General features: G+C 70.3%; 99 protein-coding genes and 2 tRNA genes (2 of these 101 cut by a window edge). 46 read left to right on the top strand and 55 right to left on the bottom strand.

Annotation, left to right across the window (positions count from 1 at the left end; translation table 11 throughout):
• Positions 1–42 carry the 5' portion of an N-6 DNA methylase gene (locus tag ABD355_RS21635; protein ID WP_344402166.1) on the bottom strand. 2,139 nt of this gene lie to the left of the window's left edge, so only the first 42 of its 2,181 coding nucleotides appear in the window; it begins with the start codon at positions 40–42; the stop codon falls past the left edge of the window.
• Positions 43–252: 210 nt separating this feature from the next.
• Here ABD355_RS21635 and ABD355_RS21640 point away from each other — a divergent pair, with 210 nt between their 5' ends.
• Positions 253–927 carry an Rv1352/Rv1906c domain-containing protein gene (locus tag ABD355_RS21640; protein WP_344402167.1) on the top strand — a complete coding sequence of 225 codons (675 nt, stop codon included), beginning with the start codon at positions 253–255 and terminating at the stop codon, positions 925–927.
• Between the two features lie 181 nt (positions 928–1,108).
• Positions 1,109–1,834, top strand: a complete 726-nt coding sequence (locus tag ABD355_RS21645; protein WP_344402168.1) for a hypothetical protein — start codon at positions 1,109–1,111, stop codon at positions 1,832–1,834.
• A gap of 22 nt (positions 1,835–1,856) precedes the next feature.
• On the opposite strand, the gene ABD355_RS21650 is transcribed toward ABD355_RS21645, so the two are convergent.
• On the bottom strand, positions 1,857–2,540 hold the full coding sequence (locus ABD355_RS21650; RefSeq protein WP_425585778.1) for an HNH endonuclease family protein: 684 nt from the start codon (positions 2,538–2,540) through the stop codon (positions 1,857–1,859).
• Between the two features lie 236 nt (positions 2,541–2,776).
• On the opposite strand from ABD355_RS21650, the gene ABD355_RS21655 reads away from it, so the two are divergent.
• Complete coding sequence (locus tag ABD355_RS21655) at positions 2,777–2,962, top strand: antitoxin (protein WP_030941834.1); 186 nt, start codon at positions 2,777–2,779, stop codon at positions 2,960–2,962.
• A 71-nt stretch (positions 2,963–3,033) separates the two neighbouring features.
• On the opposite strand, the gene mfd is transcribed toward ABD355_RS21655, so the two are convergent.
• From mfd to ABD355_RS21670, 3 genes are all read right to left on the bottom strand, one after another.
• Complete coding sequence (gene mfd / locus ABD355_RS21660) at positions 3,034–6,564, bottom strand: transcription-repair coupling factor (RefSeq protein WP_344402171.1); 3,531 nt, start codon at positions 6,562–6,564, stop codon at positions 3,034–3,036.
• 341 nt (positions 6,565–6,905) lie between these two features.
• Positions 6,906–9,485 carry an ABC transporter permease gene (locus ABD355_RS21665; RefSeq protein ID WP_344402172.1) on the bottom strand — a complete coding sequence of 860 codons (2,580 nt, stop codon included), beginning with the start codon at positions 9,483–9,485 and terminating at the stop codon, positions 6,906–6,908.
• A complete protein-coding gene (locus ABD355_RS21670) occupies positions 9,482–10,270 on the bottom strand; it encodes an ABC transporter ATP-binding protein (RefSeq protein WP_344402173.1) in 789 nt (262 codons plus the stop codon). The genes ABD355_RS21665 and ABD355_RS21670 overlap by 4 nt, the downstream gene beginning before the upstream one ends.
• Positions 10,271–10,694: 424 nt before the next feature.
• On the opposite strand from ABD355_RS21670, the gene ABD355_RS21675 reads away from it, so the two are divergent.
• From ABD355_RS21675 to ABD355_RS21685, 3 genes are all read left to right on the top strand, one after another.
• A complete protein-coding gene (locus tag ABD355_RS21675; RefSeq protein WP_344402174.1) occupies positions 10,695–12,194 on the top strand; it encodes an MFS transporter in 1,500 nt (499 codons plus the stop codon).
• A 217-nt stretch (positions 12,195–12,411) separates the two neighbouring features.
• Entirely contained in the window at positions 12,412–12,855 is a 444-nt protein-coding gene (locus ABD355_RS21680) for a DUF485 domain-containing protein (protein WP_344402175.1), read from the top strand.
• Positions 12,852–14,465: a sodium/solute symporter gene (locus ABD355_RS21685; protein ID WP_344402176.1), complete on the top strand. Its 1,614-nt coding sequence runs from the start codon at positions 12,852–12,854 to the stop codon at positions 14,463–14,465. Before ABD355_RS21680 ends, ABD355_RS21685 begins: the two co-directional genes overlap by 4 nt.
• An 81-nt stretch (positions 14,466–14,546) precedes the next feature.
• Here the strand turns inward: ABD355_RS21685 and ABD355_RS21690 are convergent, their stop codons facing one another.
• From ABD355_RS21690 to ABD355_RS21700, 3 genes are all read right to left on the bottom strand, one after another.
• A complete protein-coding gene (locus ABD355_RS21690; RefSeq protein ID WP_344402177.1) occupies positions 14,547–15,434 on the bottom strand; it encodes a coiled-coil domain-containing protein in 888 nt (295 codons plus the stop codon).
• Positions 15,435–15,638: 204 nt separating this feature from the next.
• Positions 15,639–18,698, bottom strand: coding sequence for an SUKH-4 family immunity protein (locus tag ABD355_RS21695; RefSeq protein ID WP_344402340.1), 3,060 nt, complete (start codon positions 18,696–18,698; stop codon positions 15,639–15,641).
• Positions 18,699–18,706: 8 nt separating this feature from the next.
• A complete protein-coding gene (locus ABD355_RS21700) occupies positions 18,707–19,735 on the bottom strand; it encodes an SMI1/KNR4 family protein (RefSeq protein WP_344402178.1) in 1,029 nt (342 codons plus the stop codon).
• A gap of 295 nt (positions 19,736–20,030) precedes the next feature.
• Here ABD355_RS21700 and ABD355_RS21705 point away from each other — a divergent pair, with 295 nt between their 5' ends.
• Complete coding sequence (locus ABD355_RS21705) at positions 20,031–20,567, top strand: YwqJ-related putative deaminase (RefSeq protein ID WP_344402179.1); 537 nt, start codon at positions 20,031–20,033, stop codon at positions 20,565–20,567.
• A gap of 74 nt (positions 20,568–20,641) precedes the next feature.
• Positions 20,642–21,136 carry an SUKH-3 domain-containing protein gene (locus tag ABD355_RS21710; protein WP_344402180.1) on the top strand — a complete coding sequence of 165 codons (495 nt, stop codon included), beginning with the start codon at positions 20,642–20,644 and terminating at the stop codon, positions 21,134–21,136.
• Positions 21,137–21,160: 24 nt separating this feature from the next.
• On the opposite strand, the gene ABD355_RS21715 is transcribed toward ABD355_RS21710, so the two are convergent.
• Positions 21,161–22,465, bottom strand: a complete 1,305-nt coding sequence (locus tag ABD355_RS21715) for a sensor histidine kinase (protein WP_344402181.1) — start codon at positions 22,463–22,465, stop codon at positions 21,161–21,163.
• A 167-nt stretch (positions 22,466–22,632) separates the two neighbouring features.
• On the opposite strand from ABD355_RS21715, the gene ABD355_RS21720 reads away from it, so the two are divergent.
• From ABD355_RS21720 to ABD355_RS21755, 8 genes are all read left to right on the top strand, one after another.
• On the top strand, positions 22,633–23,493 hold the full coding sequence (locus tag ABD355_RS21720) for a hypothetical protein (protein WP_344402182.1): 861 nt from the start codon (positions 22,633–22,635) through the stop codon (positions 23,491–23,493).
• 14 nt (positions 23,494–23,507) lie between these two features.
• Positions 23,508–23,583, top strand: a tRNA-Gln gene (locus tag ABD355_RS21725).
• 122 nt (positions 23,584–23,705) lie between these two features.
• Positions 23,706–25,154: a bifunctional UDP-N-acetylglucosamine diphosphorylase/glucosamine-1-phosphate N-acetyltransferase GlmU gene (glmU, locus tag ABD355_RS21730; protein WP_344402183.1), complete on the top strand. Its 1,449-nt coding sequence runs from the start codon at positions 23,706–23,708 to the stop codon at positions 25,152–25,154.
• Between the two features lie 75 nt (positions 25,155–25,229).
• Entirely contained in the window at positions 25,230–26,210 is a 981-nt protein-coding gene (locus ABD355_RS21735) for a ribose-phosphate diphosphokinase (protein WP_115907715.1), read from the top strand.
• A 206-nt stretch (positions 26,211–26,416) separates the two neighbouring features.
• Complete coding sequence (locus ABD355_RS21740; protein ID WP_344402184.1) at positions 26,417–27,013, top strand: 50S ribosomal protein L25/general stress protein Ctc; 597 nt, start codon at positions 26,417–26,419, stop codon at positions 27,011–27,013.
• Positions 27,014–27,082: 69 nt separating this feature from the next.
• A complete protein-coding gene (pth, locus tag ABD355_RS21745) occupies positions 27,083–27,685 on the top strand; it encodes an aminoacyl-tRNA hydrolase (RefSeq protein WP_344402186.1) in 603 nt (200 codons plus the stop codon).
• 42 nt (positions 27,686–27,727) lie between these two features.
• Positions 27,728–28,243: a hypothetical protein gene (locus ABD355_RS21750; protein WP_344402187.1), complete on the top strand. Its 516-nt coding sequence runs from the start codon at positions 27,728–27,730 to the stop codon at positions 28,241–28,243.
• Positions 28,244–28,378: 135 nt separating this feature from the next.
• Complete coding sequence (locus ABD355_RS21755; protein ID WP_344402188.1) at positions 28,379–29,068, top strand: LPXTG cell wall anchor domain-containing protein; 690 nt, start codon at positions 28,379–28,381, stop codon at positions 29,066–29,068.
• 65 nt (positions 29,069–29,133) lie between these two features.
• Here the strand turns inward: ABD355_RS21755 and ppc are convergent, their stop codons facing one another.
• Positions 29,134–31,875 (bottom strand): phosphoenolpyruvate carboxylase, encoded by a 2,742-nt coding sequence (gene ppc, locus ABD355_RS21760; protein ID WP_344402189.1) that lies wholly within the window; start codon positions 31,873–31,875, stop codon positions 29,134–29,136.
• A gap of 313 nt (positions 31,876–32,188) precedes the next feature.
• Here ppc and ABD355_RS21765 point away from each other — a divergent pair, with 313 nt between their 5' ends.
• A complete protein-coding gene (locus ABD355_RS21765) occupies positions 32,189–33,196 on the top strand; it encodes an acyl-CoA desaturase (protein WP_344402190.1) in 1,008 nt (335 codons plus the stop codon).
• The gene (locus ABD355_RS21770) at positions 33,193–33,870 is read left to right on the top strand and encodes a TetR/AcrR family transcriptional regulator (protein WP_030941872.1); all 678 of its coding nucleotides are present in this window, start codon (positions 33,193–33,195) and stop codon (positions 33,868–33,870) included. The genes ABD355_RS21765 and ABD355_RS21770 overlap by 4 nt, the downstream gene beginning before the upstream one ends.
• 26 nt (positions 33,871–33,896) lie before the next feature.
• Here the strand turns inward: ABD355_RS21770 and ABD355_RS21775 are convergent, their stop codons facing one another.
• From ABD355_RS21775 to ABD355_RS21785, 3 genes are all read right to left on the bottom strand, one after another.
• Entirely contained in the window at positions 33,897–34,070 is a 174-nt protein-coding gene (locus ABD355_RS21775; RefSeq protein ID WP_115913476.1) for a CsbD family protein, read from the bottom strand.
• A 64-nt stretch (positions 34,071–34,134) separates the two neighbouring features.
• A complete protein-coding gene (locus tag ABD355_RS21780; protein WP_344402191.1) occupies positions 34,135–34,503 on the bottom strand; it encodes a VOC family protein in 369 nt (122 codons plus the stop codon).
• 3 nt (positions 34,504–34,506) lie between these two features.
• Positions 34,507–35,328, bottom strand: coding sequence for a trans-aconitate 2-methyltransferase (locus tag ABD355_RS21785; RefSeq protein ID WP_344402193.1), 822 nt, complete (start codon positions 35,326–35,328; stop codon positions 34,507–34,509).
• 90 nt (positions 35,329–35,418) lie between these two features.
• Between ABD355_RS21785 and tamR the strand changes: the two genes are divergently transcribed.
• A complete protein-coding gene (gene tamR / locus ABD355_RS21790) occupies positions 35,419–35,916 on the top strand; it encodes a MarR family transcriptional regulator TamR (protein WP_030941878.1) in 498 nt (165 codons plus the stop codon).
• 149 nt (positions 35,917–36,065) lie between these two features.
• Here tamR and ABD355_RS21795 read toward each other — a convergent pair whose 3' ends face one another.
• Positions 36,066–36,833, bottom strand: coding sequence for a LuxR C-terminal-related transcriptional regulator (locus ABD355_RS21795; protein ID WP_344402194.1), 768 nt, complete (start codon positions 36,831–36,833; stop codon positions 36,066–36,068).
• A gap of 301 nt (positions 36,834–37,134) precedes the next feature.
• Between ABD355_RS21795 and ABD355_RS21800 the strand changes: the two genes are divergently transcribed.
• Positions 37,135–37,578: a GNAT family N-acetyltransferase gene (locus tag ABD355_RS21800; RefSeq protein WP_344402195.1), complete on the top strand. Its 444-nt coding sequence runs from the start codon at positions 37,135–37,137 to the stop codon at positions 37,576–37,578.
• Here ABD355_RS21800 and galK read toward each other — a convergent pair.
• The 3 genes from galK to galT are packed head-to-tail and all read right to left on the bottom strand — an operon-like array spanning position 37,571 to position 40,766.
• Positions 37,571–38,734 carry a galactokinase gene (gene galK / locus ABD355_RS21805; RefSeq protein ID WP_344402196.1) on the bottom strand — a complete coding sequence of 388 codons (1,164 nt, stop codon included), beginning with the start codon at positions 38,732–38,734 and terminating at the stop codon, positions 37,571–37,573. The genes ABD355_RS21800 and galK overlap by 8 nt on opposite strands.
• On the bottom strand, positions 38,734–39,708 hold the full coding sequence (gene galE / locus ABD355_RS21810; RefSeq protein WP_344402197.1) for a UDP-glucose 4-epimerase GalE: 975 nt from the start codon (positions 39,706–39,708) through the stop codon (positions 38,734–38,736). The genes galK and galE overlap by 1 nt, the downstream gene beginning before the upstream one ends.
• Entirely contained in the window at positions 39,708–40,766 is a 1,059-nt protein-coding gene (gene galT / locus ABD355_RS21815; protein WP_344402198.1) for a galactose-1-phosphate uridylyltransferase, read from the bottom strand. The genes galE and galT overlap by 1 nt, the downstream gene beginning before the upstream one ends.
• A gap of 179 nt (positions 40,767–40,945) precedes the next feature.
• Here galT and ABD355_RS21820 point away from each other — a divergent pair, with 179 nt between their 5' ends.
• Both ABD355_RS21820 and ABD355_RS21825 read left to right on the top strand, forming a co-directional pair.
• Complete coding sequence (locus ABD355_RS21820; protein WP_344402200.1) at positions 40,946–42,637, top strand: sodium:solute symporter family protein; 1,692 nt, start codon at positions 40,946–40,948, stop codon at positions 42,635–42,637.
• 21 nt (positions 42,638–42,658) lie between these two features.
• Positions 42,659–42,970 (top strand): hypothetical protein, encoded by a 312-nt coding sequence (locus ABD355_RS21825; RefSeq protein ID WP_344402201.1) that lies wholly within the window; start codon positions 42,659–42,661, stop codon positions 42,968–42,970.
• 106 nt (positions 42,971–43,076) lie between these two features.
• Here ABD355_RS21825 and ABD355_RS21830 read toward each other — a convergent pair whose 3' ends face one another.
• The 5 genes from ABD355_RS21830 to ABD355_RS21850 all read right to left on the bottom strand — a co-directional run bounded on the left by ABD355_RS21830 (position 43,077) and on the right by ABD355_RS21850 (position 50,490).
• Positions 43,077–43,760, bottom strand: coding sequence for a helix-turn-helix transcriptional regulator (locus tag ABD355_RS21830; RefSeq protein WP_344402202.1), 684 nt, complete (start codon positions 43,758–43,760; stop codon positions 43,077–43,079).
• 269 nt (positions 43,761–44,029) lie between these two features.
• Positions 44,030–45,661 carry an outer membrane protein assembly factor BamB family protein gene (locus tag ABD355_RS21835; RefSeq protein WP_344402203.1) on the bottom strand — a complete coding sequence of 544 codons (1,632 nt, stop codon included), beginning with the start codon at positions 45,659–45,661 and terminating at the stop codon, positions 44,030–44,032.
• 51 nt (positions 45,662–45,712) lie between these two features.
• Entirely contained in the window at positions 45,713–47,383 is a 1,671-nt protein-coding gene (locus ABD355_RS21840) for an outer membrane protein assembly factor BamB family protein (RefSeq protein WP_344402204.1), read from the bottom strand.
• A gap of 145 nt (positions 47,384–47,528) precedes the next feature.
• Entirely contained in the window at positions 47,529–49,331 is a 1,803-nt protein-coding gene (locus ABD355_RS21845; RefSeq protein ID WP_344402205.1) for an ABC-F family ATP-binding cassette domain-containing protein, read from the bottom strand.
• A 109-nt stretch (positions 49,332–49,440) separates the two neighbouring features.
• Positions 49,441–50,490 carry a peptidoglycan recognition protein family protein gene (locus ABD355_RS21850; RefSeq protein WP_344402206.1) on the bottom strand — a complete coding sequence of 350 codons (1,050 nt, stop codon included), beginning with the start codon at positions 50,488–50,490 and terminating at the stop codon, positions 49,441–49,443.
• Between the two features lie 354 nt (positions 50,491–50,844).
• Between ABD355_RS21850 and ABD355_RS21855 the strand changes: the two genes are divergently transcribed.
• Positions 50,845–51,441, top strand: a complete 597-nt coding sequence (locus ABD355_RS21855; protein ID WP_344402207.1) for a Uma2 family endonuclease — start codon at positions 50,845–50,847, stop codon at positions 51,439–51,441.
• A 13-nt stretch (positions 51,442–51,454) separates the two neighbouring features.
• Here the strand turns inward: ABD355_RS21855 and ABD355_RS21860 are convergent, their stop codons facing one another.
• The 6 genes from ABD355_RS21860 to rsmI form a co-directional block, all read right to left on the bottom strand.
• On the bottom strand, positions 51,455–52,348 hold the full coding sequence (locus ABD355_RS21860) for a 4-(cytidine 5'-diphospho)-2-C-methyl-D-erythritol kinase (protein WP_344402208.1): 894 nt from the start codon (positions 52,346–52,348) through the stop codon (positions 51,455–51,457).
• Complete coding sequence (gene rsmA, locus ABD355_RS21865) at positions 52,345–53,238, bottom strand: 16S rRNA (adenine(1518)-N(6)/adenine(1519)-N(6))-dimethyltransferase RsmA (RefSeq protein WP_344402209.1); 894 nt, start codon at positions 53,236–53,238, stop codon at positions 52,345–52,347. The genes ABD355_RS21860 and rsmA overlap by 4 nt, the downstream gene beginning before the upstream one ends.
• 218 nt (positions 53,239–53,456) lie before the next feature.
• Positions 53,457–54,863 carry a resuscitation-promoting factor gene (locus ABD355_RS21870; protein ID WP_344402210.1) on the bottom strand — a complete coding sequence of 469 codons (1,407 nt, stop codon included), beginning with the start codon at positions 54,861–54,863 and terminating at the stop codon, positions 53,457–53,459.
• Positions 54,864–55,021: 158 nt separating this feature from the next.
• Positions 55,022–55,927, bottom strand: a complete 906-nt coding sequence (locus ABD355_RS21875) for a TatD family hydrolase (RefSeq protein ID WP_344402211.1) — start codon at positions 55,925–55,927, stop codon at positions 55,022–55,024.
• A gap of 46 nt (positions 55,928–55,973) precedes the next feature.
• The gene (locus ABD355_RS21880; protein WP_344402212.1) at positions 55,974–56,390 is read right to left on the bottom strand and encodes a hypothetical protein; all 417 of its coding nucleotides are present in this window, start codon (positions 56,388–56,390) and stop codon (positions 55,974–55,976) included.
• Positions 56,391–56,636: 246 nt separating this feature from the next.
• Positions 56,637–57,497: a 16S rRNA (cytidine(1402)-2'-O)-methyltransferase gene (gene rsmI, locus ABD355_RS21885; RefSeq protein ID WP_344402213.1), complete on the bottom strand. Its 861-nt coding sequence runs from the start codon at positions 57,495–57,497 to the stop codon at positions 56,637–56,639.
• Between the two features lie 96 nt (positions 57,498–57,593).
• Between rsmI and ABD355_RS21890 the strand changes: the two genes are divergently transcribed.
• The 3 genes from ABD355_RS21890 to ABD355_RS21900 all read left to right on the top strand — a co-directional run bounded on the left by ABD355_RS21890 (position 57,594) and on the right by ABD355_RS21900 (position 62,872).
• Positions 57,594–59,333 carry a dolichyl-phosphate-mannose--protein mannosyltransferase gene (locus ABD355_RS21890; protein WP_344402214.1) on the top strand — a complete coding sequence of 580 codons (1,740 nt, stop codon included), beginning with the start codon at positions 57,594–57,596 and terminating at the stop codon, positions 59,331–59,333.
• A 134-nt stretch (positions 59,334–59,467) separates the two neighbouring features.
• Positions 59,468–61,096, top strand: a complete 1,629-nt coding sequence (locus ABD355_RS21895) for a penicillin-binding transpeptidase domain-containing protein (protein WP_344402215.1) — start codon at positions 59,468–59,470, stop codon at positions 61,094–61,096.
• Between the two features lie 99 nt (positions 61,097–61,195).
• A complete protein-coding gene (locus ABD355_RS21900; protein ID WP_344402216.1) occupies positions 61,196–62,872 on the top strand; it encodes a penicillin-binding transpeptidase domain-containing protein in 1,677 nt (558 codons plus the stop codon).
• Between the two features lie 74 nt (positions 62,873–62,946).
• Here the strand turns inward: ABD355_RS21900 and ABD355_RS21905 are convergent, their stop codons facing one another.
• Positions 62,947–63,294 (bottom strand): SsgA family sporulation/cell division regulator, encoded by a 348-nt coding sequence (locus ABD355_RS21905; RefSeq protein WP_344402217.1) that lies wholly within the window; start codon positions 63,292–63,294, stop codon positions 62,947–62,949.
• 161 nt (positions 63,295–63,455) lie between these two features.
• On the opposite strand from ABD355_RS21905, the gene ABD355_RS21910 reads away from it, so the two are divergent.
• The 6 genes from ABD355_RS21910 to ABD355_RS21935 all read left to right on the top strand — a co-directional run bounded on the left by ABD355_RS21910 (position 63,456) and on the right by ABD355_RS21935 (position 68,383).
• On the top strand, positions 63,456–64,502 hold the full coding sequence (locus ABD355_RS21910; protein ID WP_344402218.1) for an energy-coupling factor ABC transporter permease: 1,047 nt from the start codon (positions 63,456–63,458) through the stop codon (positions 64,500–64,502).
• A gap of 1 nt (position 64,503) precedes the next feature.
• Complete coding sequence (cbiQ, locus tag ABD355_RS21915; protein WP_344402219.1) at positions 64,504–65,265, top strand: cobalt ECF transporter T component CbiQ; 762 nt, start codon at positions 64,504–64,506, stop codon at positions 65,263–65,265.
• Positions 65,253–66,014 carry an energy-coupling factor ABC transporter ATP-binding protein gene (locus tag ABD355_RS21920; RefSeq protein ID WP_344402220.1) on the top strand — a complete coding sequence of 254 codons (762 nt, stop codon included), beginning with the start codon at positions 65,253–65,255 and terminating at the stop codon, positions 66,012–66,014. Before cbiQ ends, ABD355_RS21920 begins: the two co-directional genes overlap by 13 nt.
• On the top strand, positions 66,011–66,550 hold the full coding sequence (locus ABD355_RS21925; protein WP_344402221.1) for a MarR family winged helix-turn-helix transcriptional regulator: 540 nt from the start codon (positions 66,011–66,013) through the stop codon (positions 66,548–66,550). Before ABD355_RS21920 ends, ABD355_RS21925 begins: the two co-directional genes overlap by 4 nt.
• A gap of 146 nt (positions 66,551–66,696) precedes the next feature.
• Positions 66,697–67,158, top strand: coding sequence for an organic hydroperoxide resistance protein (locus ABD355_RS21930; protein WP_344402222.1), 462 nt, complete (start codon positions 66,697–66,699; stop codon positions 67,156–67,158).
• 34 nt (positions 67,159–67,192) lie between these two features.
• The gene (locus tag ABD355_RS21935) at positions 67,193–68,383 is read left to right on the top strand and encodes a serine hydrolase domain-containing protein (RefSeq protein ID WP_344402223.1); all 1,191 of its coding nucleotides are present in this window, start codon (positions 67,193–67,195) and stop codon (positions 68,381–68,383) included.
• An 82-nt stretch (positions 68,384–68,465) separates the two neighbouring features.
• On the opposite strand, the gene ABD355_RS21940 is transcribed toward ABD355_RS21935, so the two are convergent.
• From ABD355_RS21940 to ABD355_RS21970, 7 genes are all read right to left on the bottom strand, one after another.
• Positions 68,466–68,741: a dsRBD fold-containing protein gene (locus tag ABD355_RS21940; RefSeq protein ID WP_099934194.1), complete on the bottom strand. Its 276-nt coding sequence runs from the start codon at positions 68,739–68,741 to the stop codon at positions 68,466–68,468.
• 113 nt (positions 68,742–68,854) lie between these two features.
• On the bottom strand, positions 68,855–71,611 hold the full coding sequence (locus ABD355_RS21945) for an alkaline phosphatase family protein (RefSeq protein WP_344402224.1): 2,757 nt from the start codon (positions 71,609–71,611) through the stop codon (positions 68,855–68,857).
• Positions 71,612–71,646: 35 nt separating this feature from the next.
• Positions 71,647–72,996, bottom strand: coding sequence for an ABC transporter permease (locus ABD355_RS21950; protein ID WP_344402225.1), 1,350 nt, complete (start codon positions 72,994–72,996; stop codon positions 71,647–71,649).
• Entirely contained in the window at positions 72,993–73,937 is a 945-nt protein-coding gene (locus ABD355_RS21955) for an ABC transporter ATP-binding protein (protein WP_344402226.1), read from the bottom strand. Before ABD355_RS21955 ends, ABD355_RS21950 begins: the two co-directional genes overlap by 4 nt.
• Positions 73,938–74,226: 289 nt before the next feature.
• Positions 74,227–77,079, bottom strand: a complete 2,853-nt coding sequence (locus ABD355_RS21960; RefSeq protein WP_344402227.1) for a PKD domain-containing protein — start codon at positions 77,077–77,079, stop codon at positions 74,227–74,229.
• 194 nt (positions 77,080–77,273) lie between these two features.
• Complete coding sequence (locus tag ABD355_RS21965; protein ID WP_344402228.1) at positions 77,274–78,119, bottom strand: EamA family transporter; 846 nt, start codon at positions 78,117–78,119, stop codon at positions 77,274–77,276.
• Positions 78,116–78,625, bottom strand: coding sequence for a YbaK/EbsC family protein (locus ABD355_RS21970; RefSeq protein ID WP_344402230.1), 510 nt, complete (start codon positions 78,623–78,625; stop codon positions 78,116–78,118). The genes ABD355_RS21965 and ABD355_RS21970 overlap by 4 nt, the downstream gene beginning before the upstream one ends.
• 161 nt (positions 78,626–78,786) lie before the next feature.
• Between ABD355_RS21970 and ABD355_RS21980 the strand changes: the two genes are divergently transcribed.
• Positions 78,787–80,787, top strand: coding sequence for a hypothetical protein (locus tag ABD355_RS21980; RefSeq protein WP_344402232.1), 2,001 nt, complete (start codon positions 78,787–78,789; stop codon positions 80,785–80,787).
• Positions 80,788–80,884: 97 nt separating this feature from the next.
• Here the strand turns inward: ABD355_RS21980 and ABD355_RS21985 are convergent, their stop codons facing one another.
• Positions 80,885–83,080 (bottom strand): bifunctional glycosyltransferase/CDP-glycerol:glycerophosphate glycerophosphotransferase, encoded by a 2,196-nt coding sequence (locus tag ABD355_RS21985; protein ID WP_344402234.1) that lies wholly within the window; start codon positions 83,078–83,080, stop codon positions 80,885–80,887.
• 228 nt (positions 83,081–83,308) lie between these two features.
• Between ABD355_RS21985 and ABD355_RS21990 the strand changes: the two genes are divergently transcribed.
• A complete protein-coding gene (locus ABD355_RS21990) occupies positions 83,309–84,874 on the top strand; it encodes a N,N-dimethylformamidase beta subunit family domain-containing protein (protein ID WP_344402235.1) in 1,566 nt (521 codons plus the stop codon).
• Between the two features lie 6 nt (positions 84,875–84,880).
• Here the strand turns inward: ABD355_RS21990 and ABD355_RS21995 are convergent, their stop codons facing one another.
• The 4 genes from ABD355_RS21995 to ABD355_RS22010 all read right to left on the bottom strand — a co-directional run bounded on the left by ABD355_RS21995 (position 84,881) and on the right by ABD355_RS22010 (position 88,940).
• The gene (locus ABD355_RS21995; protein ID WP_344402236.1) at positions 84,881–85,435 is read right to left on the bottom strand and encodes a cysteine hydrolase family protein; all 555 of its coding nucleotides are present in this window, start codon (positions 85,433–85,435) and stop codon (positions 84,881–84,883) included.
• 9 nt (positions 85,436–85,444) lie between these two features.
• Positions 85,445–85,840 (bottom strand): hypothetical protein, encoded by a 396-nt coding sequence (locus tag ABD355_RS22000; protein WP_344402237.1) that lies wholly within the window; start codon positions 85,838–85,840, stop codon positions 85,445–85,447.
• A 159-nt stretch (positions 85,841–85,999) separates the two neighbouring features.
• The gene (locus tag ABD355_RS22005; RefSeq protein WP_344402238.1) at positions 86,000–88,216 is read right to left on the bottom strand and encodes an MMPL family transporter; all 2,217 of its coding nucleotides are present in this window, start codon (positions 88,214–88,216) and stop codon (positions 86,000–86,002) included.
• Positions 88,217–88,343: 127 nt separating this feature from the next.
• Positions 88,344–88,940 (bottom strand): TetR/AcrR family transcriptional regulator, encoded by a 597-nt coding sequence (locus ABD355_RS22010; protein ID WP_344402239.1) that lies wholly within the window; start codon positions 88,938–88,940, stop codon positions 88,344–88,346.
• 176 nt (positions 88,941–89,116) lie between these two features.
• On the opposite strand from ABD355_RS22010, the gene ABD355_RS22015 reads away from it, so the two are divergent.
• Positions 89,117–92,371 carry a S41 family peptidase gene (locus ABD355_RS22015; protein WP_344402241.1) on the top strand — a complete coding sequence of 1,085 codons (3,255 nt, stop codon included), beginning with the start codon at positions 89,117–89,119 and terminating at the stop codon, positions 92,369–92,371.
• Between the two features lie 111 nt (positions 92,372–92,482).
• Here ABD355_RS22015 and ABD355_RS22020 read toward each other — a convergent pair whose 3' ends face one another.
• The 4 genes from ABD355_RS22020 to ABD355_RS22035 form a co-directional block, all read right to left on the bottom strand.
• Positions 92,483–92,728: a hypothetical protein gene (locus ABD355_RS22020; protein WP_344402242.1), complete on the bottom strand. Its 246-nt coding sequence runs from the start codon at positions 92,726–92,728 to the stop codon at positions 92,483–92,485.
• Positions 92,729–92,815: 87 nt separating this feature from the next.
• Complete coding sequence (locus tag ABD355_RS22025) at positions 92,816–93,700, bottom strand: SDR family oxidoreductase (RefSeq protein WP_344402243.1); 885 nt, start codon at positions 93,698–93,700, stop codon at positions 92,816–92,818.
• Positions 93,697–94,614, bottom strand: a complete 918-nt coding sequence (locus ABD355_RS22030) for an alpha/beta fold hydrolase (protein WP_344402244.1) — start codon at positions 94,612–94,614, stop codon at positions 93,697–93,699. The genes ABD355_RS22025 and ABD355_RS22030 overlap by 4 nt, the downstream gene beginning before the upstream one ends.
• Positions 94,611–96,110, bottom strand: coding sequence for a flavin-containing monooxygenase (locus ABD355_RS22035; protein WP_344402245.1), 1,500 nt, complete (start codon positions 96,108–96,110; stop codon positions 94,611–94,613). The genes ABD355_RS22030 and ABD355_RS22035 overlap by 4 nt, the downstream gene beginning before the upstream one ends.
• 128 nt (positions 96,111–96,238) lie before the next feature.
• Between ABD355_RS22035 and ABD355_RS22040 the strand changes: the two genes are divergently transcribed.
• Complete coding sequence (locus ABD355_RS22040) at positions 96,239–96,880, top strand: MerR family transcriptional regulator (protein ID WP_344402246.1); 642 nt, start codon at positions 96,239–96,241, stop codon at positions 96,878–96,880.
• 76 nt (positions 96,881–96,956) lie between these two features.
• The gene (locus ABD355_RS22045; RefSeq protein WP_344402247.1) at positions 96,957–97,592 is read left to right on the top strand and encodes a DUF6518 family protein; all 636 of its coding nucleotides are present in this window, start codon (positions 96,957–96,959) and stop codon (positions 97,590–97,592) included.
• Positions 97,593–97,605: 13 nt separating this feature from the next.
• On the opposite strand, the gene ABD355_RS22050 is transcribed toward ABD355_RS22045, so the two are convergent.
• The gene (locus tag ABD355_RS22050) at positions 97,606–98,430 is read right to left on the bottom strand and encodes an exodeoxyribonuclease III (RefSeq protein WP_344402248.1); all 825 of its coding nucleotides are present in this window, start codon (positions 98,428–98,430) and stop codon (positions 97,606–97,608) included.
• A 47-nt stretch (positions 98,431–98,477) separates the two neighbouring features.
• Here ABD355_RS22050 and ABD355_RS22055 point away from each other — a divergent pair, with 47 nt between their 5' ends.
• Complete coding sequence (locus tag ABD355_RS22055) at positions 98,478–98,954, top strand: GNAT family N-acetyltransferase (RefSeq protein WP_344402249.1); 477 nt, start codon at positions 98,478–98,480, stop codon at positions 98,952–98,954.
• 105 nt (positions 98,955–99,059) lie between these two features.
• Here the strand turns inward: ABD355_RS22055 and ABD355_RS22060 are convergent.
• From ABD355_RS22060 to galU, 7 genes are all read right to left on the bottom strand, one after another.
• Positions 99,060–99,133: transfer RNA gene (locus ABD355_RS22060), tRNA-Ala, on the bottom strand.
• A gap of 89 nt (positions 99,134–99,222) precedes the next feature.
• On the bottom strand, positions 99,223–100,413 hold the full coding sequence (sepX, locus tag ABD355_RS22065; protein ID WP_344402250.1) for a divisome protein SepX/GlpR: 1,191 nt from the start codon (positions 100,411–100,413) through the stop codon (positions 99,223–99,225).
• A gap of 204 nt (positions 100,414–100,617) precedes the next feature.
• Positions 100,618–101,220, bottom strand: a complete 603-nt coding sequence (locus tag ABD355_RS22070) for a GNAT family N-acetyltransferase (RefSeq protein ID WP_344402251.1) — start codon at positions 101,218–101,220, stop codon at positions 100,618–100,620.
• A gap of 20 nt (positions 101,221–101,240) precedes the next feature.
• A complete protein-coding gene (locus ABD355_RS22075; protein WP_344402252.1) occupies positions 101,241–101,747 on the bottom strand; it encodes a MogA/MoaB family molybdenum cofactor biosynthesis protein in 507 nt (168 codons plus the stop codon).
• Positions 101,744–102,223, bottom strand: a complete 480-nt coding sequence (gene moaC, locus ABD355_RS22080; RefSeq protein WP_030941990.1) for a cyclic pyranopterin monophosphate synthase MoaC — start codon at positions 102,221–102,223, stop codon at positions 101,744–101,746. Before moaC ends, ABD355_RS22075 begins: the two co-directional genes overlap by 4 nt.
• A gap of 86 nt (positions 102,224–102,309) precedes the next feature.
• Positions 102,310–103,632, bottom strand: coding sequence for a molybdotransferase-like divisome protein Glp (glp, locus tag ABD355_RS22085; RefSeq protein ID WP_344402253.1), 1,323 nt, complete (start codon positions 103,630–103,632; stop codon positions 102,310–102,312).
• A gap of 5 nt (positions 103,633–103,637) precedes the next feature.
• Positions 103,638–104,540 (bottom strand): UTP--glucose-1-phosphate uridylyltransferase GalU, encoded by a 903-nt coding sequence (gene galU, locus ABD355_RS22090; protein ID WP_344402254.1) that lies wholly within the window; start codon positions 104,538–104,540, stop codon positions 103,638–103,640.
• Positions 104,541–104,634: 94 nt separating this feature from the next.
• Between galU and ABD355_RS22095 the strand changes: the two genes are divergently transcribed.
• The gene (locus tag ABD355_RS22095) at positions 104,635–105,249 is read left to right on the top strand and encodes a 5-formyltetrahydrofolate cyclo-ligase (RefSeq protein WP_344402255.1); all 615 of its coding nucleotides are present in this window, start codon (positions 104,635–104,637) and stop codon (positions 105,247–105,249) included.
• A 64-nt stretch (positions 105,250–105,313) separates the two neighbouring features.
• Here ABD355_RS22095 and ABD355_RS22100 read toward each other — a convergent pair whose 3' ends face one another.
• A complete protein-coding gene (locus tag ABD355_RS22100) occupies positions 105,314–108,103 on the bottom strand; it encodes a penicillin acylase family protein (RefSeq protein WP_344402256.1) in 2,790 nt (929 codons plus the stop codon).
• Positions 108,104–108,342: 239 nt separating this feature from the next.
• On the opposite strand from ABD355_RS22100, the gene ABD355_RS22105 reads away from it, so the two are divergent.
• The 6 genes from ABD355_RS22105 (at position 108,343) to mscL (ending at position 114,020) form a co-directional block, all read left to right on the top strand.
• On the top strand, positions 108,343–109,884 hold the full coding sequence (locus ABD355_RS22105) for a potassium/proton antiporter (RefSeq protein ID WP_344402341.1): 1,542 nt from the start codon (positions 108,343–108,345) through the stop codon (positions 109,882–109,884).
• 276 nt (positions 109,885–110,160) lie between these two features.
• Positions 110,161–111,423, top strand: a complete 1,263-nt coding sequence (locus ABD355_RS22110) for an MFS transporter (RefSeq protein WP_344402257.1) — start codon at positions 110,161–110,163, stop codon at positions 111,421–111,423.
• A gap of 67 nt (positions 111,424–111,490) precedes the next feature.
• On the top strand, positions 111,491–111,796 hold the full coding sequence (locus tag ABD355_RS22115; protein ID WP_344402258.1) for an FmdB family zinc ribbon protein: 306 nt from the start codon (positions 111,491–111,493) through the stop codon (positions 111,794–111,796).
• 105 nt (positions 111,797–111,901) lie between these two features.
• A complete protein-coding gene (locus tag ABD355_RS22120; protein ID WP_115907645.1) occupies positions 111,902–112,735 on the top strand; it encodes an S-methyl-5'-thioadenosine phosphorylase in 834 nt (277 codons plus the stop codon).
• Positions 112,736–112,922: 187 nt separating this feature from the next.
• On the top strand, positions 112,923–113,468 hold the full coding sequence (locus tag ABD355_RS22125; protein ID WP_344402259.1) for a hypothetical protein: 546 nt from the start codon (positions 112,923–112,925) through the stop codon (positions 113,466–113,468).
• 93 nt (positions 113,469–113,561) lie between these two features.
• Positions 113,562–114,020 carry a large conductance mechanosensitive channel protein MscL gene (gene mscL, locus ABD355_RS22130; protein ID WP_344402260.1) on the top strand — a complete coding sequence of 153 codons (459 nt, stop codon included), beginning with the start codon at positions 113,562–113,564 and terminating at the stop codon, positions 114,018–114,020.
• A 19-nt stretch (positions 114,021–114,039) separates the two neighbouring features.
• Here mscL and ABD355_RS22135 read toward each other — a convergent pair whose 3' ends face one another.
• A complete protein-coding gene (locus ABD355_RS22135) occupies positions 114,040–114,222 on the bottom strand; it encodes a hypothetical protein (RefSeq protein WP_030942012.1) in 183 nt (60 codons plus the stop codon).
• Between the two features lie 140 nt (positions 114,223–114,362).
• Between ABD355_RS22135 and ABD355_RS22140 the strand changes: the two genes are divergently transcribed.
• On the top strand, positions 114,363–115,343 hold the 5' portion of the coding sequence (locus ABD355_RS22140) for a low temperature requirement protein A (protein ID WP_344402261.1). 285 nt of this gene lie beyond the right edge of the window; only the first 981 of its 1,266 coding nucleotides appear in the window; it begins with the start codon at positions 114,363–114,365; its stop codon lies beyond the right edge, outside the window.

Here is a 115,343-nt window from a genome sequence, read left to right on the forward strand (position 1 = left end):
TGCGATCCCGGCGGCGGTCACCTCTGTCGCGTTGTCCTGCACCCGCCGGCTCCCCTCGTTGTCGCAGTGTGACGTCGAGCATACCGACGCACGCAAGATCCATGCATTCACGGTCGTGTACGCGACCGACTCTGTGAACCGTGTTGACTCGGTTCACAGCCTCTGCTCTTATTGACCCAGCGAACACCGTGAACGGCAGCAGCCGGGCAACGGCAGTTCGCCACATCCGAACGTCCGAGGGGGGACATCGTCATGGGCATGAAGGGCAAGCTCACGCTGGGCGCCGTCGTGGGGGTCGTGGTCATCGGCGTCGTATCGGCGCACGCAGGTGACAAGGGAAGCGGCTCCGCCTCCGACTCCGGCAAGAACTCCTCGGCCTCCGCGCAGCACGGCTCCGGCAGCGGGAAGGCGCAGGCTGCCGAGAAGAAGGCCGCGTTCGCGGGCGACGGTGACTTCCGGGTCGGCTCGGACGTCAAGCCCGGCACCTACCGCACCACCGGCAACACCGACGGCATGTGTTACTGGGAGCGCGCCAAGGACGCCAAGGGCGAGATGGACTCGATCCTGGCCAACGACAATGTGAGCGGCACCAGTTACGTCACCGTCAAGGCCACGGACAAGCTCTTCAAGTCGAACGGCTGCAAGGACTGGGAGGCCGTCGACGCCAAGGCGAAGGGCACGCCCGCCGCCAGGATGGCCGGTGACGGCGGGATGTTCAGGGTCGGCTCCGACATCGCCGCCGGCACCTACCGGTCCACCGGCAACAAGGACGACTCCTGCTACTGGGAGCGGACCAAGGACGCCGACCACTCGCTCCACTCGATCATCGCGAACAACAACGTGACCGGCACGGCCGTCGTCACCATCAGCCCACGCGACGCCTACTTCAAGACCACCGGCTGCGGTGACTGGAAGAAGGCGGCCTGACCCTGCCCCGACCTGGGGTTCGGCCCTCCCGCCTGCACGCTTACCATTACCGCTCGCCGCTCACCGAGCCGTTCCACCGGCTTCCACGGGCGGCCCCACTCCCCACGCCCCGGGCCGCCTCAGGCCCTTGCACGGCATGCCGTGCGCTCCCCCCGTCAACACCATCCTTTGAAGGACTGTCATGCGTCTCTCGCCTCGTGTCGCCACCCTGCTCGCCGTCGCGGCACTCCCCTTGGCCCTCACCGCCTGCTCGTCCGGTTCCTCCTCCGACCAGGGGGGCACGGCCTCCTCCGACAAGGCGGCTGCGGCCAAGGCGAAGGACCCCGAGGCCTCTCTGCCCACCGGTACGCAGCTGAAGAAGGCGCTGGCGCCCGCGTCGGCCTTCCCCGCCGGGCTCACCATCGAGGCCGACGGCTCCTCGGACACCGGCGACACCCTCCTCCCGCCGTCCGCCAAGAAGAGCGCGAAGCCGGACTGCACCAGGCTGGAAGGCACGTCCTGGATCCAGGTGAGCGGCTACAAGGGGGGCGTGTCGTTCGCGCAGAACGACTACGCGAGCAAGGACAAGACGCAGGAGGTCGCCCAGGAGATCGACACCTTCCAGGGCACCACGGCCGCCGCGGTGATGAAGAGCCTGCAGTCCGTCGCCGCCGAGTGCGCCACGTTCACGGACACCGACGCGCACGCCAAGGTGAAGCTCACCGGCAAGTCCGCCACCGGACTCGGGGACGAGGCCTACACGATGACGCTGACGAGCGGCACCTGGCAGAACGGCACCACGCTGATCGCGGCCCGGTCCGGCAACTCGGTGGTCACCGTGCTGTCCACGGCGGGCAGCGACAACGGCGCCGCGTCCGCGAAGAAGGTGACGAGGACGGTCCTCGCTGCGCTGAAGCAGCAGGCGTAGCCGAGCCCCCGGCCCGTTCCCGTCAGTCGGCGCGGAAGCGGGCCGGTGCCTCGGTCGGGTTGCCGCCGGAGGGGAGTTTCTGCCCCGGGCAGGTCCTGAGGACCTTCTCCATCGCGGCCTTCTCGGCGGCGGTCACCCACAGCCCGTACTTCTTCTTCACCGCGACCTGGGCGGCGACATAGGTGCACCGGTAGGCCTTGTTGGGCGGCACCCAGGTCGCGGTGTCGCCGTCGCCCTTGGCGCGGTTGGCGCTCGCGTCGACGGCGAGGAGGTTGAGCGGGTCGTTGGCGAGGGCTATGCGCTTGCGCGCGTCCCAGTACTTGGCGCCCTTCTGCCAGGCGTCGGAGAGGGCGACCAGATGGTCGATGTCGACGAGGCTGCGGCCGCGCCGGTAGGTCACCTTCTGGCCGGAGTACGGATCCGACTCCAGGACGCCGTACGACACCTTGCACCTGCCGTCGCTGAACTTCACGTCGGACAGGTCCCGTTTGAGGATGTCGTCACGGGTGTCGCAGCTGTTGGAGTCGGTGTCCGCCCAGGCGGCTCCGAACCGGTCCCGGGCGTAACCCGTCTTCGGCGCGCGCCCCTTCACGGTCAGCGACTCGGCGGCCGTGAGGGCCGCGCCCCCGCCGCCGGTCTCCTGCGGTCCGCCGGATCCCGTCTTGGTCTCCGCCTTGCATCCGGCCACGGCGAACACCAGCACCATGGCGGCCGCCGCCCCGCCCCTCAGACGCCTCACGGTGTGCCCTCCCCTTGCTGCGCGATCCGCCCCCCGCACGGGCGGTCTTCTCTCGTACGAATGTCCCGTACGACTGTCCGCACACCGTAGCGAGAGGGCGCACGGAGGCACTCACGAGGTCCAGACCAAAATCAGCCCAAGTGGGCATTTGTCACATATCGGCCGTATCGTCGTTGCTGAGCCATCTCGGGAAGGAGCTCTGGATGGGCATCTTCGACAGGTTCAAGAGCAACCGCCAGATGCAGGACAAGGCCAAGGACATGTCCGACGCGGCGGAACGCAAGGTCAACGAGAGAACGGGCAACAAGTACGAGAACCAGGTCGACGACGCCCAGCAGCGCATCGAGGGGCAACTCGGCATGGATCGCGACAGGCCCGAACAGCCTTAGGGCCACAGAGCAGCCGTCCGCGGAATCCGCCTCCCGCGGACGGCTTCGTATGTCGGTCCGCCCTCCGGCCTCTACGACCCCAGGATCGACGCCAGGAACTCGCCCACCCAGCCCAGCAACTCCCGCCCGACCAGCGGCTTTCCGCCCACCTTCGCCGTCTTCGGACGCGGTACCAGCACCTGGTGGACGGCCGGCTTGATGACGGTCCCCGGGTACAGGCGCTTGACCCTGAGCTCCTGGGACTCCCTCAACTCCACCGGTGCGAAGCGGATGTTGTTGCCCTGCAGGACGATCTCGCCGACCGAGCAGGCGCGGGCGAGCATCCGCAGGCCCGCGACGAGCAGCAGGTTCTCGACCGGTTCGGGCAACTTGCCGTAGCGGTCGACGAGTTCCTCGCGTACGGACTTGATGTCCTCCTCCGTGGTGGCGGAGGCGATGGCACGGTAGGCCTGCAGGCGCAGGCGCTCGCCGGGGGCGTAGTCGTGCGGGACGTGCGCGTCGACCGGGAGCTCGATCTTGACCTCCAGGGGCGGCTCCTCCTCCACCCCGCCCTCCAGGGAGGCCCGGTAGTCCGCGACCGCCTCGCCGACCATGCGGACATACAGGTCGAAGCCGACGCCCGCGATGTGGCCGGACTGTTCGCCGCCGAGGAGGTTGCCCGCGCCGCGGATCTCCAGGTCCTTCATGGCGACGTACATGCCCGCGCCCATCTCCGTGTGCTGGGCGATCGTCGCCAGACGTTCGTGGGCGGTCTCCGTCAGGGGCTTCTCCGGCGGGTACAGGAAGTACGCGTACCCGCGCTCGCGGCCGCGGCCCACCCGGCCGCGCAGCTGGTGCAGCTGGGAGAGGCCGAAGTTGTCGCCGCGCTCCACGATCAGGGTGTTGGCGTTGGAGATGTCGATGCCGGACTCGACGATCGTCGTCGAGACGAGGACGTCGTACTTCTTCTCCCAGAAGTCGACGACGACCTGCTCCAGCGTCGACTCGGACATCTGGCCGTGGGCGGTCGCGATCCGCGCCTCGGGGACGATCTCACGCAGCCGGGAGGCGGCCCGGTCGATGGACTCCACCCGGTTGTGGATGTAGAAGACCTGGCCCTCGCGCAGGAGTTCACGCCGGATCGCCGCGCCGATCTGCTTCTCCTCGTACGGCCCGACGAAGGTCAGGACGGGGTGGCGCTCCTCCGGGGGCGTGGTGATCGTCGACATCTCGCGGATGCCGGTCACGGCCATCTCCAGGGTCCTGGGGATGGGGGTCGCGGACATCGTCAGGACGTCGACGTTGGCGCGCAGCTTCTTCAGCTGTTCCTTGTGCTCGACGCCGAAGCGCTGCTCCTCGTCGACGATGACCAGGCCGAGGTCCTTGAACTTGGTCTCCGAGGAGAACAGGCGGTGGGTGCCGATGACGACATCCACCGAGCCCTCCCGCAGGCCCTCCAGCACGGCCTTCGCCTCGGTGTCCGTCTGGAAGCGGCTGAGCGCCCTTACGTTGACGGGGAATTGGGAGTAGCGCTCGGAGAACGTCCCGAAGTGCTGCTGCACGAGCAGGGTCGTGGGGACGAGGACCGCGACCTGCTTGCCGTCCTGTACGGCCTTGAAGGCGGCCCGTACCGCGATCTCCGTCTTGCCGTAGCCGACGTCGCCGCAGATCAGGCGGTCCATGGGGACCGACTTCTCCATGTCCTCCTTGACCTCGGCGATGGTGGTGAGCTGGTCGGGCGTCTCCGCGTACGGGAAGGCGTCCTCCAGCTCGCGCTGCCAGGGGGTGTCCGGGCCGAATGTGTGGCCGGGGGCCGCCATGCGCGCGCTGTACAGCCTGATGAGGTCGGCCGCGATCTCCTTGACGGCCTTCTTCGCGCGCGCCTTCGTCTTCGTCCAGTCGGCGCCGCCCAGACGGTGCAGGGTGGGGGCCTCCCCGCCGACGTACTTGGTGATCTGCTCCAGCTGATCGGTGGGGATGTACAGGCGGTCGCCGGGCTGGCCGCGCTTGGCGGGGGCGTACTCGACGACCAGGTACTCGCGGGTCGCGCCCTGCACGGTCCGCTGCACCATCTCGATGTAGCGGCCCACGCCGTGCTGCTCGTGGACGATGTAGTCGCCCGCCTCCAGGGTGAGCGGGTCGATGGTCTTGCGGCGGCGGGCCGGCATCCGTGCGCCGTCCTTGCCGGCCGCCTTCTGGCCGGACAGGTCGGTCTCGGTCAGGACGGCGAGCCTGAGCGCCGGGTCGACGAAGCCGTAGTCGATCGAGCCGCAGGACACGTGCACCACGGACGGGGAGATCTCCCCGAGTTCCACGTCGAGGCGGGCCGCGATGCCCTCGCCGCCGAGCACCTCGACCGTGCGGGCCGCGGGGCCGTGGCCCTCGGTGACGAACACCGTGCGCCAGCCCTCGGCGAGCCAGCCCTTGGTGTCGGCGAGGGCCTTGGCGGTGTCGCCGCGGTAGGTCTCGGGGGCGTGCATGCCGAGCTTGAGGGTGTCGGCGTCGAGCTCTTCGTCGGCGGCGAAGGGGGAGACCGACCACCACATCATGTCCAGTTCGCGGGCCCGGTCGCGGACGTCCGCGATGGACCAGAGCGATGCCGCGCCGACGTCGATGGGAGCCTCGCCGCCGCCCGCCGTCGCCGCCCAGGACGCCTGCAGGAACTCCTGGGAGGTCGCGACCAGATCGGCGGCACGCGTGCGTACCCGCTCCGGATCGCATACGACGGCCATGGCGCCCTTGGGCAGCACGTCGATCAGCAGCTCCATGTCGTCCACCAGGACGGGGGCGAGCGACTCCATGCCCTCGACCGCGATGCCCTCGGCGATCTTGCCGAGCAGTTCGCCCAGCTCCGGGTGCTGTTCGGCGAGGGTGCGCGCACGCGTGCGTACGTCGTCCGTGAGCAGGAGTTCACGGCAGGGCGGCGCCCACAGGCCGTGCTCGGCGACCTCGAGGGAGCGCTGGTCGGCGACCTTGAAGTAGCGGATCTCCTCGACGTCGTCGCCCCAGAACTCCACGCGAAGGGGGTGTTCCTCGGTGGGCGGGAAGACGTCCAGGATGCCGCCTCGTACGGCGAACTCGCCGCGCTTCTCCACGAGCTCCACGCGCGCGTACGCGGCGGCGGCGAGGGCTTCCACGACCTCGTTCAGGTCGGCGGTCTGCCCGGTCTTCAGTGCGACCGGTTCCAGGTCGCCGAGGCCCTTGACCTGCGGCTGCAGCACGGACCGTACCGGCGCCACGACGACGGAGACCGGGCCGGTCTCGGGGTCGTCGGGGCGGGGGTGGGCCAGGCGGCGCAGGACGGCGAGGCGGCGGCCGACGGTGTCGCTGCGGGGGCTCAGCCGCTCGTGCGGGAGTGTCTCCCAGGAGGGGTAGTCCACGACGCCGTCCGGCGGCAGCAGCGAGCGCAGGGCGGCGGCCAGGTCCTCGGCCTCGCGTCCTGTCGCCGTCACCGCGAGCACGGGGCGGGCGGTCTCGCGGGCGAGGGCGGCGATCGCGAAGGGGCGGGCGGCCGGGGGGCCGACGAGGTCGATGTGCATGCGGTTGCCGTCTGCGGCCGCCTTGACGGCTTCTGCGAGGGCGGTGTCCTTGACGACGGCGTCGAGCAGACCGTGCAGGGTCATTCGGGGCGGCTTTCGTCCGGGGGGTGGGCAACGCGAAGGGCCCGACGCGGTGACCGGCCGGGGGGTCTCCAGCGTACGACGCGCTCCGCGTGGGCGCCGGGGGCTGTGGACAACGCCGGTTCCCGCTGTGCCCGGCGTTGACGTGACCGTCCCTGGGGGCTGCGCCCCCCAGACCCCGCTATCGGCCTGGACGGCCTCGTCCTCAAACGCCGGACGGGCTGGAAGTGCCCGCCCGGCGCGAGAAAGGAGACCCTGGCTGAAACAAGAAACCGCCCGGTGCCGGTGAGTCCCCCAAGACTCACCGGCACCGGGCGCTCCCCCGCAACCCCCGTGTGCGGTGGCTATTCGGTGGCGATCGCGTTCAGTACGTTCATGCGGCCCGCCCGGAAGGCCGGGATCAGGGCTGCGAACAGGCCCACGAAGGCCGAGCCGAGGAAGACCGCGATCAGGGTGGACCACGGGATCTCGAGGACCTTCAGGCCCTCCAGGGCGAGCAGTTGCTGGGCCGTCGCGCCCCAGCCCATGCCCAGGCCGAGGCCGAGCAGGGCGCCGAACAGGGCGATCACCACGGACTCCATGCGGATCATCCGGCGCAGCTGCCGCCGGGACAGGCCGATCGCCCGCATCAGGCCGATCTCCCTGGTCCGCTCGACCACCGACAGCGCCAGGGTGTTCACGACACCGAGGATCGCGACGATGATCGCGAGGGCCAGCAGGCCGTAGATCATGTTCAGCAGCTGGCCGATCTGGTCCTTGAGCGCCTGCTTGTAGTCGGTCTGGTCGCGCACCTTGTACTGCGGGTAGTCGTGCAGCGCGGACTTCAGCGACTTGTAGGCCGCGTCCTGCTGTCCGTCCTTGGCGGTGGCGAAGACGAGCTGGTCCAGGGGCATCTTGTCGGCGGGGACGTACTTCGCCAGCGTCGCGATCGACGTGTACATCGCCCCCTGGTCGATGACGACGTCGCTGCTGGTGATCGCGCGGACCGTCAGGTCGGCCGTGGAGCCGTCCTTGAAGGCGACCTTGATCTTCGACCCGAGGTGGACCCCGTGAGCCTTGGCGAACTTCTCGTGCACGGACATCGAGTTCGGCAGGTAGGCGTCCTTGAGGTTTCCGGCGACCGTCTTGGTGCGCAGGTCGGTCGCGTACGTCGGGTCGGCAGCCGTGATGGCCGTGTCGTCGAGCGTCTTGCCGTCGGGGGTGGTGAAGTCCGCCTGGTTGCGCCGGTACTCGGTGACCCGCGCCAGGCCGGGCGTGTCCTTCACGGCCTTGACGGCCTGCGGTGTGACCAGCTGGCCGCTGTCGGACTGGATGATGAAGTCCGTGCCGACGGTCTTGTCGAGCTGGTCGGTCGCGGAGGCGACCATGGAGGAGCCGACCACCGAGAGGCAGGCGACCAGGGCGAGGCCGATCATCAGGGCGGCGCCGGTGGCGCCCGTGCGGCGCGGGTTGCGCAGCGCGTTGCGTTCCGCCATCCGTCCGACCGGTCCGAAGGCCCGCAGCAGTACGGCGCCCAGGACGCGCACCACGCCGCCCGCCAGGAGCGGGCCGATGACGACGAACCCGATGAGCGAGAGCACGACGCCGAGGCCCAGCCACAGCGAGCCGTCCTTCGCCTTGTCGACGTTCGCGGCCAGGTAGAGGCCGTAGCCGCCGGCGCCGGTGAGGACCAGGCCCACCAGGGCCCGTACGCGGCCCGCCTTGGCGTCGGCGGGGGCACCGGCGTCGCGCAGTGCGGCCATCGGGGAGACCTTGCCGGCCCGGCGGGCGGGCAGGTAGGCGGCGAGGACGGTGACGACGACGCCGAGCAGGAGACCGACCACCGGAGTCGTCCAGGCGACCGTCAGATCGGCGGTCGACAGATGCATGCCCATCTGGCCCATGAGCTTCATCAGGCCGACCGCGAGGCCGACGCCCGCGCCGACACCGAGAACGGACCCGAAGACACCGAGCAGCAGCGCCTCGGCGAGCACCGACCGGTTGACCTGCTTGCGGCTGGACCCGATGGCCCGCATCAGGCCGATCTCCCGGGTCCGCTGGGCGACCAGCATCGAGAAGGTGTTGATGATCAGGAAGATGCCGACGAGGAAGGCGATCCCGGCGAAGCCGAGCATCGCGTACTTCATGACGTTCATGAAGCTCTCGACGCTCTTCTGGTTGGCGTCGGCGGTCTCCTTGGCGGTCTGCACCTTGTAGGTGGTGCCGAGCGCCGAGAGGACGTTCTTCTTCAGCTGCGGGTCGCTCACGCCGGGCGCGGCCGTGACGTTGACGTTGGTGAAGACGCCGGTCTTCCCGACGAGCGTCTGCTGGGCGGTCCTCGTGTCGAGGTAGAAGATCGCGGCACCGGGGTTGGTGACCTGGAAGTCCGCGATGCCGGAGATCTTCGCGTCGTGCGTGCCGACCGCGCTGATCACGCCGATCTCGTCACCGAGCCCGAGGTGGTGCTTGTCGGCGGTGTCGCGGTCCACCATCACCTGGTCGGGGCCCTTGGGCGCCGTACCGGCGGTGATCTTCATGGTGCGGGCGTCGTTGCCGTTCCAGCTGCCGACGATGGTCGGGGCGCCGCTGGACGGCGACAGGCTGTCCTTCTTGGCGTCGACGACGGTCACGGAGGTGGAGAAGACGGTTCCCTCCGCCGCCTTCACGCCCTGCGCGGCACGCACCTTGGCGACCACGGAGGCCGGCATGACCGGCGGCCGGCCGTTGTCGGAGGTCGTCTCACCGGTGTCCGAGGCGCCCTTGGCGCTCACAGTCACATCGGACGACGTCGCCTGGAACAGCTTGTCGAAAGTGGTGTTCATGGTGTCGGTGAAGACCAGCGTCCCGCAGACGAACGCCACCGACAGCAGCACGGCGATCGCGGAGAGGGCCATGCGCCCCTTGTGCGCGAAGAAGTTGCGCATCGAAGTCTTGAGCACGGTCATGACGTGCGCCCCCGGGCGTCGAAGTCCTTCATACGGTCGAGGACGGCGTCCGCGGTCGGCTTGTACATCTCGTCGACGATCCGGCCGTCGGCGAGATACAGCACCCGGTCCGCGTACGAGGCCGCAACCGGGTCGTGCGTGACCATCACGATGGTCTGCCCGAGCTCGTCGACCGACCTGCGCAGGAAGCCCAGCACCTCCGCTCCCGCACGGGAGTCGAGGTTTCCGGTCGGCTCGTCACCGAAGATGATCTCGGGCCGCGCGGCCAGCGCCCGGGCCACGGCCACGCGCTGCTGCTGGCCGCCGGAGAGCTGGGTGGGCCGGTGCTTGAGCCGGTCGCTCAGCCCCACGGTGTCCACGACCCGCGCCAGCCACTGCTTGTCGGGCCTGCGCCCGGCGATGTCCATGGGCAGCGTGATGTTCTCGAGCGCGTTCAGCGTCGGCAGCAGGTTGAACGCCTGGAAGATGAACCCGATCCGGTCCCGGCGCAGCTGGGTGAGCTTCTTGTCCTTGAGCCCGGTGATCTCGGTCTCGTCGAGGTAGATCTGCCCCGAGGAGACGGTGTCGAGCCCGGCCAGGCAGTGCATGAGCGTGGACTTGCCGGAGCCCGAGGGGCCCATGATCGCGGTGAACTGTCCGCGGGCGATGTCGACGTCCACGTGGTCGAGGGCGACGACACGGGTCTCGCCGGCCCCGTACGCCTTCACGACCTGCCGCGCCCGCGCGGCTACGGCCGTACGCCCTCCAGTGCCCCCGTGCCTGGGAATGGTCACGGCCGAAGTCATGGTAAATCTCCTATGTCGGTTACGAAGTTGACGCACGAGTGCTGCGTCGGACCGGTCCTGCCGGAAGTGCTGTGCTGGTTACGCGGATGAGTCTGGCCTCGCGGAGGGGCCCGGCGCGCTGGTGCCCGGCACCCTCTTGTACTGGGGAAAACCCCACCCCCGCCGGTTCGGTCAACCACCCCTCCCCGGCGCCCCAGCGACGTAAAACCAGGTTAAGGACGCCCCCGGCCCCGCTCCTCCTCCGGCGGTACGAACCCTCCCCGGGCCGTAGTACGGAGGAACCCCTAGGGGCAGTCCACCGACAGGTGGAGACGTTCTCGGGGTTGTGGTCCACCCTGCGGCCCAGTCAGCATCCACCCTCCCGTCGCGTCAGGGTCAAGTGGGAAGCTGTCCGCGGCGGATAGATGCAAGGGGAAGGAATCCTGTGGACCAGGGGGACACCGGGATACGGACGGCCGCGGCGGAGCGCACGCAGGACACGCACAGACGCGGCGCCGTCGTCGCCGCGCTCATGCTGGCCATGGCGCTCGCCGCCCTCGACTCCACCATCGTCTCTACCGCCGTCCCGCAGATCGTCGGTGACCTGGGCGGTTTCTCGGTCTTCTCCTGGCTGTTCTCCGGCTATCTGCTCGCCGTGACGGTGACGCTTCCGGTGTACGGCAAGCTGTCGGACACCTTCGGCCGCAAGCCGGTCCTGATCGCGGGCGCGTCGGTGTTCCTGGCCGGTTCGCTGCTGTGCGCGGTGGCCTGGAACATGGGCGCGCTGATCGCGTTCCGCATCCTCCAGGGCCTGGGCGGCGGAGCGCTCCAGGGCACGGTGCAGACGCTCGCCGCAGACCTCTACCCGCTCAAGGACCGCCCGAAGATCCAGTCCAAGCTGTCCACGGTGTGGGCGGTGTCGGCGGTGGCCGGACCCGGCGTGGGCGGTGTCCTGGCCGCATACGCCGACTGGCGCTGGATCTTCCTGGTCAACCTCCCCATCGGCGCGCTGGCGTTGTGGCTGGTCGTCCGTCATCTGCACGAGCCGCAGCGCAGGCCCGCCGAGCGTTCCCGTATCGACTGGGCGGGTGCGCTGGCGGTGTTCGCGTGCGGGGGCGTCCTGCTGACGGCCCTGGTGCAGGGCGGGGTGGCCTGGCCGTGGCTGTCGGGGCCGTCAACGGCCTTGTTCGGTACGGGACTTGCGCTGGCCGGGGTGGTGGTCCTGGTCGAACGCCGGGCGGCCGAGCCGATCATCCCCGGCTGGGTGTGGCGGCGCCGTACGATCGCGGCCGTCAATCTCGCCCTGGGTGCGCTGGGGCTGCTGATGGTGGCGCCGAGCGTGTTCCTGCCGACGTACGCGCAGTCCGTCCTGGGTCTGGCCCCGGTGGCGGCCGGCTTCGTGCTGTCCGTCTGGACGCTGAGCTGGCCGGTCTCGGCGGCGCTGAGCCAGCACGTGTACCGGCGGATCGGCTTCCGCAACACCGCGATGCTCGGCATCGGGACGGCGGCGCTGATCCTGTTCGCGTTCCCGTTCCTGCCCTACCCGGGCCGGGCCTGGCAGCCGGCCCTGCTGATGCTGCTGCTCGGCGCGGCCCTGGGCCTGTTCCAGCTCCCGCTGATCGTGGGCGTGCAGTCGACGGTGGGGTGGGCGGAGCGCGGCACGACCACGGCGTCGGTGCTGTTCTGCCGCCAGACCGGCCAGACGATCGGGGCATCGGTGTTCGGCGCGGTGGCCAACGGGGTGCTCGCCTCGCGGCTGGGCGGGGCGGGCGACCTGGACTCGGTGACCCGGGGCCTGGACGGGGGTGCGGTGCCTCAGGCCACACGGCGGGCGGTCGCGGACGCGGTGCACGCGGTGTATCTGGGCGCCGGGTGCGCGGCCGCCGCGGCCTTCCTGGTGCTGCTGTTCCTTGCCCCGCGCCGCTTCCCGGTGCTCAAGGACTGACGTGCGCGGCGGGGGCATATGTCACTCCCAGAGGCGCAAAAGTCCGAGTTAACGCGGGTAACGTCGCAGGTCAGCATAGTAAGCGCATACCGACCGGCCAGTTTGGTGAAAACGCCGCGAGGCCGGAAAGCGGCGAGTAGCGTGCGTGGCTCCGCACCGCCCCCCAACCTCCCTGCGGTCCCCCGCACAGGACCCGAGCCACGCAAGGAGCACCGGGATGTCCTACGACCGGTCCCCGTCGTACCCGTACCGCCATGCACCGCAGAACACGTCCCTGCCGTACGAGGCCACCTATCCGTGGATGCCGCCCACCCCGCCCGAACCGGCCAGAAGGCGCCGCCCGCCTCAGGCCCCTCTCGGCCACCACAGCGATCTGCGGATCCTGCGCAGCGCGCACCGCTGGCAGCGGCGCACCGCCACCCTCACCGCACTCGGCTACTTCACCCTGTTCCTGATCCTGTCGGCGTTCGCCCCGTCGTTCATGACGACCACCGTCACCGACGGACTGCCCACCGGGCTGCTGCTCGCCCTGCTCCAGATACCCGTCACCTGGCTGGCGATCGCGCTGTACGAGCACACGGCCCGCCGCTACGTCGACCCGATCGCGGAGCGCATCCGCAAGCAGGCCGAGCTGGACGCCAAGCGGGAGGCGGCACGATGACCACCGGGTTCAGCGGAAACGCCCAGGCCATGTCCCTCGTCGCCTTCTCCACCGTCGCCGCGATCACCCTGCTGCTGTGCGTGATGACCGGCCCGGACGGCGACGACCTCGACGAGTTCTACACCGGCTACGGCTCCCTCTCCCCCATGCGCAACGGCCTCGCGATCGCCGGCGACTACATCTCCGCGGCGAGCGTGCTCGGCACGGGCGGCGTGATCGCCCTGTGCGGTTACGACGGGATCGCACTCGCCCTGAGCACCGCGCTGTCGCTGATGCTGCTGATGTTCCTGCTGGCCGAACCCCTGCGCAACGCGGGCCGGTTCACCATGGGGGACGCGCTGGCCCGCCGTATGCCGGGCCGCGGAGTGCGTATCACCGCCTGCGTGGTCACCATCGCCGCACTGCTGCCGCTGATGCTGGTCCAACTGGCGGGCACCGGGCAGCTGTTGGCGTTCATCCTCGGCTTCTCCGGCGACTCGCTGAAGACCGGCTGCATCATCGGGCTCGGCGTCCTGATGATCAGCTACGCGGCGATCGGCGGCATGAAGGGCACCGCCCTCATCCAGATCGTGAAGATCGTGATGCTGCTCGGCTCGGGCGCCGTGGTCGCCCTGCTGGTACTGCAGCGCTTCGACTGGGACCCGGGAGCGCTGTTCAACGCCGCGGCCGCGCAGAGCGGGGTCGGCTCCGCCTTCCTGCACTCCGGCGTCGAGTTCGCGGGCAGCTCCAACCCCCGCCTGGACATGATCACTTCGGAGCTCACGGTGGTCCTCGGCGGCGCCTGTCTGCCGCACGTCACCATGCGCATGTACACCGCGCGCAGCGCCCGCCAGGTACGGCGCTCGATGTCGTGGGCGGTGTCGTCGGTGGTGCTGTTCGTGCTCATCATGACGGTCGTCGGGTTCGGCGCGACGGCGCTGATCGGACGGGCGGTGATCGCGCAGGCCGACCCGCAGGGCAACACGGCCTATCTGCTCGGCTCGCGGGCGGCCTTCGGCGCGAACGTGTCGGCGGGGGAGACGTTCCTGTTCACCACCGTCACCACGGCGATCTTCCTGACCCTGCTCGCCTCGGTCGCCGGGATGATCCTCGCCTGCGCCAACTCCCTCGCCCACGACGTCTTCGCCACCCGGGTGCAGGAGCTGTCGGAGCGCCGAGAGATGCTGCTGGCCCGCGTCTCCGCCCTCGCGGTGGGCATCCCGGCGATCCTGCTGGCCACCCTGGTCCAGCACCACAGCCTGCAGCCCCTGGTGACCCTGTCCTTCTGCCTGGGCGCCTCCGCGATCGCCCCCGCCCTGGTCTACAGCCTCTTCTGGCGCCGCTACACCCGTATGGGCCTGCTGTGCACGCTGATCGGCGGAACGCTCGCGGTCCTGCTGATCATGCCGGGCACCAACCTGGTCTCCGGCTCCCCCACCGCCGCCTTCCCCCACTCCGACTTCAACTGGTTCCCGTTCACGACCACCGGCCTGGTGACGATCCCCCTGGGCTTCGCCTTCGGCTGGCTCGGCACGGTGGTCTCCGGCCGGCAGGCGTCGGAGGAACAGCGACGCGAGTACGAGGCCGTGGAGGGGTGGATCCTGGCAGGGGCGGTACGCAGAAGCGGGTGACGGCCCGCGGCACATGGGCGGCGCCGACGGTGGTCGGCGGGACGGAGGCGCGGCCTGTGCCGGGCGCCTCCGTCCCGCCCGTCACTCCCCCGACGCCGAACCCGTCAACGCCGTAAGACTGTTGCGTACGTTGTCCATCTGCACCTGCATCTCGTCCGACTGCTCGCTGTGCTGCCGCAGCACCTGCTCCGTCTCCCGGGCGATCTGCTCCTCCTGCCGGCGGGCCGCCGCGAGGATCTCCGCGGCGCGCGCGTTCGCCTCCTCCTGGCAGCGGTGGGCGTACTCCTCCGCCTCCATGAACTCCCGCCTCGCCTCGGACAGCTCGGCCTCCGCCCGGGCCAGCCGCCCGGCCTCCCGGGCATCGATCGCCGCCGCACGCTCGGCCTCGTCCCGCTCCACCTCGTCCCACCGCTCGGCGAACTCCTTGGCCTGCTCGGCGAGTTTCACGGTGGCACGCTGCCGTGCCTCCCTGAGCAGGGACAGCACCTCGCCCCGGCCCTCCTTCAGCGCCTGCCGGGCACCGATGCGGATCTCGTCGGCCTCGGCACGCGCCACGAGCAGCCGCTGACCGGCGTGTTCCTCGGCGTCGGCGAGTACGGACTCGGCGTGCGCCTGGGCGGCGTCGAGCACGCCGCTCGCATGCGCCTGGGCGGCCTCCACCAGGCGCTGCGCCTCCTGCCGGGCCCGCTCCCTTACGGCCGCGGCCTCCTCCTGCACATGCCGGAAGAGGTCCCGGGCACCCTCCCCGAGCGCCTCGTAGGTCTGCGGGGACAGCTTCGACACGGTCTCCTGCAGCAGCGCGGCCTCCGCCTCCATGTCCTTGGCGAGGACGGTGAGCCGGGCCGCCCGCTCCCAGGCGGCGTCCCGGTCCAGGGAGAGCGCCTCGGCGAACACTTCGACCTGTTCAGGGCAGTAACCGCGCCCCCGTACGGCCCCGAAGCCATGGGGCGAGATCGGTGTGCTGCTCATCCTGGAACCCCTCTCCGCCGAACTCTCCGCCGTACGGGCGCGAAATCATGATTTCGCGCACATCTTGATATATCGGGCAGAAGTGTTCATAACGCGACACTCCGGAGGCGGATCGCGATCGGCGTACGACGCAAAAGGGCCGGGCCGGTCAGAACGACCGGCCCGGCCCGCAGCAAGCAGCCCGGATTCCTCAGCGGCGGTGCATCACAGCAGCCCGTCCCACATCTGCTCCAGCAGCACCGACCACCAGCTCTCCGGCGAACCGAGCGCCGCCGGGTCGAGGGAGGCCAGCTGGGCCTGGAAGTCGACGGTCCAACGGCCCGCCTGCTCCTGGTTCAGACCGAACCTGAGCCGCCACATCCGGCCCAGCAGCGCCAGACACCGCTGGAACTCGGGCAGGCCCGTGTTCACGAACTGCGGCGGCACGGGCGCACCACCGGGCCCCGCCTCCACCGGTACCGCCACGATGTTCGCGGTGCCGTACTGCACACACACCGCACGGCCGAAGTCGCTGCCCATGACGAGATACGAGCCCGCGTCCGGGGCCGGCTGCACACCGCGCTCCTGCGCGAGCTCGGCGAGCGTCGGCACCGGCCGCCCCGGCTGGGCCTGCGCCCAGAAGAACGGACCCATGTCCGTCGGCAGCCCCGCCGCCACCAGCGAGTGCGCCACGATCGGCGGCACACCCTGCCGGGACACGGCAGCCTGCTCGAACCGGAACACACCCGGCCCGAACGCACCCGCCAGCTCCTGCCCCACCGCCTCCGGCGGAATCGGTGGCGCCGACTGCACCGGCGGCAACGGCGCCCGCACCGGAGCAGGGCGGGCCGGCCCGTCCGCCACCTGATGCAACTCGCCCTGGTGCGCCAGCAGTTGCTGCATGCCCTGCTGGCGGCTCGCATGATCCGTCCCGTACGGCGCGATCGACGTGATCCGCGCCTGCGGCCACTGCTCGCGGATCATCCGCGCGCAGTACGCACCCGGCAGCTCGCACGACTCCAGCTCCGTGTGCAGCTCCAGCACCTGGTCCGGCGGCACGTTCATACCGCGCAGCTCATGGAAGATCTGCCACTCCGGATGCGGCACACCCGGCGCCGACCGCCGAATCAACTGCTGCTCGGACCCGTCCTGCGCCCGGTACCGAAGCACGGCCTGATAACCGGGCCCCACGGTGGGCTGCCCCTGCGCCTGCGGATAGCCGTACGCGGGGGACTGCGGGGCGCCGGGCTGCATTCCGGGCGGCGCGGGCGGCTGCGGGGCACTGGGCTGCATGCCAGGCGCCGGCGGCGGGGGCACACCGGGTGCACCTACGGGAGGCCCGGCCAACACGGTCTCCGCATGGTGTACGCCACCTCGACCACCGGGGGCGCCCGGGGCGCCCGGCGGTTGGGGGAAGCCGGGGGCCCCTGGAGCACCGGGAGGCTGCGGGAAGCCAGGACCACCGGGAACGCCGGGGCCCATCGGAGGCTGCGGGGCACCAGAGCCACCTGCAGCACCAGAAGGCGGCGGGAAGCCCGGGCCAACCGGAGCACCAGGGCCACCCGGAGGCTGCGGGGTACCGGGAGCGCTCGGAACGCCGGAAGGCTGAGAACCACCAGGGCCGCCCGGAACACCAGGAGGCGGCGGAAAACCAGGGCCACCCGGAGCACCAGGGCCACCCGGGGGCTGCGAAGCACCAGGACCGCTCGGAGCGCCGGAAGGCTGAGAACCACCAGGACCACCCGGAACACCAGGAGACGGCGGAAAACCAGGGCCACCCGGAGCACCAGGGCCACCCGGAGACTGCGAAGCACCAGGACCGCTCGGAGCACCAGAAGGCTGAGAACCACCAGGACCACCCGGAACACCAGGAGACGGCGGAAAACCAGGGCCACCCGGAGCACCGGAAGGCTGGGGGCCGCCAGGGCTTCCGGGCGCGTCGGCGGCACCCGGCGCCTGCGGAACGCCAGGCGCGCCGGGCGCCCCCGGAACCGCAGGAGGCTGGGGCGGGGCACCCATGCCGGGAACCCCCGGGGCGAAGGGAGCGCCGGGCGCACCCGGGGCGCCGGGAAACACCTGCCCGCCGGGCGCACCCGGAGACTGCGGTGCACCCGGAGCACCGGGAGGCCCCGGAGGCTGCGGCGGGCCGGGCGGCTGCGGCGCACCCACAATGCCAGGCGCACCCGGAGGCTGCGGTGCCCCCGGCCCCATCCGGCCGGGGTCGGCGAGCATCGTGGCCGCTTGGTGGACGTCGGCCGGGGGCCTGCCGCCGGGCGCGTTCGGCGCGCCGGGCGGGTGGGGGACGCCCGGCGGAGTGGGCGCACCCCCTGGAGCCCCAGGCCCGGCATCCTCAGGCCCGTCGGGACCGAGCGCCGACACCAGCTGCGTCGGAACGTACCCGCCCGCCCCGGGCCCCGGCCGCGTACCCGGCGTTCCCGGAGCGCTCGGCGGAGGTGGCGTGGACGTACCCCGGCGCGGCGGAGAAGCCGCCTTGCTCGTCGCGGCGTCGGCGATGTCCCCGGCGTTCGGCGTCTGCGGATAGCCGTACGACGGAGGACCCGGCGGCGGAGGCGGCGCCCCCTGCGGATAGCCGTACCCCGGCGCAGGCGTACCACCCGGAGCACCCGGCTCATCCAGCGCCCGCTCCTCAGTCGTCCGCGGAAGCCCGCTGCCGCCCGCCATCAGCGCCGTCTCGGCGTCCGGCGGTGTCTCCTCGCCCGCATCGTTCAACGGCGGCGCGAACACGGTCGCGGGCAGCGGGACGGAAAGGTCCTCGCCGCCGCCGTTGGTGTCCGTCCCCGCCCAGGGAGTCGGCCCCGCGGGCGCACTCTGCGCGTCACCACCCGCCCCGGCCTCCGGCCACCTTGCACCGCCACCCGCCGAAGCAGCCGCACCACCCCGCCGATCCGCCATCCCCAGCTTGTCCGCCGCCTCCTGCAACCACTCCGGCGGACTCAACAGGAACGACGTCTGATTCAGATCCACCCGCGCCGAAGCCGCCGGCACCGGCTCCGCAGCCTCGTCCCGCCGGCCGTACTCCTCCTCGTACCGGCGAATCACCTCACCCACCGGCAGCGAAGGCCACAACGTCGCCTCCCCGCTGTCCCGGGCGATCACCAGCCGCTGCAGACCCCCGTCCGAACGCGGCCCCTCCGCCCGGTCCTCGGCCCACACCACGAACCCGAGCCCGAACTCCCGCACCCGCACCTCACGGTGCTGATACGCCGGCACATCCCCGTTGATCCACTCCTCGGCGCGCTCCTGCGCCTGCGCGAAGGTCACCATCGCAACGCTCACTCCCCCACCGAAGAGACGGAAGAGACCGGAACGGAATGCGCGAACCCGCCGTCCACCATCAGATTCGCCACCGTCTCCAACTCCGGCGGATTGCCCGCAAGCCGCGACAAGAACGCATCGAAGTCCTCACCGCACGGCAGCAACAACCGCTCCACCCGATCCGCCGGCGCCCACGAAGGATCCACATCCCGCGCGTCGTCATACGCACAGAACCACACCGAACCGGGCCGCTCGCCCTTCACCTTCAACGCCAGCAACCCGCCCTGCACAAACCCAACACCCAAGTAATCCTTGGTCAGATGGTCACGCAGACACTTGTTGACGTAGACCAGATCATTGACCGCCGCCTCGTCCCGCACCGTGAAGAACGGCTGGTCGACCAACAACCCCAACTCGGCATCCAGCGCCGCACCCACCGGCGCACACCCACCCGCAGCCTTCAGAAACGAACGGTACGCACCCGGCAGCCGATACCCGAGGTCCTCCTCGACCCCCTGCACCTGCGACTCCGTCACCGCCACACCCGACTTCGGCAGCCCGAAATGCGCCGGTCGCGTCTCCTGCAACGGCCGCGTCCCCCGCTTGCCCTGATCCACCGCCGCCGTCGCGATCCCCCCGTGATGCCGCAGCAACGCCTTCACCTCGACCGGCACCAACTCCAGCCGCCGCGAACCCACCACGTGATGCCACGTCCAACCATGCGGCGTCGCCACCGCCGGCACCGTGTCCCACAGTTCATGACCGGAGGCCGCAAGCGCCGCATTCGCCGAGACGTAGTCCGTCAGCCGCAACTCGTCGACACCGAAACCCTCCGGCGGCTCCGCGATCTCCGCAGCAGCACGCGCATAGGGCGAGAAAACGGGGTAACCGCGCTCATCCACACGTACCCCTCTCGGGTGACGTGCCGCCCGGACCGGATCCGGGAAATGCACGACCTGCCCGGCATAGGCCGCGTTCGGCGGCGCGGCTTGTCCCCCAGCCTGGCGGCTGGGCGGTGCCCCCAGCCCGAGCCGACCTGTCGTCATGGCGGTTGCCCCCTGCGGCGTTCGTTACGGACCGCGATGACCGCCACCGGCCAACCCGCCCCGTATCTCCTGTACAACCCTCTCCACACGTCCGCCGCGTGGATCGCGGTGCCGACAGCCTATGCGGTACGACCGCACCGGTCACCGGGCACCGGTCAGCCACCCTCCGCTTCCGTGACCAGCCGTCACCCCGCCGTGACAGCCCGCCCAAACCCGGGCGTGTCGCACCGCCCCAGCTTCCGCACCAGCCACGGCATTTGGCACTCTGTGACCTCCGGGGGAGGCTCGGGAGGGGATGACGATCATGAACGCGACGCAGACAGGACCACACACGGCACCGCACACCGGGCCGTCCGGCGACCCCCGCATCGGCTGGAGCGCCACCGAAACCCCCCACGCACCCACCCTCCTCCACCGCCGCGACGGCATACTCCCCACCATCGCCGCCGCCCTCTCCGTCCGCGGCGCCACCCTCACCGGCACCGCCGCCCGCGGCGACCAGCCCCCACCCCTGCACCCACTCGTCCAGGACTTCCTCGACACCCTCCCCAGCGCCCAACGCGACCGCTTCACCGGCCGCTGCGCCGAAACCATCCTCATCTCCCGCCACATAGCCGCCGCCGACGCCGCCCGCAGCAAACGCGCCACCCGCAAACCCATGACCCACGGCGAAGCCCGCAAAGCCCTCAAACAGGCCAAACTCACCGCCCGCCGCATCCGCGAGGACGGCGACCCCCTCCACGGCAGCTTCGCCACCCCCTGCCGCGCCTGCACCGCCCTCAGCGCCCACTACGGCGTCCGCATCGTCGACCCCGCGGCAACAGACGGCTGAACCCCCCAACCTCAAGCAAGACACCGGCCCCCCGCCGCACCGTGATCCCAGCGAACTCGACGATCGAAGGGCAGATGCACCCCGACCGCACCTCCACCACCCGCTTCCCCGTACCCGTCGACGCCGCCCTCCGCGCCGCCGGCTGGCAACCCGGACGCTGGGACATAAAACAGGCCGAGATCTGGGCCGACGCCCTCCGCGACCACACCTCACCCGCAGGCCACCGCCACGCCGTCTTCCCCGCCGCCGTAGAAGCCTGGGCCGAATTCGGCGGACTCCACATCACCCCCACCGGACCCGGCCGCCAGATCGCCCCCGCAACCCTCCACCTCGACCCTCTGCACGGCCTCCACATGGCCCGCACCCTCAACGACCTCGGCCGCGCCCTCGACACCGAAGTCAGCCCCCTCGGCACCGAGACAGAGACCCACTCCCTCCTCGCCGTCGACACCGAAGGCCGCATCTACGCCCTCGATCACACAGGCGACTGGTACCTCGGCCCCGACATCGACCAAGCCCTCGGCGCCCTCATCTCAGGCATCGAACCCGTACGACTGACAGCCGGCTGAACCCCCGCAAACAGGCAGCGGCCCCTACGCCGCCGGAATCACCGCCGACACCCGGAAACCCCCCGCATCCGTCGGCCCCGACACAAACACCCCACCCAGCGCGGTCACCCGCTCCTTCATCCCCACCAGACCGTTCCCCCCGGACGGCAACCGCGCCGACGACGCCGAAGCCACCTCCGGCGGCGGCTCGTTCTCCACCTGCATCGCAATCTCCGACACCCGATGCGCAAGCCGCACATACGTCTTCGCACCCGCCGCATGCTTGTGGACGTTCGTCAACGCCTCCTGCACCACGCGATACGCCGTCTGCTCCACCTCAGCGGCATACGACCGCACATCCCCCTCCACGGACAGAGCCACCACCATCCCCGCGGCCGCCGACTGCCCGACGAGCTCCTCCAACTCCTCCAGACAGGGCCCCTCCCCCTCATCCACCGCCTTCGAAGCCGCCGCCGCAGCGGCCACCCCCACCGCAGCCAAGGGAACAGACCGCTCAGCCCCCCGCACCCCGTCCCCACTCCGCAGCACCCCGAGCATCTCCCGCAACTCGGTCAACGCCTGCCGCCCCATGTCCCCCACCAACACGGCATTCCTGACGGCCTTCTCCGGGTCCTTACGGGCAACGGCCTGCAACGCGGCAGCGTGCACGACCATGAGGCTCACCCGGTGGGCGACCACGTCATGCATCTCCCGCGCAATCCGAGTCCGCTCCTCGTTCCGCGCCCACTCGGCCCGCTCCTCAGCCCGCTCGGCCAGCAACTGCAACTCACGCTCAAGACTGTCCGCGCGCTCCCGCAAGCTCTCCATCAACCGACGCCGAGCCCCGACATAAAGCCCCAGAAGCAACGGCGGCGCAGTCATCCCGATCGCCGTCGTGATCGCAGCAAACGGAACGAACCAGTCCCCCAGATCCCACGACCCCCGCGACATGTCCTGCCGCACCCGCACGAACATCACGATCAACATGCCGACGAGTGACATCCCCGCCAGCGAACCGATGATCCGCCGCGGCAACTCGGAAGCGGCGAGCGTGTACAGCCCGACGACCCCCATCAGATAACCCATCTGGGCCGGCGTAATGGCGATCGACACCAACACCACAGCAATCGGCCACTGCCGCCTCACGACCAGGGCCGAGCCGGCCAACACCCCGAACACAACCCCCGCGGCCACCGGAATCCCCGCGTCCCGAGCGAACCGAACACCCTCGAACGCACACTCCACCGCGGACACAAAAGCCAAGCTCACGTCCAGTGCCGCACCGCGCCACCTGGCCCACCACCACGGCCCTCCCCGGGCCGCCGCATGCACTTCCCCCGTCGTGGTCATGCCTCCAGCCTACGGGCGCCCACGCCCCGTTTTCCGGCGAGTTTTCGCGATGGGTCTACACCACACTCCGTAACCGAACGTAAGCGAAACAGACCGATATCCCTCGAACTGCTGAATCGCACATTGTTCGCCCCCGGAAGCCCGGATTCCGCCCTGACGGTATGCCCATGGCACATTCACACGGCAAATATGCCGACTTCGAGGGACTGCGGGAGCGAGCGGTTGCGCTGCGGCGGCAGGGCTACAGCCTTCGGCAGATCCGCGACGAGCTGAAGATCTTCAACAACGACATCCTCAACCAGTTGGTGAAGGGGGAACCGCCGCCGGAGTGGACCAAGCGCCCGAACGCCAAGGACGATCTGCGCGAGAAGGCACGGGAGCTGCGACTGCAGGGCTGGACGTACGACCAGATCGAAGCGGAGCTGGGGTGCTCCAGGAGCTCGGTCTCGCTCTGGGTTCGAGATCTGCCAAGGCCCAAGCCTCGATACACACCGGAGGAACAGCGGGCCCTCATGCAGGAAGGTCTGGCTAGGCGACGCGCAGCGGACAACGAAGAGCGCAAGAAGACCAAGCTCGGCGCCCGCAGGGAAATCGGCGAGCTGACGGACCGCGAACTCTTCATGGCGGGAGTCGCGCTGTACTGGGCCGAAGGCTCGAAGAGCAAGCCCTACGACCGCCGAGAGCGCGCCATCTTCGTGAACAGCGACCCGGGCGTGATCCAGACCTACCTTGCCTGGCTGGACCTGCTCGACGTGAACCGGGAACGCCTGGGCTTCCGCGTGCTCATCCACGAGTCCGCCGACATCGACGCTGCGCACCGATTCTGGGCAGAGATCGCTGAGGTCGACGCTTCGGTCTTCGCCAAACCGACGCTCAAGAAGCACAACCCGAAGACCGTCCGGAAGAACACCGGCGACGACTACCACGGTTGCTTGGTCATCGGGGTGGCAAGGAGCGCTGACCTGTACAACCGCATCGAGGGTTGGTGGAACGGAATCGTGGCCCAGGCACAGTCACGTCTCCGGTAAGGTCTGAAGGGCTGTCCCCCGTGGTGTAACTGGCAGCACACTAGATTTTGGATCTAGTAGGACAAGGTTCGAATCCTTGCGGGGGAGCCACAGCACACAAGACCTGAGTTCGGGCCCTGACCGCACCGTCAGGGCCCGCTCCCATGTCCCCCAAGAAACGCCCCGGTATCCTGCGGATGTCCCCACTCACTCCACAGCCGAAGGGCAACCCCGTGAGCGCCATTCGCCCGGCAGCCGTCGTCGTTCTCGCAGCGGGTGAGGGCACCCGTATGAAGTCGGCCACACCCAAGGTCCTGCACGAGATCTGCGGCCGCAGCCTCGTGGGGCATGTGCTCGCCGCCGCCCGTGAGTTGGACCCCGAGAACCTCGTCGTCGTGGTGGGGCACGCCCGCGAGAAGGTCACCGCGCACCTCGCCGAGGCCGACCCTGCCGTACGCACCGCCGTGCAGGCGGAGCAGAACGGCACGGGGCACGCCGTACGCATCGCCCTGGACGAGCTCGGCGGCAGTGTCGACGGCACGGTCGTCGTGGTGTGCGGCGACACCCCTCTGCTCACGGGCGAAACGCTCCGGCAGCTCGCCGACACGCACTCCGCCGATTCCAACGCCGTCACCGTGCTGACCGCCGAGGTGCCCGACGCCACCGGCTACGGGCGGATCATCCGCGACGAGTCGACCGGTGCGGTCACCGAGATCGTGGAGCACAAGGACGCCACCGAGACGCAGCGCGCGATCCGTGAGATCAACTCCGGTGTCTTCGCGTTCGACGGTCCGCTGCTGGCGGATGCGCTCAAGAAGGTGCGTACGGACAACAGTCAGGGTGAGGAGTATCTGACGGATGTCCTGGGGATTCTCCGCGAGGCCGGTCACCGTGTGGGTGCCTCGGTCGCGGGTGATCACCGTGAGATCGCCGGGATCAACAACCGTGTGCAGCTGAGCGAGGCGCGGCGGATCCTGAACGACCGGCTGCTGATCCGTGCCATGCTCGCCGGCGTCACGGTGATCGATCCGGCGACGACCTGGGTGGATGTGACCGTGACGTTCGAGCAGGACGCGGTCGTCCACCCGGGTACGCAGCTGCACGGCTCCACGCACCTCGGTGAGGGTGCTGAGGTCGGGCCCAACACGCGTCTCACGGACACCCAGGTGGACGCCGGGGCGCGTGTCGACAACACGGTGGCCGACAGTGCGTACGTCGGTCCGCAGGCGAAGGTCGGTCCGTTCGCCTATCTCCGTCCGGGGACCCGCCTGGGTGCGAAGGGCAAGATCGGTACGTACGTCGAGACGAAGAACGCCACCATCGGCGAGGGGACCAAGATCCCTCATCTCTCCTATGTCGGTGACGCGACGATCGGCGATTACACGAACATCGGTGCTGCCAGCGTGTTCGTGAACTACGACGGTCAGGAGAAGCACCACTCGACGGTCGGGTCGCATTGCCGGACGGGTGCGGACAATATGTTTGTGGCTCCTGTCACTGTCGGGGACGGCTCGTACACCGCTGCGGGGTCCGTGATCACGAAGGATGTGCCGCCCGGTTCGCTCGCTGTGGCCCGTGGTCAGCAGCGGAATATCGAGGGTTGGGTGGTTCGTAAGCGTCCGGGGAGCGCGGCGGCGCAGGCGGCCGAGGCGGCGTCTCGGCAGGTCGAGAGCGAAGACTGACCGGAAACGGGGGCGCCGGACACGGCGTACCGTGATAAGTGCACACCCAGTTGAGACACCTCTGAGGAGACAGCTGTGACCGGGATCAAGACGACCGGCGAGAAGAAGATGATGTTCTTCTCCGGCCGCGCCCACCCCGAGCTTGCCGAGGAGGTCGCCCAGCAGCTGGGGGTCGGCGTCGTCCCGACGAAGGCGTTCGACTTCGCGAACGGTGAGATCTACGTCCGTTATCAGGAGTCGGCGCGTGGGGCTGACTGTTTCGTGATCCAGAGCCACACGGCTCCGATCAATCAGTGGATCATGGAGCAGTTGATCATGATCGATGCGCTGAAGCGGGCTTCGGCGCGGTCCATCACCGTCATCGTGCCGTTCTACGGTTATGCGCGGCAGGACAAGAAGCACCGTGGTCGTGAGCCGATCTCGGCGCGGCTGGTGGCTGATCTGATGAAGACGGCGGGTGCGGACCGCATTCTGACCGTGGATCTGCACACGGACCAGATTCAGGGCTTCTTCGACGGGCCGGTGGATCACCTGTTCGCGCTTCCGCTGCTTGCGGACTACGTGGGTCAGAAGGTCGACCGGGCGAAGCTGACCGTGGTCTCGCCGGATGCGGGTCGGGTGCGGGTGGCGGACCGGTGGTGTGACCGGTTGGGTGCGCCGCTGGCGATCGTGCACAAGCGTCGGGACAAGGACGTCGCGAACCAGGTCACCGTCCACGAGGTCGTGGGTGAGGTGAAGGGTCGGGTGTGTGTGCTGGTCGACGACATGATCGACACTGGTGGCACCATCTGTGCCGCGGCCGATGCGCTGTTCGCGCACGGTGCGGAGGACGTGATCGTGACGGCCACGCATGGTGTGCTGTCCGGTCCCGCTGCGGACCGTCTGAAGAACTCGCGGGTGAGTGAGTTCGTGTTCACGAACACGCTGCCGACGCCGGCTGAGCTGGGCCGGGATCTGGACAAGATCACGGTGTTGTCGATTGCGCCGACGATTGCGAGTGCGGTGCGTGAGGTGTTCGAGGATGGTTCGGTGACGAGCCTGTTCGACGAGCAGTAAGGGTTCTGCGCCGGCGGACGCTGCCTCTGTCGGAGATCGTTTTGGGTGTGGCCTCCTTGGCCGAGTAGACTGCTGCAGTTGCTCGGCGAGGGAGGCCGTACCCGTTTTTTGGCGGGGTATGGCGGTCCGTTATCGACGCGCTCTTCGTAGCAGGCCGTTCGTGGCCGGGTGACCACGTCCGTTCCTGTTTTGTACGAGGAGTGATCATGTCCGAGGTGAAGCTCACCGCCGAGACCCGTACCGAGTTCGGTAAGGGTGCTGCCCGTCGTATCCGTCGTGACAGCAAGGTTCCCGGTGTTCTGTACGGTCACGGTTCCGACCCGCTGCACCTGACCCTTCCGGGTCACGACCTGCTGCTTGCGCTGCGTACGCCGAACGTCCTGATCTCTCTGGACATCGACGGCAAGACGAACGAGCTGGCGATCCCGAAGTCGGTTCAGCGTGACCCGATCAAGGGTTTCCTGGAGCACGTGGACCTGCTGCTGGTCAAGCGTGGCGAGAAGGTCACGGTCGAGATCCCGGTGCACACCGAGGGCGAGCTGGCCCCGGGTGGCAACCTGCTGGAGCACGTCCTGAACGCGCTGCCGGTCGAGACCGAGGCCACGCACATCCCTGAGTCCGTCACCGTGTCCGTTGAGGGCCTGGAGGCCGGTGCCTCCGTCCTCGCCAAGGACATCACGCTGCCGAAGGGCACCACGCTGGCCGTCGAGGAGGACGCTGTCGTCCTTCAGGTCCTGGCCTCGCAGGCCGAGGAGGCCGCCGAGGGCGAGGGTGCCGAGGGCGAAGAGGTCGCCGAGGCCTGATCCTCACCGTCGTCGTTTCGTTCAGCCGCTGTTCCCTCAGGGGGCAGCGGCTGGCGCGTACAAGGAGACATGGACGTGACCACCCCTGCCAATGCCCCCTGGCTGATCGTCGGCCTCGGGAATCCCGGACCCGAGTATGCGATGAACCGGCACAACGTCGGGTTCATGGTGGCGGATCTGCTGGCCGAGCGGATCGGGGGGAGGTTCAAGCGGGCGGGGAAGGCTCAGGCGCAGGTCGTGGAGGGGCGGATCGGGCCTGTCGGTCCGGCGAACCGGCGGGTGATCCTGGCGAAGCCGATGTCGTACATGAATCTTTCCGGCGGTCCGGTGAACGCGCTGCGGGATTTCTACAAGGTGCCGGTGGCGAACGTCGTGGCCGTGCATGACGAGTTGGACATCGATTACGGCACCCTTCGTCTGAAGCTCGGTGGTGGGGACAACGGGCACAACGGGTTGAAGTCGATGACGAAGGCGTTCGGGGCGGAGTATCACCGGGTGCGGTTCGGGATCGGGCGGCCTCCTGGTCGTATGCAGGTCGCCGACTTTGTGCTGAGGGATTTCTCCTCGGCGGAGCGCAAGGAGCTGGACTACTTCGTGGACCGTGCGGCGGATGCGGTGGAGTGTCTGGTGATCGAGGGGTTGGAGCGGGCGCAAAGCACGTACAACTCCTGACTTGTCCCTCACTGGAGTTGACCTGGTGTGGGGGCATGGCCAATGATCCCGGCCATGCCTGCCACTGCCGCCTCGTCCCGTCTGGTTTCGCGCCGGGCCTCGGTTGCCGCTTTGCGGTTCGGGCGGTTTGCGGCGATGGGTGCGGTTGCGGTGGTGATTCTGATCGCCGGGGTGTGGGCGTCGTGGCGGACGGCTCCGTATGTGATGCTCACCAAGGGGCGGGAGCGCGGCACGATCGAGGTGGCGCGGTGCGGGGACGATACGTGTTGGGGTCGCTATACGCCGATTTCGCAGGGTTCTTCGGGTCGTGACCGGGTGGTCATCGAGAAGACGGTTGCGGTGCGCAAGGGGCGGACGTACACGGTGGTGGTGAAGCCGGGCAGCGATGAGGTCGTGCGGTCGGGGCCGGCGGGGATTCTGTATGCGTGGGTTCCGTTCGGCGGGGCGTTGCTGCTGGCGTCGGTGGTGGTGGCCGGGGGGCTGGGGCGGACGCGGGCCGGGTGGGTCATGGCGGGGTCGGGGGTCGTGTTGCTGACGGCAGCTTTCGTGACTATCTGACGGGTTTTCCCGTTCTCCGTCCTGTGGAGAGTCCGAGCGTTGTGTGTTCGTGATTGACCTTGGGTCAGGTGTGGCTCGATGCTGAGCTGCCCCCTCCACATCTTCCCGTCCGTAACTCGAAGATGGACTTGCCCCATGCGTACCCTCACTCGCGCCGGCGCGCTGGCCGCCGTCGCCGCGGCGGCGCTGTTCTCGGCGCCTGTTGCCGCTCACGCCACTGTTCCCGGTGACAACGGGACTGTGAAGATCCATGACGCCACCACCGGCGAGGAGCTGAAGCGGAACGAGCCGCACGTCTGCACGTTCTATCTGGACGCGTTCGGTTTCGACGCGGTCCAGCAGGTCGACTGGCACATCGAGGCCTGGGCTCCGACGGCCGGTGTGAAGGGCAAGACGGTGAAGACCGGCGCCATCACGCTCGACGCCGAGGGGCATGGCCGTACGGCGGACATGTCGCTGCCCGACGGGCACTACAAGCTGTTCTGGAACTTCGACGGTGAGAAGGGCGCCGCGAAGCACAAGGTGTTCTGGACGGACTGCAAGGACTCGCAGGGCGGCGGCAGCGGTTCGACGCCTTCGCCGTCGGCGTCTTCCTCGTCGTCTCCGTCGTCGTCTCCGTCGGCGTCGTCGTCTTCGTCTCCGTCGTCGCCCGGGTCTTCGCCTTCGTCCGGGGCTTCCGGGTCCTCTTCCGCGTCCCCGCAGGGTGGTTCCGGCGGTGGCCTGGCCGAGACGGGCAACAGTGCTCCGGTGGGCCTGCTCTCGGGTGTCGCGGCGGCGCTGGTGGCCGGTGGCGGTTATCTGGTGGTGCGTCGGCGCAGGGCCTGATGTACGGCAGGAGGGTGCCCCCGGGCTTCGTACGAGCCCGGGGGCACCCTCATGTGCGGGGGCTGTCAGCCGGTGTTGCGCAGACCCGCTGCCACGCCGTTGACGGTGAGCAGCAGGGCGCGGGAGAGCAGCGGGTCGGGCTGTTCGCCGGCGGCCGCTGCGTCGCGCTGGCGCTTGAGGAGGGTGACCTGGAGGTAGGAGATCGGGTCCAGGTAGGCGTCGCGGATGGCGAAGGTCTGCTTCAGCACGGGCTGTGCGTCGAGCAGTTCGTCCTCGCCGGTCACCCGCAGCACCTCGCGCACGGTCAGCTCGTGCTCGGCCTTGATGGTGTCGAAGACGTGCTTGAGCTCGTCGGGGACGAGGGTGTCGACGTAGTGGGCGGCGATCCGCAGGTCGGTCTTGGCGAGGGTCATCTCGACGTTGGAGATGAAGTTGCGGAAGAAGTGCCACTGTTCGTGCATCTCGTCGAGCACGGTGTCCAGGCCGGCTTCGCGCAGGGCCTTGAGGCCGGAGCCGACGCCGAACCAGCCGGGGACGATCTGCCGGGACTGGGTCCAGCCGAAGACCCAGGGGATGGCGCGCAGTCCGTCGAGCGAGACGCCTGAGCCGGGGCGGCGGGAGGGCCGCGAGCCCAGGTGCATGTCGGCGAGCTGGTCGACCGGTGTGGAGGCGAGGAAGTAGGTCGGCAGGTCGGGGTCCTCGACGAGGCGGCGGTAGGCGGCGTGGGCGGCGTCGGAGACGACGTCCATGGCGGCGTCCCAGCGGGCGAGTGCCTCGACGGACTGGCGGGGGGCGGTGTGCAGGGCGGAGGCCTGGAGGGTCGCCGCGACCGTGAGTTCGAGGTTCTCCCTGGCCAGGGACGGTACGAGGTACTTGTCGGAGATGACCTCGCCCTGTTCGGTGACCTTGATCTCGCCTTCGAGGGTGCCCCAGGGCTGGGCGAGGATCGCGTCGTGGGAGGGGCCGCCGCCGCGGCCGACGGTGCCGCCGCGGCCGTGGAACAGCCTCAGCCGCACGCCGTAGCGGTGGGCGACGTCGCGCAGTCGGCGCTGGGCGCGGTGGATCTCCCACTGGCTGGTGGTGATGCCGCCGAACTTGGAGGAGTCGGAGTAGCCGAGCATGACCTCCTGGACGTCGCCCCTCAGCGCGACGAGGCGCCGGTAGGACGGGTCGGAGAGCATGTCCTCCAGGATGGTGTCGGCTGCCTTGAGCTCGTCGGTGGTCTCCAGGAGCGGCACGATGCCGATCCTGGCCCAGCCGGCGTGCAGGTCGATGAGGCCGGCCTCGCGGGCGAGGACGGCGACGGCGAAGACGTCGTCGGCGCCCTGGCACATGGAGATGATGTACGACTCGACGACCTCGGGTCCGAAGACCTCCAGGGCCCGCTTGACGGTCTGGAAGACGCCGAGGGTCTTCTCGCCGGGTGCGTCGACGGGTGCCGGGGTGGGCGCGAGGGGCCTTCTGGACCTGAGTTCCTTGGCGAGGAGCTTCGCGCGGTAGTCGCGGGGCATGTCGGCGTAGCGCCAGGACTCCTCGCCGAGGCGGTCGAAGAGCTGGCCGAGGGCGTGGTGGTGGGCGTCCGCGTGTTCGCGTACGTCCATGGTGGCGAGCTGGAGGCCGAAGGCGGCGAGGGTGCGGATGGTGCGGTTCATGCGGCCGTCGGCGAAGAGGCCGCCGCGGTGTTCGCGCAGGGAGGTCTGGATGAGGGTGAGGTCCTGAAGGAGCTCGCTGGTGCCGAGGTAGTCGCGGCCGGTCTCGTGCGGGGTGCCCTTGGCGAGGCGCTGCTTGGTGTTCTCCAGCTTCTGCCGGATGCAGGTGGCCTTGAGGCGGTAGGGCTCCTCGGCGTTGAGGCGCTTGTAGCGGGGGCTGATCTCGGGGAGGCGTTCCAGGTCGGCCTGGAGGGAGTCGAGGAGTTCTGGGGTGGCGCCGGTGTAGCGGATGGAGTTCGACAGGAAGCCGCGGAGTTCGTCGATGAGTTCCAGGGCGTCGTTGATGCCGTGCTCGTGCTGGAGGATCAGGACGTCCCAGGTGACCTGGGGGGTGACGTTGGGGTTGCCGTCGCGGTCGCCGCCGATCCAGGTGCCGAAGGTGAGGGGGCGGGTGTCGTCGGGGAGCTTGACGCCGACGCGCTCCAGTTCGGCGGTGAGGTCCTCCAGGACGTCGCCGACGGCTCCGGCGTGGAGCTCGTCGAGGTAGTAGATGGCGTTGCGGGCCTCGTCGGCGGGCTCGGGGCGGACGACGCGGAGTTCGTCGGTCTGCCATACGAGGTCGATGTTCTCGGCCAGACGGGTGTCGTAGCGGCGGCGGTCTGACTCGATGACCGGGGTCTCCAGGAGCGCGGCGATGCGCCGGAGCTTGTTGAGGACCGACCGGCGCGCGGCCTCGGTGGGGTGCGCCGTGAACACGGGGCGCACGTTGAGGTGGCGGACCGTCTGGCGCAGGTGCTCGGGGTCGGCGTCCTTCAGCCGGTCGGCGGTACGGGCCAGCAGGCCGCCCTCGGCGGCGCGCTTGGCGCGCAGCTCGCGGCCGCGGTGCACCTGCTCGGTGACGTTGGCCAGGTGGAAGTAGGTGGAGAAGGCGCGGACCAGCTTGGCCGCGGTCTCCAGTTCGGTGCCGCGCAGCAGTGCGGCGGCGGCCTCTCCGTCCTCGCGGGTGAGGCGGCGGACCTTTTCGACGAGTTCCAGCAGCTCGGGGCCCTCCTGCCTCACGAGGGTCTCGCCGAGGAGGTCGCCCAGCCGCCGGATGTCGGCGCGCAGTTCGCTGCTGGTGCTCGTCTGAGACACGGTCTGGTCGTCGGCACTGCTCACAGGTGCGGCTCCTTGCAGTGTTGAAGCTCGTCCGGGAGGGGAACCCGGTGCCCGGGGCCGCGCGGCGGGCGCCGCATACGGCCCTGACATCCGGGAAAGGAATCAGAGCGGACCGCGCTGTCCGACCGACTCCAGGATAGGTGTCCATGCGGACGCGCATGATTTCGGGCTCTTGCCGCCGGGTGACTCGCTGCCATACTTACGACGCCGTAGGTTACGGAACCGTAGGGACCGTCGTCATGGAACCCGGGCACGGTTTCGGTGGCCTACCCCGGCATCACACCCTCAACCCTCGACCCCACAGGGGACGCCCATGACCACAAGCTCCGATGTGATCGAAGACGCCCCGAAGGCGACCGGCGACACGTCCGTCTCCGCCACGCTGGGCGGGGAGCAGAAGCGCTCGATCGAGCAGATCACGCTGCTGCTCTTCATCACCGTCCCGTTCCTCGCGCTGGTCGCCGCTGTGCCGCTGGCGTGGGGATGGGGGGTGAGCTGGCTGGACCTCGGCATGCTGGTTTTCTTCTACTACCTGGGCTGCCACGGCATCACGATCGGTTTCCACCGGTACTTCACGCACGGTTCCTTCAAGGCCAAGCGTCCGCTGCGGATCGCGCTCGCGATCATGGGGTCGCTGGCGGTGGAGGGGCCCCTGGTCCGCTGGGTGGCGGACCACCGCAAGCACCACAAGTTCTCCGACGCGGAGGGCGATCCGCACTCCCCGTGGCGTTTCGGGGAGACGGTCCCGGCGCTGATGAAGGGCCTGTGGTGGGCGCACATCGCCTGGATGTTCGACGAGGAGCAGACGCCGCAGGACAAGTACGCGCCGGATCTGATCAAGGACCCGGCGATCCGGGCGATCTCCCGCCAGTTCGTGTTCTGGACGGCGCTGTCGCTGGCTCTGCCGCCGCTGATCGGCGGTCTGGCGACGATGTCCTGGTGGGGTGCGTTCACCGGGTTCTTCTGGGGCTCACTCGTTCGGGTGGCTGTGCTGCACCATGTGACCTGGTCGATCAACTCGATCTGCCATGCGGTCGGCAAGCGGCCCTTCAAGTCGCGGGACCGTTCGGGCAACGTGTGGTGGCTCGCGGTGCTGTCCTGCGGCGAGTCCTGGCACAACCTGCACCACGCCGACCCGACCTCCGCGCGGCACGGTGTGGAGTGGTGGCAGCTGGACTCCTCGGCGCGCATCATCCGCTGGTTCGAGGCGTTCGGCTGGGCGTACGACGTGCGCTGGCCGTCACGCTCGCGTATCGATTCACGCCGTAACACCGGCCAGGAGGGCTCTGGGCCCCGGAAGGAGTCGGCGAAGGCGGCATGATTGACGCCGTGGCGACCGACTCCAGCAGCACCCCGACGAATGAGAAGCCGCGGCGAGCGCGGCGCACCCGGATGACGGGGGCCGAGCGCCGTCAGCAGCTGCTCGAGATCGGTCGCACCCTGTTCGCAGCCAAGGGGTTCGAGGGCACGTCGGTGGAGGAGATCGCGGCGAAGGCCGGGGTGTCCAAGCCGGTGGTGTACGAGCACTTCGGCGGCAAGGAGGGGCTGTACGCGGTGGTGGTGGACCGTGAGATGCGGCGCCTGCTGGACATGGTGACCAGTTCCCTGACGGCCGGCCATCCTCGGGAGCTGTGCGAGCAGGCGGCGTTCGCGCTCCTGGACTACATCGAGGAGTACACGGACGGTTTCCGCATCCTGGTCCGTGACTCGCCCATCCCGCAGTCGACGGGTTCCTTCGCCTCACTGATCTCGGACATCGCCACCCAGGTGGAGGACATCCTGGGCCGCGAGTTCAAGTCGCGCGGCTTCGACCCGAAGCTGGCTCCGCTGTATGCGCAGGCCCTGGTCGGCATGGTCGCCCTGACCGGCCAGTGGTGGCTGGACGTGCGCCGTCCGAAGAAGGCGGAGGTGGCGGCGCATCTGGTGAACCTGGCGTGGCACGGCCTGGACGGGCTGGAGGCCAAGCCGCACCTGATCGGGCGCCGGAAGAGCTGACTCCGGCGCCCGGGGGTGTGGCCCGCTCAGTGCTTGAAGACGTCCTTGCCCTTCTCCTTCGCCTGGCGTGCGTCGCCCTTCATCTGGTCGGCCTTGCCTTCGGCGGTCATCCGCTCGTTGCCCACGGCGCGACCCGTCGCTTCCTTGGCCTTGCCCTTCAGCTGTTCCTTCTTGCCCCTGGTCTTCTCTTCCTTCGCCACGTTTCTCACCCCTTGCCGGGTTCGGCGTCGATGTCACCTCAGCGGGTGACCGCCGCGGGCGGGCTCAAACAGCGGTCACCGGTTCAAGGAACTCCAGCCGGTTGCCGACGGGGTCCTCGGAGTAGAAGCGCCGGTGGCCCGGCAGGTTCTCGTCCCACTCCACCTGCGCGCCGTGAGCCTGCAGCCGGGCGGCGTACCGCTCTATGCCGGTGACCCGCAGCCCGGGATGGGCCTTCTTCGCGGGGCGGAAGTCCCGTTCAACCCCCAGGTGCAGCTGCACGGCCCCCGCCTGGAACCAGCACCCGCCCCGCGCCGCGAGCACCGGCGGCTTGGGGATCTCGACCATCCCGAGGACGCCGGCGTAGTACGCCCGCAGCCGGTCCTCGGAGCCGGGCGGTGCGGCGAGCTGGACGTGGTCGACGGCGGTGATCACGACTCACGCCTCCTTGTGGGCCACGGCGAAGATCCGGCGGAACGGGAACGCCGTCCCGTGCTCTCCGGGCGGATAGGCCTCCCGCAGGGCCGTCCGGTACTCGTCCAGGAAGGCGTCCCGGGCCCCCGGGTCGTCGGCGAGGGCGGTCAGGACCGGTCGCAGGCCGGTGCCCTTCACCCAGTCGAGGACCGGGTCCTCGCCGGTCAGGAGATGGATGTACGTCGTCTCCCAGACGTCCGCCGCGCAGCCGAGGGCGGTCAGCCGTTCCAGGTAGGTCTCGGGCGCGAGGACGGCGTCGTCGTGGCGGAGGATGTAGGCGAGGCGGTCCTTCCAGCAGGCGGAGTGGGCCAGTTCGCGCATGAGCCGGTGGCTGGGGGCGCCGAAGTTGCCGGGGACCTGGAAGGCGAAGGTGCCTCCGGGCTTCAGACCCGCGATCCACTCCCCGAAGCGCTGCGCATGGCCGGGGACCCACTGGAGGGTGGCGTTGCTGACGATCAGGTCGTACGGCTCGTCGGGCGCCCAGGTGCGGGCGTCGGCGGGGGCGAAGTCGAGGCGGCCGCCGCCGGGGGTGGGCCCTGCATGGGCGCCGTATTCGGAGTGCGCCTTGTCGAGCATCTCGGGCGAGTTGTCGTAGCCGGTGATGTGGGCGGCGGGCCAGCGGTCGGCCAGGAGGACGGTGACGTTGCCCGGCCCGCAGCCCAGGTCGGCGATGCGGGGCGGCCGGGTGGGCAGGGCCGGGACGCGGGCGAGGAGGTCGGCGAAGGGGCGGGCGCGGTGGCCGGCGTGGCGGAGGTACTGGGTGGGGTCCCAGGTGGGGGTGCTCATGTCTCCCCACCTTCCCCGTTTACTTCTCTCGATGTCAAGAGACTCGATGTCAAGAGACTTCACATCGACACAACCACTACACTGATCGTCATGGAGGACGAGGTCGATCGACTGGTCGCAGCGTGGCGCCGGGAGCGTCCGGACCTCGACGTGGAACCGCTCGAGGTGCTCAGCCGGGTGAGCAGACTGGCCCGGCATCTGGACCGGGCGCGCCGGCTGGCCTTCGCCGAGCACAGCCTGGAGCCCTGGGAGTTCGACGTGCTGACGGCGCTCAGGCGCGCGGGCACGCCGTACCAGCTCTCACCGGGGCAGCTGCTGACGCAGACCCTGGTCACCTCGGGCACGATGACGAACCGCATCGACCGCCTGGCGAAGAAGGGCCTGGTGGAGCGGCTGCCCGACCCGAGCGACCGCCGCGGTGTGCTGGTGCGGCTGACGGACGAGGGCCGGGACCGCGCTGACCAGGCCCTGGCCGGGCTGCTGGACCAGGAACGTGCGATCCTCGCCGAGCTGTCGCGGGCGCAGCGGGGTGAACTCGCGGGGTTGCTGCGGCAGCTGACCGCTCCGTTCGACAACATCCCGGGCTAGGCGCTCCGCTGGGAGAGCCGTGGGGGTAGTGCCGCGACAGGCCGTCGGCGTGTGCGGCTTCGTCGTGGCCGGTCGCGCCCGCGCGGCGGAGCCGCATGTCGATACAGCCCCGCGCCCCTTTTGGGGGCGCTGCCGTTCACCGGCGGTGATCAGGCGCTGGTGCTCTCCTCCACCCGGCCGGCCGGCCCTAGGTCGACCGGGCCGACCCCAGCCCGCCGCGCGAGCGCGACCGCGGCCAGCGTGGAGTGGACGCCCAGTTTGCCGAGGACGTTCTGCATGTGCGTGCGGACGGTGTGCGGGGAGAGGAACAGGCGCTCGGCGACGGCCTTGCGTCCCAGGCCTGCGACCATGCACCGCAGCACTTCCCGCTCCCTCGGCGTGAGGGACTCCACCAGCCGCTCGCTCTCGGTGCGGTGCTTGCGCGCGGCCGTCAGTTCCCTGAGGACGCCCGTGAGCAGGGCGGGCGGCAGATGGGTCTCGTCGCGCAGGACGCCCCGGATGACATTGAGCAGCCGGGACAGCGAGCAGTCCTTGGCGACCCAGCCGGAGGCCCCGGCCTGCAGGGCGAGTGCGGCGCGCCGCGGATCGTCCTTCTCGGCGAGGACGACGATCCGTACGCCCGGCTGCCCGGAACGCACGCCGGCGACCAGCGAGATCCCGTCGACCAGCCCCTCCTCATTGCCCTCCTGGACGGGCACGGCGGGCCGTACGCCCGGCACGTTGCCGCCCAGGTCGGAGTCGACGAGCAGCACGTCGAACCGGCGGCCCTCGGCCGCCGCACGCTCCAGGCTGCGCAGCGCGGCGGGACCGCTGCCGGCCGCGGAGACGTCGACGTCGGGCTCGGCCGCAAGGGCGGCGGCGAGCGACTCGGCGAAGATGCGATGGTCGTCGACGACCAGGACTCGGATGCGAACCACGAAACCCCCTTCCCCAAGCTCTCCAAGAGCAGGGGATACCCCATTGTCGGGAGACGGCACGGGCGCAGGTACGGCACCCGAAGCATCCCAGGTCGTCTGTGACCACCTGGGACCGGAACGGCACACCGCACGGCCGCCGCCGTGCGGAAACTGCTACCCCCACTTCGGGCGTCGTACCCGACTGTCTCGCCCCCTGATCGGCACCGGCCCCCACCGGTGCTGTTCATCAGGGTACGGCCGGGGGCCAGGAGCGGAAGGTAATTTGCAGAACTGGCTGGCCGACGCGTTTATCGTGAGCCGCATGTTTCGTCTTGAGACAGAAGTCGACAGGACCCGGCGCGATCTTCTCCGTTCCCGGCTGCGCGACACCAACACGAAGGCCTCCCCCGTGCTGCGCGCCCTGCGCAGCACTCCGGCCGAACGTGAACGTCCGCTCCACGTCTGGGTGTTGGACGAACGGGACGAGCTGGCCGCGGGCCTGGTGGGCCACACCTGGACGGCATGGCTGCACGTCACCTACCTGTGGGTGGACGAGCGGTGGCGGGGCGCGGGGCTTGGCTCACGGCTGCTGGCGGAGGCGGAGCGCATCGCGCACGACGAGCGGGGCTGCACATCGGCCCGGCTGGAGACCTGGGACTTCCAGGCGCCGGGCTTCTACCGGAAGCAGGGGTACGACGTGGTGTGCGTGATCCCCGACTATCCGCCGGGGATCACCGAATACACGCTGACGAAACGGCTCAGCTGAGCCTGCGTGCTCCTGCCGCAGGCACCGCCTCGAACACCCTGGGCGCCGTGTGACCGCCGGAGGCGAACGCCTCCTCGACCGCCTTGGTGATGGTGTCCACGTCGGCCGCCTCCGCGAGGACGATCGCCGAGCCGCCGAAGCCGCCGCCGGTCATACGGGCGCCGAGGGCGCCGGAGGCGAGGGCCGTGTCCACGACCAGGTCCAGCTCCGGGCAGGAGATGCGGAAGTCGTCGCGCAGGGAGGCGTGCCCGGCGATCAGGACCGGGCCGATCGCCCGGGTCTCGCCCGCCTCCAGCAGGGCGACGACCTTCTCCACCCGCTCGTCCTCGGTGACGACGTGACGGACGAGGCGGACCGCCTCCTCGTCGTCGCCCAACCGCGCCAGCGCGGCGTCGAGTTCCGCGTACGGGACGTCCCGCAGCGCGTCGACGCCCAGCAGGGCCGCACCGCGCTCGCAGCCCGCGCGCCGCTTGCCGTACTCGCCGTCGCTGTGGGCGTGCTTGACGCGGGTGTCCACGACCAGCAGCCGCATGCCCTCCGCGGCCAGGTCGAAGGGGATCTGCTTCTGGGAGAGGTCCCGGGTGTCGAGGAACAGCGCGTGGCCCTCCTCGCAGCAGGCGGAGGCCGTCTGGTCCATGATGCCGGTGGGGGCGCCGACGTAGACGTTCTCGGCGCGCTGGCACAGGCGGGCCAACTGCCAGCGCTGCAGGCCCAGTTCGAAGAGGTCGTTCAGGGCCAGGGCCACGACCACCTCCAGCGCCGCCGAGGAGGACAGGCCCGCGCCGGACGGGACCGTCGACGACAGGTGGACGTCCGCGCCGGTCACCGGGTGGCCGGCCTCGCGCAGGGCCCAGACGACACCCGCCGGGTAGGCGGTCCAGTTGCGGTCCGACTCCGGGGCGAGGTCGTCGAGCCGGAGTTCCACGACCCCGCCCGCGTCGCCCTCGACGTCCGCCGAGTGCAGGCGCAGGACGCCGTCCGTGCGGCGGGAGACCGCCGCGATCGCGGTGTGCGGCAGCGCGAAGGGCATCACGAAGCCGTCGTTGTAGTCGGTGTGCTCACCGATGAGGTTGACGCGGCCCGGCGCCGACCAGACACCTTCGGGCGCGGATCCGTAGAGCTCCACGAAACCGTCCCGCACCTGCACTGCGCCCACTACTGCTCCCTTGCTGTGCTGATGGACCGCGCGAACTCCCACGCGTCCGCCACGATGCCCGCGAGGTCCGCGCGGGACGGGTTCCAGCCCAGTTTCTCTCGGGCCGTGGCGGCCGAGGCCACCAGGACCGCCGGGTCACCGCCGCGGCGCGGGGCCACGACCTCGGGGATCGGGTGGCCGGTGACCTGCCGGACCGTCTCGATGACCTGGCGGACCGAGAAGCCCTCGCCGTTGCCCAGGTTGCAGATGAGGTGCTCGCCGGGCGTGGCGGCCTTGAGCGCGAGCAGGTGGGCGTCGGCCAGGTCCGCGACGTGGATGTAGTCGCGGACGCAGGTGCCGTCCGGGGTCGGGTAGTCGTCGCCGAAGACGGAGATGGCGTCCCGCCTGCCCTGCGCGACCTGCAGCACCAGCGGGATCAGGTGCGACTCGGGGTCGTGGCGCTCGCCCTGCTTGCCGTAGGCGCCCGCCACGTTGAAGTAGCGCAGCGAGACCGCGCCCAGACCGTGCGCCGCCGCCTCACCGGTGATCATGTGGTCGACGGCGAGCTTCGAGGCGCCGTAGGGGTTGGTCGGCGAGGTGGGCGCCGACTCCACGATCGGGACCTCCTTCGGCTCGCCGTACGTGGCGGCCGTGGAGGAGAAGACCAGCTTGCGGACGCCGGCCTCGCGCATCGCGCCGAGCAGCGCCATGGTGCCGGCGACGTTGTTGTCCCAGTACTTCTCGGGCTTCACCACCGACTCGCCGACCTGCGAGAACGCGGCGAAGTGCAGGACCGCGTCATAGGAGGGGTCCAGCCATTTCGCGGCGTCGCGGATGTCGCCCTCGATGAAGGCGGCGCCCGCCGGGACCCCCTCGCGGAAGCCGGTGGTCAGGTTGTCGAGGACCGTGACCTCGCAGCCCGCCTCCAGCAGATGCTGGGCGACCACGCTGCCCACATAGCCCGCGCCACCGGTGACCAGGTACTTACCGCTCATCAACTCGCTACCTCTCGCAGTCGCTCGGCCGCGCGCTCCGGCGGCACGTCGTTGATGAACACGTTCATGCCGGACTCGGAACCCGCGAGGAACTTCAGCTTGCCGGAGGTGCGGCGGATGGTGAAAAGCTCGAGGTGGAGCGCGAAGTCGTCGCGGTTGACGCCCTCGAAGTCCTCCAGCGCCCCGAACGGGGCCTGGTGCCAGGCCGCGATGTAGGGCGTGGGCGGTTCACCTTCGCCGAAGATCCGGTCGAAGCGCCTCAAGAGTTCCAGATAGACCTTGGGGAACTCTGTGCGCGCCTCCTCGTCCAGCCCGAGCAGGTCGGGCACACGGCGCTTGGGGTACAGGTGGACCTCGTACGGCCAGTGCGCCGCGTACGGCACGAACGCCAGCCAGTGTTCACCCTCCAGGACGACCCGCTCACCGGCGAGTTCGCTCTCAAGGACGGCGTCGAAGAGGTTCTCCCCGCCCGTCGCCTCCTTGTGCTGGGCGGCCTGGCGCAGCATCAGGGCGGTGCGAGGCGTCGTGAACGGGTACGCGTAGATCTGGCCGTGCGGATGTCCGAGCGTCACGCCGATCTCCGCGCCCCGGTTCTCGAAGCAGAACACCTGCTCCACGGAGGGGAGATGCGACAGCTCGGACGTACGGTCCGTCCATGCCTCCAGGACCAGCGCGGCCTGCTCCTCGGTGAGGTCGGCGAAGGACGCGTTGTGGTCGGAGGTGAAGCAGACGACCTCGCAGCGGCCCGAGTCGCCGGCCAGGGAGGGGAAGCGGTTCTCGAAGACGACCACGTCGTACGACGAGTCCGGGATCTCGCTCAGTCTGCCGTCCCGGGAGGGGCACAGCGGACACTCGTCGGCCGGCGGGTGGTAGGTGCGGCCCTGGCGGTGCGAGGCGACGGCGATCGCGTCGCCGAGCAGCGGGTCACGGCGGATCTCGGAGGTCGTGACGGTCCGCTCCAGCGGCCGGTGGTCCACCGCGTCGCGCACGTTGTCGTCGCGCAGGTCGTAGTAGATCAACTCGCGACCGTCGGCCAGGCGGGTCGAGGTCTTCTTCACTGCGGACTCCCTATTCGAGCCACATCAATCATCAAACAGAACCAAACACATTGGAACATCGCCCCCTCACATCCGTCAACATCACAATCCAACAAAGAGCATCAACGAAAGTGTTCATATCCTGAACACGGAGGCGTAGGTTCCGCCCTGTATCAGTTCACGCGACGAAGCGAGTACTTATGCAAACCCCCACATACCAGGCCATGGGCCTGGCCGCCGAGCTACGACTCCCCACGAACGGGCTCGACTACACGATCCTCGCCATCTACTTCGCCGTCGTCCTCGGCATCGGATTCGCCGCCCGCAGATCGGTCAAAACCAGCCTCGACTTCTTCCTCTCCGGGCGCTCCCTGCCCGCCTGGATCACCGGTCTCGCATTCATCTCGGCCAACCTGGCCGCCACCGAGATCCTGGGCATGGCCGCGAACAGCGCGCAGTACGGTGCCTACACCGTGCACTGGTACTGGATCGGTGCCATCCCGGCCATGGTCTTCCTCGGCCTGGTGATGATGCCCTTCTACTACGGGAGCAAGGTCCGCTCGGTCCCCGAGATGCTGCTGCTCCGCTTCGACAAGTGGGCACATCTGCTGAGTTCGATCCTGTTCGCGTTTGCCGCCATCCTGATCGCCGGTGTGAACCTCTACGCCCTGGCCATCGTGGTCGAGGCACTCCTCGGCTGGCCGCAGTGGGTGGCGATCGTGGTCGCCGGCGCCTTCGTGCTGGCGTACATCACCCTCGGCGGCCTCTCCTCCGCGATCTACAACGAGGTGCTGCAGTTCTTCGTGATCCTGGCGGCCCTCATCCCGATCGTCGTGCTCGGCCTGAAGAAGGTCGGCGGCTGGGGCGGGCTGACCGACAAGCTCACCGCGAACCACGGCGCGAACTTCACCACCGCCTGGGGCGGCACCGGCATCGGCAGCTCCAACCCGCTGGGCGCGAACTGGCTGACCATCGTGCTCGGCCTCGGCTTCGTGCTGTCCTTCGGCTACTGGACGACGAACTTCGCCGAGGTGCAGCGCGCCCTGTCCGCGAAGAACCTCTCCGCCGGGCAGCGCACCCCACTGATCGCCGCCTACCCGAAGATCTTCATCGTGTTCCTGGTGATGATCCCGGGGCTGGTCGCCGCCGCGCTGGTCCCCGGCTTCGGCACCCCCAAGTCCGGCTACCAGTACAACGACGCCATCCCCTACCTCATGTCGCAGCTGCTGCCCAACGGCGTCCTCGGCATCGCGGTCACCGGACTGCTCGCCGCGTTCATGGCGGGCATGGCAGCGAACGTGTCGTCGTTCAACACGGTGTTCACCAACGACATCTGGGCCCGGTACGTGGTCAAGGGCCGCGAGGACGGCTACTACGTCCGCTTCGGCCGTCTGATCACGGTGATCGGCGTCTGCGCCTCGGTCGGCACGGCCTTCCTGGCCTCGTCGTTCTCGAACATCATGAGCTACCTCCAGATGCTGTTCTCCTTCTTCAACGTGCCGATGTTCGTCGTCTTCATCGTCGGCATGTTCTGGAGGCGCGCCTCCGCCAAGTCCGGCTTCTGGGGCCTGCTCGCCGGCACCGTGGCCGCGATGGTGAACTACTTCGTGATCTACAAGAGGGGCATCATCGACATCCCCTCCGACCAGGGCGCCAACTTCGTCTCCGCGATCGTCGGCTTCGTCGCCGGCGCGGTGGTGATGGTGGTCGTGTCCCTGTTCACCAGGCCCAAGCCGGCCGAGGAACTCCAGGGCCTGGTCTACGGCACCACCTCACCCGGCATGTCCGAGCCGCCCGCCGTCGGCGACGACGCCTGGTACCGCCGGCCGGCCCTGCTGGGCTGGGGTGCGGTCGTCCTTGCTGCCGCCTGCTACATCCCGTTCTCGTTCTGATCGCGGGAGGATGGAAGAGTCATGTCCGAGTACTCCGGTTACTCCGAGAAGGACGTCCAGCGCGAGGTCGCCGAGCTGCAGGCGCAGTCCGCCACCGCGGCCCGCATTTTTGATCTGCGGCGCATCATCGGTGGGTTGTTCGTGGTGTACGGCGTGATCGTGACGATTGCGGGGATTGCCGATGGGCAGGCCGCGATCGACAAGGCCCAGGGGATCAATATCAATCTGTGGACCGGGATCGGGATGCTGTTGCTCGGCGTCTTCTTCCTGGTGTGGCTGCGGCTTCGGCCGACGCCTCCGCCGGTTCCTCCGGAGGAGGAGCGGGCGGAGTAGCGCCGTCGGCGAGTGCGGTTCTCTGCCGACTGCGGCGCCGTCGTGGCTTGTCGCGCTCACGCGGCGGTAGCCGCATATCGGCACAGCCCCGCGCCCCTCTGGGGCGCTACTCGGGGCCGGAGTTGACCGGTCCTGCCCGGTCCAGCAAGCCCGTCCTCGCCGCCAGGGCCGCTGCCTCCAGGCGGGAGCCCACGCCCAGTTTCATCAGGACTCGTTGGACGTGAGTGCGGGCGGTGCTGGGGGCGATCCCCATGCCTGCCGCTATCAGGCGGGTGTCCTCGCCGTCGGCGACCCGGACCAGGACCTCGACCTCCCTCGGGGTGAGCATCTGGAGCAGGCGCTGGCCCTCGTCGTCCGGTTGGGCGGCGGGGTTCAGCAACTCGCTGAAGGCTCCCTGCAGGAGCTGCGGGGCCACCGCCGCCTCGCCCGCCCTCGCCTTCATGATGGCGCGCTCGACGCCCTCTATGCGCTCGTCATGGCGTACATAGCCCGAGGCCCCGGCGGCGAAGGCGGCGGCTATGCCACGCGGACTCGGCACCGGGCCGAGCACCAGGACCGCCACCTGCGGACGCTCCCGTTTGATCTTCACCACCGGGTCGAAGATGCCCGGCTCGGCGGGTGTCGCCGTACCCAGCAGGCACACCTCCGGCGCACGGGTGATCACCAGCTCCGCCGCGCCCGCGGCAGGCGCCGCTGCGGCGAGCACCCGGTGCCCCCGCAGCTTCAACGCCGAGGCCAGCGCCTCGGCGAGCAGTCGGTGGTCGTCGACCACCATGAGCCGCACTCCCATCGAGCAACCCCCCAGTCCCCCCGATGGATCCCCATGGATGCCGCACTATGGATGCCCACCGGTCCGCGCGGACAGGAGCCCCCTCCCGGCTCCCCCGCTCTTCATGCCCCCGGAAGCTACACGCTTGTTCGACATTGCGCTCCCCCTACCGGTGAGAACTGCCCCTGATCGACGGAATTTCTGGCTTTCCGCGCATTCGAGGGTGATGGGCGGTACGCGCACGGCCCCGCCCCTGAGCAGGGACGGGGCCGCAGCTGCGGAGCAGTGGTTCAGCCGCCGGCGCCGAGCGCGAGCGCCAGGACCTTCTCCCCCGAGGCCGAACTCGAAGGCTTGTCGGCGAACCGGCCGGCCAGGTACAGCCGGCCCTGCGAGTAGAGGATCTCGGAGTAGTCGGGCGACAGGGTGGCCTCCAGGTCCCGCACCGACCCCGCCGCCGGGTTCTCCAGCAGCTTGGTCTCCTTGAAGGAGCCGCCGTCGATGCTGACGATCTGGCCGCCCTTGTTGTACGGCGGGTGCTTGTACGCGATCACATTGCCGCCGTCCATGCGCAGCGGGGTGATCGTGTAGCCGTCGCCGGCGTCGGCGCGCTGGCCGTTCTGCTTGCCGGTGGCCAGGTCGAACGCGACGATCTCGTTGGTCCGGCTGTAGTCCTTGGTGCCCTCGTGCTCCTCGGTCGGCAGGTACAGCCTGCCGTTGCCGACGGCGACTCCGGTGCAGTGCTCCAGCTCGGAGATCGCGTCGCATTTGGCCGCGTAGTCCTTGCCGGGCGCGGAGATCCGGGTGATCAGCTTGCCGGTCTTGTTGTCGATGGAGAAGAAGTCCGAGATCTCACTGCCGTCGCCCGCGCTGTGGCCGACGTCGGCGGCCACGACCAGCGGGTTCGTCGACACGACGGCGGCGTACTCGATGCCCGTGGCCAGCTTGTACTCCGAGATCGTCTGCCCGGACCGCGGGTCGATGGTCTGGATGTGCAGCTGCGGATCGGTGAACGAGCCGCACTTGAGCACCGCGACGAGCTTCTCGCCGCCGCCGTACCCGGCGTCGATGCAGGTGTCCTTGGGCTTCGGGGCCCACAGCTTCCTGCCGCTGGACAGGTCGAAGGCGACGCCTCCGTAGTTGCCGCCCGCGGCGACCGTGTTCGCGCTGACGGTGACGTTCTCGAAGGTCATCACCCGGCCGCCGGAGCCGAGCGACTTCGTCCACAGCTTCCTGCCGGCGTGCAGGTCGATCGCCGCGACCTGGCTGCACCCCTCGGACCTGCCCTTCGGGGGCATCCTGGGCTGGAAGACGACGGCCGTCCGGTCGTCGTCGGTGGTGTGCGTGCTGACGGTGCAGACCGGGCCGGGCAGCTTGATCGTCCACAGCTTGCCGCCCTTGTCGCGGTCGTACCCGTTGATCTCGGCGACGCCGCTCTTCACATACGCCTTGTCCGTGAGCCACGAACCGGCGACGACGGTGGTGTCGTCGACCTGGGGCACCGGCACCTTGAACAGCAGCTGCGAGGCGGTGTGGGCGGGCACCTTCTCCTCACCGTTGGCCGTGCTGCCACCGGTGCCTCCGGTGCCGCCGCCGGAGCTCGACTTGTCGTCCTTCTTGCCGTCGTCCTTGCCGGACGAGGCGTACCAGACGCCCCCGGCGACGAGCAGCGCGACGGCGACGACCGCCGCGACGATGATCGCCGCCTGACCGCCGCCCTTGCGCCCGCCGCCGGGCTGCCCGGTCTGCGCGTACGGCGGTGCGGACGGCTGCGGGTAGCCGTAACCGGGCTGCTGGGCGTAGGGGTTCGGCGGCTGCCCGTAGGGCGGTGCGGGCTGGGCATAGGGGTTGGGCTGCTGCGGTGCCTGGGGATAGCCGTATCCCGGCTGCTGCGGGGGCTGGTGGGGCGGTGGGGGCTGCGTCATGGGGTGGCTACCTCGTGAGCGGACGGCGGGGCGACGGGGCCTGGGGGGAGGTCACTTGCCGTAGGCGAGCATCAACTTGCCCTTCGAGTCGTCGTTTCCGCTGATCCGGGTGGGCGAGAGGTAGAAGCGTCCGCCGACCCAGTCGAAGGCCTTGGTGAAGACGGCACTCTCCAGGGCCGCCGTGCTCTGCGGGTTCTGCAGCAGCTTCACCGGGGTGTGGCCGGAGCCGCTCGTCGCGATCGACACGATCTGGCCGCCCGCGTCGTACGAGGGCTGCACATAGGCGATCAGCCTGCCGCCCTCGACCTTGATCGGCAGCATCGACGCATCCGCCGGGGACTTGACGCGCCACTTCTCCTTGCCGTTCGCGAGGTTGACCGCGACGATCTCGTTCGGCCCGGTGGTGGCGTCGGTCGGCAGGTAGAGGGTGTCGGCGTCGGCGGTCACGCCCTTGCAGCCCTGGAGGTCGCGTTCGAGGAGCGCCCAGCCGCACTGCGGCGCGAAGTTCTCGTCGAAGCCGACCTGGGAGCGGAACTTGCCGTGCGAGTCGAAGGTCGAGATGTTCCAGGCCTTCTTGTCCTGGTTGGTGCTGTAGACGACGAGCGGGTCGACGGAGTACGTCCGCGCGACCGACCAGCCCTTGCCGAACTTCTGCGTCCACCTGACCCTGCCGGTCGCCGGGTCTAGCTCCTGGATCTCGTCGTGCTCGTTCGGCTCGCTGGCGTTGCAGGTCGCGACGGAGATCAGCCTGCTGCCGCCCGCGAAGGCGGTGGGGAAGCAGGCGCTCCCGTACTTCTTCTTGTCGAACAGCTTCTTCCCGCTGTCGATGTCGTACGCCACCGCGGACTGCGAGCGGCCCACCAGCACCGTCCGGCCGCTGAGGGACAGGGAGATGTTCAGGGTGCTGTCGAACAGCGCGCCCTCGGGGAGCGTGCCGCTCCAGCCCTTGGCGCCGGTGCCCAGGTCGAGTTGCTGGAGCCGGTTGCACTTGGCGCGCTGGCCGGTGCCGCTCTCGTAGGCCACCACGATCTTGTCGTCGGCCGACTTCTGCGGGGTGACCGCGCAGATCTTCTGCGGGAAGGTGACGGTGTCCCAGGCGGGGCTGCCGTCGGTCACGTCGTAGGCGAAGACCTGCTTGTACGCCGCCTTCACGGCCGCCTTGTCGGTGATCCACATGCCGGGGGCCTCGGCGCCCGCACCGGGTGCGTCCGGGGGCGACTTGTACCAGAGCACCTTCGCCTCGCCCGCCCTGCGGCTGGCGTTGAAGCCCTGGGGGTCGGAACCGCCGCCGCTGCCACCGGTGCCGCCCGAGCCGGACCCGGTGGGCTTCGGGTCGTCGCTCTGCCCGGCGACCGGCTTCTTGTCGCCGCCGCCGCTCGTCACGGCGTACACGGTGCCGCCGATGACGGCCAGCGCTGCTACGGCCGCCGCGATCACCAGGCCCGGCTTCCCCTTGAAGGGGTTGCCGGAGCCGGGCGGCGGAGTGCCGGGCCCGCCGGGGTACTGGGGCTGCGGCGGATAGCCGTAACCGGGCTGGGCGCCGTACGGGCCGGGCTGCTGCGGCTGCCCGTAGGGGCCGGGCTGCTGGGGGTACTGGCCCGGCTGTCCGTAAGGACCCGGCTGCTGCGGTGGCTGGTGGGGTGGGAGTGGGGGCGGCGCTCCGAAACCGCCCTGTGGTGCTCCGAAGCCGCCGTACGGCGGCTGGTCGGGCGGCTGGGTCATCAGCGCGTTCCCCCGTTCAGTCACTGATTTTTAGCCAAGTCCTCTTTCTATCACCTGCAACTGACAGCACACCGGGCCGGTTCAGCCCCTGTTCCCAAGGGAGAACCGGCCCGTGATGCCGTCGTTATGCGCCTTCACCCGGCCTTCACGCGTCTTCGGCGAGTTCCAGCCAGCGCAGCTCCAGGTCCTCGCGCTCCCCCGCCAAGTCCCGCAGCTGGGCGTCGAGTTCGGCCACCTTGGCGAAGTCCGTGGCGTTCTCGGCGATCTGGGCGTGCAGCTTGGTCTCCTTCTCGGAGACCTTGTCCAACTGCCGCTCGATCTTCTGGAGTTCCTTCTTCGCCGCGCGCTGGTCGGCGGCGCTCTTCTCGGGGGCGGGCCTGGCCGCGACGGGCAAGGCGGCCGCGACCGCCTCCTCCATCTTCCGGCGCCGCTCCAGGTACTCGTCGATGCCGCGCGGCAGCATCCGCAGGGTGGCGTCGCCGAGCAGGGCGAACACGCGGTCGGTGGTGCGCTCGACGAAGAACCGGTCGTGGGAGATCACGATCATCGAGCCGGGCCAGCCGTCGAGGAGGTCCTCCAGCTGGGTCAGGGTCTCGATGTCGAGGTCGTTGGTGGGCTCGTCGAGGAAGAGGACGTTGGGCTCGTCCATGAGCAGGCGCAGCAGCTGCAGGCGCCGGCGCTCACCGCCGGACAGGTCGCCGACGGGCGTCCACTGCTTCTCCTTGTTGAAGCCGAACGTCTCGCACAGCTGACCGGCGGTCATCTCCCGCCCCTTGCCGAGGTCGACGCGCTCGCGCACCTGCTGCACGGCCTCCAGGACCCGCAGGTTCGGGTTGAGTTCGGCGACCTCCTGGGAGAGGTAGGCGAGCTTGACGGTCTTGCCGACGGCGACCCGCCCGCCGACCGGCTGCACCTCGCCCTCGGACCGTGCCGCCTCGGCCATGGCCCGCAGCAGGGAGGTCTTGCCGGCGCCGTTGACGCCGACCAGGCCGATGCGGTCGCCGGGGCCGAGCTGCCAGGTGACGTGCTTGAGCAGCACCTTGGGTCCGGCCTGCACGGTGACGTCTTCCAGGTCGAAGACGGTCTTCCCGAGCCGCGAGGAGGCGAACTTCATCAGCTCGCTGCTGTCCCGGGGGGGCGGTACGTCCTTGATGAGCTCGTTGGCGGCCTCCACGCGAAAGCGCGGCTTGGACGTACGGGCGGGCGCACCCCGCCGCAGCCAGGCCAGCTCCTTGCGGACGAGGTTCTGCCGCTTGACCTCCTCGGTGGCGGCGATGCGCTCGCGCTCGGCGCGCGCGAAGACGTAGTCGGAGTAGCCGCCCTCGTACTCGTGGACGACGCCCCTCTGCACGTCCCACATGCGCGTGCAGACCTGGTCGAGGAACCAGCGGTCGTGCGTCACGCACACGAGGGCGGAGCGGCGCTCGCGCAGATGGCGGGCGAGCCAGGCGATGCCCTCGACGTCGAGGTGGTTGGTCGGCTCGTCGAGGACGATCAGGTCCTGTTCCTCGATGAGCAGCTTGGCGAGCGCGATACGGCGCCGCTCACCGCCGGACAGCGGCGCGATGACGGTGTCGAGGCCCTGCGGGAAGCCCGGCAGGTCGAGGCCGCCGAACAGGCCGGTGAGCACGTCCCGGATCTTGGCGTTGCCCGCCCACTCGTGGTCCGCCATGTCCCGGATGACCTCGTGCCGGACGGTGGCGTTCGGGTCGAGGGAGTCGTGCTGGGTGAGCACGCCGAGGCGGAGCCCGCCGGAGTGGGTGACCCGCCCGGTGTCGGCGTCCTCCAGCTTGGCCAGCATGCGGATCAGGGTGGTCTTGCCGTCGCCGTTGCGCCCGACCACCCCGATCCGGTCGCCTTCGGAGACGCCGAGGGACACGCCGTCGAGGAGGGCACGAGTGCCGTACACCTTGCTGACGTTCTCGACATTGACCAGATTGACGGCCATTACGCTCCTGCCCAGGGGGCTGTGTCGACATGCGGCTGGGCCGCGGGGGTCAGCCTCCCAGCCTAATGTGCGCCGGTCGGTGACCGATCCCGCGGCGGATCACCGCAGATCAGCGGGCTGCGGCCGTGCGGATCTCGCCGAGCAGGTCGTACATCACCTGGCCGGGGCACTCGGTGGCGAAGTAGTCGCGGTGGCCGCCGACGGTGTTCGTGTCCTTCTTCGTGCCGTTGACGGGGTTCACGTAGGTGACCCTCGCCTGGGGGTCGAGGCCCTTGAACCGGCAGATCACCTTGATCAGCCGGATCAGGGAGTCCTTGGCCGCATCCGTGGGGCCGTTCTCCGTGAGCGTGCCGAGGAGGGCGATGCCGAGGGCGCCGGAGTTGTAGCCCACGGAGTGGAAGCCGGTGACGAGGTCGCCGTCCGGGTTGAAGGCCGGGATGCCGTCGTCGCCGGAGTATCGGCCCTCGTAGACGGTGCCGGACTCGTCGATGAGGAAGTGGTAGCCGATGTCGCCCCAGTCGTTGGTGATCGCGTGGAGCTCGTAGATCGCGCGTACCGTCGCGGCGGGGTCGGGATCGTTGTTCGGCGTAGCGGTGTGGTGGACCGTGATGATCTGCAACGGGTAGTACTTCTCGGGCGAGTTGACCTTGCCGTCCTTGTACCGCTTGGACTCGTCGGCGCCCCACGCCGGGCGGGAGAGGTAGCGCACACCACGTACGCGTGTCGGCTCGCTGGGTACGTGGAAGGTGCGGTCCGGGCCGTCGGTGACGTCGATCGCCAGCGAGGCCACGTCGGACACTCCGCCCGACGCCTTCACCTCATAGGCGGTGGCGCTCTGGGCCGCCACCAGCGCGCTGCCCCCGTCCTCGACGGCCGAGCAGCCCGCGGTCACGGTCTGCCAGTCACCGTCCGCGAGGCGGATCGCGGCGCCGTCCTTCGCGCCGGACCAGCGCAGACCGACGTAGGAGGCGGCGAAGGCGGTGGTGGCCGCGCCGGTGCCGGTGGCGGCCTCGGTGCGGGTGGCGGGGAACTTCTCCGGGGTCGTACCGGAGGAGCCGGCACCGCTGCCGTCGCCGTCACCGGAGCCGGAGTCGGTGGCCGCGAAGACCGCCGGGGTCACGGCGGCCGCGCCGGCCACGGCCGCGGCGGCACCGATCACGCCACGACGGGACAGTGAGCGCTTCCTACGGTGGGCAGGGGAGGGTGTGGGGGATTCGGACACGTGCGTGACCCTTCGGCTGTGCAGGGGCGTAGATGCGCCACACCGGGCGCTTGAAAGCTCAACCGACCCTATTGGCCCCACTGGCCTCATCAGTACTGCGATTCCCGTACATCCGAGTGGAAATCCGGCCCGTTCGTGTGGAGATCGGGCGAAGATCGCGTACGGCGTCATGGTCCGGCGCCGCCCATCTGGTTCCGCATGATCAGCGTGGTCACTCTTTGTGATGACGTGATCGGGAACGGGCCGCTACCTTGGAGGACGGGCAGCAGGATCCCGTCCATGGGAGGAACCATGACCGCCGAGTCCGTAGAGCGCCGCGTTCAATGGCCGGTGCCGCCGCTGGACGGGTACACCGTGGACGACCTGTTCACGCTGCCGGATCTCCCGCCGCACACAGAGCTGATCGACGGGAGCCTGGTTTTCGTGAGTCCGCAGCGTCGATTCCATGGGAACGTGGTCGACTTGCTCGTCTTCGGCCTGCGCAACAGCGGCCTGCCTGCCGAATTCAAGGTCAGCCGGGAGATGACGGTGGTCCTCGACAGGCGCAACGGCCCCGAACCCGATGTGAGCGTGATCCGGACCGACGCAATCACCGGCCAGGACCAGACGAGCTACCAGGCCGACGACGTAGTTTTGGCGGTCGAAGTGGTCTCGCCCGAGTCCGAGTCCCGCGACCGCACGACCAAGCCCCAGAAATACGCCGCCGCCGGAATCCCGAACTTCTGGCGCGTCGAGGCGAGCGGGGCGGACGGCAGGCCCGTCGTCCACGTCTACGAAATCGACCCGCTGACCCACGCGTACGTCCACATGGGCATGCATCGCGATCGCATCAAGGTCGACAAGCCGTACCCCATCGACATCGACCTCACCGCCATCGACAACCTCTGAGCCGTACGCCCACTCAGATCACGGTCGCCCCCGGCGCGGGCCCCGACGCCGTGCGCACCGTCCGGCACGTGCCCGAACCGCGGAGCGTCTCGGCAACCTTGGCCGCCGACTCCGGGTCCCGGGTGAGGAAGGCCGTCGTCGGGCCCGAGCCGGAGACCAGGGCGGCGAGGGCGCCTGCGGTGCGGCCCGCGGTGAGGGTGTCGGCGAGTTCGGGGAAGAGGGAGAGGGCGGCGGGCTGCAGGTCGTTGGAGACGGCCGAGGCGAGCGCGTCCGGGTCGCCCTTCGCGAGGGCGCGCAGGAGTTCCTCGGAGGCCACGGGCTCGGGGATGTCGAGCCCCTCCGCCAGCCGGTCGAACTCGCGGAAGACCGCCGGGGTGGAAAGACCGCGGTCGGCCATCGCGAACACCCAGTGGAAGGTGCCGCCGACCTCCAGCGTGCGCAGTTGCTCGCCGCGCCCGGTGCCCAGCGCCGCCCCGCCCACCAGACTGAACGGCACATCGCTGCCCAACTCGGCGCAGATGGCGAGGAGTTCGGCCCGGGAGGCGCCCGCCTGCCACAGTGTGTTGCAGGCCAGCAGCGCGCCCGCGCCGTCCGCGCTGCCGCCCGCCATGCCGCCGGCGACCGGGATGTCCTTGGCGATGTGGATGTGCACGGCCGGTTCGATGCCCCGCCGCCGGGCGAGTTCGAGGGCCGCGCGCGCCGCGAGGTTCGTACGGTCCAGGGGCACCTGCTCGGCGTCCGGCCCCTCGCAGGTGATGCGCAGTTCGTCGGCGGGCGTCACGGTGACCTCGTCGTAGAGGCCGACCGCCAGGAAGACATTGGCCAGGTCGTGGAAGCCGTCGGGGCGGGCCGCACCCACCGCGAGCTGGACGTTGACCTTGGCGGGGACGCGTACGGTGACGCTCACTTCTGACCGGGCTCCTTGTTCGCGGTGGTCTCGGCGTGCTCGGCGATGCGCGCGAACTCCTCGACCGTCAGGGCCTCCCCGCGCGCCTGCGGCGACACCCCGGCGGCGACGAGGGCCGCCTCCGCCGCCGCGGGCGACCCGGCCCATCCGGCGAGCGCGGCCCGCAGTGTCTTGCGCCGCTGGGCGAAGGCCGCGTCGACCACGGCGAACACCTCGCGCCGCGAGGCGGTGGTCTTGAGCGGCTCGGTGCGGCGGACCAGCGAGACGAGGCCGCTGTCCACGTTCGGCGCGGGCCAGAAGACGTTGCGCCCGATCGCGCCGGCCCGCTTGACCTCGGCGTACCAGTTGGCCTTCACGGACGGGACGCCGTACACCTTCGAGCCGGGCGCGGCGGCGAGCCGGTCGGCGACCTCCGACTGGACCATGACCAGGGTGCGTTCGATGCTCGGGAAGGTCTCGAGCATGTGCAGGAGGACGGGGACGGCCACGTTGTAGGGGAGGTTCGCGACGAGCGCGGTGGGGGCGGGGCCCGGCAGCTCGGTCACATGCATCGCGTCCGAGTGGACGAGCGCGAAACGGTCGGCGCGGCCGGGCATGCGGGCCGCGATGGTGGCGGGCAGCGCCGCGGCCAGTACGTCGTCGATCTCGACGGCGGTGACACGGTCGGCGACCTCCAGCAGCGCCAGGGTGAGGGAGCCGAGCCCCGGGCCGACCTCGACGACCACGTCGTCCGGGCGGACGTCGGCGGTGCGGACGATACGGCGGACCGTGTTCGCGTCGATCACGAAGTTCTGGCCGCGCTGCTTGGTGGGGCGGACGCCGAGGGCTGCCGCCAGTTCGCGGATGTCGGCGGGGCCCAGGAGGGCGTCGGGGGCGGGGCTGCTGCTCACGGCGACAAGGGTACGGGGGTGTGGACCCGGGGGTGCCGGCTGCCCTGCGCTGCAGGTGGCCGGGAGGGTGGGTTTGCTAGCCCGCGCGTGCGGGGTGCCGCTCTCTTTGGGTCGGGAGCCGCCCCAGCGGCACGACTGCCCGCAGCTGCGCGGGCTTTTAAGGGGCGCGGGGAACTGCGCGATCAGCCCCCACCGGCCCGCAGGCCCGAAAACGGCCCTCACCCGTGCAGCCGTGCCCCGCAATGCGGCCAAGGGCTCGCCCCCCGGCGGACGTACAGCTTCTTCGCGCGGGCCGTCTGTTCTGCCGGGGACGCGTCCTCGGGGCGGCCGGTGCCGCCGAGGCTCTGCCAGGTGCGGGACTCCAGCTGATAGAGGCCGCCGTAGGTGCCCGAGGGGTCGACGGCGTGCGGGCGGCCGCCCGACTCGCAGGCCGCGAGGCCCTTCCAGTTCAGGTCGTCGGCGCCGCGCACGGACGTCGGGAGCGGCTTCGTGCCCACCTTCACGACCTGCGGCTGCGGCTCGCGCACCACCTCGGTGCCGGCCAGGCGCGGCTTCTGCCGGACCCCGTTGACGATGCGCAGGGAGTACGTGATCCGCCGCAGCCCCGGCTGTCCCACCCGGTCGACGACCTCCGTCCCCTTGAACAGCCCGGGGTCGTCCTCGCGCTGCACCTTGAACGGGATCTCCTCCTCGCGGACCTCCTTGGAGCCGGTGACCCGCAGCACGGTGACCGTCTGCCCGTCGCGCGGGAAGCTGTCCGCCGGCACGGAGGTGGTGTCCTCGCCGTGCAGCAGGACCCCGGCCTGCTCGACGACCTCCTGCACGGTCGCCGCGTTCGTGCGGACCGTCCGTGCGTGGCCGTCGGCCATGACCGTCACGGAGCGCTCGGTGCGCACGTCGAGCGAGAGCCCGGCGCGTCCGATGTGCCGGGAGCGCGCAGCGGACAGATAGGCGCCCTGCGCCCGCACCCCCATCTCCTCGAGCGCCTCCTGCACGGTGTCCGCCGTCGTCCACACCTCGCGCCGGTGCCCGTCGATGGTGAGCCGCACGGGGCGCCCGTACTGCACCACGATCTCGTCACCGCTGCGGATCGCCGAGCCGGGCGCGGGCGCGACGACGTCGTGCGCCCCCACGTCGACGTTCTCCTGTGCGAGCAGTTCGGTCACGTCGTCGGCGAACGTGTGCAGGGTGCGCGGCTTGCCGTCGACGTTCAGCTCGATGGCCTTGTCCTTGGCGACGAACGCGGTGGTGCCGCCGGCCAGGAAGGCGACGACCAGCGCCTGCGGCAGCAGCCGGCGCATCGAGCCGTCCGGGAGCTCCATGGGCCGCGCCCGGCGCCGGCGTGCGGCCCGGCGCCTGCGTCCCGTTCCGGCGCGCGTTCCGGCGCGCGCGGCGGGCGCGGGCACTTCCTCGCCCGCCGCGCTCCCCACCTGCCGCGGAAGCGGCGGCTCGGGTACCTGGGCCGCCTCGTAGGCGGGCCGGTACGTGTCCTCGTACGCCCCGGGCACCCCGTAGGCCAGGGTCTGCGCGCTGTGGACGTCGTAGGCGTACGCCGGCGGATACGCCGGGTCGTACGCCTCATACGTCCCGTACTGCCAGTACTGCGAGTACTGCGAGTTGCTCACGCCGACACGCTCCAGGGGCCGTAGGGGTCCAGAGGGGTCCGGATCGGGCACCAGAACCTAGCGGAGCCCGTATCACTCTCCAAAGCGGCGCGATTACGAAGAGTCACGGTCACGGCGAACGCGAGTCCGCCGGGGCCTTATCGTAAGGTTATGGACGACTACGCTGAGTAGTCGAAGGCGCGGGCCGTGTTCGCCGCCAGGGCCGTCGCCAGCGCGTCCTCGTCGATGCCGCGCACAGCGGCCATGGCGCGCACCGTGACCGGAATGAGATACGGCGCATTGGGCCGTCCGCGGTACGGCGCCGGTGTCAGGAAGGGCGCGTCGGTCTCCACCAGGACCAGCTCCAGGGGCGCCACGGCGAGCGCGTCCCGCAGATGCTGGGCGTTCTTGAAGGTGACGTTGCCGGCGAAGGACATGAAGTACCCGGCACTGGCGCACACCTGAGCCATCTCCGCGTCCCCGGAGTAGCAGTGGAACACCGTCCGCTCGGGCGCGCCCTCCTCCTTGAGGATGCGCAGCACGTCGGCGTGGGCGTCGCGGTCGTGGATGACGAGGGCCTTGCCGTGCCGCTTGGCGATCTCGATGTGGGCGCGGAAGGAGGCCTCCTGCGCCTCCTTGCCCTCGGGACCGGTGCGGAAGTAGTCGAGGCCCGTCTCGCCGACGCCCTTGACCTGGGGGAGCCCGGCCAGCGCGTCGATCTGCCCGAGCGCCTCGTCGAGCGCCGCCGCGCCCCCCGCCTCGCGCGCCCCCTGCCTGGACCAGCCGTCGGGGTCGCCGTGGACGATGCGCGGCGCCTCGTTGGGGTGCAGGGCCACCGTCGCATGGACGGCCTCGTACAGTCCCGCCGTCTCGGCGGCCCACTGCGAGCCCCGAACGTCGCAGCCGACCTGCACGACCGTCGTCACGCCCACCGAAGCGGCCTTCGCGAGGCCCTCCTCGACCGTGCCGTTCTGCATGTCGAGGTGGGTGTGGGAGTCGGCGACGGCCACCCGGAGGGGTTCCGGAGGCGGCGGCGCGCTCTTGTCGACGGTCTTCTCGCTGGAGCCGGAGCTTGAGGAGGGCATGCTCCGATCCTACGAAAGGGGCATGCCCGCCCGGCCGCCGGAGCTGTCAGCTCGCCTTGCGGTGGAAGGGGTGCAGGAGATCGGAGAGATGCCAGTGGTGGTCCCGCTCGCCGGCCGCGGCGCCCTCGGCACCGTCGGCTGCGGGCTCCTGGGCCTCGGTCTGCGGTGTCCGCCGCTGCTGCTTGTGCACCGCGTCGCGCACGGATGAGACCTGCCCGGGTCGCATGATCCGTACGACGTGGCTGTCGCAGTTCTGGCAGGTGGGCTTGGACAGCGGAGACGGCACGACCTGCCCCTCGGCCACGTACATCACGAACTCATGGCCCTCGGCGTCGTTGTGGTGCTCTATCTCGTACGACTGCTCCCAGCCGTGCCCGCAGCGCATGCAGGCGAAGGAGTACGACTCGTGGACGACTGCGGTGGCCGCGCCGCGGAGGCCGGACTGCCCTGAGATCTCGCTCATGCCAGCTCCTCTTGATCTGCTGGACCAAGGGACGGGTGCGTCCCTTCAACCAGTGGACGCTTCTGGCGGAGCGAATGCATCAGCCCTGTCGACTGTTGGAGCCGATTTGGATTCTCCTTGCCAGAGCGACCCCGCTCAGGGGGTCTGCGCTTTGCTTTTCACGACCTTGCTTTGCCCTTTTGTGGGGCGCTTGCTCAGGCGAGATGCGCCCTGCTCAGAGGGGGTGTGGCGGACTTCACGAAAGCGTCACGAACCACTGGCCGAATAAGCATTCTTCGCGGCCACGACGGCGTCGAACACTTCCCTTTTGGGAAGCCCGGCCTCTGCCGCAACCGCCGCAATGGCTTCTTTTCGCCGCTCTCCTGCCTCCTCCCGCACCCGCACCCTGCGCACCAGTTCGGCGGCGTCGAGCTCCCCGGGCCCCTTCTCCGGAGCGCCCTCGACGACCACGGTGATCTCGCCGCGCACACCTTCGGCGGCCCAGGCGGCCAGTTCCCCGAGCCCGCCTCGCCTGACCTCCTCGTACGTCTTGGTCAGCTCCCGGCAGACGGCGGCGCGCCGCTCGGCGCCGAAGACCTCGGCCATGGCGGCGAGGGTGTCGTCGAGGCGGTGCGGGGCCTCGAAGTAGACGAGGGTCCGGCGCTCCTCGGCGACCTCCTTCAGACGGGTCAGCCGCTCGCCCGCCTTGCGCGGCAGGAACCCCTCGAAGCAGAACCGGTCGACGGGCAGCCCGGACAGCGCGAGCGCGGTGAGCACGGCGGACGGCCCGGGCACGGCGGTGACCCGGATGTCCTTCTCCACGGCGGCCGCGACCAGCCGGTACCCGGGGTCGGACACCGAGGGCATCCCGGCATCCGTGACGAGCAGCACCCGCGCACCGCCGACGAGTTCCTCGACGAGTTCGGGCGTACGGGCGCTCTCGTTGCCCTCGAAGTACGACACGATCCGCCCCCTGGGCGTCACGCCCAGGGCCTGCGTCAGCCGCCTGAGCCGCCGGGTGTCCTCGGCGGCGACGACATCGGCCCCCGCCAGCTCCTCGGCCAGCCGGGGCGGCGCGTCCGCGATGTCGCCGATGGGGGTGCCTGCAAGTACGAGGATTCCGGTCACGCCCCCATCCTCCCAGGGACACACCGAGGGGGACGCATCCGAGCCCTTACCACCCATGCACGGGACTCACACAGCGCCGTTCCCTACGATGGCGCGGTGACCAGTACCGCGTCCTCCCCGGACACCCGGCAAGGCCAGAGCTCGCAGGACCAGCGGCCGTCGTGGCAGCAGCGGCTGCGCCGTTTCGGCTACACGGCGGGGCCGAGAAGTGACGTCCGCGAGCGTCTGGTGCCGCCGTACGTGCAGCCCAGCCCGCGGGTGTGGCAGGTCCTCGGGGTGCCGCCGGCGCTCATCGAGCGGATCATGCGCTGGTCGGCCTGGGGCGGCCCGCTGCTGGTCACGCTGATGGCGGGCGTGATGCGGTTCTGGCACCTGGGCAGCCCCAAGGCGGTGATATTCGACGAGACGTACTACGCCAAGGACGCCTGGGCGCTCGTCCACCGCGGCTTCGAGGTCAACTGGGACAAGAACGCCAACGACCAGATCCTGGCGCTGAACGGGCACGTCACGATCCCGACGGACGCGGCGTACGTGGTGCATCCGCCGGTCGGCAAGTACGTCATCGGGCTCGGGGAGCTGATCTTCGGCTTCAACCCCTTCGGCTGGCGGTTCATGACCGCGCTGCTGGGCACGCTGTCCGTCCTGATGCTGTGCCGCATCGGCCGCCGTATCTTCCGCTCGACCTTCCTCGGCTGCCTCGCGGGCGCGCTGATGGCGGTCGACGGGCTGGCCTTCGTGATGGCCCGCACCTCGCTGCTGGACGGCGTGCTGATGTTCTTCGTGCTGGCCGCGTTCGGCTGCCTGGTCATCGACCGCGACAAGGCGCGCGAGAGACTCGCGGCGGCGCTCCAGCCGGATGCCGACGGCCGTGTCCGCCCGGACGCGCACATCGCCGAAACGACCCGTCTCGGCCGGCGCCCGTGGCGCTGGCTGGCGGGCCTGATGCTGGGCCTGGCCATCGGCACCAAGTGGAACGGCCTGTACATCATGGTCGCGTTCTTCCTGATGGCGGTCCTGTGGGACATCGGCGCCCGCAAGGTGGCCGGCGCCGGGAACCCGTACAAGGCGGTCCTGCCGGACGCGGCCGTCACGTTCGTGGCCACGGTCCCCGTCGCGCTCGTCACCTACCTGGTCTCCTGGACCGGCTGGATCCTCTCCCCCACCAACGGCAAGGGCGGCTACTTCCGCAACTGGGCCGCCACCGACGGCAAGGGCGGCAACTGGACCTGGCTGTTCCCCGACTGGTGGCGGAGCCTGTGGCACTACGAGCACGAGGTCTACGAGTTCCACCGCAACCTGCACTCGCCGCACACCTACATGTCCAACCCCTGGAGCTGGATCGTCGACGGCCGCCCGGTGTCGTACTTCTACGAGTCCCCCTCGCCCGGCAAGGACGGCTGCCCCGTGGGCGCGGGCCAGAAGTGCGCCCGGGAGGTCCTGGCGATCGGCACTCCGCTGCTGTGGTGGGTGGCCTGCTTCGCGGTCCTGTACATCCTGTGGCGCTGGCTGCTGCGCCGCGACTGGCGGGCGGGCGCCATCGCCTGCGGCATCGCGGCCGGTTATCTGCCCTGGTTCCTGTACCAGGAGCGGACGATCTTCTTCTTCTACGCCGTCGTCTTCGTGCCGTTCCTGTGCCTGGCCGTGGCGATGCTGCTGGGCGCGATCGTCGGGCCACCGGGGTCGAGCGACACCCGCCGGGTGGCGGGCGCGACCGGGGCGGGCGTGCTGGTCCTGCTGATCGCCTGGAACTTCATCTACTTCTGGCCGCTCTACACCGGGACCGCCATCCCGATCAACGACTGGCGTTCACGTATGTGGCTCGATACCTGGGTATAAGCGGATCTTCCGGCCCCCTCTGAGTACCTCCTGAGTATCCGAACGGACACAACATAGGTAAACACTCCTCACAGTTCCCCCTTGGGCCACATACAGTGCGAGGGACCGACGGGGAACGGGGAGGGGAGCCCTTCATGGGCAAGGGGGTCAGGATCACCGTCATCAGCAGCGTCTTCGCTGTGATGGTGGGCGGCGCCGGATACGGCGCGTACAACATCGTGTCCGCGCTGAACGGCAACGGGGGTTCGGGCGGCTCGGCGTCCGTGAAGACCGGTCCGCCGAGCAGCGACGAGGTCAAGGAGACCTCGGCGAAGTTCTTCGCGGCCTGGGAGAAGGGCCAGGCGGTCCAGGCGGCCACGTACACGAACAACGACACGGCGGCCGAACCCCTGCTGACCTCCTACGGCAACGCCGCGCACATCACCGGCGTGAAGATCACCCCGGATACGGCGAACGGCGCGACCGTCCCCTACACGGTCAGGGCGACGGTGTCCTACGGCGGCAGGTCCAAGCCCCTGACCTACCGGAGCGAGCTGACCGTCGTGCGCGGGAAGACCACCGGGCGGGCGCTGGTCGACTGGCGGCCGTCCGTGGTCCATCCGCAGCTGCAGAAGGGCGACACCCTGTTCACCGGCGAGGCGGCGAACCCGCCGATCGAGGCCGTGGACCGGAACGGGGCCGTACTGACGAAGGAGAAGTACCCCTCGCTCGGCCCGGTCCTGGACACCCTGCGCGAGCGGTACGGCGACAAGGCGGGCGGCACCCCCGGCATCGAGCTGGCGATCAAGCATGCGTCCCCGGACGCGGGCGACACCTCGCTGCTCACCCTCACCAAGGGCAGGGCGGGCAAACTGCAGACCACGATCAGCGCGAGCGCCCAGGCGGCGGCCGAGACCGCGGTGAAGAAGTTCGCGCAGTCGTCGGTGGTGGCCGTCAAGCCCAGCACCGGTGAGGTCCTCGCGGTCGCGAACAACCGCAAGGACCAGTTCAACGCGGCATTCCAGGGCGAGGTGGCACCCGGGTCCACCATGAAGATCATCACCGCCGCGATGCTCATCGACAACGGCGTGACCTCGATGAACGGCCCGGCGCCCTGCCCCCCGGACGCCGTGTGGCAGGGCCAGACCTTCAAGAACCTCAAGGGCATGCAGCCCAACGAGAAGGCCACGCTCGCCAACAGCTTCCTGCGCTCCTGCAACACCGCCTTCATCAAGCTCATCGACGAGAAGCCGCTCTCGGACTCCTCGCTGACCACGGAGGCCCAGGACCGGTTCGGGCTCGGTCAGGACAACTGGAAGACCGGCATCGTCTCCTTCGACGGCAAGGTCCCCGCGGTCAGCGGCCCGGACCGGGCGGCGAACGCCATCGGCCAGGGCCAGGTCCAGATGAGCCCGCTGAACATGGCGTCGGTCACGGCGACCGCCATCACCGGCACCTTCCGGCAGCCGTATCTGGTCTCGCCGGGGCTCGACGACCGTCAACTGGCCACCGCGAAGGGTCTGCCCGCGAGCACCGCCGCCCAGCTCAAGCAGATGATGCGGCTCACCGCGACCCAGGGCACCGCGGCACAGGCGATGGCCGGACTGAGCGGCGACTTCGGCGCGAAGACCGGTTCCGCGGAGGTCGACGGACAGGCCGTGTCCAACAGCTGGTTCACGGGGTTCCGTGGTGACCTCGCGGCGGCGGCCATGACCGAGGAGGGCGGGCACGGCGGCACGGCGGCCGGGCCGATTGTCGCAGCTGTGCTACGGACCGGCTCCTGAAGTCACCCGTTGAGGACGGGACTCTAGGCTGTTGCCGTCGTTGGTTGGGATGGATGTGGGCAACGGGGACCCTGGGGATCTCTCGGAGGAACGGGAACAGTGGGCAACAGAAGGCGCGTCGCCGAGCGACCGAAGACCAAACCCGCCGTGGTCGGCGGGATGATCGCCGTGGTGATCGGCGGCGCCGGCTTCGGCGCCTACGCGCTGTACGGCGGCGGGGCGTCGGCCGACGACCGGTCGGCCTCGACGTCCGCGTCCTCCGACCACAAGGCCGTCAAGACCGGCCCGCTGTCCGCGACCGAGGTCCAGACGACGGCCGAGCGGTTCCTCACGGGCTGGCAGCAGGGCAAGGTGGCACAGGCCGCCGCCGCCACGAACGACCCGACGGCGGCCACCGCCCTGCTGACCGGCTTCACCAAGGACGCCCACATCACGGGCGCCACCGTCACCGAGGGCACCCGCACCGGGGACAAGGTCCCCTTCTCCGTCAAGGGCACGGTCTCCTACAAGGGCACCAAGCTGCCGCTCTCGTACCAGAGCGCGCTGACGGTCGTGCGCAAGAAGGAGGACGGCAAGCCCTACGTCGACTGGCACTCCTCCGTCGTCCATCCCGACCTGAGGGACGGCGACACCCTGGTGACCGGCGAGTCCGGGACGCCGCCGGTCAAGGCGTACGACCGTCACGGCGGCGAGCTGACGACCGCCAAGTACCCCTCGCTCGGCCCGGTGCTCGACGGGCTGCGGGAGAAGTACGGCAAGACCGCCGGCGGCAAGGCGGGCATCGAGCTGGACGTGGTGCGCGGCAAGGCGTCGCAGAAGGCCAAGCTGTCCGACAAGACACTGCTGACCCTGACCAAGGGCACGCCGGGCCGGGTGAACACGACGCTGAGCCCGACCTTCCAGGCCGCGGCCGAGCGGCAGGTCGCCGCGAAGGACAAGTCCTCGGTCGTCGTCATGCGCCCGTCGACCGGCGAGATCCTCGCCGTCGCGAACCACAACCCCAGTTTCAACGTGGCGTTCCAGGGTTCCCTGGCCCCCGGCTCCACGATGAAGATCGTGACCTCGACGATGCTGTTCGAGAAGGACCTCGTCCACCCCGACCAGTCGCACCCCTGCCCCAAGACGTACAAGCTCGCGGGCTGGACGTTCCACAACGACGGCGACTCCGAGATCAAGCAGGGCTCGTTCAAGCTGGCCTTCGGGGCCTCCTGCAACAACGCCTTCATCAACTTCGCGCCGAAGCTGTCCAACAGCGACCTGACGCAGGAGGCCCAGCAGGTCTACGGCCTCGGCCTCAACAACTGGTCGATCGGCGTCCCCACCTTCGACGGCTCGGTCCCCGTGATGAGCGGCGCCCAGATGGGCGCCTCGCTGATCGGGCAGGGCGGGGTGCGGATGAACCCGCTGAACATGGCGTCGGTGTCGTCGACGGTGGCGACCGGCAGCTTCCACCAGCCGTACCTGGTCGACCCGTCGGTGGACCACCGCACCCTGGCGAAGGCCTCCCGCACGATGTCCTCGAAGACCCAGGCCGAACTGAAGGAGGTCATGTCGTACACGGCCTCCTACGGCACGGCGGCCAAGGCGATGTCCGGCCTGAGCTCCAGCTGCGGCGCCAAGACGGGCTCGGCCGAGGTCGACGGCCAGCAGAAGCCCAACGGCTGGTTCACCGCCTACTGCGGCGACCTCGCAGCCTCAGGCGTGGTCCAGGCGGGCGGCCACGGAGGCGACACGGCGGGCCCCATCGTGGCGGCACTGCTGAAGCTGGGCGGCTGAGAGGGGCGCCCCGAAGGGGCGCGGGAAACTGCGCGATCAGCCACATCGGCGCAGCAGACGAACGACGGCACAGCTCACCGGGAGACAGGCGCCGCAGCCATATAGGTGCGGCGCAAGAACCGCAGCAGAGTCTTCGACTCGAACTGCACCACCGAGACGCCGTTCGCGGAGTGGAACTCGACGACGGCCTGAACCCGCCCGCAGGGCCACACCCGCACCTCTCCGCTGCCGGCGGGGGCGCGCAAGCCCTGTTCCAGCAGGGAACGGGAAAAACTCCATTCATGCGCCCCCGGCAGCCCCACCCGCACCTCACGCGGATCGACCTCGGGGTCGTACCGCAGAACCACCGGTACCGTCTCGTCCTCCGGTACCGCCGCATCCGTGACCAGGTGGGCTCGTGCGTACTGCTCGACTACAGACATCGTGACGGCCCTCTCACGCTGCGTGTCCTGTGTGGAAGCTGTGCGTCCACCCCTTCCTAATGTCCCATATTTTCCCCAGGACGCCCCTTGGCGTGGGACGACTCCCGTCACGACACCCTCGCTCTTGCAAGTTGTTCGCAACAAGGCACTATCATCGAACGGTGCATGTGCCTGACGGATTCATCAACGCCCCCGTCTCCGCCGCGACCGGAGTCCTCGCCGCGGGCGCCATCGCCGTGAGCCTGCGCGGCGCCCGCCGTGAGCTGGACGAGCGGACGGCGCCGCTGGCCGGGCTTGTCGCGGCGTTCATCTTCGCGGTGCAGATGCTGAATTTCCCCGTCGCGGCGGGGACCAGCGGCCATCTGCTCGGCGGCGCGCTCGCCGCGATCCTCGTGGGGCCCTTCACCGGCGTCCTGTGCGTCTCCGTCGTCCTGCTGATGCAGGGCATCCTCTTCGCGGACGGCGGCCTGACCGCGCTCGGCGTGAACATCACGGACATGGCCATCGTCACGACGGTCGTCGGGTACGCCGTCTTCCGCGGCCTGGTGAAGCTGCTCCCGCGGGGGCGCCGCTCGGTGACCGTGGCCTCCTTCGTCGCCGCGCTCCTCTCGGTCCCGGCGGCGGCGGTCGCCTTCACGCTGATCTACGCCGTCGGCGGCACCACGGACGTCTCCCTCGGCAAGGTCGCCACCGCGATGGTCGGCGTACACGTGCTGATCGGGATCGGCGAGGCGGCGATCACGGGGCTGACCGTGGGCGCGGTGATCGCCGTACGCCCGGATCTCGTGTACGGCGCGCGCGGCCTGGAGCAGAAGCTCAAGCTGCGGGTGAACGGCGAACTCGTGGACGCTCCCCCGTCCCGCCCGGCGCCCGTCGCGGCGCGCACCTCCCGCCGCGCGCTGTGGGTCACCGGCCTGGTCACCTCCCTGGTCCTGGCGGGCTTCGTCAGCTTCTACGCCTCCTCGAACCCCGACGGCCTGGAGAAGGTCGCCCATGACAAGGGCATCGACAGCAGGGCCCAGAAGCACGCCTCCGACGGCTCCCCGCTCGCCGGCTACGGCGTCAAGGACGTCGAGGACGCCCGCCTCTCCGGGGGCCTCGCGGGCGTGATCGGTGTCGGCGTGACCGTCGTCGCGGGCAGCACGGTCTTCTGGGCGGTGCGCAGGCGCCGTACGACCGACGCCTCTCCTGTCGGCACGGGCCTCTGAGATGGGCGCCGGGCACGCACACAGGCTCTACCGGCACGGGCACTCCCCCGTGCACGCCCTGCCGCCGCACACCAAGCTGGCCGCCGCGTTCGCGTTCGTGGTGGTCGTGGTGTCGACGCCGCGGGAGGCGGTGTGGGCGTTCGGTCTGTACGCCGTGCTGCTCGCGGTCGTCGCGCGGCACGCGCGCGTGCCCGCCGGTTTTCTGCTCAAGCGGCTGCTGATCGAGGTGCCGTTCGTCGCGTTCGCGGTGCTGATGCCGTTCGTGGCGGAGGGCGAGCGGGTGGACGTCCTCGGGCTGTCCCTGAGCGTGAACGGCCTGTGGGGCGCCTGGAACGTCCTCGCCAAGGGCACGCTGGGCGTCGCCGCCTCCGTCCTCCTGGCCTCCACCACCGAGCTGCGTGAACTCCTCCTCGGCCTCCAGCGGTTGAAGCTCCCGCCGCTGCTGGTGCAGATCGCGTCCTTCATGATCCGCTACGGCGACGTCATCACGGACGAGATGCGGCGGATGCGGATCGCGCGCGAGTCCCGGGGATTCGAGGCGCGGGGTGTGCGGCACTGGGGCGTGCTCGCCAAGTCGGCGGGCGCCCTGTTCATCCGCTCCTACGAGCGCGGGGAGCGCGTCCACCTGGCCATGGTCAGCCGCGGTTACGAGGGGTCGATGCCGGTGATCGACGAGGTGACCGCTTCCCGGGCGCAGTGGTCGTACGCCCTCACGCTCCCCTTCGTCGCCCTCGTCGTCTGCCTGCTGGGATGGACCCTGTGAGTACTGCTTCCCTGGAGGTCTCCGGCCTCGCCTTCGCCTACCCCGACGGCCACCAGGCCCTGTTCGGCGTGGACTTCTCCATCGGGCGCGGCGAGCGGGTCGCGCTGCTCGGGCCGAACGGCGCCGGCAAGACGACGCTCGTGCTGCACCTCAACGGCATCCTGACCGGCGGGGCGGGCACCGTCACGGTCGCCGGGCTGCCGGTCGGCAAGCAGCACATGGCGGAGATCCGCCGCAGGGTGGGCATCGTCTTCCAGGACCCGGACGACCAGCTGTTCATGCCGACGGTCCGCGAGGACGTGGCGTTCGGGCCCGCGGCGGCCGGGCTCAAGGGGGCAGAGCTGGAGGAGCGGGTCGACCGGGCGCTCGCGCAGGTCGGCATGGCGGAGTTCAAGGACCGCCCCCCGCACCACCTCTCCTTCGGGCAGCGGCGCCGGGTGGCCGTCGCGACCGTACTCGCGATGGAGCCGGAGATCCTCGTCCTGGACGAGCCGTCCTCCAACCTCGACCCGGCCTCCCGGCGCGAACTGGCCGACATCCTGCGCTCGTTGGACGTCACCGTCCTCATGGTCACGCACGACCTGCCGTACGCACTGGAGCTGTGCCCCCGCTCGCTGATCCTCAGCGAGGGCGTGATCGCGGCGGACGGCAAGACGGCCGAGCTGCTCTCCGACGAGGACCTCATGCGCGCCCACCGCCTGGAGCTGCCCTTCGGTTTCGACCCGCGGTCCGTGACAATGGGCGCGTGACGAACGCGGACGACACGGCAGCGGTCAGGACCGGCTCTGAGGGCTCGCTGCTCCTCGACGACCAGCTGTGCTTCGCGCTGTACGCGGCGCAGCGCGCGGTGACGTCCTCCTACCGGCCGCTCCTCGACGAACTCGGCCTCACCTACCCGCAGTACCTCGTCCTGCTCGTCCTGTGGGAGCGCGGCGAGATCCCGGTCAAGGAACTCGCGACCGCGCTGCGGCTCGACTACGGCACGGTCTCGCCCCTGCTGAAGCGGCTGGAGGCGGCCGGCCTGGTGCGCCGGGAGCGCGCGGCGCACGACGAGCGCTCGGTGCTGGTCGCGTGCACGGGGCGCGGGGAGGAACTGCGGGAGCGCGCGGCCTGCGTACCCGGCGCGCTGCTCGCGGCGACGGGGCTGGAAGCACCGGAGGTCGCACGGCTGCGCGAGGAGCTCTGGCAGCTGGCGGTGAGGGCCGAGGCCGCCGCACAACGCTGCTGCGTTTTCCCGGGGGACAGCCCCCGGACCCCCGGCAGAAAAGCAGGTCGGCCGACATGACCGGTGCGGACACAGCGCGGCCGACCTGACTGGCCTCGGGTTACCCACGGTTGCCACCCCCTGACATCGACTGCTGACCTACCAGCCAGTACCTTGTGCACGATGTACTTGCGCGCACTCGTTCTGGGGGGCCAACCATGAGCGCCATGAGTGACGATCTCACCGCCGCAGAGACCGACACCGACACCCGACCGACGAAAATCATGTACGTCGCCGAGGCGACCGCACACGGCGGCCGGGACGGCTATGTCACCAGCCAGGACGGGCAGATCGAGGTCAGGGTCGCGATGCCGCCGGAGCTCGGCGGGGACGGCAACGGCACCAACCCTGAGCAGCTGTTCGCGGCCGGCTACAGCTCCTGCTTCCACAACGCGCTGGTGCTGGTCGGCCGCCGTTCCGGCTTCGACCTCACCGGCTCCACGGTCGCCGCCAAGGTCGGCATCGGCCCCAACAAGCAGCGCGGTTACGGTCTCGCGGTCGCCCTCAGCGTCTCGCTGCCGGTCCTCGACCAGGAGGTCGCGGCGAAGCTGGTGGACGCGGCGCACGAGGTCTGCCCGTACTCGAACGCGACCCGCGGGAACATCGACGTGACGATTCTGCTTGGGTGAGTAGGGAGTACACACAGGCAGGAGGAGCACGGGCGTGGACGTGCACGGTGCGGTGGCCGAGGGCTTCGAGCCGGTCAGGGAAGCGTTCGTACGGAACTTCGAAGTGCTGGGGGACCGGGGCGCGGCCGTCACCGTCTACCGGGACGGGCACAAGGTCGTCGACCTGTGGGGCGGCACCAAGGACGTCGACGGCACGGAACCCTGGGAGCACGGCACCGCCCAGATCGTGCGCTCGGCGACCAAGGGTGTCGCCGCCGCCGTACTCCTGCTGCTGCAGCAGCGCGGGGAGCTGGACCTGGACGCACCGGTCGGCGAGTACTGGCCGGAGTTCAAGGCGGCGGGCAAGGAGCGGACGCGGGTGTGGCACCTGCTCGCGCACCGCGCCGGAGTGCCCGTGCTGGACCGCCCGCTGACGCCCGCCCAGGCCGCGGACCCCGACCTCGCCGCCGAGGCGGTCGCGGCGCAGGCACCGGCCTGGGAGCCGGGCACCGACCACGGGTATCACGCGCAGACGTACAGCTGGCTGACCGGCGAACTGGTGCGGCGGATCACGGGACGCGGCATCGGCGAGTGGATCGCGGACGAGATAGCCGGACCGGCCGGGGCGGACCTGTGGCTCGGGCTGCCGTCGGCCGAGCGGACGCGTGTGGGCCGGGTGGCCCAGATCGACCCCCCGGCGGACCCGCGCGGCCTGCGGACCCGCCCCAAGCGCGCGGTCTCCGAGGCCTACGCCGACCCCGCCTCCCTGACCCGTCGCGCCTTCGCCGCGATCACCCCGCTCCCCGACGAGAACGACCCCGACTACCGCGCCGCCGTCCTCCCCGCCTCCAACGGCATCGCCACGGCGGAGGGCCTCGCCCGCTTCTACGCCTCCCTGATCGGGGTTGGGGGCACCTCCCACGCCCTTGAGGCAGTGGGGGAGGACGGCGGCACAAGGCTGTTCACCCCGGAGACCGTGGAGCTGGCCCGCGCCGAACGCAGCGCGGGACCGGACCGCGTGCTGGTGGTGGGCACACGGTTCGGCCTCGGCTACATGCTCCACGGGGCCGCATCCCCGCTCCTGTCCCCCACCTCCTTCGGCCACCCGGGCCGCGGCGGCGCCCTGGGCTTCGCCGACCCGGACACGGGCATCGCCTTCGGCTATGTCACCAACGGCTTCCGCAAGAGCGTGACGGCGGACCCAAGGGCGCAGGCACTGATACGGGCGCTGCGGACGCGCCCCTAAAGGGGCGCGGGGAACTGCGCGACAAGCCACGACGAACCCGCAGACGCCCGACGACATATCCCGGCAGCCCGCGGAGCGCAGCTCACACGTTGATGGAGTGCGACGTCCGCCCCGACGCCGAGTCGATCTCCCCGTGCGCCTTGGTGAGCAGCTGCATGGCAAGCTCATTCAGCGCCCGCGCACCGGCGATCTCCTCCCCCACCCGCGGCTGATTCGCATCGGTGTGGTGCCGGCTCGCATGCCCATGGGCCTTGACCTCGGTCCCGTCGGACAGCCGTACCAGCGCGACCGCCCGCGTATGCGTCTCGTCCTCCTGGAACTCCAGCTCGACGTGCCATCCCACTGCGGTGTGCATCATGACGATCACCTCCGGAAGACCTGCTTCCAGAGTGCTCCTGCGAGCCCGCGGATGCACGCAGACCCCGGGCCGGTGTGACGTCGGCCCGGGGTCCGCTGCGCGCCGGACGGGTGTCAGCCGTCGTTCTCCGCCGACGGCAGGTACGCACCCGGCACATCGGCGGGCGCGTAGACCTTCTTGTCGCCGGGATACGGCTTGGTCCAGTTGTGGGTCTGGTACCAGGTGTAGCGGTTCATCTGCTCGTTGTTGGCGTAGTCGGGCACGGCGTGCGGGCCGGTCAGTCGCTGGTGCGAGGCCCAGTCCTTCCACTGCGCGGCGAGCTTCTGCTGGGCCTGCGGTACCGCTGCGGAGGTCGGTGCGAGTGCCGCCCTGGTGTTCTGGGGCGCCGGGGTGTCCGAGCCGCAGGAAGGCTGGGGGCTCACGCCGAGGGTCAGCGAGGTCCGGTTGGGCTCGGCCGTGAACGGGGTGTTGTCCGGCTTCAGGCTGAACGCCCCGTACATCGGGGTGGCCGCGCTGTCGAGCTGGTTCATCGGGTGGATCCCGAGGATCTGCTCGATGGTGCGGATCATCGTCATCTGCGAGTAGTAGTGGCTGTCGACGGTGTCGTGCCTGGCCCAGGGGCTGATGATCTGGACCGGGGCGCGATGCCCGTCGACGTGGTCGAGACCGTTCTGGGAGTCGTCCTCGACGACGAAGATCGCCGAGTCCTTCCAGTACTTGCTGTGGGAGATCTCGTCGACCATCCGGCCGACCGCCAGGTCGTTGTCGGCGACCTCGGCCGCCGCGTTGGCCGGGCCGCCGGTGTGGTCGTTGGAGAACCAGAACATGTTCAGGTTCGCGGGACCGTTCTTCTCGAAGTCCTGCTTCCAGATCTGTTCCTTGTAGATGTCCGGGACGTCGAGGTCGAACATCGGGAAGCCCTGCACGGACACCTTGTTGAGCGAGGGGATCGCCGAACCCGTCTGGATCGGGTACTGGGTCTGCGCCCCGGTGGCGTCCATGTTCTTGCTGTCGCAGTACAGGTTCTGCCAGGTCGCCCCGGCCGGCTTGGTCTCCAGCGACTGGAACTCGCCGAAGTCCTTGACCGACCGGCCGGCCGCCTGCGCGCCGCTCCAGATGAAACCGGTCTTCTGGTGGCCGAGGGCGTCGTTCTCGGTGTCGTAGCTGCGCTGGTACTCGCCGGCGGAGGACTCGGTGTACTCCGGGTTGTCCGACTGCATCAGCCAGTTGTGGCCCTCGGCGGAGTTCGTGCCGACGTCGTAGAAGTTGTCGTAGAGGCCGAACTGCTCGGCCAGGGCGTGCTGGTTGGGCGTGACGTTCTCGCCGAACGTGGTGAGCGAGGGGTCTCCGTCGCCCTGCGGCAGGTCGCCGTAGACCTGGTCGTACGTCCGGTTCTCCTTGACGAGCAGGAAGACGTGCTTGATCGTCGAGGGGTCGCCGAGCCGCAGCGGGACCGGCAGCGCCTTCCCGGAGGGCTTGCGGCCGGCCGTCAGGACCGAGCCGGGCGTCCAGCCGTTCTGCTTGAACACCTTGGCCGTCTGCGCCTTGACGGTCTTGTCGTCGGGCAGCGTGAACTGGGTCAGGCTCGACGTGGTGTCGTGGGTGTTGTGCCCGGAGGCGGCGGTGGGGCGGCGGGCGTCGATGCCTCGGGTGTTGGAGACGACGACGTTCTTGCCGACGGTGGCGATCCCGGAGGGGAAGTAGTCGGTCGGCAGCAGGCCGACGTAACGGGCGGGCTCCTGCGGGGACTTGTAGCGGTAGACGGCGACCGCGTTGGCGCGGCCGAGCGTCACCAGCAGCCGGCCGTCGTCGGTGAGCGTCACGGCGTTCGGCTCGTAGCCGACCTTCGCCTCCGGCCAGGGCTGGGTGGCGATGGTCTGTACGACCTTGTCCTTGGCCGTGTCGATGACCGAGACGCTGTTGTCGGCGGTGTTGGTGACGAACACCGCGCCCCTGCTCGCGTACACCGCGGTCGGGTGCAGTCCTACGTCGATGCCGGCGACGGCGGCGGAGGGGTCCGTCGTGTCGATGACGCTGACGGTGCCGGTGGTGGTGGCGCCGGTGTCCGGGTTGGCGGGCACCTGGGTGCCGTAGGAGTTGATGGTGGTGTCGCCGTCCTTGGCCGGACGGCCGCCCTCGTTGCTGACGTACAGCTTGCCGCCGACCAGGGCAATGCCCCGGGGGGCGTTGCCGACGGCCCAGCTCTGCTTGACGGTTCCGGTGGCCGCGTCGATGGCGACGACCCGGTTCTGGCCGTTGACCGCGGAGTAGACGGTGGAGCCGTCGGCCGAGAACACCGCGGCGGCCACGAGGGCGTGCTTGGTGCCGTCGGCCGGGATCGGGACGGTCACCGGGTTGGAGAGGGTGCCGTCGGCGCCGACCGTGAACTTGGTGTAGCCGTCGGTCTGGCCCAGCCACAGCTGCTTGCCGTCCGGCGAGTACGTCGGGCCCTCCTGGCCGACGGAGCCGCTCTTGATGCGCAGGTCGTCCGCCGCGTTGGTGCCGACCTTCTGGATCACCTGACCGCTCGCGAGGTCCAGGACGACCAGCGAGGCGTCACCGTCGGCGACCGAGGCCGCGAGCCGGCTGCCGTCCGGGCTGACCGCCGACGACATGATCTTGCCGTCGTTGACGACGGAGCGGGTGCCGTAGGGCTTGATGTACTGGTCGCTGGCGATGACCTGGCCGTTCGCGGTCTCGTCGGCGACCTGCTGGGTGCCGAACTGCCACGTCGACGCGACCGCGGTGCCCGTGACGCCGAGGGCCACCGCGATGCCCGCCGTGACCAGCACGGCGCGGCGGCCGACGCGTCTGCCGAAGAGGTTGACCTGATTCTTCTCGTTGATCCGACGCTGCCGTGTTACCTGCACGAGCTGTCCCTTCAGTGGACCCTTCGCTGGAACCTTCAGTGGGGGGTGAGCAGCTCGACGTTGCCGTCGAACTGCCAAAGCGGATTCGGTGCGTCCCCGGTCGAAGTCCGCAGCAGGAAGTAGCCGTTGACTTCCTTGGGACCGTCGCCGTCGGCCACGAACCGCCCGTCCGAGGTGATGTCGAGCTGATAGATCGCCGTCCCCGGGACCGGGACCCCGGGCAGATGCCACGTCACGACGCACCGCCAGTCGTTGCCCGCGCCCTCCTGGGCCGACTGGCCGTCGCTCTTGGTGCAGGCCGCCGAGGCCCGCAGTTGCGCCTCGGTGACGGCGGGACGGTGCAGCTCCTGTGTCTGCATGCGGTAGAGGTGGGCGAACGCCGTGGCCACCGACCGCTGGACCTTGTCCTGCTCGATGCCGGAGCCCATGGAGGGGGTCGCCACCGCGACCACGCCGACCGTGAGAGCGGTCAGCCCGGCCAGCGGCAGCGCGCCGACGGTGAGCGCCCGGCGCCCGGAACCGTCGTAGGCGAGGTTGGTGAAGTCGCGCCGCAGAAAGAGGAGATACGCCAGTACGGTCGCGAGCACGGCCCACGCCAGGCCGACCGCGACGCCGATCAGGAGCGGGCCGAGCTGGGCGGGGCTGGTGAACAGGCCGTTCCAGGCGATGAAGGCGTAGCCGGGCAGGGCGAGGCGCACGGCCACGGGCAGCGGCAGCATCTGGGCGACCGACATCGCGAGCGCGACGAGCGGGGGCAGCAGCAGTCCCATCGGGGACCGCCCCAGCGCGACCGACCCGAGCAGTCCGATCGCGGCGAGGGCCAGGGTGGGCGCGAGGGCCGCGACCCAGGCGAGCAGGACCCGCAGGGCTGCGTCCCCCGGTGCCAGGAGGTGGCCGTCGAGGCCGACCAGCGGCTGGTTGCCGACCGACACCAGCCCGCCGACCGCGCTGGACACGGCAAGCCCTGCGACCAGCAGCAGGATGACGGTGAGGCTGGCGAGCGCCTTCGCCACGAAGATCCGTCGCGGCGACCGTACGGCGACCAGCAGATGCCGCCAGGTGCCGAGCCGGTCCTCGACGGCGAACACGTCACCGGCGACCACCGAGGTCAGCAAGGGCAGCGCCCAGGTCCCCGCGAACCCGAGCATGACCAGCGGCCCGGCCCAGCCCGTGGCGTGCATCCAGCGCCCGAAGAGCGTGTCGGAGGGCAGCGTGCTCTGCCGGCTCACACCCGCGACGAAGAGGGCGGGAGCGGTCCAACAGGCGAGCACCAGCAGCCGGATCCGCCACTGCGAGACGAGCTTGACCAGTTCGAAGCGGTAGCCGCGCGAGACGGGGGCCCGGCGGGCGCTGACAACCTTGTCGGCGGTGACGGTCGCGGTCATCGGCCGGCCTCTTCCTGCTGCTCGGTGAGGGCGAGGAACGCGGCCTCCAGCGGCGATACGACGGGCGCGAGCTCACGCACCGCGACGCCCGAGCGCACGAGGCCCGCCACCAGTTCGTCGAGGGCGGGCACCAGGGCGCGCACGACGAGCAGTTCGTCGTCCTGCCGTATCCCGGCGTCGTCGACGACCCGGACCCCGTCCGAGGCGTCGGCCAGCCGTCGCGCGGTCTGCGGGTCGGAGGTCCGTATCCGGTAGTCGAGTTCACGGTTCTCGGCGGCCAGCTTGCCGAGCGGGCCGGAGAACACGACCCGTCCGGTGGCGAGGATGGTGACCTCGGAGCACAGCGCCTCCAGGTCGTCCATACGGTGGCTCGACAGCACCACGCTGGTCCCGCCCGCGGCGAGCCGGGTGAGGACGCGGTGCACATGCCGTTTCCCGGCCGGGTCGAGGCCGTTGGAGGGTTCGTCGAGCACGAGCAGCCGGGGTTTGGTGAGCAGGGCGGCGGCGAGCCCGAGCCGCTGCCGCATACCGAGCGAGAAACCGCGGGCCTTGTCGTCGGCGACGGCGGTGAGACCGACCTGGTCGAGCACCTCGTCGATGCCTGCGCTCCGGGCGTCCTCGCCGCGCAGTCGGGCCAGCGCGGCGAGGTTCTGCCGGGCGGTGAGGGAGGGATACAGGCCGGGCCCGTCCACGAAGCCGGCGACGCCCTCTGGGGCGTCGAACGCCCGCCCCACCGGCGTACCGAGAACCTCGAGCCGCCCGCTGTCGGCGACGGCCAGCCCCAGCAGCAGACCGAGCAACGTCGTCTTGCCGGCACCGTTCGGACCGACCAGACCGTGGATCTGACCCTCCGTCACATCCAGGTCGACACCGTCGAGTGCGACGACGTCGCCGAAGCACTTGGTGATCCCGCGAGCCACCACTGCGTGGAGTGTCCCCATGGGCCCCCCTTCTCCCGATGTCCGCACGGACCATAGGGACAACACACAACCCAGGCACAAACGCCGAGTTGAACTCCCGCGGAACGGATCGTCAAGGCGTAGGCAAATCGCGCGCATGACCACCGACGTGAATCGGACAGGGGCGGCACGGGGTGCGCATCGCGCTACGACGCGGACGCCCCGAAGGGGCGCGGGGCTGTGTCTGCATGCGCTCCGCCGCGCGGGCGCGACAGGCCACGACGGCGCCGCAGACGACCGACGGCCAAGCCGGTATGCGCGTCGGGCCGGATCAGCCGGTGTAGTAGCCCTCGATGTCCGCGACCACGTTGACGCTGCCACTGTTGTTGTAGATGTCGATCGACCCGTCGGAACCGACCGGCACCAGGGCCAGGTTGGCGCGGACGGCGCCGGCGGCGAGATTCAGGTTGGAGGCGCTGGGCAGTGCTGATCCGTCGGCGTAGGCCGAGAGCCAGGTGCCGGTGGTGGGCTTGACGCCGGTCAGGTTCACCAGCACCGCCTTGACTCCGGCCGGGATGCCGCCGGACCCCGCCACCTTGACATTGAGCTTGGACTTTGCGCCGAGCGTGCCCTGGGCCACGCCTGTGCCGTTGCGGGTGTCCAGCACCCGGGTCGGCGAGATCGGGAAGTAGGGCGAGCCCACGGCACTCGGGGACGTCGACACGTCGGAGACCACATAGCCTTCGAGGTCGGCGATCAGGTCCACGCTTCCGTAGCGGTTGTAGAGCTGGACCTGCCCGCTGCTGACCGGCGCGACGACCAGGTCGGCGCTGGTCTGGCCGGCCGTGAAGTCCAGTACGGAGCTGGTGGGGACACCGCCGGAGCTCGGCTCCAGGCCGACCCAGCTGGAGGCGGTGGCATCGGTCTCGGTGACGTTCAGCAGCACCGCGGAGGCGTTGGCGTAGTTGCCGTTCGGCAGGGTGAACGTGACCAGCCCGCCCGGCCCGACCCTGCCCTTGACGGTGTCGGTGCCGGTCCCGTTGCGGGTGTCCAGCACCCGGGTCGGGCCGGTCGTCTGGACGAGGCCGGCCCCGCCCAAGGTGACCGCGGCGGTGGTGCTGTAGTAGCCCTCGACGTCACCCACCAGGTCGACGCTGCCCGAGTGGTTGTACAGGTCGACGTAACCGTCGGCGGCGACCGGTACGGTGATCAGGTTCGGCGTGACCTGGCCGGGGACCAGGTTCAGGTTGGAGGCGGTCGGCCGGGTGGAGCCGTCGGGGTATGCGGTGATCACGGTGCCGGTGGAGGCGTTGACGCCGGTCAGGTTGAGGGTGACCGCCGTGATCCCCGTGGAGGGGATGCCCTTGACGCCCGCGATCTTCAGCCGCAGCACCGCGCCCGGGCCGACCTTCGCCTGGGCGGCGCCGGTGCCGTTGCGCGTGTCCAGGATCCGGGTCGGCCCGAAGGGCACGAATGCGCTGCCGACGGTGACCTGCTGGGTGGTCGTGGAGGTGTTCCCGCCGTCGTCCTTGACCGTCAGGGTGGCGGTGTAGGTGCCGGGCTTGGGATAGGTGTGGGCACCGAAGCCGCTGGTGCCGAGGTCCGCGGCCGAAGTGCCGTCTCCGTAGTCGACGCTGTAGTCGGCGATGCTCCAGTCGTCGGTGGTCTTGGAGGCGTCCGCCTGGACGGTGAGACTGCTGTACGGATAGGCCTGGCTGAGCGACAGGGCAGGCACCAGCGGAGCTTCGGCCGCGACGTCGACGTAGGTCTTTCTGCTGCCGGCGACAGTGGCCCCGGCCGCTGTGGTGGCGGTGACCGTGACGGGGTAGGAGCCGATCGCGGTGTAGGTGTGCGTGACGCTGGGGGTGGCGGAGACCACCGGGGCACTGCCGTCTCCGAAGTTGAAGGTGTAGCCGGTGATCTGGGTCTTCCAGGGGTTGGTCTCGTTCGCCGTGATCGTCTCGGACAGCGGGGCCGGGCCCTTGCTGACGGAGACGGCGGGCACCACCTGGTAGGGGTCCTGGTATTCCGTCGCGCCGCGGTCGTAGTAGCCCGGACCAGTACCGCTGTCGGCCACGAGCGGGTCGTCGACGCGGGGCTTCCTGTTGAAGTCGGTGCTGAGCTCGTCCGGTGCGTCGGCGTCGGCGGAGTCGATGAGCGGGCCGATGTTCACGCCGGTCGCGTCTGCGGCCACCGCGACGTACCGTTCGTGCTTTCCCTGGCCGGTCGCGGCCTGCAGATCGGCGGCGGTCGAGTAGGTCTGGCCGCCCCAGCTGTAGAGCGGGCCGCCGGACTCGGACGCGATGACGTTGTAGTCGTAGGTGGTGCCGCTGGTCGAGCCGGAGGACACCACCACCGGCGTGCTGGTGCCGTACCTCGCACAGCCGCCCGGGGCTCCGAGGAAGAAGGCGTTGTTCTCGATCGTCGAGCCGGAGGAGGCACCGGTGAGCGAGATCGCGGTATTGCAGCCGCCGTCGTCGGTGAAGGTGTTGCCCACCACGACCGTGCCGGGCGCACCCGCTGCGTTCACGGGAATCTTCTTCCCGTAGTAGAACTCGCTGCCGGTGATCACAGTCCCGCTGGCCCCCGACGCGATGTCCACGGCGTCCTCGCCCGGTTCGGGATCCATTTCGTCCCGGCTCAGCGTGGCCGTGCTGCTCTGCCCGTCGATGCCCACCAGCGCAGTCGAATAAGGGCCTTGGAACCGGTCCCCGTCCAACGTGACGTTGTTGGACCCGGCGACCGCCACGACCGGGGCCTTGGCGTTCGTCCCGATGAAGAAACCGTGCACCGCCACGTCGTGTACGTGGTCGAGAGTGAGCCCCGGGCCGGAGCCCGACTGTGGCGTGACGATCTGGGCAAGGAGCTGGTGCGTGTTGGTGCTGGTGGTGATGGTGACGGGAGCGCTCGCGGTGCCTGAGGTCTTCACATCGAGCTGACCGTAGTTCCCCCTGACCACCATCACTGTGTCACCCGGCTGCGCCGCGTCCACGGCGGTCTGCAGCGAGCAGTAGGGCTGGGTCTGCGAGCCCGCGTCGGCTGCGCTGTCGGAACAGTTCGACGTCGAGAGGTTGTTCACGTACAGGGTGCTGCCATCCGCGCGGGCGGTGGACGGAGTCAGCGCCAGGCCCGCGCCGAGAAGGCCAACTACGCCCACGAGGGCCGCGATCGAACGTGGCAGCACTGGCCCTCCAGTTTTCACATGATATTGCGGGCAATCTTGTCTGGTCGCCGAAAGGTTGACCAGATTTCAAAAGTATGGAGATCACCAAGACGTCGGTCCGCGCCCCCATCGGGGCGCTGCTCAGCCGCGCGGGCGCGACAAGCCACGGCGGCGGCGCAGACGAGAGACGCCCCATCGCCGCTCAGCCCCGGCGCTCAGCCCGCCCGCAGCATCAGCCCGATCCCCGCCACCAACAGCACCGCCGCCGCGATCCGCGGCGCCCCGAAGCGTTCCTTGAAGAACACCGCGCCGATGGCCGCCCCCACGATGATCGACGACTCGCGCAGGGCCGCGATCGGTGCCAGTTCGGCCTTGGTCTGGGCCCACAGGACGAGGCCGTACGCGGCGACGGACATGGCGCCGCCGAGCAGGCCCACCCCCGCGAACGGGCGGAGAACGGCGAGGAATTCCCCCCGCCAGCGGGTCAGCGCATACGCCGGGATCGCGAACCCCTCCACCGCCATCAGCCAGGCGATGTACCCGAGGGACGAGCCCGACGCCCGCACCCCCAGCCCGTCCACGACCGTGTACGCGGCGATGGTCAGCCCGGTGGCCAGGGCCGCGCCGATCGCCGCCCAGTTGGGCCGGCTGCCGCGCAGCCCCCACAGCGCGACACCGGTCAGGCCCGCGCAGGACAGCGCGATACCGCCGGCCGCCCACCCGTTCGGCACCTCGTGCGCGAACACGGCGGCGAGCACCGTGACGACCAGCGGCGCGGTCCCGCGGGCGATCGGGTACGCCTGCCCGAAGTCCCCCAGCCGGAAGGACCGCATCAGCAGCACGTAGTACGCGAGGTGGATGAAGGCGGAGGCGGCCAGGTACGGCCACGCCCCGGACGCCGGAAGGGGCACGAACGGCACCATCGCCAGCCCGATCAGCATCCCGCCGCCCGCGATCAGTGTGAACCCGACCAGCTTGTCCGTGATGCGGTGGGCTATCGCGTTCCAGCCGGCGTGGGTGACCGCGGCGCACAGGACGGCCGTGGCGACCAGCGGCGTCACGAGCTGCGCTCGCGCACGTCCACCAGGGTGGCTCCGGCGCGGGTGACGAGCTCCTTGGGCTCCATGGGGAACACGGCGTGCGGATGCCCGGCGGCGGCCCACACCACGTCGTGCTCCAGCAGCGAACGGTCGGCCAGCACCCGGGTCCTCGTACGGTGCCCGAAGGGCGGCACTCCCCCGATCACGTACCCGGTGGTCTCCCGTACGACGTCCGCCTTGGCCCGCGTCACCTTCTCGGCGCCGAGTTCCTCCCGCACCCGCTCGACGTCCACCCGCGACGCCCCGTCCATCAGCACCAGCACCGGAACCCCGTCCGCCGCGAAGATCAGCGACTTGCAGATCTCGCTCAACTCGCATCCGATCGCGGCGGCCGCCTCGGCGGCGGTACGGGTCGCGTCCGGGAAGCGGCGGATACGGCGGCGCAGGTCGTCGAGCCCCAGTTCGCCCAGGGCAGCGGCGAACCGGGGACTGGCTCCGGAGCTGTCGGTGACATCGGCGGTCGTCATGCACGGCACGCTAGCGCTGCGTGCATAGGGCACGCGACCGAGTTGTCCGGGGTCAGTGCGTGGTGGACGCGCTCGCGGACCGGTGGGGCATCGCTCCGGGGCCGTATCCACGGAAAACCGTCCGGGCGGAGCTGCGCGTGCCGCTCTGATACAAGTGTCGGATGGCGGTGAGCACGATGAACCCGAGGAAACTGCTGGGCAGGGTGCCGTTGACGGCGGTTGCAGCGGTCGCGGGGTTCCCGGTGGCGCTGCTCGGGCTGTTCGTCGCCGCGGTGGTGCCCAGCGGCTGGGCGTTCGCCGTGTTCGCCGCCGCGGACTACCTCGCCGAGCCCAAGGCGCTGCGCCGGATCTCAGGCTCCCTGCAGCCCCTCGGCCAGGTGTGCCTGAGCGTCACGGCGGGGTCGCTGCTGCGGGGCGCCGCGGCCCTCGTGCTGCTGGCACGGCTGGGAGACGCCCGGTCGGGCGCGTTCGTCCTGACCGCCCTCGGCTTCCTGGCGCTGCAGGCACTGCGCGGCGGTTACGCGGGACTGCTGCTGTTCGTCTGGTGGTGTCGGCGGCTGCCGGTGGTGACCCGGAACGTGGATCTGTCGGCGGTTCGGATCCCCGACGCGCCACCGCGGCTGCTGACGGACCTCCACCGGGGACCGCTCGCGCTCCTCGACCTGCCCCTGGTCGCCGGGACGGCCGTCGCGGCTGCGGCCGGGCCGAAGTGGGCTGCCGTCGGCGCGGGGATCGCGGTACTGGCCGCCCTGGCCGCGGCCGGGTGGCTGGCCCGGCACGCCCGGCGGGGACGGCACCTGGCCGCGAAGGGCAAGGTGCTGCGCACGGTGAACGAGCAGGTGGAGGCGTACCGTCCCGAGGTGGTCGTGTACTTCTCCGGCGCCCTGGAATCGGCGTACCAGCTCAACGGCTGGCTGCCGGTGTTCGACCGGCTGCGGCGGCGCGTGGTCGTCGTGCTGCGCGAGCGCGACATGCTCGCCCGGCTCGATCCGACGTCCCGGCCCGTGGTGTGCCTGCCGCTGGGCAAGGACCTGACCGCCTTCCGGCTGCCCGACGCGCAGGTGGCGCTGTTCGTGGCCAACGCCGCCAACAACACCCACCTGCTGCGGCTGCCGGAGTTCCGGAGCGTCTACCTCGGTCACGGTGACAGCGACAAGCCGACCAGCTCCAATCCGTTCACCAAGGTGTACGACGAGGTGTGGGTGGCGGGGCCCGCCGGGCGCGAGCGTTACGCGCGCTCGGGGTCGGGCGTGGCCGACGCGGACGTCGTCGAGGTCGGCCGCCCGTCGCTGGAGCGGCTGAACGCCACCGGCGGCACCTCCTCGTCGCCGATGCCGACCGTGCTCTACGCGCCCACCTGGGAGGGCTTCCACGGCGACCCTGGCGCGGCGACGTCACTGATCGGCATGGGACCGCGGATCGTACGGACCTTGCTGGAGCGCGAACCGCCGGTCCGCCTCCTCTACCGGCCGCACCCGCTGACCGGCACCCTGGATCCCCGGGCGCGCGCGGCACATGCCGAGATCCTCGCGATGATCGACGACGCGAACACGGCCCGGGACGCCCGCGAGGAGTTCCGGCGGCAGGACACCCGGGAACAGGCCGCGCAGGCGGCCCGGCTTCCGGAACTCGCCCGCCGCCTCGACGGGCTGCGCCGGCCCGCGCGCGGGGACGAGGCACAGGCCGCGCGGGACGCCGGAGTGCCCGAAGAGCCCCCCTCGGCCGCCTGGGAGTCGGCACTGGCGGAGTGGAACGAGGCGTACTGGGCGGCCGAGGGCTGGTGGCGCCACCGCGTCACGGGCGGCTCCCGACCGGGCCTGTACGACTGCTTCGACCACGCCGACCTGCTCATCGCCGACGTGTCCGGCGTCGTCACCGACTACCTGGCCACCGGCAAGCCGTACGGCGTCGCCAACCCCGCAGACCTCGCCCCCGACACCTTCCGCGACCGCTACCCGGCCGCCCGCGCCGCCCACCTCATCGCCCCGGACCTGACCGGCCTCGACGATCTCCTCGACGGCACCGACCCGCTGGCCAAGGAGCGACAGCAGCTGCGCACCTACCTGCTGGGCCCGGCCACAACAGACCCCCTGGCTCCGTTCGAACGGGCCCTGGACGACCTCCTCGCACGTGCTACTGCCGGTCAGGCGTACCACCCTTAAGGGGCGCGGGGCTGTGTCGATATGCGGCTCCGCCGCGTGGGCGCGACAAGCCACAACGGACCCGCAGACGACCGCTTGCCCCGTACCAGACCGCCCGTCAGGGCTTCTCGCCGAGAAACACCCGCCGAACCACCCGCTCCGCGGCATGCCCGTCATCAAACGCACAGAACCGCCGCCGGAACGCAGCACGCGCCTCCTCCGCCGCGCCGGAGGCAACCGCCCCGGAGCGAAACACCTCTACGAGCTGCTCCTCGCTCTCCGCGACAGCGCCCGGCGGCTCGGCCAGCAGGTCGAAGGTGACGCCCCGGTTGGCCCGGTACGTCTCCCAGTCCGGGGCGTAGACGACGATCGGCCGGTCGAGGCAGGCGTAGTCGAACATGATCGACGAGTAGTCGGTCACCAGCACATCGGCCGCCAGGCACAGGTCCTCGACGACCGGGTACGACGAGAGGTCGACGACCCGGGCGGCGCCCTCGGCCCGCGTCTCGGCGCCCGTCCGTGCGCCTTCGGCGTCGTAGTAGTGGGAGCGCAGCATCAGCACATGATCCGGTCCGAGCGCGGCCGCCAGCCGGGACGGATCCGGCAGCGGACCGGCGCCCCCGTACTCCCGGAACGTCGGGGCGTAGAGCACGGCGGTCTGGCCGGGCTCGATGCCCAGGCGGGCGCGGATGGCGGCGATCTCCTCCGGTCCGGTGCGGAAGTAACGGTCGTTGCGCGGATAGCCGGTCTCCAGCAGCTCGTAGCTGCCGGGGTAGACGCGCGGCCACACCTCGGAGGAGTGCGGGTTGGCCGACAGCAGGAAGTCCCACCGGGCGGAGTGCTCGCGCAGCCGCGTGAAGTTCATCCCCTGGGCGCCGACCGGGTAGTGCTGCTGGTCCAGGCCCATGGCCTTCAGCGGGGTCCCGTGCAGCGTCTGGACATGCACCGAGCCGCGGCGCTTGGACACGGTGTGCGGGAAGTTGACGTTGTTGACCAGGTATTTCGCACGCGCCAGGACGCGCAGGGAGCGCAGCGAGCCCTCCACGGCATGGTCCACCCCGGCGGGCAGCGAGGCGACGGCGTCCTTGCGCACCACCCACACGCCGTGGATGTCCGGGGCAAGTTCGCGGGCCGCCTCGTAGACGGCGCGGGGGTTGCACGAGTAGCCGCGGTACCAGTACGCCGCGTAGACGGCGAGCCCGTCGTCGATGGGGAGGCGCTTGTACGCCTCGTAGTAGAGGAGGGCCGGCAGGGCACCGGCCCGCCGCCGCGCCGTCCGTGCCGCGCCGACCGCTCCGCGCACGCCCCGGCGGGCCTTCAGACGCAGCCGGTTGACCGGGCGCAGCGCGGCGAACAGCCGGTAGTCGCCCCGCTCGACCAGGCGGAACTTCACGCCTCGCGCGCCGGGCGGGTAGGTGTAATCGGCGGGCCGGAAGCGGGCGAAGTGCTCGGCCATCCGGCGGAAGAACTCGCGCTGCCGTGCCGCCGGGACCCGGCCGGGTTCGTCGATGATCGTCGTGTAGTGCCAGATCGCCCGGTCGAACAGCTGGGCACGGAACTCCTCGGCCGCCGCGCCCCGCCCGTCCAGGAAGGCGAAGACCTTCTCGTACTGGCCGAAGACATCGAAGTGGCGGTCGCTGACGGTGGTGGTGATCGCGCCCGTACGCCGCTCGCGGTAGAGGTAGCAGACCCGGTCAAGCAGCGATATTCGCCCGGCGGCCACCAGGATCGGGTAGGTGACCGGCAGGTCCTCGTACAGCCCCTGCCCGAAGCGCACGCCCAGACCGGTCAGGAAGTCACGGCGGATCGCCTTGTTCCACGCGGTCATCATCAGCTCGAGCACACTGGGCCGGCTCCGCAGCTCGAACGCCTCGGGCGGCGGCGGATCACGCAGCAGGTGGGCGCGGGGAGCGGGCTCCACCCCGCCCTCGGGGAACAGTCGTGCGTAGTCGAAGAAGAGCACGTCAGGCCGGGTCGCGGTCAGTCTGCCGGCTATCGCGGCCAGGGATTCTTCGGCGATCAGGTCGTCGCTGTCGACGAACCAGACGTATTCCCCGCGAGCACGTTCCAGCCCCGCGTTACGGGCTTCGCCGAGCCCGCCGTTGCGTTCCAGATGCACGACCCGGATCCGCGGATCCCTGCTCGCGTACTCGTCGAGGATCGCCCCGCACCCGTCGGGCGAGGCATCGTCCACGGCGATCACCTCGAAGGAGGAGAACGACTGCCCGAGCATCGAGTCCAGACAGGGACGCAGATACTCCTCCACCCCGTACACCGGGAGAACGAGGCTGATCAGCACCTGGGACGGCTCCACGCATGACCTCCGGCCGACTGCGGGCGGCTAGCTCTACTGCGGAACGAAGCTACTGGGACCTGTAGGAGGCGGCGCGCCGGGCAAGGCGCCTCACACCCCACGGGCACGGTTGTTCCACACAGTAACGTCGCCTTCCCGCGCGTCGCCCTTTCATGGCGCCCAGGACCGCGCCGTTGCAGGCTGTTCCCAGGTCGAACTCTCCGCGAGTGCGCACACAAGGGAGGCGATGTGGGCCCCGAGAGGCGGGAAACACCGCGGCACGGGACGCAGGACGGCTCGACGCTGCGCCGCAGGACCTTCCTGGAGGCGTGTGCGTGCGCCGGGCTCGTCTCGGCGGCGGCCGGTGCCTGCGACCGTTCTCATGCCGCCGACGGCACCCGGGCGGCGACGGCCGCGCACCGGCCCGAGGCGGAGCGGGACCGGCCGGGGACCCCCGACTGGCGCATCCGCTCGCCGGGGCCGCCGGCGGCCGTCGTGGGGTACGCCGACCGGGTGAGTGTGACCCCGGGCGAGGAGTGCGGTCTGTACGTCTCCACGACCGCCCCGTCCTTTCGCGTCTCGGCCTTCCGTGTCGGCTGGTACGGCGGGGCCGGGGCACGGCTCGTCTGGTCGTCCGGGCGGGTGCCGGGCAGCGTCCAGCCGGAGCCGGGCTTTGTGACCGACACCCGCACCGTCCGCGCGGACTGGCGTCGGACCCTGAGCTTCGGGACGACGGGCTGGCCGGAGGGCGCGTATCTGCTGCGGCTCGACACGGAGGACGGTCACCAGCGCTATGTCCCGCTGATCGTGCGCTCCGCGCAGGGCGCGGGCCGGACGGTGCTGATGCATGCGCCCGCCACCTGGCAGGCGTACAACCGGTGGGGCGGCTACAGCCTTTACGCCGGCCCCTCCGGGGCGTACGCCGGACGGTCCCTCGCCGTGAGCTTCGACCGGCCCTACGACTTGGACGGCGCGGAGAAGTTCATGGTGTACGAGCGGGCGGCGGTGGTCCTCGCGGAACGGCTCGGTATCCCCCTCGCGTACACCACCGGGGTCGACGTGCACCGGGACCCGCAGGTGCTGCACGGGGCGGCCGCCGTCATCTGCCTCGGCCACGACGAGTACTGGACCCCCGAGCAGCGCCGGCACATCACCCGGGCCCGCGACGCCGGCACCAACGTGGCCTTCCTGGGCGCCAACACCTGCTTCCGCAGGATCCGCCTGGAGCCCGGCGGGGCTCTGCCCGAGCGCACGGTGGTCTGCTACAAGTCCTCCTTCTCCTCCGACCCCTGCTACACCACCCACCCCTCCTTGGTGACGACGGACTTCCGCCGCTCCCCGGCGGCCGACCCGGAGTCCTCCCTGACCGGCGTGCTCTACGAGGGCTACCCGGTGGACGCTCCCTATGTCGTCCACGCGGCGGACCACTGGCTGTACGAGGGGACGGGCGTACGCCCCGGTGACGGCTTCGACCATCTGGTCGGTGTGGAGTACGACCGGGTCACCCCGGGTGCGCCCGTCCCCGAACCCCTGGAGATAACGGCCCATTCCCCTGTGGTGTGCAACGGCGTTCGCAGCAGCAGCGACTCGGCGTACTACACCGCGCGAAGCGGCGCCGGAGTCTTCGCGACCGGCACCATGCGGTGGGTGGAGGCGCTGATGGCCGAAACCCCCGACGGGGGCCGGGACCACGGTATGGACGCCCGCACCCGCACCTTCGTCACCCGCACCACGGAGAACCTCCTGCACGCCTTCGCTCAGGGCCCGGCCGCCCGCCACCGTCCGGCACCACGCCCGAACATGACGGAGCTGTAGCGACCGTCAGCCCCCGAACGTCACCTGCTTCGCCTCCCTCACCGCCGCCGTGCGCCCCGGTGCCGAGTGGTACTGCCAGTACAGGTTCGTGTGGGCGATGACCTGGTCCGGCGGCGGGGCACCCCACTTGCTGTTGTCGTTCGTGGTGTGCGCGTCGGCGACCAGCGTGACGTCGTAGCCCCGTACGAACGCGCCGTGGATCGTGGAGCGTATGCAGGCGTCCGTCTGCGCGCCCGTCACGACGAGATGGCCGACTCCGGACGCGGCGAGGACCTGCTCCAGGTCCGTGCCCTCGAAGGAGTCGCCGTAGTTCTTGTGCACCAGCGGTTCCGCGTCGCGGCGGGCCAGTTCGGCCACGTACTGCCAGGCGTCGCTGCCCTTCTTGAGTCCCTCGTCGGAGTGCTGGACCCAGACGACCGGCACGTCCGCGGCGCGGGCCTTGTCGACGAGGTCGGCGATGGTGGCGACGACGGCGTCCCGCTCGTGCGCGGACGCCACGACGCCCTGCTGGACGTCGATCACCAGCAGGGCGGTGTGGGGGCGTTCCTGAAGAGTGGTCATGAGGTCACGTTAGGCGGCGCCACTGACAATCGCCCGGCGCTTGCGGCGCTCGGCGACCAGACCGCCCGCCGCGCCCAGGGAGACCAGGCCCATCATCGCGGCGGCGAGGATGCCCTTGATGCCGTCCATGGTGACGTACATGGCCGCGGCGGCGGCCCCGTTGAAAAGGAACAGGAACCAGAGCGTGCCCGGCCGGCCCAGGAACGCCTTGATCTTCGGCTTCTTCGCGAGGCGCGAACCCGCGAGCAGCGCGACGACCGTGCCGACGGCGGTCGCGAGGTTCTTCTGAGTGCTGTCGTCGATGACGGCACCCGCACCCGCACTGGCGGCCAGGCCGCCGACGAAGAAGCTCCAGAGCAGCAGGTCGGCGACGAACTTCCGGACGGCGGCGAAGGCGGAGCGCATGGCGTTTCCTTACGGGAGAGGGGGCGGCGGGGATGTCCCGCGATCTGCCCTCAACGATCCCGTCCGGCGCCTTCCGCAACGAGGGAGCGGCCTCCCGAACCCATGGTGTAGCGCACTACACCATGCGGCTCGGAAGGCCGCCCGCCACCGGCCGGAGTCTCAGGCCCGTACCAGTTCCCGGTCCTCGTCCGGGTCGCTGTCCTTCGCGTCGCCCTCGCCGAGGGTCTTCAGGCCCTCGCCCTCGACGTCCACGTTCGGCACCGCCCGGTCCAGCCACTTCGGCAGCCACCAGGCCTTCCTGCCGAGCAGGCCGAGGACCGCCGGGACGATCGCCATCCGTACGACGAACGCATCGAAGAAGACGGCGATCGCCAGGCCGAAACCAATCATCTTGATCATGGACTCGCTGGAGGTGATGAAGCCTCCGAAGACCGCGATCATGATGGCCGCGGCGGCCGCCACGACCCGCGCGCTGTGCCGGAAGCCGGTCACCACGGCCTGGCCGGGCGTCTCGCCGTGGACGTACGCCTCGCGCATGCGGGTCACGAGGAACACCTCGTAGTCCATGGCGAGGCCGAAGACCACGCCCACCATGAAGATCGGCATCATCGACATGATCGGGCCGGTCTGCTCGACGCCCAGCAGGCCGCCGAGCCAGCCCCACTGGAAGACCGCGACCACGGCACCGAGCGCGGCGAGCACGCTCAGCAGGAAGCCCAGTGCCGCCTTGAGCGGGACCAGGACGGAGCGGAAGACCGCGATCAGGAGGAGGAAGGCGAGGCCCACCACCAGGCCCAGATACGGGATCAGGGCGTCGTTGAGCTTCTGCGAGAAGTCGATGTTCATCGCGGTGGTGCCGGTGACCAGCACCTTCGCACCCGTGTCGGCCTTGATCTCGCCGCCCTGGTCACGGATGGCGTGCACCAGGTCCTCGGTCTGCACCGAGGACGGCTTCGAACCGGGGATGACGGTGATCGTCGCGGTGTCACCGGCCTTGTTGAACACCGCCGGGGTCACCGTCACGACGTCCTTGAGGCCCTTGATCCCGTCGGCCACCCTGTCGGCCGCCGCCTTGGGGGAGTCGCTGTCCTTGGCGTCGACGACGATCATCAGGGGGCCGTTGAAGCCGGGCCCGAAGCCCTCCGAGAGGAGGTCGTAGGCGCGGCGCTGCGTGGTGGAGGTCGGCTGCGAACCGTCGTCGGGCAGGCCCAGCTCCAGCTGGGTGGCCGGGACCGCGACCGTGCCGAGGCCGATCACGCCGAGCAGCAGCACGGCGGCCGGACGGCGGATGACGAAGCTCGCCCAGCGGGCGCCCAGACCGGGCTTCTCAGGGGTGCCGGCCGCGCTCCTGCGGCGCTTCTCGCCCGCCGCCCTGACCTTCCTGCCCGCGTAACCGAGCAGTGCGGGGATCATGGTCAGCGCGATGAGGACGGCCACGACGACCGTGCCCGCCGCCGCGAGGCCCATCTTCGTCAGCATCGGCACGTTGACGACCGAGAGACCCGCGAGTGCGATCACGACCGTGAGGCCCGCGAAGACCACCGCCGAACCGGCTGTCCCTGCGGCCCGTCCGACGGCCTCCTCGCGGTCGCGGCCCTCGGCCAGTTCGCTGCGGTAACGGGAGACGATGAACAGCGCGTAGTCGATGCCGACCGCGAGACCGATCATCAGGGCGAGGGTGGACGTGGTGTCGCCCAGGTCGAGGGCCTTGGCCAGAACGGTGATGGTGGAGACGCCGATACCGACGCCGATGATGGCCGTCAGGAGCGGCAGTCCGGCCGCGACCAGGGAGCCCAGCGTGATGACGAGGACGACCGCGGCGATGGCGAGGCCCACGACCTCACCGGCCGCTCCCGGCTCGGCCCCGGATTGCAGCGCGTCACCGCCGATCTCGACGGTCAGCCCGGCGTGCCGCGCGTCCTGCGCGGCCTCCTTCAGCGCGTCCCGGGAGGCCTCCTTGAGCTCCATGCCGGAGACCTTGTACTTCACGGACGCATAGGCGACCGTGCCGTTCTTGCTGACGGCGTGCGCCTGGTAGGGGTCGGCGACGGAAACCACCTCGGAGCCGTCGGCCAGCTCCTTCACCGTCTTCTCGACGGTCGCCTTGTTGTCGGCGTCGGTCATCTTCTCGCCCGCGGGCGCCTTGAAGACGACCCGTCCGGTCGCGCCGTCGGCACTCATCCCGGGGAAGCGCTGTTCCAGCAGGTCGAAGGCCTTCTGCGCCTCGGTGCCGGGTATCGAGAAGGACGTGGAGCCCGCGGCGGGTGCATTGGCGGCGCCGACCGCCGCGAGGGTCAGCAGCGCCACCCAGAACAGGGCGACGAAGTGCCGTCGCCTGAAGGCGAATCGGCCGAGTTTGTAGAGGAACGTGGCCACGGAGGCGTACTCCCGGTCAGGTCGTGGGTGTTTCAGGGCAGGGGTGATCGCCCGGCGGGGAGGCAGGGGTGATCGTCCCGACGACTTGAGCGGTGACGTCAGGTGGGCGAGGAGGTGCGGGGAGGGGTCAGGCGCAGAGGGCGGGGAGGACGACTGCGTCGATGTACGAAAGGAGGTAGTCCTGCGTCGGCGGCAGCTCGTCGATCATCGTGCGGGCGGCGAACCCGCCGATCATCATGTGGATCATGTAGTCCACCGCAGGATTGTCCGCGCGGACCTCGCCCCGGTCGATCGCACGCTGCACGACACGGCGGAACTCCGCCATCTCCGGCTCGATCAGATGTTCCTTGAACGCCTTCAGGAGATCCGGATTGCTGTGGATCGCCATGGCCAGACCCCGCATCAACGCGGAGTTCTGCTCCATCTCGCAGTCGTCCGACCGCATCGTGAGGGCATGCAGATCGCCCCGGAGGGACCCGGTGTCGATCTCGCCGAGGGCCAGACCGCCCGGCTTGTTGTGCCGAACCGCCTTCGCGACCAGCTCGGCCTTGCCGCCCCACTGGCGGTAGAGCGTCGCCTTGCTGGACTTGGTGCGGGCCGCGACCGCGTCCATGGTGACGGCGTCATAGCCCACCTCCCGGAGCAGGTCGAGCACGGCCTCGTACAACTCGGCCTCACGCTCGGGCGTGATCCGACTGCGACGCGCCGTTGCGACCTCAGTCATGCCACTCACCTTCCCGCTCGGGATGCGCCGCCTCGGCGCCTGCTTCGTACGTTCATGAAGATACCCTGGACGAATGCGAAACGAAACCGTTTCGTACGTGCCGTGGCTCACGTAGGTGAAGGATCCGTAAGTTCCCATAAGTTGCCCGGCCCCATCCGGCGGAAAAGCATGGGGAGGTGAGCTATCTGCGCCTGCCCCATCTCAGCGGTGACCTGTTGTGCTTCGTGGCCGAGGACGACCTCTGGCTCTCCCCCCTGGACGGCCCGGGCCGCGCCTGGCGCCTCACCGTCGACCGTACGAAACTCGGCCACCCCCGTTTCTCGCCGGACGGGAGCACCATCGCGTACACGAGCTGGCGCAGTCTGGTCCCCGAGATCCACACCGTCCCGGTGGACGGCGGCCCGGGCCGGCAGCTCACCTACTGGGGTTCCGCGGACACCCAGGTCTGCGGATGGACACCCGCCCAAGGGGACAGAGGGGGAACGATTCTCGCCGTCGCCTCCCACGGCGAACCCTTCTCGTACTTCACCTGGGCCTACAAGGTCTCCCCCGACGGCGACCCCGGCCGCAAGCTCCCCTGGGGCCCGGTCTCCGACATCCAGGTCGCCGACATCGAAGGCGAACGCAAGACCCTGCTCCTGACCGGCACGCCGCCCCACGAACCCGCCGCCTGGAAGCGCTACCGCGGCGGCGCCATGGGCCGCCTCTGGCTGCACGGCGAACGCCTGCTCGCCGATCTGGAGGGCCATCTGCACTCCCCGATGTTCGTCGGCGGCCGGATCGCCTTCCTCTCCGACCACGAAGGCATCGGCAACCTCTACTCCTGCGCCTACGACGGCTCCGACCTGCGCCGCCACACCGACCACGACGCCTTCTACGCCCGCCATGCGTCGAGCGACGGCAACCGGGTGGTGTACCAGTGCGCCGGTGACCTGTGGATCGTCGACGACCTGGCCGCCGACTCCGGGCCGCGCCGCCTGGACGTACGGCTGAGCGGTCCGCGCGCGGGCCGGCGCACCTACCAGGTCCCGGCCGCCCAGCACGTCGACGGCATCTCGGTCGACGAGACGGGCCGCGCGAGCGCCGTCGTCGTACGCGGCAGCCTGTACTGGCTCACCCACCGGGACGGACCAGCGCGCACGATCACCGACACCCCGGGCGTACGGGTCCGCCTCCCGGAGATGCTCGGCTCGACCGGCCAGGTCGCCTATGTGACGGACGCGGAGGGCGAGGACGCGGTCGAGATCGCCTATCTGCCGCGCGCGACCGGCGACCGCGAGCCGCGCCGACTGGCCTCCGGCGCGCTGGGGCGCGTACTGGAACTCGTGGCCGACCCGCAGGGCGAGCGCCTCGCCCTCGCCTCGCACGACGGACGGCTGCTGCTGCTCGATGTGACGGAGGACTCGAACGGGGAGGTGACCGAGCTGATCCACTCGGTCAACGGCCCGGTGCGCGACCTCGCCTTCTCACCGGACGGCGCCTGGCTGACCTGGTCCCACCCGGGGATCGGCCGCTCCCTGCGGCAGATCAAGATGGCGCGCATAAAGGACCATTTCATCGTCGACGTGACCAACGGGCGCTTCGAGGACGAGAACCCGGTGTTCACCAGGGACGGCCGCTATCTCGCCTTCCTGTCCTGGCGCGGCTTCGACCCGGTGTACGACGTCCACACCGGCGACCTGTCCTTCCCGCTCGGCTGCCGCCCGTACCTGGTCCCCCTGTCCTCCGCGACCCCCTCCCCCTTCGCCCTGACCCCGGAGGGCCGGCCGGCCGCCGGAGGCCTCGACCCGGTGGAGGACGAGGACGAGGGCGGCGACGGCGCCGTCACCGTCGAGATCGAAGGGCTGGAGAACCGGGTCACCCCCTTCCCGGTCACCGCCTCCAAGTACTCGGCGCTGTACCCGGTTGCGGGCGGTGGCCTGGTCTGGCTGCGCTGGCCGATCTCGGGGGCGCTCGGCGAGACGTTCGCCAACCCGGACGACACCACCGGGCGCCCGACCCTCGAACACTTCAACATCAGCAAGGCCAAGAAGTCCGAACTCCTGGAGCATCTCGACTGGTTCGCGCTCAGCGGCGACGGCACCCGCCTGGTCGTGGTCGACGAGGGCGATCTGCGAGCCGTCCCGTCGTCCGAGTCCGGCGACGGCGACACGACGGTCTGGATCGACCTGCGCCGCATCCTGCACGAGGTCGACCCGGCCGCCGAGTGGCGCCAGTCGTACGAGGAGGCCGGCCGTCTCATCCGCGCGTACTTCTGGGACCCGGGGATGTGCGGCATCGACTGGGAGGCGGTGCTCGACCAGTACCGCCCGCTGGTCGAACGGGTCGCCTCCCCCGACGAGTTCGCTGACCTGCTGCGCGAAGTGCTCGGCGAACTGGGCACCTCGCACGCCTACGTCACCGCCGCCCGCCGCAACGAGGGCCCGCCCCACTACCAGCGCCTCCAGGGCCTGCTCGGCGCCAACCTCGTCCGCAGGCAGGAGGGTTGGGTGGTCAAGCGGATCCTCCCGGGCGAGTCCTCGGACTCCAAGGCCCGCTCACCGCTGGCGGGCACGGGCATCAGGGAGGGCGCCGTACTGACCCACGTCGACGGCCGCCCGGTGGACCCGCTGACGGGGCCGTACCCGCTGCTGGCGGGCGCGGGCGGCACCACGGTCGAGCTGACCTTCACCGCGGCCGAGGGCGAGGCGGGCCGCTCGCGCCGTGTGGCCGTGGTCCCCCTGATCGACGAACGCCCCCTGCGCTACCAGGACTGGGTGGCCAAACGGCGCGCCGTCGTACGGGAGTTGAGCGGCGGCCGCTGCGGCTATCTACACATCCCGGACATGGGCGGCTCGGGCTGGGCCCAGTTCAACAGGGACCTGCGCATGGAGGTGTCGAGGCCCGCCCTGATCGTCGACGTACGCGGCAACGCGGGCGGCCACATCAGCGAACTGGTCGTCGAGAAACTGTCCCGCACGATCCTGGGCTGGGACCTCACCCGCGATGCCCAGCCGGTCTCGTACGCCTCCAACGCGCCCCGCGGCCCGGTGGTGGCCCTGGCCGACGAGGCGACCTCCTCCGACGGCGACATGATCACGGCCGCCATCAAGCTCCTCAGGCTCGGCCCCGTGATCGGCCAGCGCACCTGGGGCGGAGTGGTCGGCATGACCGGCCGCCACCGCCTCGGCGACGGCACGGTCATCACGGTCCCGATGAACGCGGCCTGGTTCGACGCCTACGGCTGGACCGTGGAGAACAAGGGCGTCACCCCGGACCTGGAGATCCTCCGCACCCCCCTGGACTGGGCGGAGGGCCGCCACGCCCAACTGGACGACGCGGTCCAACTGGCGGTGCAGCTGCTGGAATCCAACCCGCCGGCCACACCCCCGGATTACTCGAACGTCCCGGACCGTTCACGTCCGAAGCTGCCGCCCAGGACAACGGCTTAAAGGGGCGCGAGGCTGTATCGAATGTGCGGCTCCGCCGCGGGGCGCACAGCACCGCAGAGTGGGGTGCCCCAAAACCACAGGGCACCCCACTCTCAACGGGTCAAGCCAGTGCTACACGTCATAGTCCTGGTCGAACCGGTCCTGCTCCTCGCGCTGCAAGCGCTCCGTCTCCTCGTCCCGCATGCGCTCACCCGGCTTGCCACGCTGCTGCTGGCCGCGCTGCTGACCCTGCTCCTGGCCCGGTCGGCCGCGCTCCTGGCCACGCTGCTGACCCTGCTCGCGGGCCTGCTGTGCCTTCTGCTTGGCCTGGTCCTGCCACTGCTGCGACTGGTCCTGGAACTTGTCTCTCATACCCATGTGGGTTCACTCCCGTAGTGGGTGGGGGGAAGGCCCTTGACCGGGCCTCGACCAGATTCACACGGCCCACCACGGAGCGCATTTCGATCAACTACGGTGCGTAGCGCGGGCTTCCTCGTCGGCCGCCCCACCTGCGCCGACGAGCCCCGAGCGCATGCCCTCCAGCCGTGCCCCGAACCGCCGCATCTCCCGCTGGCCCACCGTCCCGATGAGGCCCGGCAGATACCCCCGCACGCCCTGCATCCCGCGCAGCCACCACTGCCCGTACACATGGCTGGACCGGCGCTCGATCCCGGCGACGATCCGGTCGACGGCCGGCCCCAGCGGATACGTCTTGTTGGACGGCCACGGCAGGCGCTGCCGCAGCTCCCGCATCACCTCGTCCTGGTCGGCGCCCCGCACCATGTCGGTGTCGGTCCACGACAGATACCCGACCCCGACCCGTACGCCCTTGTACCCGACCTCGGCCCGCAGACTGTGCGCGTACGCCTCCACACCGGACTTGGAGGCGCAGTACGCGGTCATCATCGGCGCCGGAGTGATCGCGGCGAGGGAGGCGATCTGCAGCAGATAGCCGCGGCTCTCCATCAGAACCGGCAGGAAGGCACGGGCAGTCACCGCGGACCCGATGAGGTTCACCTCGATCACCCGCCGCCAGGCCTCGGGATCCGAGTCGACGAAGGGACCGCCGGTGGCGACACCGGCGTTCGCCACGACGATGTCGACCTTCCCGAACCGCTCCTTGACCTCCAGCGCGACCCGCGCCATCGCCTGATGGTCCGTCACATCTGCGTACCAGTGGTCGCTGTCGCTGTGCAGCCGCTCGGAGACCTGCTTGAGGACATCCGGCTCCAGCCCGACCAGCGCCACCTTGGCGCCCCGGGCCGACAGCTTCCGGGCGAGCAGCTCGCCGACACCGCGCGCGGCGCCCGTGACGACGGCGACCTGTCCTTCGAGGCTGACCTTGCTCATGCGCCCTCCCTGATCGTTGCGTACGTCGTCACAAGTTCCCGGATGCGGCCGCTGACCAGCTCCGGCGCCTCCACGGGGGTCATATGGCCGAGTCCCGGCAGCTCGGTGCTGCCCACGCAGTTCGGCAGCGCGGCCACCAGCGCCCGCGCCTGCACGGGCGGGGTGAGCCGGTCCGCCGTCCCGACGACGACGGCTGTCGGCACCCGCAACTCCCGTACGCCGTGGTCGAGATCGAGCAGGGCGAGCACCTGCGACCAGGCGTGGCGCACCTTGCGCGGACACGCGTGCACGATCCGTGCGCACGCCTCCACCATGTGCGGCGCCGAAGCCGGCCCCATCGTCCCGTACTTGAGGATCCGCCGCGCGAGCGGCGTGACCGGCCCGAGCGGCGCCCGCGCCCCCAGGATGTGCTTGGTGAGCCAGGTCCGCAGCCGTCCGGGCCCGAGGGGTACGACGGTCGACTCGGCGACCAGCCGCGAGGAGCCGGTGCTGCACAGCAGTACGGCCGCCGCATGGTCCCGGAAGCTCTTTCTCGTGGCCGCCGCCATCACCGTCATACCGCCCATGGAGTGCCCGGCGATCACGGCCTTCTCGCCCGGCGCGAGAGTTGCCTCCAGTACGGCTTCGAGGTCGTCGGCGAGGGCGTCCGGACTGCACGCCGGGCTCGCCGGGCTGCGTCCGTGGCCGCGCTGGTCGTAGGCGATGACGCGGTGGTCGGCGGCCAGGTCCCGTATCTGCGCGGCCCAGAAGGCGGTGGAGCAGGTCCAGCCGTGGGCGAGGACGACCGGGGGCGCGTTCTCGGGCCCGTGCACCTCCACGTGCAGCCGGGCGCCGTCGGCGGAGACGGCGACGAGTTCGCGGACGGGGGTGGGCGGGGCGTACGGCCCGGACCTGACGTGCATCAGCCGGCTCACGCGTCCACCTCCGTCTTCTGCTCGGCGGGCGCCCGGAGCAGTTCGTACTCGGAGAGATCCACCTGCCGCGTGGCCCGCCGGAACTCGGTCGTCGTACCGGGCCAGATGGTGGTGTTGCGGCCGCTCGGGTCGAGGTACCAGCTGGTGCAGCCGCCGGTGTTCCACACCGTCCGCTTCATGCGCTCCTGCACGCGCGTGTTCCAGGCGTCGACGGCGCTCGTCCGGGCGTCGAGGGCGGCGCGGCCGCCGAGAACGTCCAACTGCCGCAGGAAGTCGGCCATGTAGTTGAGCTGCGACTCGATCATCAGGATCATCGAGGAGTTCCCGAGGCCGGTGTTGGGTCCGATGATGGTCATCCAGTTCGGGAACCCGGCGGCACAGGCGCCCCGGAGCGACTCCATCCCGCCCTTCCAGGCCTCGGCGAGCGTCCTGCCCTCCGCGCCGACCACCCGCTCGGCGATCGGCATGTCGGTGACATGGAACCCGGTACCGAAGATGATCGCGTCCACCTCGGCCTCACTCCCGTCGGCGGCCACGACGGTCGACCCGCGGATCTCACTCAGACCGCTGGCCACGACGTCCACGTTGGGCCGGGCGAGCGCCGGGTAGTAGGTGCTGCTCAGCAGGATCCGCTTGCAGCCGATGCGGTAGTCGGGGGTGAGCTTGGCGCGCAGGGCCGGGTCCTTGATGGCCCGCGCCATGTTCCGCTTGGCCAACTGCTCGACGAAACCGAGCTCGTTGGGGTGCTTGGTGAACGCCTGGACCTGCAGCTCCCGGATCCCCCACAGCAGTCCGCGACGGGCCTGCGCGGTGAAGGGCAGCGCGCGGTGCAGGGCCCGCTCGACGCCGCTGATGGCCCGGTCGACGCGGGGCATGACCCAGGGCGGGGTGCGCTGGAAGAGGGTGAGCCGGCCGACCTCGGGCTGGATGGCGGGCACGATCTGGATGGCGGAGGCGCCCGTCCCCACCATGGCGACGCGCTTGCCGCGCAGGTCGTAGTCGTGGTCCCAGCGGGCGGAGTGGAAGACCTTGCCGGGGAAGGAGTCGAGCCCCGGGACATCGGGCACCTTCGGGTCGGACAGCGGCCCGGTCGCGGAGACGACGACATCCGCGGACAGCGACCCGCTGCTGGTCTCGATCTCCCACCGCAGCTTCTCGCCGTCCCAGGTCATCATCTTCACTTCGGAGTCGAAGCGGATGTGGGGCCGCAGATGGAAGACGTCTGTGACGTGCTCCAGATAGGCGCGGATGTGCTCCTGCCCGGAGAAGGTGCGCGGCCAGTCGGGATGGGGTGCGAAGGAGAAGGAGTAGAGGTGGGAGGGCACGTCGCAGGCGCACCCCGGGTAACTGTTGTCGCGCCAGGTGCCGCCCACGCTGCCGGCCCGTTCGAGGACGACGAAGTCGGTGACGCCCTCGCGCCGCAGCCGCACGGCGGCCCCGAGCCCGCCGAACCCTGACCCGATCACCGCCACCCGCACATGCTCCCGCTCAGCCATGCCGACGCCCTTCCTCGCGCGACTCCGCCAGTGAACACTGGCGCAATGGGAGCGTAGAGCAGCTGCGTACCGATGGGTAGGGGGCGGGGGAAAGGAAAGTTACCGCCGGTACAACATAGGCTGCGTCCGTGACCGAGAAGCGCGAGTACCGCATGGAGGAACTGGCCCGCCTGGCCGGCATCACCGTACGCACCCTGCGCTTCTACCGAGAACGCAAACTGATACCGCCGCCCCGCCGCGAGGGCCGTATCGCCTGGTACGACGACCACCACCTGGCCCGGCTGCACACGATCGCGGCGCTGCTGGAACGCGGCCACACCCTCACCGGCATCGCGGAACTGGCGGAGGCACTCGACCACGGCCGGGACGTCGCCGACCTCCTGGGCGTCGAGCCGACCGAGGAGGAACCGGTCCGCCTCACCCCCGAGGAACTCGCCGCCCGTTTCGAGGGCCAGGTCACCCCCGAGAACCTCGCCGCCGCCCTCGACCTCGGCTATCTCGGCACCGACGGCGACGAGATCGTCCACATCAGCCGCCGCCTCCTGGACGTCTCCTCCGCCTTGGTCAGCGAGGGCATCCCGCTCGCGGAGGTCCTGGCGGCGGGCAAGCGGGTCCGGGAACACGTGGACGACCTGGCGGAGATGTTCGCCGAACTGGTCCTGCGCCACACCGGCGAGGAGGACCTGCAACGCCTGCGCCCCCTGGCCCGGAGCGTGGTGGAGGCGGAACTGTCACTGGCGCTGGACCGGCGGCTGCGCAAGCGGGAATAGCACCCCACGGATCTCCCTGCGATGCGCGACGGGCAGCTATACGCCTTGCGTATAGACGCCGTGTATAGTCGCGCCCATGACGCTCAGCGCAGCCATCCGCCCGATCCTCGGGCCGGACCGGTGGTGGATATCCGCTCCCCTGGCAGGAGTCGGTCTCGGCCTTCTCACCAACCTCGCCCAGGGCGTGCTGCCGGGCGCCTCCAACCAGATCGCCAACTCCGGCGCGGTGTGGTGCGCCCCGGCGTTCGCCGCGGGCGCGCTGGTGACCGGCGGGCACCTGGCGCTGCGCAGACCGGTGCTCGCCGGGCTGTGCACGACGATCGGCCTGGTCGTCGGCTACTACGGCTACGCCGAATTCGGCCGCAGCGGCATGGGCAGTCCCCTCTGGCCGCTGGTGTGGCTGGCGATGGCGCTCGTCAGCGGCCCGCTGTTCGGCGCCGCGGGGGCGTGGTGGCGACACGGGCGCACAGCGCCCCGTCGAGTCGTCGCCCTGGCCGCGCTGGCGGGCGTGTTCGGCATGGAGGCCATCCAGTACGCGTGGGTTCTCCACTACGCCACACAGGCCTGGGCCTGCACGGCACTCCTCGTCCTCGTCCCGCTGCTGATGGCACGCAGGCACAAGGAGCGGGCACTGACACTGCTCGTGGCACTGCCCCTGTCGGTGATTGCCTACGCCGTCGTCGAACTGCCCTTGCAGCACGTGTCGACGTGAGACCGGCGGGGCCTCACATCTCGAAGGTCACCGTCACCGGAGCATGGTCCGACCACCGCTCCGCATGCGTGGCCGCCCGCTCCACGACCGCCTTGACGGTCCGGGCGGCCAGCCCGGGGGTCGCCACGGCGAGGTCGATCCTCCAGCCCGAATCGTTGTCGAAAGCCCGCCCCCGGTACGACCACCAGGTATACGGCCCCTCCACCTCCGGATGCAGGGCGCGCACGACATCGACGTAGCCGCCGTCCTCGGGGTCGAAGACCTGGGTGAGCCACGCCCGCTCCTCCGGCAGGAACCCGGAGTTCTTCTGGTTGCCGCGCCAGTTCTTGAGGTCGGCCGGCTGGTGGGCGATGTTCCAGTCGCCGCAGACGACTACTTCGCGTCCACCGGCGGCGGCGCGCTCCCGCAGGGCCTTCAGATAGGCGAGGAACTCGCCCATGAAGCGGATCTTCTCGTCCTGGCGCTCGGTGCCGACCTCGCCGGAGGGGAGGTAGAGGGAGGCGACCGTGACACCCGGCAGGTCGACCTCGACATAGCGGCCACTGGTCTCGAACTCGGCGGCGCCGAAGCCGACCTGGATGCGGTCGGGCTCACGGCGGGTGTAGAGGGAGACGCCGGCGCGGCCCTTGGCGGCGGCCGGCGCATGGACGACATGCCAGCCGTCGGGCGTGCGCACGTGCTCGGGCAGCTGCTGCGGCTCGGCGCGCACCTCCTGGAGGCAGAGCACATCGGCAGAAGTGCCGGCGAGCCATTCCACGAAGCCCTTCTTCGCGGCGGCGCGCAGTCCATTGACATTGACGGAGGTCACAGTGAGCACCCGGGAACGATACCGGCACACTGGATCGAGACCGGACCCCCTCTATGCATAGGTGTACGATTCCTCACATGATTATACGTCGTGTCTCCTTCGACCACCCGGACGCCGTCAAGCTGAACGACGAGGTCCAGGCGGAGTACCACGTGCGCTACGGCGACGGCGGGGACGCCACAGCCCTGGACCCGGCGGACTTCGAGCCGCCGAACGGCGTGTACTTCATCGCTTACGACGAGAACGACGCCCCCATGGCCACGGGAGGCTGGCGCGCCCAGGACACCAACGGCGAGGGCAACCTCGACGGGGACGCCGAGGTCAAGCGGATGTACGTGGTGGAGGCGGCCCGCGGCCGCGGGCTCGCCCGGCGCATCCTGGCCGCCCTGGAGGAGGACGCCCGCGCGGCCGGTCGCCTGCGGATGGTCCTGGAGACGGGCACGAAGCAGCCGGAGGCCATCGCCCTGTACACGTCCAGCGGGTACGAGCCCTGCGGGAAGTTCGGCTACTACCGGCACTACGAGAGCAGCCGGTGCTTCGCGAAGCCGCTGTGAGAGGCCTGCCTGACAGAACGTCAGGCACAACAAAGATCCCGCCCGATCTTCCGATCGGGCGGGATCTCATCAACTGCCTCAGGTTTCCCTGACCAGTTGTTGCGGTGGACCTGAGGGGATTTGAACCCCTGGCCCCCTCGATGCGAACGAGGTGCGCTACCGGACTGCGCCACAGGCCCTTGCAACGAGTGAAACTCTAGCACCCCGATCCGTGTGCTTGGAAATCCGTTCCTGGCCTGCCGCCGGGGCAGCGGCACAGGTCGGGGGGCTACTCGTTGGCGGCCCGGGGCCGCTCGCCGTCCTCGTACTGGTCGAACAGCGGGGTACGCCCCCGCTCCCGGGCCCGCCGCGCGGAGGCCGCCCGGCGGGCGTCACTGCGCCCGTCGTCGTCCGCCCTGTCCTCCGCGGGGGCCGGTTCCGCGGTCTCGGCGGCCGGCGCCTCCTGGCCCCGGGCCACGGAGCCCGAGCGCGCCGAGCTCCAGGTGTCCGGCGCCCCGAGGTCGACGTCCGCGGTGGCCCGCGGAGCGACCGGCGCGGTCACATACGTCGGCAGCGGCACCGGCACCGGGTCCCAGCTGTCCCCGTGCCCGGGGCGCCGCTGCCGCTCGCGCTGCTGGTCCACCCACTCGGCGTGGTCGGTCTGCTCGACGAGGGCACGCCGGTCGGCGGCGAGCGCGGACAGTCCGGGGTCGGTGCCCTGCGCCGGTCCCTCGTCCGATTCGTCGGCGTCCGCTTCGCTCGCGGTGGTACGGCGGCGCGGCTGCCGGGCGCGCTCGCGGAGCCGCTCGGCGGCGTCCTCGGCGCGGCGCCGGTCCATCTGGTAGGCGAACCGGCGTCGCTCCTGGGAGCGCAGGTATGCGATGTACGCGCTGAGCAGCACGGCGGGCACGCCGGGCGCCCAGAGGAACGCGAGCCCTCCGACCGCGGCGACGATCGCGCCGAGCGTGAACGCGATGAAGAGCATCACGGTGGTCCGCCGGCGCCGAGCGAGCGCCTTCATACGCCGGGCGCGCGCCAGGGCGGCTTCCTCCGAGGGGGAGCGCCGGGCCGCGGGCACCCGTTTCCGCGCGGGGGCGGGGGCCGGTGCGGGCGCGGGTGCCGGGGCTTCCGCCTGTTCTCGCGCCGGTTGCGCGCGCGCCGGCGCCTGTGCCTGTACCGGTACGTCCGCGCGCGCCTGGGGACGGGTCGGAGGCACGGCAAAGGCCCGGACGTCCACCGAGTCGGTGACGACGTCCGGACGACCGGCGCTGGACTCCCCCTCTTCGGTGGAGCGCGCCTGCAGGTCCTTGGCGTACCGGCGCTCCATTCCCGCCCGTCCGGACAGCAGCCGGATGGCGGTGCTGAAGCGTTCCGTCGGACGGGCCTCGTTCAGCTCGTCCTGCCTACGGAGCCACATCGGCACCAAGTAGGCGGCCCAGGCCCCGACAATGACTGCGTAGATGAGGCCGCTGCTGCTCACGCCTCACACGGTAGAGGGGTTTGCGTGAGGCCATCTGCCAATTGAGCCGGTGTGTCGCACGATCTGGCTGATATTTCGAACTTTTTTTGTGACCGATGCGATCAGCACCCCACCGAGGGCGTGAATTTAGTGCCTTGAGGCGGTCGCCGCTCGATCAATTTCGAACACTTATTCAATTCCCGCGCTTCTCGGTCGGCTTCCGGGTTATGCGGGATTCCCCCGAGTACGTGCCCGCTGCCAGCGGGCCAGCAACCCGTCGGGGACCTCTTCCGCGGTGAGCGCGAAGACGAGGTGGTCGCGCCAGGCTCCGTCGATGTGGAGATAACGCGGTCTGAGGCCCTCCTCTCGGAATCCGAGTTTCTCCACGACCCTGCGGCTCGGCCCGTTCTCCGGGCGAATGCAGACCTCGATGCGGTGCAGTCCGACGGTGCGGAAACAGTGGTCGACCACAAGCGCCACGGCGGTCGGCATCACTCCGCGCCCGGCCACCGACTCGTCCACCCAGTAGCCGATGTGGCCCGAGCACATGGAGCCCCAGGTGATTCCGGCGACCGTCAACTGCCCGACCAGGCGCCCCTGGTACTCGATGACGAAGGGCAGCATCCGGCCGGAGTTCGCTTCGGACCGCAGGTGCCTGACCATCTGGCGGTAAGTGGGCCGGTGCGCGATCGGCCCGCTCGGAGTGGGCGGCGGAATGGTCGCCTCCCAGGGGCGCAGCCAGTCCCGGTTGCGCCGGTTGACCTCGCGCCAGACCCGCTGGTCGCGCAGCTTTATCGGCCTCAGGACGATGTCGCCGTCCCTCAGCACGACGGGCCAGGATGGGCTGTTCAGCTCGCACCCCCACTGGTGGAGCCGGGTCTGGGGTGGTCGCCGCCGCGGATCTGGTCGACGGCATGGACCAGGACGGGTTCCAGGACGGCGAGGCCGTCCTTCACCCCGCCGGTGGAGCCCGGCAGATTGACGATCAGTGTGCTTCCCGCCACTCCGGCCAGGCCCCGGGAGAGCGCGGCAGTGGGCACCTTGTCCCGTCCGAACGCCCTGATGGCCTCGGCGATGCCCGGCACCTCGTGGTCGATCACGGCGCGTGTCGCCTCGGGCGTGCGGTCGGTGGGCGAAAGGCCGGTGCCGCCGGTGGTCACGATCACGTCGTACCCGGCGTCCACGGCGGCGCGCAGGGCGGCCTGGACCGGGTCCCCGTCGGGCACGACCTGCGGTCCGTCGACGGCGAAGCCGAAGCCCTCCAGGGCGTCGGCGATCAGCGGGCCGCCCCTGTCCTCGTAGACACCGGCGGCCGCCCTGTTCGAGGCGGTGACGACCAGAGCGCGATACGTCATGTCCGGCTCCAGTCGCCGGACTTGCCGCCCGTCTTCTCCTCCACCCGTACGTCCGTGATGACCGCTCCCTTGTCGACCGCCTTGACCATGTCGATCACGGTGAGTGCGGCGACGGAGACGGCGGTGAGGGCCTCCATCTCGACGCCCGTGCGGTCCGTGGTCTTGACGGTGGCCAGGATCTCGACGGCGTCGTCCGCGACCGACAGGTCCAGTTTCACACCGGACACCGACAACGGGTGACAGAGCGGGATGAGATCCGGGGTGCGCTTGGCACCCATGATGCCCGCGATGCGCGCGGTGGCGAGGGCGTCGCCCTTGGGGACCCCCTCACCCCGCAGCAGCTCGACCACTCGGGGCGAGACGAGGACGCGTCCGCTGGCGCGGGCGGTGCGCGCGGTCACGTCCTTGCCGGACACGTCGACCATGCGGGCGGCGCCCGCGTCGTCGATGTGGGTCAGTCGATCGTCCGTACTCATTGGCTGTGTGGCGCTCCCGTCCGGGCCCCTCGCGGTGCGGCGCGTGGGTCTGTTGTGCGCGACACGGTATCGCGGGCCGGGAGCACTCAGCCGAGCAGGACGACCTCCACCTCGGAGCCGGGCTCCACGGACTCCACGTCCTCGGGGACGACGATCAGCGCGTCGGCGTGCGCGAGGGCCGCGACCAGGTGGGATCCGGCACCGCCGACCGGGGTCACGGAGCCGTCGGCGTACGTCCCGCGCAGAAACTGTCTGCGGCCCTTCGGCGAGGTCAGCGCCTTGCGCGCGGTGAGGGTCGCGCGGGTGCGCGGCCGGTGCACGTCCTGGAGTCCCATGAGGGCGCGGATGGCGGGGCGGACGAAGAGCTCGAAGGAGACGTACGACGACACCGGGTTGCCGGGGAGGGCCAGCAGCGGGGTGTGGTCGGGGCCGATGGAGCCGAAGCCCTGGGGCTTGCCCGGCTGCATGGCGAGCTTGCGGAACTCGATGCCGCTGCCCGGCTCGTCCTCGTCACCGACGTACGACAGGGCCTCCTTGACCACGTCGTACGCCCCGACGCTCACGCCGCCCGTGGTGACCAGGAGGTCGGCGCGCACCAGCTGGTCCTCGATGGTGGAGCGGAGGGTCTCCGCGTCGTCGGCGACGGCGCCCACCCGGTAGGCGATGGCACCGGCGTCGCGGGCGGCGGCGGTGAGGGCGAAGCTGTTGGAGTCGTAGATCTGGCCGCTGCCCAGCTTCTCGCCGGGCTGGACGAGTTCGCTGCCGGTGGACATGACGACCACGCGAGGGCGGGGGCGCACACGGACCGTGCCGCGGCCGATCGCGGCGAGCAGGGCGATCTGCGGCGGTCCGAGGACCGTGCCGGCCTCGAGGGCGCGGTCGCCGGACTTCACGTCGCTGCCCTTCGCGCGGACGTGCGCGCGTGCCTCGGCCGGGCGGTACACGTGCACATGTCCCTCGGCGCCCTCGGGGGACAGGGACCGGGCGCGCATACCGGTCGCCGGGCCCTCGCCGAGGCCGCCGTCGGTCCATTCGACGGGGACGACGGTCTCCGCGCCGGGCGGCAGCGGAGCGCCGGTCATGATGCGGGCGGCCTGGCCGGGGCCCACATGGAGCAGGTCGGCCTGGCCCGCCGCGACGTCCCCGACGACGGCCAGGACGGCGGGGAACTCCGCGCTCGCGCCCGCGACATCCGAGACCCGCACCGCGTACCCGTCCATGGAGCTGTTGTCGAACGGCGGCAGGGAGACGGGCACCGTGACGTCCTCGACCAGGACGCAGCCCTGGGCGTCGAGGAGTTGCAGCTCGATGGGTTCCAGGGGGCGGACGGTCGCGAGGATGTCCTCCAGGTGTTCGTCCACCGACCAGAGATGGTCCTGGCCGGTGGTGCGGGGCGCGGCGCTGCTCAACGTTGCTACATCTCCTCGGCTACGTAACTGCGAAGCCAGGTCCGGAAGTCCGGACCCAGGTCTTCACGTTCGCATGCGAGTCTGACAATGGCACGCAGGTAGTCGCCGCGGTCGCCGGTGTCATAGCGGCGGCCCTTGAAGACGACGCCGTGCACCGGGCCGCCGACCTTCTCGTCCGCCGCGAGCTGCTGGAGGGCGTCGGTCAGCTGGATCTCGCCGCCACGGCCGGGCTCGGTCTTGCGCAGTATGTCGAAGATGTGCGGGTCGAGGACGTAGCGGCCGATGATCGCGTAGTTGGACGGGGCGTCGGCGGCGGCCGGCTTCTCGACCAGGTCGTGGACCTTGACCACGTCCGCGTCCTGGGTGGGGTCGACGGCAGCGCAGCCGTAGAGGTGGATCTGCTCCGGTGCGACCTCCATGAGCGCGATGACGCTGCCGCCGCGCTGCTCCTGGACCTCGACCATGCGCGCGAGGAGCGGGTCGCGCGGGTCGATCAGGTCGTCGCCGAGGAGGACGGCGAAGGGCTCGCGGCCGACGTGCGGGGCGGCGCACAGCACCGCGTGGCCGAGGCCCCTGGGGTCGCCCTGCCGCACGTAGTGCATGGTCGCGAGGTCGCTGGACGCCTGGACCTTCGCGAGCCGGCCCGCGTCGCCCTTCTTCTGGAGGGCGGACTCGAGCTCGTAGTTGCGGTCGAAGTGGTCCTCGAGGGGGCGCTTGTTGCGGCCCGTGATCATGAGGACGTCGTCGAGGCCCGCCGACACGGCCTCTTCGACCACGTATTGGATCGCCGGCTTGTCGACGACCGGCAGCATCTCCTTGGGAGTGGCCTTGGTGGCCGGCAGGAACCGTGTGCCGAGGCCCGCTGCAGGGATGACAGCCTTGCTGATCCTGGGGTGCGACTGGGTCATGGCGGCAACCTTATCCGGTGCCTTTGCAGGGAATCTGAGGCTCCGGTTAATTGGCTCTCATATGAGCACATATGGAAGGGTACGGGTGCGACCTATGAGTCACATCGGACGTGCGACCGAGGCTGACAAGCGAATGTTGCGGCGAGAGCTCCTCGCGGTGAGAAACAGATTGACGGCCGATGACGTGCGGGAATCCGCCGACGCGCTGGCCGGCCGCGCGCTCGGGCTGCCGGAGCTGGCGCACGCGCGCACGGTGGCGGCGTACGTCTCCGTGGGAAGCGAGCCGGGCACGCTCGCGCTGCTGGACGCGCTGCGCGAGCGGGGCGTGCGCGTCCTGCTTCCCGCCCTTCTCCCGGACAACGATCTCGACTGGGGCGCCTACGCCGGGGAGGGCTCCCTCGTGCGCATCCAACACGGCGGAAAAATGGCCCTCTTCGAGCCCGCCGGCGAACGCCTCGGACCGGATGCCGTGACCGGCGCCGACGTCGTGCTGCTGCCCGGTCTCGCCGTCGACGCCCGCGGGATGCGGCTCGGGCGCGGCGGAGGGTCGTACGACCGCGTCCTCACACGTCTGGAGCGCGCGGACGCCCATCCCGCGCTGGTGGTGCTGCTGTACGACTCGGAGGTCGTCGGGCATGTCCCGGAGGAGGCGCACGACCGGCCGGTGCATGCGGTGGTGACGCCGTCGGGGGTACGGAGGTTCACATGAGTAGTGCCCTCCACGCGCGCGTGGAGGGCACTACTCATGTGAACCGTGATCTAGGGCCGGTGGCTCATGGCTTCAGGACCAGGGTGTCGCTCGTGTTCTTGTCGACGGCCTTGTCCGAGAAGTTCCAGTCGAGCAGCTCGCCCTTGACCCACTTGCTCGTCTGGTCGGTGTAGTGGGCGCTGTAGGCGTGCCCCGAGGCGCCGGTGAGGTTGATCCACTTCGACTTGTCGAGGTCGTCGAGGTTGACCACCATGCGCATCGACGGCACCCAGACGACGCCGTAGCCGCCCGCCGCGTTCCAGCCGGTGGCGTTGACCGTCGCCTCGCCGCCGCTGAGCTTCCAGGGGCCGCGGTTGAGGATGTACTTCACGAAGGCGGGGCCGTCGGTGCCGAGGGTCTGGTTCTTCAGGAACAGACGGTGCAGCCGGCCCCAGCTCCAGGTGTCGATGTCCTTGCCGAGCTTGGCCGTCAGCTCCCAACGGGCGTCGATCATGGCGCGCTTGAACAGATCGTCGCGGTTGTCGCTCGCCCCGGGCCGGGTGAGCGACTTGGGCGTGGACCACCAGTCGCTCTTCTGGTCGTCCACGAGGTTGCGGACGACCTCGAACCAGCGGTCGCCGCCGTCCGGCTGCGCCTGGTCGGCGGCGCGCTCGCCACACTCGCGCACCTTGTTCGTCTCGTCCGCGGGCCCGGTGCTGTTGACCGGATCGACCCACAGGCACTGGCCCTCGACCCGCAGCTCCTTGGGCAGCTTGTTGCCGAAGGCAAGCTTGAGGATGTTGCGCCAGACCGAGTTGAAGTAGGCGGCCGCCGCCGAGTCGGCGTCCTGGGTGTAGTCCCAGCCCTCCAGGAGGTCCTGCGCCTCGCGGACGGCCTTCGCCCCGCGGACGTCCTTGTCCGTGATGTCGATCTTCAGCAGCTTGGGCACGAGCAGCTTGGCGATCTCGCTGCTGTTGTCCAGCTGCATCTGGCGCATGTCGTCGGTGGAGATCTTGCCGCCGCCCCTGATCTTCGACTCGATCAGGTCGGTGATCCGCTGGCTGCGGGTGCCGTAGCCCCAGTCGGTGGTGAGCGTGTAGGGGTACTTGTCCTTGTCGATCACTGCCTGGTTGGCGGTGACGATGTAGCCGCGCTTGGGGTTGAACTCGTACGGCAGCGCGTCCTTGGGGATGTACCCGGTCCACTTGTAGCTGGAGTCCCAGCCCGGCGCCGGGATCGAGCCGTCGTCCTTCTTCGCGCGCGTGGGGATCTTCCCGGGCAGCGTGTAGCCGATGTTGTTCTTGTCGGCGTAGACCAGGTTCTGCGAGGGCACGTCGAACAGGGCGGCCGCGGAGCGGAAGTCGCTCCAGTTCGACGCCTTGTCGATGGCGAAGACGGCGTCCATGGAGGTGCCCGGGTCGAGCGCGGTCCAGCGCAGCGCGATGCCGTAACCGTCGCCGCGGTCGGGCGCCGCGGTGTTCACGGTGGCCTTCTTGCCGACCGTCACGAGCTCGTCGTCGCGGTCGGAGAGCAGGGGCATCCCGTCGGCGGTCTGGCGCACGACGATCGTCTTGGACGTGCCGCCGGCGACCTTGATGGTCTCCTCACGGGTCTTGAACGGCCGCACCGTGCCGTCGTAGAGGTAGCCGTCGCCGGAGACCTTCTCCAGGTACAGGTCGGTGACGTCGACACCGGAGTTGGTCATGCCCCAGGCGATGTCCTGGTTGTGGCCGATGACCACGCCGGGCATGCCCGCGAAGGTGTAACCGGTCACGTCGTACTGGCACTTGCTGGAGACCGTGCGGCAGTGCAGGCCCATCTGGTACCAGACGGACGGCAGCGAGGCCGACAGATGCGGGTCGTTGGCCAGCAGCGGCTTGCCGGTGATGGTGTGATCCCCGGCGACCACCCAGGAGTTGGAGCCGATGCCCTGGCCGTTCACGCCGACGGCCGTGGGCACGTTGTCCAGGACCTTGTAGAGACCCGACAGCTGGCTCGTCAGGGCGGAGCCGGCCGCCGACGAGGAGGACGTGCCGGTCGCGCCGGCCCTCGACATACCCGACGTACCGCTCGTGGACGAGCTGCCGTTCTGCTCGAACGTCTTGGTGAGCGCGTTGTACTGGCCCTCCTGGACGATCGCCTTGTTGCGGCTGTACGGGTAGTCCGGGTACAGGTCGGCGATCTGCTTCGGGCCGAGACGGCTGGTCATCAGGGCGCGGTCGATCTCGTCCTGCATGTTGCCGCGCAGGTCCCAGGCCATCGCCTTCAGCCAGGAGATCGAGTCGACCGGGGTCCACTGCGCCGGCTTGTAGTCGTTGACGAAGCCCAGGGCCGCGTACTCCAGGGAGATGTCCTTGCCGTCCTTGCCCTGCAGGTAGGCGTTGACTCCCTTGGCGTACGCCTGGAGGTACCTCTTGGTGGAGGCCGACAACTTGGTGTCGTACTCCTTCTTCGCCACCCGGTCCCAGCCCAGGGTGCGCAGGAATTCGTCGTCCTTGACCTGGTCCTTGCCGAACATCTCCGACAGCCGGCCGGAGGTCATGTGGCGGCGCACGTCCATCTCGTAGAACCGGTCCTGCGCCTGGACGTAGCCCTGCGCCATGAACAGGTCCTCGTCGGAGGAGGCGTAGATCTGCGGGATGCCGTTGCCGTCGCGCTTCACGTCGACGGGTCCCGACAGGCCGTCGAGCGTGATCGAGCCCTTGGTCTGCGGGAACGACGCGCGGACGGTGCTGATGGACCAGTACGCCCCGTAGGCGACGCCTCCGATGATGGCCAGGACCAGGACCAGCACGACCAATCGGGCTTTGCGCCCCTTCTTCCTGCCGGACTTGCCGGGCTTGTCACCCGTTGTGGCGGTGATGTTGGGGGGCATCGCTGTCCTTGCTGTCCTAACGCGAGCGGCAGGCGGGGCTGTGACTTTGAATGAGCGCTGGAGCAACCATAGGCGCAGGGCCTCGCGCCCCTTGACGCGGAGTCGGGAACAAGACGGGCGGGCGTTCGATCTCGCCCCGGCGAGCGTCAAGAAATCGTCAAGAGTTAGGTAAGGTAACAAAGTACTTGGGTGCGGAGTTTCTCGGCTTCGTGTCCTATGTACGTGAGCTCCCGCGCGGGATGCGTGTGAGCCAGGGAAGGGAACGGCCGCTGACTGTCCACCACCTCAACCAGCTTCTGCTCGTCTGCTCGCTCGTCCTGCTCGTCGCCGTGGCAGCGGTCCGGATCTCCTCGCGCAGCGGGCTCCCCAGCCTGCTCGTGTACCTGGGGATCGGGGTCCTCATGGGCCAGGACGGGATCGGCAACATCCACTTCAGCAATGCCGAGCTGACCCAGGTCATCGGATACGCGGCCCTCGTCGTGATCCTGGCCGAGGGCGGTCTGGGCACGAAGTGGAAGGAGATCAAGCCGGCCCTGCCGGCCGCCTCCGCACTGGCGCTGGGCGGGGTTGCGGTGAGCGTCGGGGTCACGGCGTCGGCCGCGCACTTCCTGATCGGGCTGGAGTGGCGGCAGGCACTGATCGTCGGGGCGGTGGTCTCCTCCACGGACGCGGCGGCGGTCTTCTCGGTGCTGCGGAAGATCCCCCTGCCCGCGCGTGTGACGGGCACGCTGGAGGCCGAGTCCGGCTTCAACGACGCCCCGGTGGTCATCCTGGTGGTCGCCTTCTCCACGGCAGGCCCGGTCTCCCACTGGTACGTGCTGCTGGGCGAGATAGCCCTGGAGCTCGCCATCGGCGCGGCCATCGGCCTCGCGGTGGGCTGGCTCGGCTCCTGGGGCCTTCGGCACGTGGCCCTGCCCGCCTCGGGCCTCTACCCGATCGCCGTGATGGCGATCGCCGTCACCGCCTATGCGGGCGGCGCACTCGCGCACGGCAGCGGCTTCCTGGGCGTCTACCTCGCCTCGATGATGATGGGCAACGCGAAACTGCCCCACTGGCCCGCCACCCGCGGCTTCGCCGACGGGCTCGGCTGGATCGCCCAGATCGGCATGTTCGTCCTGCTCGGGCTGCTGGTCACCCCGCACGAACTCGGCGACGACGTGGTGCCCGCGCTCGTCATCGGCCTGGCGCTGACCATGGTGGCGCGTCCGCTGAGCGTGGTGCTGTGCCTGGTGCCATTCCGGGTGCCGTGGCAGGAGCAGACCCTGATGTCCTGGGCCGGGCTGCGCGGCGCGGTCCCCATCATCCTGGCGACGATCCCGATGGTGCAGGGCGTCGACGCCAGCCGCCGCATCTTCAACATCGTCTTCGTCCTGGTCGTCGTCTACACCCTGGTCCAGGGGCCGACGCTGCCCTGGCTCGCCCGCAAGCTGGAGCTGGGCAAGGACGCGGAAGCCGCCGACCTCGGCATCGAGTCGGCCCCGCTGGAGCGGCTGCGCGGGCATCTGCTGTCCGTCGCGATCCCCGAGGGCTCGAAGATGCACGGCGTCGAGGTGGCCGAGCTGCGCCTGCCGGCCGGGGCCGCCGTCACCCTGGTCGTCCGCGAAGGAAAATCGTTTGTCCCCCTGCCCACCACGGTCCTGCGGCGGGGCGACGAACTGCTCGTCGTCACCACGGACCCGGTGCGGGACGCGGCGGAGAAGCGGCTGCGCTCGGTCGGCCACGGCGGCAAGCTGGCCGGATGGCTCGGGACGAACGGGGCGGGAGCGGGAGCCGGGCGTTAATGGTGTGTTTCGTACGGTTCACACCCTGGGTAATCGCAGGTGAACGCCCGCATGGTGCTCGTATTCACAGGCACATCAGCCGCTGATCCCTGTAGGATGAAGGCGCACCCAGATCGAACCAACTCTGCCTGACGCAGTGCTGGCGCGACCGTATGGCGGCCGGGACGTCCCTAGGCAGTGGACCGCCGGTATCTACCGCAGTTCCGCGCAAGAGGACAGCTCTCGGCGCCGCCCGCACCAAGGGGCGCGCTACCAGGCGGCAGAAAGGCACGGGCCGTGGCATCCACGGTCACCTCCCGCCCGGGCTACGGACAGCTGCTGCGCACCCGCGGCGCCTGGACGTTCCTGCTCCCCGGCTTCGCGGCACGCCAGCCGTTCGCGATGCTCACCATCTCCATCGTGCTGCTGGTGCAGCACACCACCGGCTCCTATGGCGCGGCGGGCGCCGCGGCGGCCGTCACCGGCGTCTCCATGGCCCTGTTCGCGCCCTACAGCGGCCGTCTCGCCGACCGCTACGGACAGCGCGCCGTGCTGATCCCCGGCGTACTGCTGCACTCGCTGGCGGGCCTGACCCTCACCGCGCTCGCGCTGGCCCACGCACCCCTGTGGGCGCTGTTCGCGGCGGCCGTGCCGACCGGCGCCTCGGTGCCGCAGGTCGGACCCATGGTGCGCGCCCGCTGGGGCGTGAAGCTCCAGGGCTCGCCCCTGATGACCACCGCGGCCGCCTTCGAGTCCGTCACGGACGAGCTGACCTTCGTCTTCGGGCCGCTGCTCGCCACCGCCCTGTGCACCGCCGTCACCCCGGCCGCGGGCCTGGTGACCGAGGCCTCGCTGACGCTCGTCGGCGGTCTGCTGTTCGCGGCGCAGAAGGGCACACAGCCCGCGGTCACCGCGACGGGGCACGCGCGCGTGGAGCACGCTTCCGCTCTGCGCGTCCCTGGGGTGCGCGTTCTGGTCGTGGCCTTCCTCGGCATCGGCTCCGTCTTCGGCGGCATGCAGGTCTCGCTGGCGGCGTTCACCGAGTCGATAGGCGAGCCCGGCCTGAACGGCGTCCTCTACGGCGTCTTCGCGGCGGGCAACATGCTCTCCGGCATCGTCTGCGGCGCCGTCGCCTGGAAGGTGGCCCCGCAGCGGCGGCTCGTCCTCGGATACGGCGCCCTCGCCCTCGCGGCCTCCGGCCTGTGGGCCGCCCACTCGGTGCTCGTCCTGGCCGGCCTCGGCCTGCTCGTCGGCATGTGCATCGCGCCCGCGCTGATCACCGGCTACACGCTGGTCGAGGGTCTGGTCCCGGCGGGCGCCCGCACCGAGGCGTTCACCTGGCTGACCGGCGCGGTGGCACTCGGCCAGGCCGCGGCCGTCACGGTCGCCGGACAGCTGGAGGACCGCTTCTGGGGCGGGGCCGGATTCCTGGTGCCGATGGCCGGTACCGTACTGGCGCTGACGACCCTCGTGGCCCTTCGGTCACGGCTCGTGGCGCGGCCCCGCAGTCTGACCGTCGCACGTGGCGTCGGTCACCGAGTGCCGGTGACGGTGGACTGATCCTCAGGAATACGTCACTATAGACGCTCGTTAGCACTCATTGAGTGAGAGTGCCAGGAGGAAGACAGTGCCCACCTATCAGTACCAGTGCACCGAGTGCGGCGAGGGCCTCGAGGCGGTGCAGAAGTTCACCGACGACGCTCTGACCGAGTGCCCCAACTGCGGTGGCCGCCTGAAGAAGGTGTTCTCCGCGGTCGGCATTGTCTTCAAGGGCTCGGGCTTCTACCGGAACGACAGCCGCGGCTCCTCTTCGAGCAGCTCGCCCGCGTCGAAGTCGTCGACGTCCACCTCGTCGTCGGCGCCGTCCTCGTCGTCCTCCGACTCGAAGCCGTCGAGCACCGGCACCACCTCCAGCAGCAGCTCCGCCGCCTAGGACTTGCTCACGGGACCCTGGACCCTGTCGTCGTACGACGGCAGGGTTCCAGCCGTCTCCTGATCCCCCTCTCCGCGCGCCGCCGACGCCGGATACTGTGCGGCCATGGCGAACGCAGAGATCGGTGTAATCGGCGGCTCGGGCTTCTACTCGTTCCTCGACGACGTGACCGAGGTCCAGGTGGACACCCCTTACGGGCCGCCCAGCGACTCCCTCTTCCTCGGCGAGCTCGCCGGCCGGCGGGTCGCCTTCCTGCCCCGCCACGGCCGCGGCCACCATCTGCCGCCGCACCGGATCAACTACCGGGCCAACCTGTGGGCGCTGCGGTCGCTCGGCGTGCGCCAGGTGCTCGGTCCGTGCGCGGTGGGCGGGCTGCGCCCCGAGTACGGGCCGGGGACGCTGCTCGTGCCGGACCAGCTGGTCGACCGTACGAAGTCCCGGGTGGGGACGTACTTCGACGGACTCCCGCTGCCCGGCGGCAACATCCCGAACGTGGTGCATGTGTCCCTGGCCGATCCCTACTGCCCCGTCGGACGCGCGGCCGCCCTGAAGGCCGCGCGCGGCCGGGACTGGGAGCCGGTGGACGGCGGCACCCTGGTCGTGGTCGAGGGGCCGCGATTCTCGACCCGCGCAGAATCGTTGTGGCATCAGGCGCAGGGTTGGTCGGTGGTCGGCATGACCGGCCATCCCGAGGCGGCGCTCGCCCGTGAACTGGAGCTGTGCTACTCGACGATGACGCTGGTCACCGACCTCGACGCGGGCGCCGAGACCGGCGAGGGCGTCTCGCACGACGAGGTGCTGCGGGTGTTCGCGGCGAATGTGGACCGGCTGCGGGGCGTGCTGTTCGACGCGGTGGCCGCCCTGCCGGCGAACGAGGACCGGGACTGCCTGTGCACGAACGCGCTGGGCGGAATGGACCCGGGATTCGAGCTGCCGTGACGAGGTGCCGAGGACGGGCCTCGGGGAGCCGAGCCTCGCGGTTTGGCGCGGGGCAGGCTCCGGAACTCCCCGTTCCGGTGAGGGAGTTGTCCACAACCCGTCGGTAGTCCACCGGCGCCGACAGAGATCGCCGCGAGGCCTCATCGTGGGCCTGCAAGCCGATTCCTCGACGCAGGCGGTGATCCGCATGTCCCTCCCTCCCCCGTCCTTCTTCCCCTCCCCTTCCACCCCGCGCCCACCCGGCGCCGACGCCCCCGCCACCTGCGAGGTCCCGCACTTCGCCCCCGTGCGGGTGCGCGGCGGGCGGTATCAGCTACGACGGCTCGTACGGCACCGCAGGCGAGCCGTGGCCGCGGGCCTCGCGGTGACCGCGGCCGCGCTGGTGGCCGCGGGACCACGGGTCACCGCTCCGGCGCGTGGGCATCCGGTGGCGGATCCCGTACGCAAGCACCGCGCCGTCGAGATGGTGGCCGCGCCGGTGCGGATCGCCGACGGGGCCACGGTCCGGCTGCTCAGGCCCGGTGACCGGGTGGACGTCGTCGCCGCCCGGCAGACGGCGACGGGCGGCGATGCCCGCGTGGTCGCGCGCGGGGCGCGAGTGACGAAGGTGCCGGAGCCCCTGGACAACGGGGACGACAGCGGGGCGCTGGTCGTGCTCTCGGTCCCTCGTTCCACCGCGGCACACCTCGCCGGCGCGAGCGCGACGGCGCGGCTGGCGGTGACGGTGTGCTGATCCAGCCACCCGGACGGGCAGGGCGGTCCAGCCGTGCCGTAGGTTGCGGAACTGTTTGTTCCCCAACCTGTGCGTGCGAGAAGAGGACCCGAGGTGAGCGAGAAGAAGGAACCGAGCATCTGGCACGGCTTCAAGGCCTTCCTGATGCGCGGGAACGTCGTCGATCTGGCGGTGGCGGTGGTGATCGGCGCCGCGTTCACCAACATCGTGAACTCGATGGTGAAGGGGCTCATCAATCCGCTGGTCGGGGCGATCGGCACCACGAACCTCGACAACTACAAGTCCTGCCTGAGCGAGAAGTGCGAGGGCAGTCACGGGATCCAGCTCCTGTGGGGCTCGGTCCTCGGCGCCACCCTCAGCTTCGTGATCACCGCGGCCGTCGTCTACTTCCTGATGGTGCTGCCCATGGCGAAGTACCTCGCCCGCGTGGAGGCCCGCCGCAAGGCGCGGGAGGGCACCCACGAGGTGATCGAGGTGACCGAGCTGGAAGTGCTGAAGCAGATCCGCGACGAGTTGGTCGCACAGCGCGCGGCCGGGCGCAACGGGCGGTAGCGGCAGCGGCCCGGGCGGCTCAGAGGTGGTGGGGCGGCTTCTCGTCGAGGAAGCGCTTCAGGTCGGCCGCGGAGTCCCCGTCGGAGCCCGGCCGCTCGCCCCAGCCGCGGTCGGTGTCGTCCGAGGACTGCTGGTCCAGCGGGTCGTCGAAGATCAGCGCGGGCTTCGGAGCGCGCGGCTCGGGGGCGGGGGCGGAGGTCATGCGTCCAGGGTACGGCCCCGAGGGTGCGCGGCGGCCGGGTCGCGCCGGTGGCCCGCCCGGCCGGCGGGCCAAGCGCCGTGCGGGCAGGCCCGTCGCTGCCGCCAAGGAATTCCCGCCGGTTGTCTGCTGTGCTTGGTCCCATGACGAACAGCTCGACTCCGCCGCCCGCGTCCTCCGGCACGCCGGCGAACCGCCGACCACTGCGCAGGCTCACGGCCCGGGGCCGCGAGGAGGCACACCGCGTCGCCTCGCCGCTGGAGCTCTTCTTCGATCTGTGCTTCGTCGTGGCCGTCGCCCAGGCGGGCGTCGAGCTGGTGCACGCCCTCGCCGCGCGGCACGCGGGCGAGGGGATCCTCAACTACGGGATGGTGTTCTTCGCCATCTGGTGGGCGTGGATGAACTTCACCTGGTTCGCCTCGGCGTACGACAACGACGACGTGCTCTACCGGGTCGTCACCCTGGTCCAGATCGCCGGGGTGCTGGTGCTGGCAGCCGGCATCTCCCGGGCGTTCGAGAAGCACGAGTTCCTGGTGGTCTGGCTGGGCTATGTGATCATGCGGGCCGCCATGACGGCGCAGTGGCTGCGTGCGGCACGGTCGACCGAGGGCGCCGAGCGGACCATGGGGCTGCGCTATGCCGCGGGTGTGTCGCTGTGCATGATCGGCTGGCTCGGGCTGGTGGTGCTGCCGGTGGGCGCCCGGGTGTGGGTCTTCGTGGTGATGGCGGTCCTGGAGATGTGCGTGCCGCCGTACGCGGAGAAGGACCACCCCACGTCCTGGCATCCGCACCACATCTCCGAGCGGTACGGCCTGTTCACGATCATCGTGCTCGGCGAGACCATCGCGGCGGCCACCGTCGCGGTGAAGTCGGGCATCGACGAGAACGACGCGCTGGGCGAGCTGCTGCCCATCGCGGCGGGCGGACTGCTGATCATCTTCGCCGCCTGGTGGATCTACTTCGCGGTGCCGATCCACGGTCATCTGCGATCCAACGGGCAGGCGTTCCTGTGGGGTTACGGCCACTATCTGATCTTCGCCTCGGCGGCCGCGGTCGGGGCGGGCCTGGAGGTGGCGGTGGAGCAGGCGGTCGGCAAGGCGCACATCTCCACGCTGGAGGCGTCG

It is taken from the genome of Streptomyces longisporus, from assembly GCF_039532765.1.
Taxonomy (GTDB): domain Bacteria; phylum Actinomycetota; class Actinomycetes; order Streptomycetales; family Streptomycetaceae; genus Streptomyces; species Streptomyces longisporus.

Excerpts from the sequence above, each read along its gene's own strand:
- ABD355_RS21710 (WP_344402180.1), top strand. The coding sequence starts at position 20,642 with ATGCACCCCGACCGCACCTCCACCACCCGCTTCCCCGTACCCGTCGAC.
- ABD355_RS21720 (WP_344402182.1), top strand. The coding sequence starts at position 22,633 with ATGGCACATTCACACGGCAAATATGCCGACTTCGAGGGACTGCGGGAG.
- ABD355_RS21830 (WP_344402202.1), bottom strand. The coding sequence starts at position 43,760 with ATGGGAGTGCGGCTCATGGTGGTCGACGACCACCGACTGCTCGCCGAG.
- ABD355_RS21740 (WP_344402184.1), top strand. The coding sequence starts at position 26,417 with ATGTCCGAGGTGAAGCTCACCGCCGAGACCCGTACCGAGTTCGGTAAG.
- pth (WP_344402186.1), top strand. The coding sequence starts at position 27,083 with ATGGACGTGACCACCCCTGCCAATGCCCCCTGGCTGATCGTCGGCCTC.
- ABD355_RS21920 (WP_344402220.1), top strand. The coding sequence starts at position 65,253 with ATGGACCCTGTGAGTACTGCTTCCCTGGAGGTCTCCGGCCTCGCCTTC.
- ABD355_RS22095 (WP_344402255.1), top strand. The coding sequence starts at position 104,635 with ATGAGTCACATCGGACGTGCGACCGAGGCTGACAAGCGAATGTTGCGG.
- ABD355_RS21800 (WP_344402195.1), top strand. The coding sequence starts at position 37,135 with ATGTTTCGTCTTGAGACAGAAGTCGACAGGACCCGGCGCGATCTTCTC.
- ABD355_RS22055 (WP_344402249.1), top strand. The coding sequence starts at position 98,478 with ATGATTATACGTCGTGTCTCCTTCGACCACCCGGACGCCGTCAAGCTG.
- ABD355_RS21640 (WP_344402167.1), top strand. The coding sequence starts at position 253 with ATGGGCATGAAGGGCAAGCTCACGCTGGGCGCCGTCGTGGGGGTCGTG.
- ABD355_RS21980 (WP_344402232.1), top strand. The coding sequence starts at position 78,787 with ATGGCGGTGAGCACGATGAACCCGAGGAAACTGCTGGGCAGGGTGCCG.
- ABD355_RS21645 (WP_344402168.1), top strand. The coding sequence starts at position 1,109 with ATGCGTCTCTCGCCTCGTGTCGCCACCCTGCTCGCCGTCGCGGCACTC.
- ABD355_RS22120 (WP_115907645.1), top strand. The coding sequence starts at position 111,902 with ATGGCGAACGCAGAGATCGGTGTAATCGGCGGCTCGGGCTTCTACTCG.
- ABD355_RS21670 (WP_344402173.1), bottom strand. The coding sequence starts at position 10,270 with ATGACTTCGGCCGTGACCATTCCCAGGCACGGGGGCACTGGAGGGCGT.
- ABD355_RS21995 (WP_344402236.1), bottom strand. The coding sequence starts at position 85,435 with ATGACCACTCTTCAGGAACGCCCCCACACCGCCCTGCTGGTGATCGAC.
- ABD355_RS21685 (WP_344402176.1), top strand. The coding sequence starts at position 12,852 with ATGACCACCGGGTTCAGCGGAAACGCCCAGGCCATGTCCCTCGTCGCC.
- ABD355_RS22020 (WP_344402242.1), bottom strand. The coding sequence starts at position 92,728 with ATGGGTATGAGAGACAAGTTCCAGGACCAGTCGCAGCAGTGGCAGGAC.
- ABD355_RS22045 (WP_344402247.1), top strand. The coding sequence starts at position 96,957 with ATGACGCTCAGCGCAGCCATCCGCCCGATCCTCGGGCCGGACCGGTGG.
- ABD355_RS21700 (WP_344402178.1), bottom strand. The coding sequence starts at position 19,735 with ATGACGACAGGTCGGCTCGGGCTGGGGGCACCGCCCAGCCGCCAGGCT.
- ABD355_RS21845 (WP_344402205.1), bottom strand. The coding sequence starts at position 49,331 with ATGGCCGTCAATCTGGTCAATGTCGAGAACGTCAGCAAGGTGTACGGC.
- ABD355_RS21765 (WP_344402190.1), top strand. The coding sequence starts at position 32,189 with ATGACCACAAGCTCCGATGTGATCGAAGACGCCCCGAAGGCGACCGGC.
- ABD355_RS21705 (WP_344402179.1), top strand. The coding sequence starts at position 20,031 with ATGACGATCATGAACGCGACGCAGACAGGACCACACACGGCACCGCAC.
- ABD355_RS21770 (WP_030941872.1), top strand. The coding sequence starts at position 33,193 with ATGATTGACGCCGTGGCGACCGACTCCAGCAGCACCCCGACGAATGAG.
- ABD355_RS21785 (WP_344402193.1), bottom strand. The coding sequence starts at position 35,328 with ATGAGCACCCCCACCTGGGACCCCACCCAGTACCTCCGCCACGCCGGC.
- galU (WP_344402254.1), bottom strand. The coding sequence starts at position 104,540 with ATGACCCAGTCGCACCCCAGGATCAGCAAGGCTGTCATCCCTGCAGCG.
- ABD355_RS21875 (WP_344402211.1), bottom strand. The coding sequence starts at position 55,927 with ATGCCCTCCTCAAGCTCCGGCTCCAGCGAGAAGACCGTCGACAAGAGC.
- ABD355_RS21755 (WP_344402188.1), top strand. The coding sequence starts at position 28,379 with ATGCGTACCCTCACTCGCGCCGGCGCGCTGGCCGCCGTCGCCGCGGCG.
- ABD355_RS21840 (WP_344402204.1), bottom strand. The coding sequence starts at position 47,383 with ATGACCCAGCCGCCCGACCAGCCGCCGTACGGCGGCTTCGGAGCACCA.
- ABD355_RS21940 (WP_099934194.1), bottom strand. The coding sequence starts at position 68,741 with ATGATGCACACCGCAGTGGGATGGCACGTCGAGCTGGAGTTCCAGGAG.
- ABD355_RS21835 (WP_344402203.1), bottom strand. The coding sequence starts at position 45,661 with ATGACGCAGCCCCCACCGCCCCACCAGCCCCCGCAGCAGCCGGGATAC.
- ABD355_RS21820 (WP_344402200.1), top strand. The coding sequence starts at position 40,946 with ATGCAAACCCCCACATACCAGGCCATGGGCCTGGCCGCCGAGCTACGA.
- ABD355_RS21695 (WP_344402340.1), bottom strand. The coding sequence starts at position 18,698 with ATGGTGACCTTCGCGCAGGCGCAGGAGCGCGCCGAGGAGTGGATCAAC.
- ABD355_RS21665 (WP_344402172.1), bottom strand. The coding sequence starts at position 9,485 with ATGACCGTGCTCAAGACTTCGATGCGCAACTTCTTCGCGCACAAGGGG.
- ABD355_RS22025 (WP_344402243.1), bottom strand. The coding sequence starts at position 93,700 with ATGAGCAAGGTCAGCCTCGAAGGACAGGTCGCCGTCGTCACGGGCGCC.
- ABD355_RS21715 (WP_344402181.1), bottom strand. The coding sequence starts at position 22,465 with ATGACCACGACGGGGGAAGTGCATGCGGCGGCCCGGGGAGGGCCGTGG.
- mfd (WP_344402171.1), bottom strand. The coding sequence starts at position 6,564 with ATGACCCTGCACGGTCTGCTCGACGCCGTCGTCAAGGACACCGCCCTC.
- galE (WP_344402197.1), bottom strand. The coding sequence starts at position 39,708 with ATGAGCGGTAAGTACCTGGTCACCGGTGGCGCGGGCTATGTGGGCAGC.
- ABD355_RS21905 (WP_344402217.1), bottom strand. The coding sequence starts at position 63,294 with ATGTCTGTAGTCGAGCAGTACGCACGAGCCCACCTGGTCACGGATGCG.
- ABD355_RS21930 (WP_344402222.1), top strand. The coding sequence starts at position 66,697 with ATGAGTGACGATCTCACCGCCGCAGAGACCGACACCGACACCCGACCG.
- ABD355_RS21950 (WP_344402225.1), bottom strand. The coding sequence starts at position 72,996 with ATGACCGCGACCGTCACCGCCGACAAGGTTGTCAGCGCCCGCCGGGCC.
- ABD355_RS21895 (WP_344402215.1), top strand. The coding sequence starts at position 59,468 with ATGGGCAAGGGGGTCAGGATCACCGTCATCAGCAGCGTCTTCGCTGTG.
- ABD355_RS21750 (WP_344402187.1), top strand. The coding sequence starts at position 27,728 with ATGATCCCGGCCATGCCTGCCACTGCCGCCTCGTCCCGTCTGGTTTCG.
- ABD355_RS21880 (WP_344402212.1), bottom strand. The coding sequence starts at position 56,390 with ATGAGCGAGATCTCAGGGCAGTCCGGCCTCCGCGGCGCGGCCACCGCA.
- ABD355_RS21855 (WP_344402207.1), top strand. The coding sequence starts at position 50,845 with ATGACCGCCGAGTCCGTAGAGCGCCGCGTTCAATGGCCGGTGCCGCCG.
- ABD355_RS22010 (WP_344402239.1), bottom strand. The coding sequence starts at position 88,940 with ATGACTGAGGTCGCAACGGCGCGTCGCAGTCGGATCACGCCCGAGCGT.
- ABD355_RS22000 (WP_344402237.1), bottom strand. The coding sequence starts at position 85,840 with ATGCGCTCCGCCTTCGCCGCCGTCCGGAAGTTCGTCGCCGACCTGCTG.
- ABD355_RS21650 (WP_425585778.1), bottom strand. The coding sequence starts at position 2,540 with ATGGTGCTGGTGTTCGCCGTGGCCGGATGCAAGGCGGAGACCAAGACG.
- ABD355_RS22125 (WP_344402259.1), top strand. The coding sequence starts at position 112,923 with ATGTCCCTCCCTCCCCCGTCCTTCTTCCCCTCCCCTTCCACCCCGCGC.
- ABD355_RS21655 (WP_030941834.1), top strand. The coding sequence starts at position 2,777 with ATGGGCATCTTCGACAGGTTCAAGAGCAACCGCCAGATGCAGGACAAG.
- ABD355_RS22100 (WP_344402256.1), bottom strand. The coding sequence starts at position 108,103 with ATGCCCCCCAACATCACCGCCACAACGGGTGACAAGCCCGGCAAGTCC.
- ABD355_RS21970 (WP_344402230.1), bottom strand. The coding sequence starts at position 78,625 with ATGACGACCGCCGATGTCACCGACAGCTCCGGAGCCAGTCCCCGGTTC.
- cbiQ (WP_344402219.1), top strand. The coding sequence starts at position 64,504 with ATGGGCGCCGGGCACGCACACAGGCTCTACCGGCACGGGCACTCCCCC.
- ABD355_RS22075 (WP_344402252.1), bottom strand. The coding sequence starts at position 101,747 with ATGACGTATCGCGCTCTGGTCGTCACCGCCTCGAACAGGGCGGCCGCC.
- ABD355_RS22035 (WP_344402245.1), bottom strand. The coding sequence starts at position 96,110 with ATGGCTGAGCGGGAGCATGTGCGGGTGGCGGTGATCGGGTCAGGGTTC.
- tamR (WP_030941878.1), top strand. The coding sequence starts at position 35,419 with ATGGAGGACGAGGTCGATCGACTGGTCGCAGCGTGGCGCCGGGAGCGT.
- moaC (WP_030941990.1), bottom strand. The coding sequence starts at position 102,223 with ATGAGTACGGACGATCGACTGACCCACATCGACGACGCGGGCGCCGCC.
- ABD355_RS21680 (WP_344402175.1), top strand. The coding sequence starts at position 12,412 with ATGTCCTACGACCGGTCCCCGTCGTACCCGTACCGCCATGCACCGCAG.
- ABD355_RS22105 (WP_344402341.1), top strand. The coding sequence starts at position 108,343 with ATGCGTGTGAGCCAGGGAAGGGAACGGCCGCTGACTGTCCACCACCTC.
- ABD355_RS21825 (WP_344402201.1), top strand. The coding sequence starts at position 42,659 with ATGTCCGAGTACTCCGGTTACTCCGAGAAGGACGTCCAGCGCGAGGTC.
- ABD355_RS22135 (WP_030942012.1), bottom strand. The coding sequence starts at position 114,222 with ATGACCTCCGCCCCCGCCCCCGAGCCGCGCGCTCCGAAGCCCGCGCTG.
- ABD355_RS21955 (WP_344402226.1), bottom strand. The coding sequence starts at position 73,937 with ATGGGGACACTCCACGCAGTGGTGGCTCGCGGGATCACCAAGTGCTTC.
- ABD355_RS21690 (WP_344402177.1), bottom strand. The coding sequence starts at position 15,434 with ATGAGCAGCACACCGATCTCGCCCCATGGCTTCGGGGCCGTACGGGGG.